Source organism: Vibrio sp. 1CM8B (genome assembly GCF_023161685.1).
Classification (GTDB): Bacteria; Pseudomonadota; Gammaproteobacteria; order Enterobacterales; family Vibrionaceae; genus Vibrio; species Vibrio coralliirubri.
This window is the reverse complement of sequence record NZ_JALNTU010000017.1, coordinates 1-81401: the sequence shown is the minus strand read 5'-3', so window position 1 is coordinate 81401 and position 81401 is coordinate 1. Positions and strand designations below refer to the sequence as shown.

General features: G+C 46.0%; 78 protein-coding genes and 1 riboswitch. Of the genes, 33 read left to right on the top strand and 45 right to left on the bottom strand.

Annotated features, from left to right (window positions below):
• The first annotated feature begins 198 nt into the window (after window positions 1-198).
• On the top strand, window positions 199-744 hold the full coding sequence (locus tag MSG36_RS21845) for a gamma carbonic anhydrase family protein (RefSeq protein ID WP_248369686.1): 546 nt from the start codon (window positions 199-201) through the stop codon (window positions 742-744).
• Here the strand turns inward: MSG36_RS21845 and MSG36_RS21840 are convergent.
• From MSG36_RS21840 to MSG36_RS21825, 4 genes are all read right to left on the bottom strand, one after another.
• The gene (locus MSG36_RS21840) at window positions 741-1010 is read right to left on the bottom strand and encodes a DUF1488 domain-containing protein (protein ID WP_048611195.1); all 270 of its coding nucleotides are present in this window, start codon (window positions 1008-1010) and stop codon (window positions 741-743) included. The two genes, MSG36_RS21845 and MSG36_RS21840, sit on opposite strands and share 4 nt — an antisense overlap.
• Before the next feature lie 17 nt (window positions 1011-1027).
• A complete protein-coding gene (aroE, locus tag MSG36_RS21835) occupies window positions 1028-1858 on the bottom strand; it encodes a shikimate dehydrogenase (protein ID WP_048611196.1) in 831 nt (276 codons plus the stop codon).
• 75 nt (window positions 1859-1933) lie between these two features.
• Window positions 1934-2851: an oxygen-dependent coproporphyrinogen oxidase gene (gene hemF, locus MSG36_RS21830; protein WP_048611199.1), complete on the bottom strand. Its 918-nt coding sequence runs from the start codon at window positions 2849-2851 to the stop codon at window positions 1934-1936.
• Window positions 2852-2870: 19 nt separating this feature from the next.
• A complete protein-coding gene (locus tag MSG36_RS21825; RefSeq protein ID WP_048611201.1) occupies window positions 2871-3428 on the bottom strand; it encodes an L-threonylcarbamoyladenylate synthase in 558 nt (185 codons plus the stop codon).
• Window positions 3429-3623: 195 nt separating this feature from the next.
• Here MSG36_RS21825 and purE point away from each other — a divergent pair, with 195 nt between their 5' ends.
• Complete coding sequence (gene purE, locus MSG36_RS21820) at window positions 3624-4109, top strand: 5-(carboxyamino)imidazole ribonucleotide mutase (RefSeq protein ID WP_004735777.1); 486 nt, start codon at window positions 3624-3626, stop codon at window positions 4107-4109.
• A 5-nt stretch (window positions 4110-4114) separates the two neighbouring features.
• Window positions 4115-5245 carry a 5-(carboxyamino)imidazole ribonucleotide synthase gene (locus MSG36_RS21815; RefSeq protein WP_248369684.1) on the top strand — a complete coding sequence of 377 codons (1131 nt, stop codon included), beginning with the start codon at window positions 4115-4117 and terminating at the stop codon, window positions 5243-5245.
• Window positions 5246-5348: 103 nt separating this feature from the next.
• Here MSG36_RS21815 and MSG36_RS21810 read toward each other — a convergent pair whose 3' ends face one another.
• From MSG36_RS21810 to MSG36_RS21795, 4 genes are read right to left on the bottom strand one after another with little or no spacing between them, the layout of a single operon-like run.
• A complete protein-coding gene (locus tag MSG36_RS21810) occupies window positions 5349-5918 on the bottom strand; it encodes a topoisomerase DNA-binding C4 zinc finger domain-containing protein (protein ID WP_052880495.1) in 570 nt (189 codons plus the stop codon).
• Window positions 5919-5930: 12 nt separating this feature from the next.
• A complete protein-coding gene (locus tag MSG36_RS21805; protein ID WP_029235873.1) occupies window positions 5931-6407 on the bottom strand; it encodes a DUF494 family protein in 477 nt (158 codons plus the stop codon).
• Between the two features lie 2 nt (window positions 6408-6409).
• Entirely contained in the window at window positions 6410-7522 is a 1113-nt protein-coding gene (gene dprA / locus MSG36_RS21800) for a DNA-processing protein DprA (protein WP_248369682.1), read from the bottom strand.
• On the bottom strand, window positions 7519-8610 hold the full coding sequence (locus MSG36_RS21795) for a LysM peptidoglycan-binding domain-containing protein (protein WP_248369680.1): 1092 nt from the start codon (window positions 8608-8610) through the stop codon (window positions 7519-7521). The genes dprA and MSG36_RS21795 overlap by 4 nt, the downstream gene beginning before the upstream one ends.
• Before the next feature lie 140 nt (window positions 8611-8750).
• Between MSG36_RS21795 and def the strand changes: the two genes are divergently transcribed.
• The 6 genes from def to MSG36_RS21765 all read left to right on the top strand — a co-directional run bounded on the left by def (window position 8751) and on the right by MSG36_RS21765 (window position 15251).
• Window positions 8751-9263: a peptide deformylase gene (gene def / locus MSG36_RS21790; protein ID WP_017058772.1), complete on the top strand. Its 513-nt coding sequence runs from the start codon at window positions 8751-8753 to the stop codon at window positions 9261-9263.
• Between the two features lie 37 nt (window positions 9264-9300).
• Window positions 9301-10248: a methionyl-tRNA formyltransferase gene (gene fmt, locus MSG36_RS21785; RefSeq protein ID WP_017058773.1), complete on the top strand. Its 948-nt coding sequence runs from the start codon at window positions 9301-9303 to the stop codon at window positions 10246-10248.
• 92 nt (window positions 10249-10340) lie between these two features.
• Window positions 10341-11621: a 16S rRNA (cytosine(967)-C(5))-methyltransferase RsmB gene (gene rsmB / locus MSG36_RS21780; RefSeq protein WP_052880498.1), complete on the top strand. Its 1281-nt coding sequence runs from the start codon at window positions 10341-10343 to the stop codon at window positions 11619-11621.
• A gap of 109 nt (window positions 11622-11730) precedes the next feature.
• Complete coding sequence (trkA, locus tag MSG36_RS21775) at window positions 11731-13107, top strand: Trk system potassium transporter TrkA (protein ID WP_004735766.1); 1377 nt, start codon at window positions 11731-11733, stop codon at window positions 13105-13107.
• Between the two features lie 81 nt (window positions 13108-13188).
• Window positions 13189-14634, top strand: a complete 1446-nt coding sequence (locus MSG36_RS21770; protein WP_052880500.1) for a TrkH family potassium uptake protein — start codon at window positions 13189-13191, stop codon at window positions 14632-14634.
• 26 nt (window positions 14635-14660) lie between these two features.
• A complete protein-coding gene (locus MSG36_RS21765; protein WP_052880501.1) occupies window positions 14661-15251 on the top strand; it encodes a DUF3157 family protein in 591 nt (196 codons plus the stop codon).
• Here the strand turns inward: MSG36_RS21765 and MSG36_RS21760 are convergent.
• Together MSG36_RS21760 and MSG36_RS21755 are read right to left on the bottom strand one after the other, a co-directional pair.
• On the bottom strand, window positions 15248-15901 hold the full coding sequence (locus MSG36_RS21760; protein WP_248369678.1) for a hemolysin III family protein: 654 nt from the start codon (window positions 15899-15901) through the stop codon (window positions 15248-15250). The genes MSG36_RS21765 and MSG36_RS21760 overlap by 4 nt on opposite strands.
• A gap of 156 nt (window positions 15902-16057) precedes the next feature.
• A complete protein-coding gene (locus MSG36_RS21755; protein ID WP_060983480.1) occupies window positions 16058-16849 on the bottom strand; it encodes a sporulation protein in 792 nt (263 codons plus the stop codon).
• A gap of 283 nt (window positions 16850-17132) precedes the next feature.
• Between MSG36_RS21755 and MSG36_RS21750 the strand changes: the two genes are divergently transcribed.
• From MSG36_RS21750 to MSG36_RS21725, 6 genes are all read left to right on the top strand, one after another.
• The gene (locus MSG36_RS21750) at window positions 17133-17300 is read left to right on the top strand and encodes a hypothetical protein (protein WP_179946936.1); all 168 of its coding nucleotides are present in this window, start codon (window positions 17133-17135) and stop codon (window positions 17298-17300) included.
• Window positions 17301-17431: 131 nt separating this feature from the next.
• Complete coding sequence (locus tag MSG36_RS21745) at window positions 17432-17695, top strand: YihD family protein (RefSeq protein WP_009848104.1); 264 nt, start codon at window positions 17432-17434, stop codon at window positions 17693-17695.
• A gap of 326 nt (window positions 17696-18021) precedes the next feature.
• Complete coding sequence (gene ccoG / locus MSG36_RS21740; RefSeq protein ID WP_248369676.1) at window positions 18022-19440, top strand: cytochrome c oxidase accessory protein CcoG; 1419 nt, start codon at window positions 18022-18024, stop codon at window positions 19438-19440.
• A 73-nt stretch (window positions 19441-19513) separates the two neighbouring features.
• The gene (locus MSG36_RS21735) at window positions 19514-20500 is read left to right on the top strand and encodes a serine/threonine protein kinase (protein ID WP_017058781.1); all 987 of its coding nucleotides are present in this window, start codon (window positions 19514-19516) and stop codon (window positions 20498-20500) included.
• Window positions 20501-20555: 55 nt separating this feature from the next.
• Complete coding sequence (locus tag MSG36_RS21730; RefSeq protein ID WP_048610871.1) at window positions 20556-21155, top strand: thiol:disulfide interchange protein DsbA/DsbL; 600 nt, start codon at window positions 20556-20558, stop codon at window positions 21153-21155.
• A 139-nt stretch (window positions 21156-21294) separates the two neighbouring features.
• On the top strand, window positions 21295-22251 hold the full coding sequence (locus tag MSG36_RS21725) for a DUF2860 domain-containing protein (RefSeq protein WP_248369674.1): 957 nt from the start codon (window positions 21295-21297) through the stop codon (window positions 22249-22251).
• Window positions 22252-22314: 63 nt separating this feature from the next.
• Here MSG36_RS21725 and MSG36_RS21720 read toward each other — a convergent pair whose 3' ends face one another.
• On the bottom strand, window positions 22315-23838 hold the full coding sequence (locus MSG36_RS21720) for a YifB family Mg chelatase-like AAA ATPase (RefSeq protein WP_248369672.1): 1524 nt from the start codon (window positions 23836-23838) through the stop codon (window positions 22315-22317).
• Window positions 23839-24310: 472 nt separating this feature from the next.
• Between MSG36_RS21720 and ilvG the strand changes: the two genes are divergently transcribed.
• From ilvG to ilvA, 5 genes are read left to right on the top strand one after another with little or no spacing between them, the layout of a single operon-like run.
• Window positions 24311-25957: an acetolactate synthase 2 catalytic subunit gene (gene ilvG, locus MSG36_RS21715; RefSeq protein ID WP_048610863.1), complete on the top strand. Its 1647-nt coding sequence runs from the start codon at window positions 24311-24313 to the stop codon at window positions 25955-25957.
• A gap of 1 nt (window position 25958) precedes the next feature.
• Entirely contained in the window at window positions 25959-26243 is a 285-nt protein-coding gene (ilvM, locus tag MSG36_RS21710) for an acetolactate synthase 2 small subunit (RefSeq protein WP_017055442.1), read from the top strand.
• Window positions 26244-26255: 12 nt separating this feature from the next.
• Window positions 26256-27224, top strand: a complete 969-nt coding sequence (locus MSG36_RS21705) for a branched-chain amino acid transaminase (protein ID WP_017063017.1) — start codon at window positions 26256-26258, stop codon at window positions 27222-27224.
• Between the two features lie 33 nt (window positions 27225-27257).
• Window positions 27258-29099 (top strand): dihydroxy-acid dehydratase, encoded by a 1842-nt coding sequence (ilvD, locus tag MSG36_RS21700; protein WP_248369670.1) that lies wholly within the window; start codon window positions 27258-27260, stop codon window positions 29097-29099.
• Window positions 29100-29101: 2 nt separating this feature from the next.
• Complete coding sequence (gene ilvA / locus MSG36_RS21695) at window positions 29102-30646, top strand: threonine ammonia-lyase, biosynthetic (RefSeq protein WP_048610859.1); 1545 nt, start codon at window positions 29102-29104, stop codon at window positions 30644-30646.
• Between the two features lie 100 nt (window positions 30647-30746).
• On the opposite strand, the gene punR is transcribed toward ilvA, so the two are convergent.
• Window positions 30747-31661 carry a DNA-binding transcriptional activator PunR gene (gene punR / locus MSG36_RS21690; protein WP_017058788.1) on the bottom strand — a complete coding sequence of 305 codons (915 nt, stop codon included), beginning with the start codon at window positions 31659-31661 and terminating at the stop codon, window positions 30747-30749.
• Between the two features lie 163 nt (window positions 31662-31824).
• Here punR and punC point away from each other — a divergent pair, with 163 nt between their 5' ends.
• On the top strand, window positions 31825-33036 hold the full coding sequence (gene punC / locus MSG36_RS21685; protein ID WP_017063021.1) for a purine nucleoside transporter PunC: 1212 nt from the start codon (window positions 31825-31827) through the stop codon (window positions 33034-33036).
• A 77-nt stretch (window positions 33037-33113) separates the two neighbouring features.
• On the opposite strand, the gene MSG36_RS21680 is transcribed toward punC, so the two are convergent.
• The 24 genes from MSG36_RS21680 to MSG36_RS21565 all read right to left on the bottom strand — a co-directional run bounded on the left by MSG36_RS21680 (window position 33114) and on the right by MSG36_RS21565 (window position 55147).
• On the bottom strand, window positions 33114-34733 hold the full coding sequence (locus MSG36_RS21680) for a sensor domain-containing diguanylate cyclase (RefSeq protein WP_060983496.1): 1620 nt from the start codon (window positions 34731-34733) through the stop codon (window positions 33114-33116).
• A 220-nt stretch (window positions 34734-34953) separates the two neighbouring features.
• Window positions 34954-36312, bottom strand: a complete 1359-nt coding sequence (gene glmU, locus MSG36_RS21675; protein ID WP_017631548.1) for a bifunctional UDP-N-acetylglucosamine diphosphorylase/glucosamine-1-phosphate N-acetyltransferase GlmU — start codon at window positions 36310-36312, stop codon at window positions 34954-34956.
• Between the two features lie 183 nt (window positions 36313-36495).
• Window positions 36496-36918 carry a F0F1 ATP synthase subunit epsilon gene (locus MSG36_RS21670; RefSeq protein WP_004735742.1) on the bottom strand — a complete coding sequence of 141 codons (423 nt, stop codon included), beginning with the start codon at window positions 36916-36918 and terminating at the stop codon, window positions 36496-36498.
• A gap of 18 nt (window positions 36919-36936) precedes the next feature.
• On the bottom strand, window positions 36937-38340 hold the full coding sequence (gene atpD, locus MSG36_RS21665) for a F0F1 ATP synthase subunit beta (RefSeq protein ID WP_019825544.1): 1404 nt from the start codon (window positions 38338-38340) through the stop codon (window positions 36937-36939).
• Between the two features lie 34 nt (window positions 38341-38374).
• Window positions 38375-39241 (bottom strand): F0F1 ATP synthase subunit gamma, encoded by an 867-nt coding sequence (gene atpG, locus MSG36_RS21660; RefSeq protein WP_016794171.1) that lies wholly within the window; start codon window positions 39239-39241, stop codon window positions 38375-38377.
• A 48-nt stretch (window positions 39242-39289) separates the two neighbouring features.
• The gene (gene atpA / locus MSG36_RS21655; RefSeq protein WP_010433235.1) at window positions 39290-40831 is read right to left on the bottom strand and encodes a F0F1 ATP synthase subunit alpha; all 1542 of its coding nucleotides are present in this window, start codon (window positions 40829-40831) and stop codon (window positions 39290-39292) included.
• A 13-nt stretch (window positions 40832-40844) separates the two neighbouring features.
• The gene (gene atpH, locus MSG36_RS21650) at window positions 40845-41378 is read right to left on the bottom strand and encodes a F0F1 ATP synthase subunit delta (RefSeq protein WP_009848122.1); all 534 of its coding nucleotides are present in this window, start codon (window positions 41376-41378) and stop codon (window positions 40845-40847) included.
• Between the two features lie 15 nt (window positions 41379-41393).
• Window positions 41394-41864 (bottom strand): F0F1 ATP synthase subunit B, encoded by a 471-nt coding sequence (gene atpF, locus MSG36_RS21645; RefSeq protein ID WP_010433231.1) that lies wholly within the window; start codon window positions 41862-41864, stop codon window positions 41394-41396.
• 58 nt (window positions 41865-41922) lie between these two features.
• Window positions 41923-42180 carry a F0F1 ATP synthase subunit C gene (atpE, locus tag MSG36_RS21640; protein ID WP_004411110.1) on the bottom strand — a complete coding sequence of 86 codons (258 nt, stop codon included), beginning with the start codon at window positions 42178-42180 and terminating at the stop codon, window positions 41923-41925.
• 51 nt (window positions 42181-42231) lie between these two features.
• Window positions 42232-43029, bottom strand: coding sequence for a F0F1 ATP synthase subunit A (atpB, locus tag MSG36_RS21635; protein ID WP_009848124.1), 798 nt, complete (start codon window positions 43027-43029; stop codon window positions 42232-42234).
• A gap of 8 nt (window positions 43030-43037) precedes the next feature.
• Complete coding sequence (locus tag MSG36_RS21630; protein ID WP_017058798.1) at window positions 43038-43427, bottom strand: F0F1 ATP synthase subunit I; 390 nt, start codon at window positions 43425-43427, stop codon at window positions 43038-43040.
• A gap of 192 nt (window positions 43428-43619) precedes the next feature.
• Window positions 43620-44501: a ParB/RepB/Spo0J family partition protein gene (locus MSG36_RS21625; protein ID WP_048618355.1), complete on the bottom strand. Its 882-nt coding sequence runs from the start codon at window positions 44499-44501 to the stop codon at window positions 43620-43622.
• A gap of 23 nt (window positions 44502-44524) precedes the next feature.
• Complete coding sequence (locus MSG36_RS21620) at window positions 44525-45298, bottom strand: ParA family protein (protein WP_248369669.1); 774 nt, start codon at window positions 45296-45298, stop codon at window positions 44525-44527.
• A gap of 14 nt (window positions 45299-45312) precedes the next feature.
• Window positions 45313-45945: a 16S rRNA (guanine(527)-N(7))-methyltransferase RsmG gene (gene rsmG, locus MSG36_RS21615; protein ID WP_017058801.1), complete on the bottom strand. Its 633-nt coding sequence runs from the start codon at window positions 45943-45945 to the stop codon at window positions 45313-45315.
• Entirely contained in the window at window positions 45945-47840 is a 1896-nt protein-coding gene (gene mnmG, locus MSG36_RS21610) for a tRNA uridine-5-carboxymethylaminomethyl(34) synthesis enzyme MnmG (protein WP_248369667.1), read from the bottom strand. Before mnmG ends, rsmG begins: the two co-directional genes overlap by 1 nt.
• Before the next feature lie 482 nt (window positions 47841-48322).
• Window positions 48323-48757: an FMN-binding protein MioC gene (gene mioC / locus MSG36_RS21605; RefSeq protein WP_048611234.1), complete on the bottom strand. Its 435-nt coding sequence runs from the start codon at window positions 48755-48757 to the stop codon at window positions 48323-48325.
• Window positions 48758-48807: 50 nt separating this feature from the next.
• Window positions 48808-50169 (bottom strand): tRNA uridine-5-carboxymethylaminomethyl(34) synthesis GTPase MnmE, encoded by a 1362-nt coding sequence (gene mnmE, locus MSG36_RS21600; protein ID WP_029235098.1) that lies wholly within the window; start codon window positions 50167-50169, stop codon window positions 48808-48810.
• A 130-nt stretch (window positions 50170-50299) separates the two neighbouring features.
• Window positions 50300-51919 (bottom strand): membrane protein insertase YidC, encoded by a 1620-nt coding sequence (gene yidC / locus MSG36_RS21595; protein WP_248369665.1) that lies wholly within the window; start codon window positions 51917-51919, stop codon window positions 50300-50302.
• A 2-nt stretch (window positions 51920-51921) separates the two neighbouring features.
• Entirely contained in the window at window positions 51922-52179 is a 258-nt protein-coding gene (gene yidD, locus MSG36_RS21590; protein ID WP_004735802.1) for a membrane protein insertion efficiency factor YidD, read from the bottom strand.
• Window positions 52146-52469, bottom strand: a complete 324-nt coding sequence (rnpA, locus tag MSG36_RS21585; RefSeq protein ID WP_017055478.1) for a ribonuclease P protein component — start codon at window positions 52467-52469, stop codon at window positions 52146-52148. The genes yidD and rnpA overlap by 34 nt, the downstream gene beginning before the upstream one ends.
• 45 nt (window positions 52470-52514) lie before the next feature.
• Complete coding sequence (gene rpmH / locus MSG36_RS21580) at window positions 52515-52649, bottom strand: 50S ribosomal protein L34 (protein WP_004735800.1); 135 nt, start codon at window positions 52647-52649, stop codon at window positions 52515-52517.
• A 207-nt stretch (window positions 52650-52856) separates the two neighbouring features.
• The gene (locus MSG36_RS21575) at window positions 52857-53594 is read right to left on the bottom strand and encodes an amino acid ABC transporter ATP-binding protein (protein ID WP_248369663.1); all 738 of its coding nucleotides are present in this window, start codon (window positions 53592-53594) and stop codon (window positions 52857-52859) included.
• Window positions 53591-54262 carry an amino acid ABC transporter permease gene (locus tag MSG36_RS21570; protein WP_009848134.1) on the bottom strand — a complete coding sequence of 224 codons (672 nt, stop codon included), beginning with the start codon at window positions 54260-54262 and terminating at the stop codon, window positions 53591-53593. Before MSG36_RS21570 ends, MSG36_RS21575 begins: the two co-directional genes overlap by 4 nt.
• A gap of 135 nt (window positions 54263-54397) precedes the next feature.
• The gene (locus MSG36_RS21565) at window positions 54398-55147 is read right to left on the bottom strand and encodes an amino acid ABC transporter substrate-binding protein (RefSeq protein ID WP_009848135.1); all 750 of its coding nucleotides are present in this window, start codon (window positions 55145-55147) and stop codon (window positions 54398-54400) included.
• Window positions 55148-55458: 311 nt separating this feature from the next.
• Here MSG36_RS21565 and dnaA point away from each other — a divergent pair, with 311 nt between their 5' ends.
• The 4 genes from dnaA to gyrB all read left to right on the top strand — a co-directional run bounded on the left by dnaA (window position 55459) and on the right by gyrB (window position 61630).
• Window positions 55459-56880, top strand: coding sequence for a chromosomal replication initiator protein DnaA (gene dnaA, locus MSG36_RS21560; RefSeq protein ID WP_019825569.1), 1422 nt, complete (start codon window positions 55459-55461; stop codon window positions 56878-56880).
• Window positions 56881-56961: 81 nt separating this feature from the next.
• Window positions 56962-58062: a DNA polymerase III subunit beta gene (dnaN, locus tag MSG36_RS21555; RefSeq protein WP_081230727.1), complete on the top strand. Its 1101-nt coding sequence runs from the start codon at window positions 56962-56964 to the stop codon at window positions 58060-58062.
• A 53-nt stretch (window positions 58063-58115) separates the two neighbouring features.
• Entirely contained in the window at window positions 58116-59195 is a 1080-nt protein-coding gene (gene recF / locus MSG36_RS21550) for a DNA replication/repair protein RecF (RefSeq protein WP_019825571.1), read from the top strand.
• 17 nt (window positions 59196-59212) lie between these two features.
• Window positions 59213-61630, top strand: coding sequence for a DNA topoisomerase (ATP-hydrolyzing) subunit B (gyrB, locus tag MSG36_RS21545; protein ID WP_248369661.1), 2418 nt, complete (start codon window positions 59213-59215; stop codon window positions 61628-61630).
• A 59-nt stretch (window positions 61631-61689) separates the two neighbouring features.
• On the opposite strand, the gene MSG36_RS21540 is transcribed toward gyrB, so the two are convergent.
• Entirely contained in the window at window positions 61690-62616 is a 927-nt protein-coding gene (locus tag MSG36_RS21540) for a patatin family protein (protein ID WP_048611242.1), read from the bottom strand.
• Window positions 62617-63037: 421 nt separating this feature from the next.
• On the opposite strand from MSG36_RS21540, the gene MSG36_RS21535 reads away from it, so the two are divergent.
• Window positions 63038-63472 (top strand): Hsp20 family protein, encoded by a 435-nt coding sequence (locus MSG36_RS21535; RefSeq protein ID WP_009848140.1) that lies wholly within the window; start codon window positions 63038-63040, stop codon window positions 63470-63472.
• Between the two features lie 240 nt (window positions 63473-63712).
• Here MSG36_RS21535 and MSG36_RS21530 read toward each other — a convergent pair whose 3' ends face one another.
• The 4 genes from MSG36_RS21530 to glyQ form a co-directional block, all read right to left on the bottom strand.
• The gene (locus MSG36_RS21530) at window positions 63713-64966 is read right to left on the bottom strand and encodes a valine--pyruvate transaminase (protein ID WP_061033943.1); all 1254 of its coding nucleotides are present in this window, start codon (window positions 64964-64966) and stop codon (window positions 63713-63715) included.
• 254 nt (window positions 64967-65220) lie between these two features.
• A complete protein-coding gene (locus MSG36_RS21525; RefSeq protein WP_248369659.1) occupies window positions 65221-67308 on the bottom strand; it encodes an alpha-amylase in 2088 nt (695 codons plus the stop codon).
• A 202-nt stretch (window positions 67309-67510) separates the two neighbouring features.
• Window positions 67511-69577, bottom strand: coding sequence for a glycine--tRNA ligase subunit beta (glyS, locus tag MSG36_RS21520; protein ID WP_248369657.1), 2067 nt, complete (start codon window positions 69575-69577; stop codon window positions 67511-67513).
• 2 nt (window positions 69578-69579) lie between these two features.
• The gene (gene glyQ, locus MSG36_RS21515) at window positions 69580-70494 is read right to left on the bottom strand and encodes a glycine--tRNA ligase subunit alpha (protein ID WP_017632669.1); all 915 of its coding nucleotides are present in this window, start codon (window positions 70492-70494) and stop codon (window positions 69580-69582) included.
• Between the two features lie 210 nt (window positions 70495-70704).
• A riboswitch (yybP-ykoY riboswitch) is annotated at window positions 70705-70880 on the top strand.
• A gap of 34 nt (window positions 70881-70914) precedes the next feature.
• Between glyQ and MSG36_RS21510 the strand changes: the two genes are divergently transcribed.
• Both MSG36_RS21510 and MSG36_RS21505 read left to right on the top strand, forming a co-directional pair.
• On the top strand, window positions 70915-71469 hold the full coding sequence (locus MSG36_RS21510) for a TMEM165/GDT1 family protein (protein ID WP_017055491.1): 555 nt from the start codon (window positions 70915-70917) through the stop codon (window positions 71467-71469).
• A 151-nt stretch (window positions 71470-71620) separates the two neighbouring features.
• Window positions 71621-71875: a hypothetical protein gene (locus tag MSG36_RS21505; RefSeq protein ID WP_017058818.1), complete on the top strand. Its 255-nt coding sequence runs from the start codon at window positions 71621-71623 to the stop codon at window positions 71873-71875.
• 83 nt (window positions 71876-71958) lie between these two features.
• On the opposite strand, the gene tusA is transcribed toward MSG36_RS21505, so the two are convergent.
• Window positions 71959-72210, bottom strand: a complete 252-nt coding sequence (tusA, locus tag MSG36_RS21500) for a sulfurtransferase TusA (protein WP_004736675.1) — start codon at window positions 72208-72210, stop codon at window positions 71959-71961.
• Window positions 72211-72359: 149 nt separating this feature from the next.
• Here tusA and MSG36_RS21495 point away from each other — a divergent pair, with 149 nt between their 5' ends.
• Both MSG36_RS21495 and MSG36_RS21490 read left to right on the top strand, forming a co-directional pair.
• Window positions 72360-72545: a hypothetical protein gene (locus MSG36_RS21495; RefSeq protein WP_004736674.1), complete on the top strand. Its 186-nt coding sequence runs from the start codon at window positions 72360-72362 to the stop codon at window positions 72543-72545.
• A gap of 156 nt (window positions 72546-72701) precedes the next feature.
• The gene (locus MSG36_RS21490) at window positions 72702-73643 is read left to right on the top strand and encodes a LysR family transcriptional regulator (protein ID WP_248369655.1); all 942 of its coding nucleotides are present in this window, start codon (window positions 72702-72704) and stop codon (window positions 73641-73643) included.
• Window positions 73644-73777: 134 nt separating this feature from the next.
• On the opposite strand, the gene MSG36_RS21485 is transcribed toward MSG36_RS21490, so the two are convergent.
• The 3 genes from MSG36_RS21485 to fadB form a co-directional block, all read right to left on the bottom strand.
• The gene (locus tag MSG36_RS21485; protein ID WP_019825590.1) at window positions 73778-74758 is read right to left on the bottom strand and encodes an MDR family oxidoreductase; all 981 of its coding nucleotides are present in this window, start codon (window positions 74756-74758) and stop codon (window positions 73778-73780) included.
• 243 nt (window positions 74759-75001) lie between these two features.
• A complete protein-coding gene (gene fadA, locus MSG36_RS21480) occupies window positions 75002-76165 on the bottom strand; it encodes an acetyl-CoA C-acyltransferase FadA (RefSeq protein WP_017058821.1) in 1164 nt (387 codons plus the stop codon).
• 26 nt (window positions 76166-76191) lie between these two features.
• Entirely contained in the window at window positions 76192-78363 is a 2172-nt protein-coding gene (gene fadB / locus MSG36_RS21475) for a fatty acid oxidation complex subunit alpha FadB (RefSeq protein ID WP_248369653.1), read from the bottom strand.
• A 227-nt stretch (window positions 78364-78590) separates the two neighbouring features.
• Between fadB and MSG36_RS21470 the strand changes: the two genes are divergently transcribed.
• Genes MSG36_RS21470 through hemG form a run of 3 tightly spaced genes read left to right on the top strand, consistent with a single transcriptional unit; the run spans window position 78591 to window position 81244 of the window.
• Window positions 78591-79214, top strand: coding sequence for a YigZ family protein (locus tag MSG36_RS21470; protein ID WP_248369651.1), 624 nt, complete (start codon window positions 78591-78593; stop codon window positions 79212-79214).
• A gap of 34 nt (window positions 79215-79248) precedes the next feature.
• Window positions 79249-80706 (top strand): TrkH family potassium uptake protein, encoded by a 1458-nt coding sequence (locus tag MSG36_RS21465; protein WP_017077285.1) that lies wholly within the window; start codon window positions 79249-79251, stop codon window positions 80704-80706.
• A gap of 10 nt (window positions 80707-80716) precedes the next feature.
• Entirely contained in the window at window positions 80717-81244 is a 528-nt protein-coding gene (hemG, locus tag MSG36_RS21460) for a menaquinone-dependent protoporphyrinogen IX dehydrogenase (protein ID WP_048611256.1), read from the top strand.
• The last annotated feature ends 157 nt before the right edge of the window (window positions 81245-81401 follow it).

The window sequence follows — 81401 nt, the reverse complement described above, 5'->3', positions numbered from 1 at the left end:
GCTGATTCGTTTTGGTTTCTTACGAAGCCATCCCGTGTCAGCGAGGTGGCATTATAGAGATTTCGATCACACTGGCAAGCCCTTTTTTAAGTTTTTCTTACTTTTTTGATTGTTCGAGCGTTTTTTGTTCAAAACACCCCGTTTTCACTAGTATTCCCCTTAATTAAGGGCTTAAGGTGCCTATATAAAGGAGGATTTATGAGTTCAATACGCAGTTATAAAGGAATATCCCCTCAGATTGGGCTAGGTGTCTATATAGATACTAGTTCGGTACTGGTTGGTGATATCAAAATCGGTAATGACTCTAGCGTGTGGCCTTTGGTTGCAGCTCGAGGGGATGTGAACCACATTCATATTGGAGAGAGAACGAATATCCAAGATGGTAGTGTCTTGCACGTCACCCATAAGAATGCAGAAAACCCTGACGGTTATCCTCTCTTAATAGGTAATGATGTCACTATCGGGCATAAAGTCATGCTGCATGGCTGCACCATTGAAGATCGTGTACTTGTTGGTATGGGAGCGATCGTGTTGGATGGCGTGATTATCCAAAAAGAAGTGATGATTGGTGCTGGTAGCTTGGTACCGCCTAATAAGGTACTTGAAAGCGGTTATCTCTATGTAGGAAGCCCAGTAAAACAAGCTCGCCCATTAAATGATAAAGAGCGAGCCTTTTTACAGAAATCAGCTGACAACTATGTTCAGAATAAAAATGACTATCTAGACTCTGTGCTTCCAGTCTAAAGCGCTTTGATCTGAATCCGATTAGAGGAGTCATACTCCTCTTCTTCTATTAACTCTTCCGCTAGCTCTTCAATATCGAAACGTAACTCTGAAAAGATAACTAAAGCTTGATCGCCTTCTTCTATATCTCTTCCTGCCAATTGTGATAATTCCTCAATAGACATGACACATTCAATCAATGCGCCCGACTGTTGTGCTGGGAACGTGATTGTTCGGCTCTCTTCATCCCAATCTTGGATATCAGGAAATAGAATTGATTGATTCATTTTTTATAAACACCTCATCACATCTCTAGGTTTTTACGTAATTCTCTTAAAATCTGTTTTGTTCCCGGACGAAGACCACGCCAAAGCATAAAGCTTTCTGCTGCCTGCCCCACTAGCATACCCAAACCATCATAAGCAGCATGAACACCATTATCTAATGCCCATTGATTGAATACCGTCGTTCCAGATCCATAAACCATGTCATAAACGGCGCTAGTAGAATTGAAAATCACCTCAGACACTTCAGGAAGCTGCCCGCTTAGACCAGATGAGGTAGAGTTAATAATGACATCAAAGCCTTCATTAACATCACTTAGCCCCATCCCCTTGATGTTGCCATGCGACGAAAACATCTCAGCCAGAAGTTCAGCCTTGGAGCTGGTTCGATTAGCGACCACCAGCTGTTGTGGCTTTTGGTCGAGAAGAGGTTGAATCACTCCTCTCGCAGCACCACCAGCGCCAAGAAGAAGAACACGTGCTCCTTTTAGCGTGACTTGATGTTGAAGCAGGTCTTGAACTAAGCCCTCACCATCGGTGTTATCACCAATGATCTCTCCGTCATCTAACTTCTTAAGGGTATTTACGGCACCAGCTAGTTCAGCTCTCTCAGTTAGGCGATTGGCAAACTGATAGGCATCTTCTTTAAAAGGCGCTGTGACATTACACCCTCGACCACCTTCGCTGAAAAACGCTTGGGCAGCAGTGATAAATTCACCGTGCTCTGGCTGTAATGCTGTATAGGTAAGTTGTTGGCTGGTTTGGCGAGCAAATAATGTGTGAATGAATGGCGATTTGCTTTGCCCAATAGGGTTACCGAAAACGGCATAACGATCTACTTGCTGTGTCATATCCTTACCTAACAGAAATAAAAAAGGGTCATCTATATAGATGACCCTATCACTATCCCTATAAGGAAGGAAGAACTACCAAACTCGAGGCTTTAGGTAGTCGCTATAAAGCAGAGCTTCTGGTGAACCTGCTTGTGGTTCGTAGCGGTATTCCCAGCGAGCCAATGGCGGCATTGACATCAATATAGACTCTGTGCGACCACCGCTTTGTAGACCAAATAGGGTGCCACGGTCATACACTAGGTTAAATTCAACATAGCGGCCACGACGGTATAGTTGGAAGTCACGCTCACGTTCGCCATAAGGTGTCTCTTTGCGTCGTTCTACAATTGGTAAGTACGCCGCAGCAAAGCCCTCACCGACCGCCTGCATGTAAGCAAAGCTCTTATCGAAGCCCCACTCATTTAAGTCATCAAAGAACAAACCACCCACACCACGTGTTTCATCTCTATGTGGAAGATAGAAATACTTATCACACCATTCTTTGTGCTCTTGATAAACATCGTCACCAAATGGCGCACAAAGATCTTTGGCTGTTTGATGCCAAGATTGGCAGTCTTCGTCGACAGGATAAAATGGCGTTAAGTCAAAACCACCACCAAACCACCAAATCGGGTCTTCCCCTTCTTTTTCCGCAATGAAGAATCGAACGTTCGCGTGTGAGGTTGGGATATATGGGTTTTTAGGGTGGATAACTAATGAAACCCCCATAGCCTCAAACTTACGTCCGGCCAATTCAGGGCGATGAGCTGTAGCTGAGGCAGGCATAGCCTTACCCGCTACGTGAGAGAAGTTAACCCCACCTTGCTCAAATACCGCACCGTTGGTCATCACACGAGTTCGACCACCGCCACCCAGGCGCTCGCCAGGTTCACGCTGCCATGCATCTTCTTCAAACAGTGCTGTGCCATCAGCTTGTTCAAGCTGCTGGCAAATCGAATCTTGTAGGCTCAGTAAAAACTGCTTTACTGCTTCTTTATCAATTGCTGACATCTTTCTTCCTCTGCAGGGTTTAACCCTGTCTTAATATTTTCGACGTTTTTGCATCTCTAATTTCACTTGGCTTCTCACGGCCACCCGTTTGACCTTCTAAAATAGCCACCAAATGTTGACCAAGTTGCAGCTGAACTTCTTCTGTTGTCATACAAGGCGGCTTGCCGGTCAGGTTAGCACTGGTAGAGGTTAACGGCTTACCAAACTCATTACACATTCTTTGAACCAAAGGGTGATCAGTCACTCGCACCGCGATGGAATCAAATTGACCACTTACCCAGTCAGTGACTTTGCTGCTGGTTGGCATGATCCAAGTGACTGGACCTGGCCATGTCGCTTTCACTGTTGCCAACTGTTCTTCCGTCAATTGGCTTTCATCAATGTAAGGTAACAGTTGCTCGTAACTTGCAGCAATTAAGATCAACCCTTTCTCGATCGGTCGTTGTTTTAAGTCGAGTAATTTCTTGATGGCTTGTGGATTATCGGGATCACAACCGACCCCAAAAACGCCTTCGGTCGGGTAAGCAATGACTTCACCTTGTTGTAATGCCTGCAAAGTATGTTGAAAGTTATCCACTGGTTGCCTCATTAATTCAGTTATCTAACTCACTAAGTGTACAAATTATCATTCACTGTGACTAAAGCTATTTGTTTATAAAATGTATCAATTAACAACTTAGACTGACGCAAACGTTTTCCTTAAGCAATTTTACCCGTATAATGCGCGCAAAATATCTAATCACTAATTAAATCGTACCTGAAGGAGTTTGAGATGACTGTCGGTATTATCATGGGTTCTAAATCTGATTGGCCAACAATGAAGCTAGCTGCAGAAATGTTGGATCAGTTTGGCGTGGCGTACGAAACAAAAGTGGTTTCCGCTCACCGCACACCTCAGTTGCTTGCAGACTACGCAACCAGTGCGAAAGAGCGCGGTATTAAAGTGATTATTGCTGGTGCTGGCGGTGCAGCGCACCTTCCGGGCATGGCTGCTGCTTTCACAAGCGTACCAGTTCTGGGTGTTCCAGTTCAGTCTAAAGCACTGAAGGGCATGGACTCTCTGCTTTCTATCGTGCAGATGCCAAAAGGTATCGCGGTAGGTACTTTGGCTATCGGTGAAGCTGGCGCTGCCAATGCAGGCATCCTAGCGGCTCAAATCATTGGTACACACAATGAAGAAGTAATGGCAAAAGTAGAAGCGTTCCGCTCTGAACAAACAGAAACGGTTCTGGCTAATCCAAACCCTGCAGAGGACTAATTTCCATGCATGTTCTTGTGTTAGGCGCGGGCCAACTTGCTCGCATGATGTCCCTAGCTGGGGCACCGCTGAATATTGAAATTTCTGCTTTTGATGTTGGCAGCAAAAATATTGTTCACCCATTAACGCAAGCGATTCTAGGTAACGGCTTAGAAAATGCGATTGAGCGTGCGGACGTCATTACTGCTGAATTCGAACATATTCCTCACGATGTACTTGAGGAGTGTGAACGCAGCGGTAAGTTCTTACCGACAACAGAAGCAATTAAAGCCGGCGGTGACCGTCGTCTTGAAAAAAAACTGTTAGACGAAGCAAATGTGAAAAATGCCAAATACTACGTGATTAACTCTCGCGAAGACTTTGACGCTGCGATCGCTCACGTTGGCTTACCAATGGTATTGAAGAGCACACTGGGTGGTTACGATGGCAAAGGTCAATGGCGCTTAAAGACATTAGACAATGTTGACGCGACTTGGACAGAAATGGCCGAGTGCATTGCCGCAACAGACAACCAAGCGATTGTGGCTGAAGAGTTTGTTCCGTTTGACCGCGAAGTATCACTGGTTGGTGCTCGTGGTACCAATGGCGAGATTCAAGTGTACCCACTGGCTGAAAATGTTCACACCGACGGCGTGTTGAGCTTATCGACAGCGATTGATGACATTGAACTGCAAGAGCAAGCGAAAGCCATGTTCACTGCCATTGCTGAGCGCCTAGATTACGTTGGTGTGCTAGCACTTGAGTTCTTTGATGTTCAAGGTTCACTGCTTGTTAATGAGATTGCACCACGTGTTCATAACTCGGGCCACTGGACGCAACAAGGCGCAGAGACTTGTCAGTTTGAAAACCACCTGCGTGCCGTATGTGGCATGCCACTAGGTAGCACTAAACTGATTCGTCCAACCGCAATGATCAACATTCTTGGTGAAGATACTCTTCCTGAAGCAATTCTTGCTCAAGGTGGTTGTCATGTTCATTGGTATGGCAAAGAGAAACGTGCAGGTCGTAAGATGGGCCACATCAACGTGAGCGCTGACTACAACGCAGAATTACAAAGAGCGTTGTGCTCATTGGCTGAGATTCTTGATAAACAAGCCTACCCAGCTGTGCATGAGTTTGCTGAGCAGATGAAGTAAGCCTACATTGGCTTATTGATATAAAAATTCATTGGATATAGAAACGGCGCTCATTGAGCGCCGTTTTTTATTTCTGGTCATCCACTTACTGTGATTAGTATTACTACTGAGATTGAATGTGATGACATTTTCGATCTGCGCATTGGGTCTTAGTGCCACTGGCCATTTTCTTTTCCAGCAACAACGGGAACTGGCACTGTTCACAACGACCGATAATAGGTGGTTGGTTTACTGCGAACTTACACTTAGGATAGTTATCGCACGCATAAAAGGTTTTGCCATAGCGAGATTTACGCTCAACCAAGTGGCCTCGACCACACTCAGGGCAGGCAACAAGTGGCTGCTCTTCAGGTTGTTCTTTCGGTTGGTCCAAAGATTCGATGTGATTACACGTTGGGTAACTACTACAACCAATGAACATCCCAAAGCGACCTTGCCTTAATACCAATTCGTTTTGGCATTTAGGACACGGCACGCCCAGCTCTTTCACGACATGACCATCATTTTGATGAAGAGGCTTGATGTAATCACAGCTCGGATACTGCTTACAGCCTAAAAATGGGCCGTGCTTACCATGGCGAAGCTGAAGCTCTCCACCACACTGTGGACATGGTTCATGCTCTAACGCATGTTCATGTGCTGAAAAAAGCTGATTATCAATCTTACTACTCATGACAAGCCTGTATTAATGCAAGATACCTTGCTCTTTGGTGTACAACAGCTCTTCCATTTGCGTGTAAGCACTTTCATTACCCGGCACATTAAATAGCACCATTAAGATAATCCATTTCAGATCATCCAATTCAAATTCGTTGGTCTCAAGACCCATCACACGATCAATCACCATTTCACGAATCTCTGTCGTGAGCACGTTGATCTGCTCAAGGAACAATAAGAAGCCTCGACACTCCATATTAATACGTGAAATCTCTCGACTGGTATAAACACGCATCGAGGTATTGGAGCACATAGTAATCGCCGCTTGGTTGTCAGTATCTTGCAGTGCAGCAAGATCTTCTAACCAATGGAGGGCCTTATAAATATCATCTTGGTGAAACCCTGCTCGAAGAAGCTCATCTTCCAGTTCGTCTTGATCCACCTGCAATTCAGAATCGCTATGGATGTAGGTTTCAAACAAGTACATCAGTATGTCCATCATCATAGCTAGCCTCTCCCCTTTCGAATATAGCCACCGGAAACTGCAACAACATGCCCTAAGAGCTCAAGCTCTAAAAGCTGCATCATGACCTCATGCACAGGTATATGGGTTCTCTGTGCCAAAATATCAACGGGTGTCGCCTCTAATCCTACGTTAGCTAACAGCTGTGGAAATGGCAATTGTTCATTTTCACTCTTGTTCGGCGTAGGTTCGAACAAACTGGGCTGCTGATCTATAGACCAGTCTAACAGACTCTTTATTTCAATTAGAACATCTTGAGCGCTCTGTACCAAACATGCCCCAGCCTTAATTAGACTGTTGCCTCCACGACTGGTTGGGTTATGAATCGAACCGGGAAGCGCAAACACTTCGCGGCCTTGCTCCATCGCATAACGCGCCGTAATCAGAGAACCGCTTTTCTCAGCCGCCTCAACAACGAGAGTCCCCAAAGACAACCCACTTATAATACGGTTACGGCGAGGGAAATGTTCAGGTCGAGGTTTGGCGCTTGGACGGAACTCTGAGATCAGCGCGCCATTCTCACAAATTCTATCCGCTAGATTTCGGTGGCGTGCAGGGTAAATGGAATCCAAGCCAGAACCCAACACCGCAAAAGTTTCCCCTCCTTTATCTAGAGCACCATCATGAGCGTAGCCATCAATACCGAGCGCTAAGCCACTGGTGACAATCAAACCGTTTTGGACAAACTCTTTAGCGAAGGCCTTCGCGGTTTGCAGCCCTTCGAGACTGGCGTTGCGACTGCCAACCATCGCGATTTGAGGCTCAATCAGTTTTTCAACGTGACCTTTAACGAAAAGCACGCTTGGCGCGGAGGCGGTCTCGTTCAGCAGTTTGGGATAATGAGGGCAATTAGGGGTAATGATGTGATGGTTGGGCTGCCTTGCTTGCCACGCCAGGCAAGCCTCCACTTCTCTAGGGGCTTGCAGTCTTAAGTAGGATATTTGCTTGGCAGACAAACCAATCGCTTGCAGCTGTTGGCTGGAGTAACCAACAATATTCGCTGGGGAATCAACACTCAGCAGACGAGCAAGACGCTTACCACCCAGTTGCGGAACAAAGCTCAGCGAGAGCCAAGCGATCAGTTGTTGCTCACTCACTCGGTGCCCTTAACCTCTTCTGTCAACGCAAGATCCAAAGGCGATACCGCCAGAATGTCATTGCTAACCGGCTTGGAGCTTTGAGTGATCAACGCCAAGCTAAAATACTCGTAAGGGCGAATAACCATCAAGCTGCCCAGCGAGGTACTTGGCAATTGCACCTTATCGCTCGCCGCTGATTCTTTATAGCTGTATTCACCTTGCTTACCAAACACCACAGCCCCACTCTCGCTAAGGGTGAACATAGAGCCCTGGCGAAGGTTGTCCTGCGAGCCTTTGTTGATAACAACGACCTGATTCTTTGCGCTGTATTGGCTACCATCCAATGAACCCAATATATTGGCAAACTGACCCGCTGCACTAGGCGCAGGGTAAAACGTGGTTGAGAGCTTCACCAGATCAACGCCAAGCTCTGGTAACACGAGGTCGTTAAGCAGAACTTCTTGCAGTTGAGTCTCTATCTGTAAGCTACTGAACTCAGCGTCCACTTCTTTTAAGCGTGCCGTGGCGACCAAACGCAACGAGGTCATACTCGCCTGAGGTTGCTGTCGCTGGTAGGTTTCAACGGCGCGGTAGATACCCCACTTTTGATGTTGTTGGTTACCCGAGATAAACAACCGGTCTTCACCCGATAAGAATCTCTTTCCATCACTCGTCCCTAACACTCGTTGAGCGGATTGAATGTCTTGCTGTTCAACCAAGCGGTCAGATTGCAGGTAAGGCAGAACCAGCCCCTCATTGACGGTTGGCACCGCTTTCTTCTCCGAGACACGAATCTTAGGGCTCAGCTTGATAACCGGTTTAAGACTCAATACCGGCTCACCATTAATCCAAACCAAAGACAGTTTATCTCCGGGGTATATAAGATGAGGGTTTTCTATCTCAGGGTTTACCTGCCACAACCTTGGCCATAACCACGGGCTATCAAGATACATCGCAGATATATCCCATAAGGTATCGCCCTTTACCACCACATACGCCTCAGGTGCGCCCTGCTTAATGGTTAAAGGTTGAGCACTATTTTCAGCCGTAGCGGCGAACGAAAGCGAGGCACAAACAAGAGAAAAAATGGGAGAAAAATGACGCATGACCTAGGTTCCTTGGTCTGAATATATGACATCTGATTTGAGAATTACCTTCAGGATGCTGTCATTTGACCTCTAAAATGTCTAGAATTGAGCCAACAAGGTTTAAGCTGTTTCGGCACAGTTCAATATTTCGAGTGTATATGTCTGTATTACAAGTATTAACATTACCAGATGATCGTCTACGTACCGTGGCGAAACCGGTAAAAGAAGTTACCCCAGAGATTCAAAAGTTCGTTGATGACATGATTGAAACCATGTACGACGAAGAAGGTATCGGCCTTGCGGCAACGCAAGTAGATTTCCACCAACGCATCGTTGTTATCGATATTTCAGAAACACGTGATGAGCCAATGGTGCTTATCAACCCTGAAATTACAGAGAAGCGCGGCGAAGATGGAATCGAAGAAGGCTGCCTATCAGTACCAGGCGCTCGAGCTCTAGTACCTCGCGCTGCAGAAGTAACGGTTAAAGCATTAGACCGTGACGGCAACGAATTCACATTCGACGCTGACGACCTTCTGGCTATTTGTGTTCAGCACGAACTTGACCACCTAGAAGGCAAGTTGTTTGTTGATTACCTATCGCCACTAAAGCGTAAACGTATCCAAGATAAGCTAGCGAAGATCAAACGTTTCAACGAGAAACAAGGTTAATAACCGCTGCTATTACTAAATTAGAAGGAAGCCTACCTTGAGTCAGTCTTTAAGAATTGTCTTTGCAGGTACTCCGGATTTCGCCGCCCGTCACTTGGCGGCGTTGTTGTCTTCGGAGCATGAAGTTGTTGCTGTTTACACACAGCCAGACCGCCCAGCAGGCCGCGGTAAAAAACTCACTGCGAGCCCAGTAAAAAACATCGCACTTGAAAACAATATTCCGGTTTACCAACCAGAAAACTTCAAGTCAGATGAGGCTAAGCAAGAGCTAGCTGAATTGAACGCTGACATCATGGTTGTTGTCGCTTACGGCTTATTGCTTCCGCAGGTTGTATTAGATACGCCTCGCTTGGGTTGTATCAACGTACATGGCTCTATCCTACCGCGCTGGCGTGGTGCTGCTCCGATTCAACGCTCTATTTGGGCGGGTGATAAAGAGACAGGCGTGACGATCATGCAGATGGATATCGGCCTAGATACTGGCGACATGCTAAGCATCGCAACGCTGCCAATCGAAGCGACAGATACTAGCGCATCAATGTACGAGAAATTAGCGGGCCTTGGCCCTGATGCGCTTGTTGAATGTCTAGCGGACATCGCTTCTGGCAAAGCAGTTGCAGAAAAGCAAGACGATGAGCTTGCGAACTACGCGAAGAAGCTAAGCAAAGAAGAAGCGCGTATCAACTGGAGTGATGAAGCTGCGCATATTGAACGCTGCGTTCGTGCCTTCAACCCATGGCCAATGAGCCACTTTGAAGCTGCTGAGAACAGCATTAAAGTATGGCAAAGCCGTGTGGCAGAGCAAACTTCTGATAAGCCTGCAGGTACCATTCTGCAAGCGGATAAAACTGGTATCTATGTAGCGACAGGACAAGGCGTACTTGTTCTTGAACAACTGCAAGTTCCAGGTAAGAAAGCCATGTCAGTTCAGGATATCTTGAACTCACGTGCAAGCTGGTTTGAAGTTGGTACTCAACTTTCTTAATCCGCTTTTAAAGCTGTTAATTACGCAGCTTAGAAAACCTTTACGAGGGCAGAGATGCCCTCATGTATTCAAATAAATATTCGGTACCCCTCATGAATGTTCGCGCTGCTGCTGCAAATGTCCTATTCCAAGTTGTCGATAAAGGCCACTCTCTTTCACACGCTCTCCCTGCGGCTCAAAAAACGATCCGTCCACGAGACCATGCTCTACTGCAAGAGATTTGCTACGGCGCACTTCGTTACCTGCCTCGTTTAGAGTCAATCGCTAACGAACTGATGGAAAACCCGCTTAAAGGTAAAAAGCGTGTATTCCACCACCTAATCTTGGTGGGCATTTACCAACTAAGTTTCATGCGTATCCCTTCGCATGCTGCGGTTGCTGAAACGGTTGAGGGTACTAAAACACTGCGTGGTCCAAGCCTGAGTGGTTTGATCAACGCTGTGCTACGTAGCTACCTACGTGACCAAGAAGAACTGGACGAGAAAGCCGTTAGCCACAATGCAGGCAAATACGGACACCCAAGCTGGATTCTAAAAATGCTTCAAGAGAGCTACCCAGATCAATGGGAGCAACTGGTTGAAGCAAACAACAGCAAGGCACCAATGTGGCTGCGCGTTAACCGCCAACACCACACTCGTGACGAGTATGTTGAACTGCTTAAAAACGAAAACATTGAATACACATTGCACCCAGAAGCAGCCGATGCCATAAAATTAGCTGCACCTTGTGATGTTACTTTGCTTCCTGGCTTCGACAGAGGTTGGGTATCAGTGCAAGACGCTGCCGCTCAGCTTTCGGTTGATTACCTAACACCAAAAGATGGTGAGCTGATCCTAGATTGTTGTGCTGCACCAGGTGGTAAAACGGCACACATTCTTGAGCACACTCAAGATACTGAAGTGGTTGCGATTGACTGCGACATCAAACGTCTAGACCGCGTTTACGATAACCTTGAGCGTCTACAACTGCGTGCCGACGTAATTTGTGGTGATGCTCGCTACCCTGAAGAGTGGTGGATGGGTGATAAGTTCGACCGTATCCTGCTTGATGCGCCTTGTTCAGCGACTGGCGTAATTCGCCGTCACCCTGATATCAAGTGGCTACGTCGTGCATCTGACATTGATGCGCTGGCTGAACTGCAAAGCGAAATTATGGATGCAATGTGGCGTCAGCTGAAAGTAGGCGGCACCATGGTTTATGCGACTTGTTCTATCACGCCGCAAGAAAACGTGCTGCAAGTGAAAGCATTCCTAGCACGTACTGAGAACGCAACGCTGGTTGGGTCTGATATCGAAAATCCGGGTCGTCAAATACTACCTGGAGAAGAAGATATGGATGGCTTCTACTACGCAGTTCTAGTAAAACAGGCATAACAACTAACAGCGGCTAAGAATTTATTTCTTAGCCGCTGTTTCTTTCTAGTGCATTATCAAAATAAAGTTAGATAACTAGAATTACCACGGTAAAGAAAAGAGAAAGGCTATGAAGATCATTATCCTAGGTGCTGGACAAGTTGGCGGTACCCTTGCTGAAAACCTGGTTGGTGAAAACAACGACATCACCATTGTCGACCGTAATGCTGACCGACTTCGTGAACTTCAGGATAAGTACGACCTTAGGGTTGTAAACGGTTATGCCAGCCACCCAAACACACTACGTGAAGCGGGTGCGCAAGATGCCGACATGTTGGTTGCCGTAACCAATATGGATGAAACCAATATGGCTGCGTGTCAGGTTGCTTTCTCTCTTTTCAATACGCCGAACCGAATTGCTCGTATTCGTTCTCCTCAATACCTAGAAGAGAAAGAAGCGCTATTCAAATCAGGTGCCATCCCAGTCGATCACCTGATCGCACCCGAAGAGCTAGTGACCAGCTACATCGAACGCCTGATTCAATACCCAGGTGCACTGCAGGTTGTAAGCTTTGCTGAACAGAAGGTGAGCCTAGTAGCAGTAAAAGCCTACTACGGTGGACCATTAGTTGGTAACGCACTGTCTGCTTTGCGTGAGCACATGCCGCACATCGATACTCGTGTAGCCGCTATTTTCCGTCAAGGTCGCCCTATTCGCCCACAAGGCACTACCATCATTGAAGCCGATGATGAGGTTTTCTTTGTGGCAGCGAGTAACCACATCCGCTCAGTAATGAGTGAGCTACAGCGCCTAGAGAAACCGTACCGCCGCATCATGATTGTCGGTGGTGGTAACATTGGTGCAAGCTTGGCAAAACGCCTTGAGCAGAGCTACAGCATCAAGCTTATCGAGCGCAGCTACACCCGTGCCGAGAAGCTATCTGAAGAATTAGAAAACACCATCGTCTTCTGTGGTGATGCAGCCGACCAAGAGCTGCTGACCGAAGAGAACATCGATCAAGTTGACGTGTTCATTGCCCTAACCAATGAAGATGAAACCAACATCATGTCAGCGATGCTGGCGAAGCGAATGGGTGCCAAGAAAGTAATGGTGCTGATTCAGCGTGGCGCTTACGTCGACCTTGTTCAGGGTGGTGTGATTGATATTGCTATCTCGCCACAACAAGCGACCATTTCTGCACTGCTTACTCACGTTCGTCGTGCTGATATTGTAAACGTATCATCTCTACGTCGCGGCGCTGCTGAAGCGATTGAAGCCATTGCTCACGGTGACGAAACCACATCTAAAGTGGTTGGCCGAGCGATTGGCGACATCAAACTACCACCGGGCACCACTATTGGTGCGATTGTTCGCGGAGAAGAAGTACTTATCGCGCACGATAGAACCGTAATCGAACAAGATGACCACGTAGTGATGTTCCTAGTGGACAAGAAATACGTACCAGATGTTGAGTCTCTATTCCAACCGAGCCCGTTCTTCTTATAGCCTTGTTCTCGTAAGCATTGATCTCGCAACTTTCTTCTTGTGAGAACGATGCCCCGGCTCAAAGCGATGGTCTATTAAGCTATGGTCAACTTTCGTCCGATATTATTAGTGATAGGGTTAGTGTTATCAAAACTCGCCCTTTTCATGTACATCCCTACATTGGTTGCCTTTTTCACAGGCACCGGTGGCTTCCTCGAGTTTGGTCAATCGGTAGTGATCACGCACATAGTGGCGTTCATCTGCTTGAGTTTAGGCCGCTCCGCTAAGTTCCGACTTGGGGTGCGGGACATGTTCCTGATCACCTCTCTGGTATGGACGATAGCCAGTGCCTTTGCTGCACTGCCGTTTGTCTTCATCAACCACATCAGCTTCACTGACGCCTATTTTGAAACCATGTCTGGTATCACCACGACAGGCTCAACCGTATTAAGCGGCTTAGACAGCATGGCACCAAGCATTCTGTTGTGGCGTTCTATACTGCAATGGTTAGGTGGCATCGGCTTCATCGTTATGGCGGTAGCGGTTCTACCAATGCTCAACGTCGGTGGTATGCGCCTGTTCCAAACCGAATCATCCGATTGGTCAGATAAAAGCAGCCCACGAGCAAAAACGGTCGCGAAGAACATCGTAGCGGTTTATCTGGTTCTGACTGGCTTGTGCATCATTAGCTATCTGTTTGCAGGCATGGGCATCTTTGACGCGATCAATCACGCGTTCACAACACTGTCGACGGGTGGTTACTCAACCTCAGACGGGTCGATGAACCATTTCTCCAACAGTGCTCACTGGGTGGGAACACTGTTCATGTTCCTTGGAGGTCTGCCATTCCTACTGTTTGTTGGCGCACTGCGTGGTAGAAAACTCTCAATCCTCTACAAAGACGCGCAAGTGAGAGGCTTCACCTATCTATTCTTAGTCACCAGTGCCGTGATATCGACATGGTTGGTGGTTAGAGATGGCTACACAGTCATGGATGCGATGCGTGTTTCGATGTTCAACATTGTGTCCGTAGTTACCACTACCGGTTTTGGCTTAGAAGACTTCACCGCGTGGGGCGCTTTGCCTACCACGCTGTTTGCCTTTTTAATGATGGCGGGCGCGTGCTCAGGTTCAACCTCTGGCGGTATCAAAATCTTCCGCTTCCAGATCGCGATGACCATGCTCCACAAACAGATGATGAAACTGATTCACCCGTCGGGTGTATTTGTTCAACGCTATAACCAAAGACCTGTGAATGACGACATTGTGCGTTCACTGGTCGCATTTGGTTTGATGTTCTTTATTACGATTATCTTAATTGCAGGTGGCTTGAGCGCGATGGGGCTTGATCCTGTGACCAGTATATCTGGCGCTATCACAGCCGTTGCCAACGTGGGCCCAGGCATGGGCAGCGTGATCGGTCCAACCGGGAACTTTGCTCCACTGCCAGACGCCGCTAAATGGTTGCTAAGCTTAGGAATGCTGATGGGGCGACTTGAGATATTGACGCTCATTGTTCTATTTTTCCCAGCCTTTTGGCGACGCTAACCAAGCACAAAATCAAGGAAACACAGATGAAACCATACGTACTTCTCGCTGGCGCATTGCTCGCAAACTCAGTATTCGTAAGTTCTGCCTTTGCTGATCAAATGGTCACATTGCCTGATGGCAAACAAGTGTTACTCAAAGATGATTTTACTTGGCAATACGTGGCACCGAAGCAAACGGAAGCAGCAGCGCCAACATCAGAGATCGCAGTGCCTGTTTCAGCAGTCCCTGTCGTAGCCGTACCTGTCGCAACGAACACGCGTGGCACTACGATTGTGGTTAATAGTAAAAAGCCAAGCTTACAGCTGTCTCAGTCAGGAGTGGATGTTGTACTGGGTGCCAGTCGCTATGAAGATGGTGAGCTTATCATTCCGACAGCCATCACCAACCAAGGCACTCAAGCGGTCATTTTGGTATCACTTAACATCAGCGTGTTTACTGCAGAAGGTGAGTTGTTGGCAGAAGAAGAAGTTGCTGTGTGGAAATCAATCAAACGAATGGCCGACACATACCTACGACCAAAGACGGGTGAAGAAGGCAAGCTAATCAAGCTCGACCTAGAACAACACCCTGAATATCAGATTAAAGCTGAGATTACTGAGGTACTGGCTCGCTAAACCGGAGTCACGTACAGATAGATAGCGAAGAAATGGCAAGCGCAGCCCGCCAACACAAACAAGTGCCAGATGGCGTGGTTGTAAGGGATGCGTTTAGCCACATAGAAAATAACACCCAACGAGTAGATCACGCCGCCGAGCGCCAATAATACCAAGCCGCCCATCTCAATATTCATCGCCAGTTGATACACCACAATCAACGACAGCCAGCCCATAGCTAAATAAATGAACAGAGATAGACGCTTAAATCGGTAGACGAAGGCAATCTTCATGATGATACCGACCAGCGCAATTCCCCAAATAACCGCCATCAAGCCCATCGCTAATGGGGTTCTTAAGCCAACCAATAAAAACGGGGTGTAGCTACCTGCGATGAGTAAGTAAATTGCACAGTGATCGAGGGTTTTCAATAAACGCTTGGTTTTTTCTGTGGTGATCGAGTGATAAAGCGTGGAAGCAAGAAAGAGCAGGATAATGCTGCTGCCATAGATTGTCATACTGGCAACCGTCAACATGTCGGCTTGGTAATCAAACGCGCGAATCAGTAGCAAGATCAGACCAATAACGCCAAGCACGACGCCCAAGCCGTGGGTTATCGCATTAGCGCGTTCTTCGATGTCGCTGTATTCGCTAGCTGATGATGCAGACATGAGTATCCTACTAGAGTAAATGTTCAATTGACCTAGTATTGCACATTAAGCTTACACGTGTAAGCTTAAATTTTTATGACAGCTTTTATGACATCAATGAAGCCTAAACAGTGTGATGAGGCTAGGCTCTCTAAAGCTAAAGAACCAAAAAGCGAATTAAGAGGCGCTATCTAGATACTCAAGTACCATCTTGCCGGCTTCTTCTGGAGAGGTATCGAGTGGCACACTCAATTGACGCTGTAGCTGGCCCACTCCCAATAAACTCGCCAACATGCCTTTGGCACCGTCGCGATTGCGATCTATCTCAAACCAAAGCTTAAGCTCAGTTTCGTCACGATGGGCAACAACCTCAAGCTCACGCCAGCGGCCATGATAAGGACCCGTCGTCGGGACAAACTCGAACTCTTGTACAAATGGCAGTTCAAAGCCTTCTACCGCTTCACATTCCACTTGGCGGATACGTAAGCCTTGAGCTTCAAGCTCGTTGAAAATACCATCGAGGAGTGCGTCAGGGCGCACCGTTAAGATGTCTTTATCCGAAGGATCAATCGCCATCGCAATGTCCAGCCCGGTTTCAAGCCACACCTTTGAGTCACCAATCGTGACCGGTGTATTCAGCGGGACATCAAACTCACATTCAAAATCACGGGTTTCACCCGGCTGAATAACAAAGGCATACGGCAGACTCCATTTTGCTAATGAATAGGTCTGGTGCATACGGCGTGTTTGACCGCCCTCTTGCCTTTGTGAGTTCATGGTGACTTCTTTTACGTAACGACAACACAGATTAAGATCGATGTTGTCGATCTCCTGTGGCTGAGCGCCACCATACACATGCACAATAATGCTCGCCTTCTGCCCTGGATACAGCACTTCCTGTTGCAACACAGAATCGACCTTGGCCGACCCAATACCAAAACTTGCTAACGTTTTCTTTAAGAACGACATATGCACCTCCTTTAAAGCATCATCTTAAGCCTGAAAGAGGTTCAAACTCAAATATACTGCTCACACTATTTTAGCTCTAATATCGTTTAATTATCACTCAGGCGTCGATCGATAACTTAGATAGTGATAATCTAAGCCTTGATATGCATGCATATCATTATCCTGATTTATTCTTCGGATTGGCGAAAGCCAGACGAGTGACGCTTCAAGCAATTGAGGTAGAGCTCATGGTAAATCAGGCCATTAGATTGGCAATGGATATGCCTGACCGTTAGGTAAATTAATGCGCCCAACAGCTGTCAGGTTCTCGCACACCAACCGTAGTGCGATGCGTCGTCGTAGTGGCTTTGCTGCTGCTCCAACGGCTAAGAAATTGGCTCCTACAATGACTCTAGTTGAGAAGACTGCTTTATTAGCACCGACTACAACAAAAGTGATTAGAGCCGCTTAACAAAAAGCGCAGTTTTTACTGCGCTTTTTTCTTGCCCAGACCCGCCTTGAAATGTGTTTACACATTGGTATTCCCTATCCGATTTGATACCTTAAACACAAATCATTATAAAATTTGTGGAGAAGTAAAGTATGAAGTGTCACCGCATTGAAGAACTGCTTGAACTGATGGAGCCTGAGTGGCAAAAAGATCAAGAGCTTAATCTATTAGAGTTCATCATTAAGCTATCAAAAGAAGCAGGCTACCAAGGCAAACTTGAAGAACTGACTGACGATGTTCTTATCTACCATCTTAAAATGCGTAACAGCGAAAAAGATGAAATGATCCCGGGTCTGAAAAAAGACCAAGAAGATGATTTCAAAACCGCAATTCTAAAAGCGCGTGGCCTTCTTTAGTCGCCGATTTGTTTAGAGCTCAATTGCTGTATAGATAAAATACTCAATTTTAAAAAGCGACCACCCGGTCGCTTTTTTGTTTCTGTTCGCTATTTTTTCGTCACAACTGTTATGACTTTTGTTGTTAAAGGTTGATAGCGTTAAAGAAATGAGAACAAGATTGTCGCTATAATCGCCATCCATAAGAATCTTCTAAAATAATAAGAGTGAGTGCGATAACAACAAATGCACCAAGCTCAATTTCAACAGGTTCTCTAAACCATACTTTCAAGTAATGTCGTCATGCCCAATTTAACCGGGCAAACAAGCCACAAAAAGGATAGTTCATGAGTCAGGATAAAATCGATATCAAAGATGTGACTCCTAAAACCTTTAACCCGAAAACACATAAAGGTAATGGAGATCGATTTAACCCAAGTAACCGAATCTATGTTCGAGAAAGCAAAGGTAAATTCCAACAACTGCGTCGCTATGGCGGTTGGTTCTTACTTTTACTTTTTGCGCTTATCCCATGGATTCCATTTGGTGAGCGACAAGCTATCTTGCTCGATATCGGCAGCCAACAGTTCAACTTCTTTGGTACAACCTTATACCCACAAGATCTGACCCTGCTCGCCATCTTATTCATGATTGCCGCGTTTGGCCTGTTCTTTATCACCACCTTTTTAGGCCGTGTGTGGTGTGGCTATTTATGCCCACAAACCGTATGGACCTTCATGTACATTTGGTTCGAAGAGAAACTGGAAGGGGCTGCCAATAAGCGAAAAAAACAAGACTCAGGCAAACTGACAACCAATTTAATCCTCAGAAAAACTATCAAACACATTGCGTGGTGGGCAATCGCCATTGCGACGGGCTTAACGTTTGTTGGTTACTTCATTCCAATCAAAGAGTTAGTGGTTGGCTTCTTTACCTTTAATTCATCGTTCTGGCCGATGTTTTGGGTACTGTTCTTTGCAGGCTGCACCTATGCTAATGCAGGTTGGATGCGTTCAATTGTTTGTCTGCACATGTGTCCTTACGCGCGTTTCCAATCGGCAATGTTCGATAAAGACACCTTCATTGTGGGCTACGATACAGAACGCGGTGAAAGCCGTGGCCCCCGATCTCGCAAGGCTGATCCAAAAGAGCTTGGTCTAGGCGATTGTATTGACTGTAATTTATGCGTTCAAGTGTGCCCAACGGGTATCGATATCCGTGACGGTCTACAATACGAATGCATTAACTGTGGCGCGTGTATTGATGCCTGTGACAACACCATGGAACGAATGGGCTATGAAAAAGGCCTGATCAACTACACCACCGAGCACAGACTTGAAGGCCACTCAACCAAGGTAATGCGTCCTAAGCTGTTGGGATATGGAGCCATCTTAATCGTGATGCTGGGCTTATTCTTCGTGCAAATCGCGAGTGTTGATCCTGCTGGCCTCAGTGTTCTACGTGACAGAAATCAGCTGTTTAGGGTCAATAACCAAGGGCTGGTTGAAAACACCTACACCTTGAAAGTGATCAACAAGACTCAACAAGAGCAAGAGTACAAACTCGATGTTAGCGGACTGCCCGATTCGATCTGGTATGGCAAACAGACGATTACTGTCGATCCAGGCGAGGTTTTGAACCTACCTATCAGTTTAGGCGCCGACCCAGAAAAACTGAGCTCACCAGTTTCGACAATTCAGTTTATACTCTCGGATAATGAAGAGTTTACGATGGAAGTCGAAAGCCGCTTTATCAAGAAGCTCTGATACCTGCACCTTAGTGCTTGGTATAACAACCCAATAAATGGAAAAAGGCTCAGTAATGAGCCTTTTTTATTCTATGACGATGCAAGCCTTTAACTTTGATAACCTGACTCCTGACTTCATGTGGTACGCACTGGAGAGCATCGGAGTTCGCGCTGAATCCGGGCTTCTCGCTCTCAACAGTTACGAAAACCGTGTATATCAGTTCACCGATGAAGATCGTAAGCGCTACGTCGTTAAGTTTTATCGTCCGCAACGCTGGAACAAAGCACAGATCCAAGAAGAGCATGACTTCGCACTCGAGCTTATCGAACAAGAGATGCCAGTTGCACCTCCAATGCGAATCAACGGTGCAACCTTACATGAATACCAAGGCTACCTATTTGCCTTGTTTGAAAGTGTCGGCGGCAGACAGTATGAAGTGGATAACCTAGACCAACTGGAAGGTGTAGGCCGTTTTCTTGGTCGTATTCATAAAGCCAGCGCGGGAAGAACATTCCAGCATCGCCCAACCATCAGCTTAGATGAATACCTTTATCAGCCACGTAAGATTCTAGAGAACTCTCAGTTTATCCCGACGCATCTAGAAAACGCGTTCTTCAATGACGTCGACCTTCTGATCAAAGAGCTAGAGAGTCAGTGGCCGAGCAATATTGAGAATATCCGCCTGCATGGTGACTGCCACCCAGGCAATATATTGTGGCGCGATGGGCCAATGTTCGTCGACCTTGATGACGCTCGTAACGGTCCTGCGATACAAGATCTGTGGATGCTGCTTAATGGCGAACGCCAAGATAAGCTGATGCAACTGGATATTTTGCTCGAGAGTTACCAAGAATTTTGCGATTTTAATACCGCACAACTGAAACTAATCGAACCACTACGCGGTCTACGTATGGTGCATTACATGGCATGGTTGGCGAAACGATGGCACGATCCTGCGTTTCCTCTGGCCTTCCCGTGGTTTAATGATCCGAAATATTGGGAGCAACAAGTACTTGCTTGTAAAGAGCAAATTGCTACCCTGCAAGAGCCACCACTTTCGTTAATGCCTCAGTGGTAACAGCAATCGCAACATACAACTAGATAAAAATTCAAACATAATGGAGATTGGATAAATGAAAAAGCTATTCGCATTTTTCTCATTGATCATGTTGAGCCTTTCAGCTCACGCTGCGAAATTTAACGAAGGTGAACACTACAAAGTTCTCGACCTAGAAGCATCAAAAAAACCAATGGTGACAGAGTTCTTCTCTTTTTACTGCCCACACTGTAATAGCTTTGAGCCAATCATCCAGCAGCTAAAACAACAGCTACCTAAAGACGCTAAGCTACAGAAGAACCATGTTTCATTCATGGGTGGCAACATGGGCCTGCCAATGAGCAAAGCTTACGCGACGATGATTGCACTGAAAGTTGAAGACAAAATGGTACCGGTGATGTTTAACCGCATCCACACCATGAACAAGCCACCACGTGATGAAGAAGAACTGCGTCAAATCTTCCTAGACGAAGGCGTTGATGCGAAGAAGTTCGATGCTGCGTATAACGGCTTTGCAGTAGATTCTATGGTTCGTCGCTTCGACAAAGCATTCAAAGACAGCGGCCTTTCAGGTGTACCCGCTGTTGTGGTTAACAACCGCTACCTAGTCGAAGCTCAAGGTATCAACTCTCTTGATGAGTACTTCGAGCTGGTGAACTTCTTATTAAAGAAGTAAGCCATTGATAAAAGGAAGCTTCGGCTTCCTTTTTTTTGCTTGTTCAAAAATCATCATTGATAAATAATTAACCTGGAAGTTTAAAGCTTTACTGCTATTAATAACCCGTCCTAAGAACCGGTGGGCAAGGAGCCCTTAAATGAAAATCAAAATAACTCTCTTGGCTTTGAGCGTTGCGGCTTCTCCCGCTTTTGCCAAACTTGCAGACCAACAAGGTTTCAGTGGTGAAATCTCTATCAATACCGGAGTTGCCTCTTCTACCTCAAACTTTAATACCGATGCTGATAGCAATCTTTCATCCATAGATCAGAAGGCTTCTTCAGAAAGCTCATTTCTTGTCGCCCCTTTAGGCAGTGTCGCTTACACCTTTGGTGAGAAGCTAAATCACCAGGTTTACACAGGTACCGCTCGTGATGACGTAGCTACGGGTACTGTTGTGCTAGAGGTTGGTTATAAATACCAGCTTGAGTCTGGCATGGTGATCGACGCTTCACTGCTTCCAACCATTATGTCGGGTGAAACTTGGGCCGATCCATACAACACCACATCAGCTCGCACCAAGACCGATGAAACTGGCAATGCGTTTCGTTTGAAGCTAAGCAACATTGCGGGCTCAGCTTTCTCGCTAGACATGGCCTATGCGACAAAAGATGTCGACAACGATGATATTCAAGAGCAAGAGCTCAAACGAGATGCCAATACGCTCTACTTGAAAGGTCAATATCGCCTGCCACTCAGTCGTACCATGATGCTTATTCCATCCGTTATCTATCAAACACGTGATGCTGATGGTAAAGCTGAGTCTTACGACCAATTCGGTGGTGAGGTAAGCTTGTTTGGTGGCATGGGGCGTCACCAGTACGCACTAACAGCGGGTTACAACCAACGCTCTTACGATGCGAGCAACCCGATCTACGACAAGAAACGCAGCGACGACAATATCAACCTATTCGCCGCCTATGAGTATGATCAATTCATGGATTGGGAAAACTGGTCGTTTATTTCACTAGCGGGCTACGGCACCAGCGACTCGAACATTACCTTCTACGACGAGTCTCAATATATCGTTTCAGTTGGCTTGAACTACAAGTTCTAACCTTAGCGAGTATGAACTGCAATCCAACGAAAGCCTGCATCTAAGCAGGCTTTTTTCTGCTTGCTAGACAGCTTGAGCCGTGAGTTGCTTCAACAATCGATCCATCGCTCGATAGCCAAGCGCTTCCGATAGATGTTTCTTTTCGATCTGCTCGTTACCGTCAAGGTCGGCAATGGTTCGTGCCACCTTAATGATTCGATGATAAGCACGAATCGACAGACCCAGTCGGTGCAACGCCGTTTCCAGAAACTCCGCATCCTCGCGTCTTAACGGGCAATACTTCTCAATTTCTCGGCTACCTAACAGTGCATTCGATTTATGGTTGCGAGATAGCATCAACTCACGCGCCTGCCTGACCCTTTGCTTTACCACTTGAGTCGTTTCCCCACGGTCACCACCCTCAGCGAGCATGCCTTTAGGAAGCAATGGGATCTCTAACGACATATCGAATCTATCCAATAACGGCCCTGATAGTCGATTGAGGTAACGCAGTATGATCTGTGGGTTGGCGCGCGCCTGGTTACCTTCGTAATAACCCGTAGGGCTTGGATTGAGTGCACCAACCAATTGAAAGCGAGCAGGAAAACGAGTCTTGCCCGCAACACGAGAGATAATGATCTCTCCTGACTCTAATGGTTCTCGTAATGAATCAAGCACCTTACGTTCAAACTCCGGCATTTCATCCAAGAACAATAAGCCGTTATGCGCCAAAGATATCTCTCCGGGGCGAGGCACTGAGCCACCACCCACCAATGCCGCCATCGAACTTGAATGGTGAGGGGATCGAAAAGGTCGTTGCTTCCAGTTGTATTGATTGATCTCTTGTTGCGTTAACGAGGCCACCGACGCGGTTTCCATCGCCTCGTCATCACTCATTTCAGGCAGCAAGTCACGCAGTCGAGAAGCGAGCATGGTCTTGCCGGTTCCGGGCGGGCCAAGAAACAATAAGTTATGATTCCCAGCTGCGGCTATCTCCAGAGCTCGCTTGCCTTGTTGTTGGCCGATAATATCTTGTAGGTCGCGAAACACTGAAACATCAGCCTGATGATGTTCCGTTCTATATAGGCCAAGCTGAGTCTGTCCACACATGTCAGCACAAACCTCCAACAAGGTTTGCGCAGATTTATGGGCTCCCTTGCCCACTAGCGCAGCCTGATCACCGTTATGGTGTGGAACAACTAAGCATCGTTCGACGCTATCGGCAGCTAACGTCGCAGGCAACACGCCCTTTACTGAACGCAGCTCTCCAGACAGTGCCAACTCACCGATAAATTCATGTTGAGCTATTTTTGATGTCGGAAGCTGATCAGATGCCACTAAAATCCCAAGCGCGATTGGCAAATCGAAACGACCTCCTTCTTTGGGTAAATCGGCAGGAGCGAGGTTGACCGTGATTCTTTTTGATGGAAACTCAAAACGAGAATTGATGATCGCACTTCTTACTCGATCTTTAGATTCCTTAACCGTTGTTTCAGGTAGACCCACTAACGTAAAGCCAGGCATTCCATTACTTATATGCACCTCAACAGTCACTTCTGGCGCCTCTACACCAACACTAGCTCGACTATGAATTATCGCGAGTCCCATAACTTTCCTTTGTCTTTGATTTAAAAGTATTCGCTCTGGATATTCGTTGCTCACCAAAGCTATAAGGTTGTTATATAGCTTGATGGAATGGTGTTTTAATGTGAAAAAAGAATGACATTTTCCTTGTCATGCGGCAGATTTGTGTGATAACACTAGAGATATAGACTTTTACTGAAGACAATAAACGAGAAAACTCGAATATTATGATTTTTAACGCTCGCATTTACGCACTGATTAACCTGATTATCGTAGTCATTATTAAGACTGCGCGGGGGCGAGTGGGAAGAAAGTAACCACGAATTAGAAAAAACCCCCGCACTGACAAGTCCGGGGGTTTTTTCTAATTTAAACATTCGATTTTTATATTTTTGAGCATTTTCGGCTTTGCCGATTTACAGGAAGAATGGGAGCACAAGATGTGCAGAGACAAAGGAAACAGTTACCAAAATAAAGGTAATACGGGAGAATTCCGATGAAAGGCGCAGAACTAGTCGTATCCGCACTCAAGCAACAAGGAATTGAGACCGTATTTGGTTACCCAGGTGGTGCCATCATGCCAATCTACGATGCACTCTATGACGGCGGGGTTGAACATATCCTATGTCGCCATGAGCAAGGCGCTGCTATGGCCGCGATCGGCATGGCTCGAGCAACACAAGATGTCGCTGTTTGTATGGCAACGTCTGGCCCAGGTGCTACCAACCTAGTCACTGGCCTTGCTGATGCCTTTATGGACTCTATCCCAATGGTTGCAATCACAGGTCAGGTTGCGAGTTCCCACATTGGTACCGATGCATTCCAAGAAATGGATGTGATTGGTATGTCTCTGTCATGTACTAAACACAGCTACCTAGTAACTGATATTGAAGATCTTGCTCCAACCCTCGCAGAAGCGTTTGTGGTAGCGAAATCTGGCCGTCCTGGCCCGGTTATCGTCGATATCGCGAAAGATGTTCAACTAGCAGAAGCACCTGTTAACGCTCTTCCTGAATTTACTCCACCCGCAATTCCTGTTGCGACAACTGATGCCATTGAACAGGCACAGTACTTTTTGTCTCAAGCGACCCGTCCTGTTTTATACGTAGGTGGTGGTGTTCAACTTGCTAAAGCAACCGATGCGGTTCGTGAGTTTTTACGCCTAAACCCAATGCCAGCAGTAAGCACACTGAAAGGCTTGGGCACTATCGAACGTGACGACCCACACTACCTTGGCATGCTGGGTATGCACGGCACTAAAGCCGCTAACCTTGTGGTTCAAGAGAGTGACCTATTGATTGTTGTCGGTGCTCGTTTTGATGACCGAGTAACAGGCAAACTCGATACCTTTGCGCCGCATGCTAAGGTTATCCATATCGATATCGATGCCGCTGAGTTCAGTAAACTGCGTCTTGCCAATGCGCCAATTCGCGGTGACATCAACAAGATCATGCCTCAACTAGAGCTAAGCCAAGACATCTCTTCTTGGGTTCATCACTCTGAAGGCCTTCGTAGTTCATTCAAATGGCGTTACGACCACCCTGGCGATCTGATTTTTGCTCCACTGCTATTGAAGCAACTTTCAGACATGATGCCAGCAAGCTCTATGGTTTCGACTGATGTGGGCCAACACCAAATGTGGGCAGCTCAGCACATTCAGCCGCGCGATCCACAGAACTTCATTACCTCTGCCGGTTTAGGCACCATGGGCTTTGGCTTGCCAGCTGCAATGGGTGCATCGGTTGGGCGTCCTGACGACCAATCTATACTTATCTCTGGTGACGGCTCGTTCATGATGAACATTCAAGAGCTTGGCACATTGAAGCGTCGTCAGATCCCAGTGAAAATGGTACTGCTTAATAACTCTCGTTTGGGCATGGTTCGCCAATGGCAATCGCTATTCTTTGATGGCCGCCACAGTGAAACTATCTTGGATGACAACCCTGACTTCGTGATGCTTGCGAAAGCGTTCGGTATCCCGGGCAAAACCATCACTCGTAAAGAAGAAGTAGAACCAGCATTGAAAGAGATGCTAGAGAGTAAAACCGCTTACCTACTTCATGTTCTTATCGATGAAGAAGAAAACGTATGGCCACTAGTACCGCCAGGTGCTTCAAACAGTGAGATGTTGGAGAACACATAACATGAAAAGATACCTATTAGACATCAAAGCCGATGATAAGCCTGTACTACTAGAGCGTGTTCTTCGTGTTATCCGCCACCGTGGTTTCATTGTTAAGCAAGTTGCGGGCACTCAAAACCACGAAAGCAAAGTGGCGAGTGTTGAGATCATCGTCGACAGTGACCGTCCGATCTCGTTCTTGGTAAACCAAATCGAAAAGCTGTGGGATGTGCGCACCGTTGACGTTATCTCGATCAGCCGTAATGAACTGCCAAACAACAACTTACAACAAAAGATAAACGCATAAGGAACCGCAAACATGACAGCTAAAACAGCAGACTATATTTGGTTTAACGGTGAGATGGTTCCTTGGGCAGAGGCGAACGTTCACGTCCTGACTCACGCAATGCACTACGGTACTTCTGTGTTTGAGGGTGTTCGTTGTTACAACACACCAAAAGGGCCGGTTATCTTCCGTCACCCTGAACATGCTAAGCGCCTAAAAGATTCAGCAAAAATCTACCGCTTCCCTATTCCTTACACAGAGGAAGAAATTATGGAAGCGACTCGCGAAACGCTACGCCAAAATAAGCTAGAGTCAGCGTACATCCGCCCTCTAGGTTTCGTAGGTAACGTTGGTTTGGGTGTCTGCCCGCCAGAAAATACCGAGATGGAACTGATCATCGCAGCTTTCCCTTGGGGTTCTTATCTAGGCGAAGAAGCGCTAGAAAACGGCGTTGATGCAATGATTTCTAGCTGGAACCGTGCCGCTCCAAACACGATCCCAACCGCAGCAAAAGCCGGTGGTAACTACCTATCTTCACTACTGGTTGGTGGTGAAGCTCGCCGTCATGGTTACGATGAAGGCATCGCTCTGAGTGTTGATGGTTACCTTTCTGAAGGGGCTGGTGAGAATATCTTTGTGGTACGTAACGGCGTGCTATCAACGCCACCAGCGACCAGCGCAATTCTGCCGGGTATCACTCGTGATTCGATCATGACACTAGCAAAAGACATGGGTTATGAGATCCGTGAAGAGAACATTGCTCGTGAAGCGCTATACCTTGCCGATGAAGTCTTCATGACAGGCACAGCTGCCGAGATCGTTCCGGTTCGCAGCGTAGACAAAATTACAGTAGGTGAAGGCAAACGCGGTCCTATCACTGAAAAAGTTCAAGCGGCTTACTTTGGTCTATTCAATGGAACCACTGAAGATAAATGGGGCTGGTTAGACTATGTTTACCCAGCAGACCAAACTTCAGAAAACCAAACGCAAACAACTAAGTAAGCAACAGCCAAATATTTTATAAGGATTTAAGCAATGCCAATCTATCGTTCAGCAACGACTACCCACGGACGCAACATGGCTGGTGCGCGCGCTTTATGGCGTGCAACTGGCGTTAAAGATAATGACTTCGGTAAGCCAATCATCGCGGTTGTAAACTCTTTCACTCAATTCGTACCAGGCCACGTTCACCTTAAAGACATGGGTCAACTGGTTGCGGGTGAAATCGAGAAAGCGGGCGGTATCGCTAAAGAATTCAACACCATCGCAGTTGATGATGGTATCGCAATGGGTCACGGCGGCATGCTGTACTCACTGCCATCACGTGAGCTTATCGCAGATTCAGTAGAATACATGGTCAATGCGCACTGTGCGGATGCGATGGTGTGTATCTCTAACTGTGACAAAATCACTCCGGGAATGATGATGGCAGCAATGCGTCTTAACATCCCAGTGATCTTTGTATCTGGCGGTCCAATGGAAGCGGGTAAAACCAAGCTTTCAGATCAAATCATCAAGCTAGACCTTGTTGACGCGATGATTCAGGGTGCCGATCCAACCATTTCTGATGAGCAAAGTGAGCAAGTGGAGCGTTCTGCATGTCCGACATGTGGATCATGTTCAGGCATGTTCACAGCGAACTCAATGAACTGTCTAACAGAAGCGCTTGGCCTATCTCAGCCAGGTAACGGTTCTATGCTAGCAACCCACGCAGACCGTGAAGAGTTGTTCATCAATGCTGGTAAACGTATCGTTGACCTAACTAAGCGTTACTACGAGCAAGACGACGAATCAGCACTGCCTCGCAACATCGCTAACCGCGCAGCCTTTGATAATGCAATGGCGCTAGATATCGCGATGGGCGGCTCAAGTAACACAGTACTTCACCTTTTAGCGGCAGCTCAAGAAGGTGAGATTGATTTTGATATGGGTGATATCGACGAGATGTCTCGCCGCGTTCCACACCTATGTAAGGTTGCGCCTTCAACGCCTAAATACCACATGGAAGACGTTCACCGCGCTGGTGGCGTAATGGCTATCCTAGGTGAGCTTGATCGTGCAGGTCTACTGAACAACCAAACTCGCACCGTGCTTGGTCTAAGCATGCAAGAGCAACTTGCTCAATACGACATCATGCAGACAGAAGACGAAGCCGTGCTTAAGTTCTTCCGCGCAGGCCCTGCTGGTATCCGTACTACCAAAGCTTTCTCACAAGATTGTCGTTGGGATCGCCTTGATGATGACCGCGTCGATGGTTGTATTCGCACCAAAGAGAACGCATTCAGCCAAGAAGGTGGTCTAGCGGTACTTTCAGGTAACATCGCCGTTGATGGTTGTATCGTTAAGACCGCGGGTGTTGATGAAGAAAACCTTAAGTTCCAAGGCCCTGCAATCGTATTCGAAAGCCAAGACACAGCAGTAGACGGTATCTTAGCGGGTAAAGTAAAAGCAGGCGAAGTGGTTGTTATTCGTTACGAAGGCCCTAAAGGTGGTCCGGGCATGCAAGAAATGCTCTACCCAACTACTTACCTAAAATCTATGGGTCTAGGTAAGTCTTGTGCTCTCCTAACTGACGGACGTTTCTCTGGTGGTACATCAGGTCTATCTATCGGCCACGCTTCTCCAGAAGCAGCAAGTGGCGGTGTGATTGGTCTAGTGAACACTGGCGATATCATCACTATCGACATCCCTAGCCGCTCAATCACACTTGATGTGCCTGAAGCAGAGCTTGAAGCACGTCGCGTTAAACAAGATGCACTAGGCTGGAAACCAGAAAACCGTCAGCGTGAAGTGTCTTTCGCACTGAAAGCTTACGCAAGCATGGCAACCAGTGCCGACAAAGGCGCAGTACGTGATAAGTCTAAACTTGAGGGCTAACTATGAGTGATGACACCTCCAGTCCCCAGAAACAAACTGGCGCAGATTATCTGCGTCAGATCCTGAGAGCGCCGGTTTACGAAGCGGCAATCGTGACACCTCTGCAGGATATGCCACGTTTAAGTGCGCGCATTGGTAATCAGGTTCAGCTTAAACGAGAAGACCGTCAGCCAGTGCACTCGTTCAAGCTACGCGGCGCCTACAACATGGTATCAAGCCTTTCTGAGCAGCAAAAAGCCGCAGGTGTGATTGCTGCATCGGCGGGTAACCATGCTCAAGGTATGGCGCTGTCTGGCTCTAAGCTGGGCATTCAGACTACGATTGTGATGCCAAAAACCACACCAGACATCAAGGTTGATGCGGTACGTGGCTTTGGCGGAAACGTGGTTCTGCACGGCAGCAACTTTGATGAAGCCAAGGCAGAAGCCGAGCGTCTTTCTGCTGAACATGGCTTTACCTTTGTGCCTCCTTTCGATCACCCACTGGTGATTGCAGGGCAAGGTACGATGGGTATGGAGATGCTGCAGCAAAACGGTCACATGGATTATATCTTTGTGCCGGTTGGCGGTGGTGGCTTAGCTGCGGGTGTTGCTGTATTAGTAAAACAGCTGATGCCAGAGATTAAAGTCATTGCAGTAGAACCAGAAGATTCGTCTTGCTTAAAAGCGGCCCTCGATGCCGGTGAACCTGTAGTACTGGATCAGGTCAGCATGTTTGCTGATGGTGTTGCGGTTAAACGCATTGGCGAAGAGACATTCCGTCTTTGCCAACAGTACATTGACGGTCACATTGCAGTCTCTAGTGATGAGATCTGCTCTGCGGTGAAAGACATCTTTGAAGACACTCGAGCGATAGCTGAACCTTCAGGAGCGCTTGCTCTGGCTGGCTTGAAGAAGTTTGCTGAACAGAACCAACTGCAAGACAAGCAATTGGCAACGGTACTGTCTGGTGCTAACACCAACTTCCACGGCCTGCGATATGTCTCTGAACGTTGTGAGCTGGGTGAGAAGCGAGAAGGTCTACTTGCGGTTACTATTCCAGAGCGACAAGGGGCATTCCTAGAGTTCTGTAATATCATTGGTGGCCGAGCGGTGACTGAGTTTAACTACCGCCACAACGACGAAAGCCTAGCGAATATCTTCGTTGGTGTACGCCTACAAGGTGGTCAAGAAGAACTCGAACACATCATCAATGACTTACGTGAGGGCGGCTACCCGGTTGTCGATCTCTCTGATGATGAGATGGCAAAACTGCACATTCGCTACATGATTGGCGGTAAACCATCGAAACCACTGAAAGAACGCCTATACAGCTTTGAGTTCCCAGAGTACCCAGGTGCATTGATTAAATTCCTTGATACCTTAGGGACACACTGGAATATCAGCCTATTCAATTACCGTAACCACGGTGCCGACTACGGCCGTGTATTGTGTGGCTTTGAACTTGATGACGATGATTTGGCTCAGTTCTCAACACACCTACGAGAGCTTGGCTATCAGTGTAAAGATGAAACCGATAACCCTTCCTACAAATTCTTCTTGTCTTAAGAGTTAACGACCGAATCAAAAAAGAGCGAGTATTTACTCGCTCTTTTTATTGGTGCTGATTCAGCTCAAGCTTGAAAAGGATCTTCTTGTAAACAGATCATTAGATCGCCTTACGATGATCCAACCAATCTTGGTGAAGTTGCTCACTCGATCCTAGGTACTTCACCATCCATTCGATCAGTTTATGGTTATCGTCTTTTCGCCAGACCAAACAACAATGACTCTGCGGGCTCGGTTCAGGCAGTATTTTCTCCACCAGCAGGCCTTGTTCGATAATTGGTGCGGCAATGTGCCTCGGCATATAACCCACCCCTACTCCATTTTTAAGGCATTCAATTGCGCTATACCAATTAGGTAACAATAGGCGTCTTTGATTTGAGTAGTGGCCTGTGTGTCGCTTAGGGAGCACGCTAGAGGTATCGTCCAAACATATCGCGGGATACTGGCTAACAAACTCTTCATTGAGGTTTTGCTCTCGCACGCACGGGTGGCTTGGCGACATCACAAACGCCCAATCTAGGCGTCCCATATCTTTAACCTCAAAGTCGCCACCGACCGGTATCGCTGAGGTTGCGCCAATCACAATATCCGCTCTGCCCTGTGCAATCGCTTCCCAAGAGCCATTAAACACCTCCATGTTGATCTGAAGCTCTGCAAACTCAAAGGTTTGGTAGAACTCTTCAATCATCGGCTTCATTTTGTCGAGCTTAACCACGTTATCGAGCGTTAGGCGCAAGGTTTTCTTCCAGCCACGCGCCGCTCGGCGAGTCTGAGCACTGACCTCTTCCATCTGCCTCAGTAACGCACGTGCCTCTTCAATGAACAACTCACCTGCCGGTGTCAGCTCTACTTTTCTCGGTAAACGTCTGAAAAGTAGAACATCCAGTTCTTGCTCTACTTGCCTAACACCGTAGCTGATCGCCGATGGTACTTTGTGCAACTGTTCAGCCGCTGCGGTAAAACTACCCAAGCGCGCCACAGTGTCGAGCATTTCTAAAGAGGATTTAGAGAACATAAGCCTTCAAATTTTTTGATTGATAACCACATATTTTAGCGTTTTATTTTATCAGGTCTGAAAAATAGAATGTCAGCATAAATAAACAGGGGCTTTCACCTCTGTATATCAAACAATTTTTTTGATGATAAAAACATCACTACCTTTAGCTTAATGGCATCTTATGAATATTTCTAAATTTCAATTGGTCTACCTTGCAGTTCTTTCAATGCTTGGCTTTATTGCGACCGATATGTACCTTCCTGCATTTAAGGCTATGGAAGTTGATTTCGCAACCGGCCCAGAGCAAATTGCTCTGTCTCTAACGGTATTCCTTGGCGGTATGGCAATGGGTCAGCTTCTTTGGGGCCTAGCGAGTGACAAGTATGGTCACCGTAATACACTGGCAGTTGGTCTTGTTATCTTTACTGCAGCTTCATTCGGCTTAGCATTCAGCACCGAGGTATGGCACCTACTGACACTACGATTCATTCAAGCGATCGGTGTATGTGCTCCAGCGGTAATCTGGCAAGCAATGGTTATCAAGCGTTACTCGCAAAGCAGTAGCCAGCAAATTTTTGCAACCATTATGCCTTTGGTTGCGCTATCTCCAGCACTAGCACCTCAGTTAGGTGTGTTACTGGCGGATAGCTTTGGTTGGCACAGTATCTTCATCACACTGACCTTGATGGGTGCACTGCTAGTTGCAACAACAATGGCCCAACCAAAAGAAGCACCTGAAGTAAAACAGACATCGATTAAGACAGACATCAAGATGTTGCTTAAATCAAAGCCTTATATGGGTAATGTTTTAATGTTTGCTTCGGCATCTGCAGCATTCTTCGCTTACCTGACGGGTATGCCAGAGATCATGGCTCAGCTAGGTTATGAAGCAAAAGACATTGGTTTGAGCTTTATCCCACAAACAATTGCATTCATGGCGGGTGGTTACTTCGGTAAACAGGCGGTGAAAAAATATGGCGATGGCGTTGTACTAAGAAACCTTATCGGTTTGTTCAGCGTAGCAGCTATGCTTATCTTCATCGCATCACAGTGGGAACTGACGTCAATCTGGCCTTTACTCGCACCTTTCTGTTTGATTGCTGTCGCGAATGGCGCACTTTACCCAATCGTAGTAAACCGTGCTCTATCAAGTGCGAAACAAAGCCCAGCAACAGCTGCAGGCCTACAAAACAGCCTGCAAATCAGCATCAGTGGCCTATCAAGTGCGTTGGTAGCGGCAATGGCTAGCCAAGCACTAAGCGCGACGGGTATCGCGGTTGTGATTTGTTTGGGTGCACTGTGGGTTGGCTATATTGTTTCGAACAAAGAGCTGTCTGAACACTTCGCGACACCAGACAATTCTCGAGTAGTCGCTGACGAGAAACAAGACTAGTTTCTAGGTTAACGAAAACAAAAAAGAGCGATATTAATCGCTCTTTTTTTATATCTAAATTCAGTCTCAGTTTAAGACTATTTTGAAGCAGCTTCGCCGTCGACAACTTCTAACGCAGGCGCTTTATGGCGGCTATATTCATCATAGTTAACCACTCGGCTACGGCCCATGTCTTTTGCCATGTACAAAGCATTATCGGCCATCTTAACCAAAGATTCAGTATCAGACGCTGGCTTAGGATAAGTGGCGACACCTATCGAAACACCCAACTGACCTAATGACAGACCTTTATGTTCAAGGTGCATCGAACGCACCGCATCACACAAGGTTTGACCAAATTCCGTCGCTTCTTGCATTGAATAATGTGGAAGTAGTACTGCTAATTCCTCACCACCGAGTCGGCAAGCAATCTCGTCTTCGCTGACACTCTGTTTGAGCAGTGCACTGATCTCTTTCAATACGAAATCACCTGCGTCATGACCAAAATTGTCGTTAAAGCGTTTGAAGTGATCCAAGTCGAGCATCAATAGCGATAGTGGCTGTTCGCTGGTGGCTGAATTCATTGAGTGCTCTTCTAGCTTTTGCTCGAAGAAGCGACGGTTAAATAAGCCAGTCAGCGGATCGCTTAACGCTTGTGAGCGAAGCTTCTCTTGCAGGCTCAGGTTAGCCAATGCTAATCCTAGGTGCTCTGAAACACTGAACGCCAATTGCTCGGTAATGGGATCAATCTTAATGTCACCGACGCCAAAATAAAGGTGCATGATACCGATGGTATTACCGTGTGCCGTCAACGGAATACACAGGGTTTGGTTGTTTTCCATCTCATGCATGTGACCACAGGTTAACGAGTGGAAATCATCATTTGATTGGTGCGCGCGCCCTTTACGCAGTGACCAGCACTCTTCTGGGGCAAAGCTTGCGCTTCCCGGCCAAGTATCTCCCCAATCGAGCTGAGTGATCAACTGGTTACGCGATGCACGCATCAAAGAAACACTTCCGTTCACGTTACCGAGAATTCGCGGCAAGATATCCGAAACGATTTGTTGAGCTTCGACCATGTTGTTACACGCGGCAAGCATATTCGCGAGGCGGTGCATCAACTCGATTTCATGGGTTCGTTGGCGAATGCGTTCATCTTGCTTCTTCTGTTCTTCTTCTACTCGATGAACAATTTGGCGATTACTCACATATGAGGTGCCAATCAAGAAACTCAAACTCAGCAACACCATACCAACCAGAATTCCCATCAATTGGAAATTCATCTGTTTCAGTTGATGCATCGGTGAGGAGATAACGATAACGAAACTGCTACCGTTCATGGATTCTTTATGGGAGTAATAGATACGATCAACCGAAGTGACCGTACTAAAACGCACGTCACTGCCGAAGCCTGTTTTTAGAGCTTGTTGAAATTCAGGTCGATCGCTGTGGTTTTCAACGCCTGCAAGCGCATGATCAGAAAGGTCCGTATCCCCAATCACAACACCATCAGGATTAATAACCTGAATTCTTAATCGCGTACTAGCTTGGGTAAGATTACCAATGTAATCATCAACATCTACGCCTTCCGAGAATAAACGACTATCTTCACGGACCTCGTACACGACATCTGACATCAAAGAGACAAGATGATCACGTTCATTCTCAACAACCAACTTTTCCAGCGTAACATAAAAGCCATAGAGACCTATTAACATTGAAAAAGACAAAATAATGATCGGCAATGTTTGCCATTTCTTTTCAACCAATATCACCGTACAACAACCTATTTATACCGAACCACAGCCCGAATATTAACAATCTATTAAAAAAATACAATTGCCAAATTGATTATTTTGTTAGCAGTGAGTGACCGATACAAAAAAGCCAGTAGCGATACTACTGGCTTTCATAAGAATATCTTTTGAACGTTAGATCTTATTTCTTAGTTGGACGTTTCCAATCAGCAATCTTACGTTCTTTCGCACGGCTGATAACCAACTCATTTTCAGAAACATCGCGGGTTACTGTAGAGCCAGCACCAACAGTTGCACCATTACCAATCGTAACAGGCGCGATTAATTGACTATCTGAACCCACGAATACGTCGTCGCCAATGATGGTCTTAAACTTATTCGCACCATCGTAGTTACAAGTAATTGCACCCGCACCCACGTTTACACGCTGACCAATTTCAGCATCGCCTAAATACGTTAAATGATTCGCTTTAGAACCTTCACCAAGGCGAGTGTTCTTCACTTCAACAAAGTTACCAACGTGCGAATCGTTACGCATGTCTGCACCTGGACGTAGGCGAGTAAATGGACCAACCGTACAGTCTTCACCGACCGTTGCGCCTTCAATTACGCTGTATGGGCGAATGATGGTGTTGTCATCAATCTCACAGTCTTTCAACACGCAGCCGGTACCGATAACCACGTTATCACCAATGCTTACGCTGCCTTCGATGATAACGTTGGTGTCGATTTCAACGTCCATACCACACTGCAGTTCGCCACGTAGATCAAAGCGGCTAGGATCGCGTAACATAACGCCCTGCTTCAATAATTTGTCAGCTTGTTCTGCTTGGTAAGCACGCTCTAGACGAGCCAGTTGAGAGCGGTCGTTAACACCTTCCACTTCAATTGGGCTTACTGGGTGCACCGCCTCAACTGCACGACCTTCATCGTGAGCCGCTGCAATAACGTCAGTCAGGTAGTATTCACCTTGTGCGTTGTCGTTGCTTAGGCCAGACAACCAGCGCTTCAGATCGCCACCTGTCGCAACCATAACACCAGTGTTGATCTCTTTGATAAGCTTCTGCTCATCCGTTGCATCTTTCTGCTCAACGATAGCCACAACAGGGCCATTACGACGAATAATGCGACCGTATCCCATTGGGTTGTCTAGCACGACCGTAAGTAGTGCGATGCCACCGTTTGGTTGAGCGTCTAATAGGTTTTCAATGGTTTCAGGTGAAATCAGTGGAACATCACCGTATAGCACCAATACTTTTTCATCATCAGCGAAATGTGCAGATGCTTGATCCACCGCGTGGCCTGTACCCAGCTGCTCAGCTTGCAGTGCCCAATTTACAGATTCTTCAGCTAGAGTAGCCTTCATCTGATCGCCACCGTGGCCGTAAACCAGGTTGATATTTTGAGCGCCTAAACCATTACAGGTATCGATAACATGCTTCACCATTGGCTTACCAGCAAGCGTATGCAGAACCTTTGGTGTGTTTGAATACATGCGAGTGCCTTTGCCCGCCGCGAGAATTACCGCGCTAAACTTCATTGTAAACCTATCCAACGTTATTTTTATTAAGCCGATATTGTAACCGTTTTTGGCCAAAAAATTAAATCGCAATAACCATTTAACCAGTAGTGATACGTAAAAGAAGCATTTTTGAGAATCTAAAAATGCAAAAAGGCGACCCTTAGGTCGCCTTTATCTCAGAGTCTATAATCTTAAAAAAGATTAACGACGCTGTTTTGTCAGTTCGATAACTCGTAACTGAGCAATGGCTTTAGCCAGTTCACCGGCCGCTTGTGCGAAGTCTATGTCGCCATGCTGATTTTGGATATTCTCCACAGCCTTGCGTTTAGCTTCTTCCGCCTTTGCTGCGTCTAGCTCTTCACCACGGATAGCTGTATCAGCCAGTACAGTCGCTGTACCAGGCTGAACTTCTACCATACCACCAGAAACATAAATGATTTCTTCGTGGCCGTGCTGCTTAACAATACGCACCATACCAGGCTTGATAGCGGTCAGCAGTGGAGTATGACCATGGAAAATACCAAGCTCACCCTCACTACCGGTCACCTGAAACGTCTCAACAAGGCCTGAGAAAATTTGTTTCTCTGCGCTTACAACGTCTAGGTGAAAGGTTATTGCTGCCATATCGCCTCCTAGTTAGCCTTATAGCTTCTTAGCATTCTCGATAGCTTCGTCAATTGCACCACAGTACATGAACGCTTGCTCTGGAATGTCATCGTATTCACCAGATAGAAGACCTTGGAAGCCACGTAGAGTCTCTTTAAGAGGTACGTAAACGCCTGGGTCACCTGTAAATACTTCCGCTACGTGGTAAGGCTGAGTTAGGAACTTCTCAATCTTACGAGCACGAGATACAACTTGCTTATCTTCTTCAGATAGCTCGTCCATACCTAGGATAGCAATGATATCTTTCAGCTCTTTATAGCGCTGAAGAGTAGACTGAACGCCACGAGCGATGTCGTAGTGCTCTTGTCCAACTACCAATGGATCCAGTTGACGTGAAGTAGAATCTAGCGGGTCGATCGCTGGGTATAGACCCATAGATGCGATGTTACGGTTAAGTACAACCGTTGCATCCAAGTGAGCGAACGTTGTTGCTGGAGACGGGTCAGTCAAGTCATCCGCTGGTACGTATACCGCCTGTACAGACGTGATAGAACCAGATTTAGTTGACGTGATACGCTCTTGTAGAACACCCATTTCTTCAGCTAGTGTAGGTTGGTAACCTACCGCAGAAGGCATACGACCTAGAAGTGCTGATACTTCAGTACCTGCTAGTGTGTAACGGTAGATGTTATCAACGAACAGTAGAACGTCACGACCTTCGTCACGGAAGCGCTCTGCCATTGTTAGACCAGTCAGTGCAACACGTAGACGGTTACCTGGTGGCTCGTTCATCTGACCGTAAACCATCGCTACTTTTGATTCTTCAGGTTTTTCAACGTTTACAACGCCAGCTTCCTGCATCTCAAAGTAGAAATCGTTACCTTCACGAGTACGCTCACCTACACCTGCAAATACAGATAGGCCTGAGTGTTGAAGTGCGATGTTGTTGATAAGTTCCATCATGTTAACGGTCTTACCTACACCAGCACCACCGAATAGACCGATTTTACCACCCTTAGCGAATGGACAAATCAAGTCGATTACTTTAACACCAGTTTCTAGAAGAGCTGTCTCGTTAGACTGCTCTTCGTAGCTTGGAGCTTCACGGTGAATTGCGTAATGCTCTTCAGCACCGATTTCACCACACTCATCAATCGCGTCACCTAGGACGTTCATGATACGACCCAATGTCTTAGTACCTACTGGTACTGAGATTGGAGCGCCAGTATTTTCAACTGTCAAACCACGACGTAAACCATCAGAGCTGCCCATTACGATTGCGCGAACTACGCCACCGCCAAGTTGTTGCTGAACTTCAAGAACTAGACGTTCTTGTACTTCATTAACATTCAGAGCGTCGTATACACGAGGTACTTCACCCTGTGGGAACTCTACGTCGACTACCGCACCGATGATCTGTACGATCTTACCTGTAGCCATCGTTAATCCTCTAACTATTTAGTTTTACCTAAGCTTAAACCGCAGCTGCGCCTGAAACGATCTCAGAAAGTTCTTGTGTAATTGCCGCTTGACGCGCTTTGTTATACACAAGTTCTAAGTCATCAATAATGTCACCAGCGTTATCTGTTGCTGATTTCATTGCAATCATTCGAGCCGCTTGCTCACAAGCAAGGTTCTCAACCACACCTTGGTACACTTGAGATTCGACATAGCGAACCAATAGTGCATCTAGTAGTGGTTTTGGCTCGGGCTCATAAATGTAGTCCCAAGAATGACTGCGTTTCATTTCTTCGCTGTCTGATTTAGGCAAAGGAAGTAATTGATCGATCGTTGGTTCTTGAACCATAGTGTTTTCAAACTTGTTGAACACTACGAACAGGCGATCTAATTCGCCTTCATCATATTTCTTCAGCATAACGCTTACAGAGCCAATCAAGTCTTCCAGGCTTGGACGATCGCCCAGACCAGAAACTTGAGCTGCTACCTTCGCGCCGCTGTTGTTGAAAAATGCTGTCGCTTTTGAACCTACAATTGCAAGTTCAACGTCAGCACCTTTCTCAGACCAATCTTTCATGTCGTTCATGGCTTTCTTGAACAAGTTAATGTTCAAACCACCACAAAGACCACGGTCTGTAGAAACGATGATGTAACCAACACGTTTGGCTTCACGTTCCTCAAGATAAGGATGCTTATACTCGAGGCTACCATTAGCCAAATGACCGATCACTTTACGCATTGTTTCTGCATATGGACGAGTAGCTTCCATTGCGTCTTGAGAACGACGCATTTTTGAAGCTGCTACCATTTCCATTGCTTTCGTAATCTTCTGTGTGCTTTTAACACTACCGATTTTATTACGTATCTCTTTTGCGCCGGCCATCGTTACTCTCCGTTAATGGTATGAGGTGGCCCTAAGACCACCTACCAATTACCAGGTCTGGGTTGCCTTGAAATCGTCAACAAGCTTCTTCAGCTCAGCTTCGATTTCTTTATTGAAAGCACCCGTTGTGTCGATCTGTGTTGCTAGATCGGCATATTGACCACGAGCAAACGACAGTAAAGCAGCTTCAAAGTCTAGAACTTTAGAAAGTTCAACGTCTTGAAGGTATCCACGCTCTGCAGCGAAGATTACTAGAGCTTGGTCAAATACAGACATAGGAGCGTATTGCTTCTGCTTCATCAGTTCTGTAACTTTTTGACCGTGGTCTAGCTGCTTCTTAGTCGCTTCATCAAGATCCGAAGAGAACTGAGCAAATGCTGCAAGTTCACGGTATTGAGCTAGAGCAGTACGGATACCGCCAGATAGCTTCTTGATGATTTTAGTCTGCGCCGAACCACCTACACGAGAAACTGAGATACCTGGGTCAACAGCTGGACGTACGCCCGCGTTGAATAGCTCAGTTTGTAGGAAGATCTGACCATCAGTAATCGAGATTACGTTCGTTGGTACGAATGCAGATACGTCACCAGCTTGCGTTTCGATGATAGGTAGAGCAGTTAAAGAACCAGTCTTGCCTGTCACTTCACCGTTAGTGAATTTTTCTACGTATGCTTCGCTTACACGAGCAGCACGCTCTAGTAGACGAGAGTGAAGGTAGAAAACATCACCTGGGAACGCTTCACGACCTGGTGGACGCTTAAGTAGTAGCGAGATTTGACGGTAAGCTACAGCTTGCTTAGATAGATCATCATAAACAATCAGTGCATCTTCACCGCGATCACGGAAGTATTCGCCCATCGCACAACCAGCATACGGCGCAAGGTATTGCAGCGCTGCAGATTCAGAAGCAGATGCAACAACAACAACAGTGTTTGCTAGTGCGCCATGCTCTTCTAGTTTGCGAACTACGTTAGCAATAGTCGACGCTTTTTGGCCGATAGCTACGTAGATAGAGAAAATACCAGAATCTTTTTGGTTAATAATCGCATCGATCGCCATTGCTGTTTTACCAGTCTGACGGTCACCGATTACTAGCTCACGTTGACCACGACCGATAGGGATCATTGAGTCAACAGACTTGTAACCAGTTTGAACAGGTTGATCTACCGATTTACGGTCGATTACACCTGGTGCGATAATTTCTACAGGCGAAGTCAATTTAGCTTCGATTGGACCTTTACCATCAATTGGCTCACCTAGCGTGTTTACAACACGACCAAGCATTTCAGGACCTACTGGTACTTCTAGAATACGACCAGTACCTGTAACTTTCATGCCTTCCTGTAGGTCAGCATACGGGCCCATTACAACAGCACCAACCGAATCACGGTTCAAGTTTAGTGCTAGAGCGTAACGGCCACCCGGTAGTTCGATCATTTCACCTTGCATCACGTCCGCTAGGCCGTGGATGCTAAGGATGCCATCGCTTACAGAAACGATAGTACCTTCATTGCGAGCTTCACTAACAACGTCGAAAGATTCAATACGTTGTTTAATTAGATCGCTAATTTCAGTGGAATTAAGTTGCATGCTCCAATCCCCATTAAGACTGCAATGCATCGCTCAGGCGGTCTAAACGACTGCGCGCTGAGTTATCGATGACTAGGTCTCCGGCTCGAATAATAACTCCACTAAGTAGAGTCTCATCTATACTGCAATTCAGCTGAACTTTGCGCGCTAAGCGCTGTTCCAATTTGCTGCTGATCTCTGCGCGTTGTTCTTCAGAAAGTTCTACCGCTGAAGTTACTTCAACGTCGATCTCTTTCTCATACTCTTTTTTGAGTATAAAGAACTCTTTACAAACATCAGGAAAAGCCATTAAGCGGCCATTCTCTGCCATCACTTTAATTAAGTTCTGACCGAATTCATCAAATTGTTCGCCACAAATTACAATGAATACTTCAGCTAATTTTTCAGCAGTCATAGAACCGCTTAATAAATTGTGAACATCATCATTTTGTGCCACTTCGGCAGCAAAAGTAAGCATCTGACCCCATTGGTCTAGCTCACCTTTATCTACCGCAAAGTCAAACGCTGCTTTAGCATAGGGGCGTGCGATTGTAGTCAAATCAGACATATACAGCCCCTTGCTTTAAAGTTTTGCAGTAATGTTGTTAAGAAGATCATCGTGTACATCTTTATCGATTGTACGCTCAAGGATTTTCTCAGCACCAGCTATAGCCAGAGTTGCGACTTGTTTGCGCAGGTCATCACGGGCACGTGTACGCTCTGCTTCAATTTCTGCTTCAGCTTGCGCTAAGATTTTCTGGCGTTCTGCCTGAGCTTCTTCGCGTGCTTCATCAATAATTTGAGCTTTACGTTTGTTTGCCTGATCAATAACCTCAGTTGCAGTGCGCTTTGCTTCTTTCATTTGCTCAGAAGCGTTGGCTTGTGCCAGGTTCAAGTCTTTAGCAGCGCGTTCAGCGGCTACTAGACCGTCAGCAATTTTTTTCTGACGTTCTTCAATTGCTTGCATGATTGGTGGCCATACATATTTCATGCAGAACCAAACAAACAATGAAAAAGCAATTGCTTGACCTAACAGAGTTGCGTTCATATTCACAACAGCTACCCCTCGTTAAGAATCAACTACAAAAATTTAATTAACTATTGAGAGTTAATTAGCCTGCTAGTTGACCAACAAATGGGTTAGCAAACGTGAATAGTAGTGCGATTACGATACCGATCATTGGAACAGCATCCAGTAGACCAGCGATGATGAACATCTTAACTTGTAGCATTGGAGCCATTTCAGGTTGACGCGCAGCGCCTTCTAGGAATTTACCACCAAGAATAGCAAAACCAATTGCAGTACCTACGGCACAAAGACCAACAATAATAGCAACAGCGATTGCTGAAAAACTTAGTACAGTTTCCATTTACGTTCTCCGATTAACATTAATAGTTAGAATAAAGCTTAAAAATTTTTTTTAGTGATCACTATCTTCATGAGCCATTGATAAGTAAACGATTGTCAACATCATGAAAACAAACGCTTGAATCAAAATAACCAAGATATGGAAGATAGCCCAAGGTAGTGCACCTACCCATTGTAAGTACCACGGTAGCATTGCCGCGATAAGAATAAACACCACCTCACCCGCAAACATATTACCAAATAAACGCATACCTAGAGATAGTGGCTTCGCTAATAACGAAATTACCTCAAGTACCAAGTTAAATGGAATCATGATTGGGTGATTAAATGGATGCAGTGCCAATTCTTTAGCAAATCCGCCTAGACCTTTCACTTTGATGCTGTAGTAGATCATCAGAGCAAAAACACCTAAAGCCATTGCCATTGTTATATTTACATCAGCTGTAGGAACCACTTTCAAGTAAGGGATACCTAGCCAATGCTCTGCAGGATATGGTAAGAAATCGATAGGCACTAAGTCCATCAAGTTCATAATGATAATCCAGCAGAATATAGTCAGTGCTAGTGGGGCAATCAGAGGGTTGCGGCCATGGAAAGTTTCTTTAACGTTGTCACCAACGAATTCCACTACCATTTCAACAAAACACTGAAGCTTACCAGGTACACCTACTGTTGCTTTCTTAGCGACTGAGCGAAAAACCCAAAGGAATAACATCCCTGTCAACACCGAAAAAAACAGACTGTCTATATGTACGTTCCAGAAACTTGTCTCCTCTACAAGACCAAACTTAGCTAAAGAAAGGTTTTGTAAGTGGTGCTCAATGTATCCGGATGCTGTTGGCGCAGCCATAACTCATCCTATTTTTTATTGTTAATGAAAAGCACTGGCGCAAAGATATTAATACCTAGAACCAGTAAATAGGTCAGTTTGAGGGGAACTAATTCCACCTGCATATACATGTAGACAATAGAGAATAGTAGAACTGTGATAAGGATTTTTAGCGCTTCGCCTGCATAGAACGACGCCGCAACTAACTTAGTTGCGCGAGCTCCACTAAATAGGAAAGCACACACACAAAAAACTGCATTTGCGATGACAAAAATACCGCCACCGATTAATGCAGCAAAACCCCAATCAGGATTAACAGCTAAACCTAACCCTATCGCCACTAATATAACCGCGCTAAGCTCGATCAATAACATTTGCTTTGCAAGCACTCGTCCTGGTCTTGCTAACGCCGCTACCATGTATTCGTTCCTCTTTTAAGCCTTCTTTACTACTCGCTTAAAAGCGTGCTGAGAAATTGGCGAAAATTATACGTTCAGCCAAATTGATTGCAATAACAATGCAGCAATCATTTACATTTTTGCATACAAACCGACAACTTTTGTACGAAATTACTTGTTTATTACATAATTGACCTAAATCAATTATCTCATCTAGTACTCTAGTTTAGCAATAAGTTGCTCTAATTTGTGAGGCTCATCAAGAGTAATTGTCACTTTTGACTTACCGCTAACAGAACGAGTAACTGAAACGTTTGCTTGCAATTTTTCCGTGAGTCTTCGTGAAAGTTCGATAGCTTCTGTGTCTTCAGGCTTCGATTCACCTTCAACGTCTGGTTTTAAGCACTTTTTGACAAGTTGCTCCGTTTGACGCACGGTCATTTTTTTGGTTGCCGCAGTGTTTGCTGCTTCAACCTGGGTATCACCTTCGAGCGCAAGCAGTGCTCGAGCATGCCCCATTTCCAGTTGTTTATTGAAAACTAAACCTTTTACTTCATTTTCGAGCTGATTTAGACGTAATAAGTTACTCACCGTTGCTCTCGATTTACCGATTACATCAGCGACTTGTTGGTGTGTCAGCTCAAATTCGTTCTGTAGGCGCTCTAGCGCTTGTGCTTCTTCGATAACATTCAGGTCTTCACGCTGAATATTCTCAATCAGTGCCATCGCGATAGCGGCCTTGTCTTCAACTCTCTTGATCAGGCATGGCACTTGTTTAAGGCCAGCTTGACGAGCCGCTCTCCAACGTCGTTCACCAGCAATAATCTCGAACTGGTCATGCGCCAGTGGGCGAACTACGATCGGTTGGATAATACCTTGAGATTGAATTGATGCAGCCAGTTCTTCTAGCGCTTCAGGCGCAATATCCTTACGCGGTTGATATACACCAGGCTTCAAGCAACCAACAGCCAGTTCGATAAGCTCACCATCAGCCGACAACGCCTGACTATGAGAAGCAACTTGCTGTTTTTCACGAGCCAATGAGCTAGTTGCAAGCAATGCATCTAGCCCTTTTCCTAAACCACGCTTAGACATTGAGCGAATTCCTTTGGTTGGACCTATACTGGGACTTCTTCACGACGCAACATTTCGCCTGCAAGAGCAAGATAAGCCTTAGCTCCTGCGGAATATTTGTCGTAGTACATTGCTGGCTTGCCGTGACTCGGGGCTTCTGCCAGACGCACATTTCTAGGGATCACAGTTCGGTAGACTTTGCTACCAAAGTGTTTTTTGAGTTGATCAGATACTTCGTTCGATAAGCGGTTGCGAGGATCGTACATAGTACGCAGAAGACCTTCGATCTTCAGGTTCTCGTTTACAACAGCCGCTAGCTTACTGATGGTATCCATCAATGCAGTCAAACCTTCCAAAGCAAAGTATTCACATTGCATAGGAACCAATACGGAGTCGGCCGCAGCCATCGCGTTGATTGTAAGAAGGTTTAATGAGGGTGGGCAATCAATAAAGATGAAATCATAGTTATTGCGAATGGATTCGAGTGCGTTTTTTAAACGAACTTCTCGAGCAAACACTTCCATCAGCTTGATTTCTGCAGCAGTAACGTCGCCGTTCGCGGCGATGAGGTCATAATTACCAGATGCACTCCGGCAAACCACCTCATCAAATGGGGTGTCTTCAACCAACAAATCGTAAGCAGTTGCTTCAACTTGATACTTGTCGACACCGCTCGCCATAGTGGCATTACCTTGAGGATCGAGGTCAACAACCAATATCTTGCGTTTTGTTGCCGCCATTGATGCTGCTAAATTAATGCAAGTTGTTGTTTTTCCTACGCCACCCTTCTGGTTGGCAATTGCTACGATTCTACCCACTATGGCCTCGCTGATTATCCCTGACGCGATAAAGTAACTAGATGACGCTCTCCATCAAGCTCTGGCACTTGCAAAGCTTTAATGTCTGTTACTGAACACCATTCAGGTAACAGGTCGATTTCGTCTCTAGGATGTTGTCCCTTAAGAGCCAAAAATACACCGGATTGCTCTTTAGGTAAATGGTGACACCACTCTACCATGTCTGTCATTGACGCAAATGCACGACTGAGCACTGCATCAAACTTTTCTTCTGGTTGAAATTCTTCAACGCGACTTTGAACCGGTACCACGTTGTCGATACCCAGCTCATGAATCACCTGTTTGATAAAACGAATACGCTTACCTAGGCTATCTAGCAAGTAAAACTCGCAGTCTGGATTCATGATTGAGAGCGGAATCCCAGGAAGACCAGGTCCCGTGCCCACATCGATAAAGCGCTTACCTTGTAAGTGAGTGCTAACAATGATGCTATCTAAGATATGTTTCACCATCATTTCTTGCGGGTCACGAACTGACGTTAGGTTGTAAGCCTTGTTCCACTTGTTCAGTAACTCAACGTAGCCAACCAACTGGCCACGTTGTTTTTCAGATACTTCAAGTTCAGTCTGGCCAATCAGGTGATCCAGTTTTTCGCGTAATGCGCTCATTATGCTTCCTCACCTTTTTTCAACAGGCCATGTTTTTTCAAGTAAACCAACAGAATTGAGATTGCTGCAGGTGTGACGCCTGAAATTCGCGAAGCAATACCAATTGAATCAGGCTTAGCTGTCGTTAGTTTAAGAACCACTTCGTTAGAAAGTCCTTTTACCTTGCTGTAATCGATATCAGCAGGCAGTTTGGTGTTTTCATGACGTAGTGATTTTTCAATTTCGTCTTGTTGACGCTGAATGTAGCCATCGTACTTCACTTGGATCTCAACTTGCTCAGACGCTTGTTGATCTTCCAGTGCAGGACCAAAACGATCCAATGCGGTTAGCTGTGAATAAGTCATTTCAGGGCGACGAAGAAGATCTTCACCACTCGCTTCACGAGACATTGGTGTTTTCAGAACTTGGTTCAGTTGATCAATATCTTCAGATTTTGGATTAATCCAAGTCTCTTTCAGACGTTGACGCTCCTTCTCCATGTTTTCCATCTTCTCGTTGAAACGAGCCCAACGAGCGTCATCAACAAGACCAAGTTCACGCGACTTTTCAGTCAAGCGGATATCGGCGTTGTCTTCACGAAGCAGCAAACGGTATTCCGCGCGAGATGTAAACATGCGGTAAGGTTCTTTGGTACCCATGGTCGATAGGTCGTCAATAAGCACGCCCATGTAAGCTTGGTCACGACGTGGACTCCAGCCTTCTTTGCCTTGAGTAAACAAACTTGCATTCAGACCGGCCATCAAGCCTTGTGCAGCCGCTTCTTCATAGCCAGTGGTACCGTTGATTTGACCGGCAAAGAATAGACCTTTAATAAACTTAGTTTCGTAAGTCAGCTTAAGGTCGCGAGGATCAAAGAAATCGTACTCAATCGCATAGCCAGGGCGAACGATATGAGCATTTTCAAAGCCCTTCATCGAACGAACAATTTGAACCTGTACATCAAACGGCAGACTGGTAGAGATACCATTAGGGTATAGCTCGTGAGTCGTTAGACCTTCAGGCTCAATAAAAATTTGGTGACTGTTCTTGTCAGCAAAACGCATTACTTTGTCTTCAATCGAAGGACAGTAACGAGGGCCAATGCCTTCAATCACACCCGCGTACATAGGGCTGCGATCAAGGTTGGCACGAATTACGTCATGCGTATTTTCATTGGTATGCGTGATGTAACATGGAATCTGACGAGGTTGTTGAGCTCGGCTACCCATGAACGAGAAAACAGGCGTCGGGTTATCGCCGTGCTGAACCTCAAGCTCAGAAAAATCAACGCTACGTGCATCGATACGAGGAGGTGTACCTGTTTTCAGGCGATCAACTCGGAATGGAAGATCACGAAGACGGTCAGCCAGTGCGATCGATGGTGGATCACCAGCACGGCCACCTGAAGAACTTTCCATGCCAATATGGATCTTGCCGCCTAGGAATGTGCCCACAGTCAGAACCACAGCGCTTGCGCGGAACTTAAGGCCCATCTGCGTTACCACACCCACCACTTGATCCTGTTCAACGATCAAGTCATCAACCGACTGTTGGAACAAAGTCAGGTTTGGCGTGTTTTCAAGAACGTTACGAACAAAGGCTTTGTACAGTGCGCGGTCAGCTTGTGCACGAGTAGCACGAACCGCAGGGCCTTTTGATGCGTTCAATGTTCTGAACTGAATACCTGCATGATCAATAGCTTGCGCCATTAATCCACCCATTGCATCGACCTCTTTTACCAAGTGGCCCTTACCGATCCCGCCAATGGCTGGGTTACAAGACATTTGTCCTAGTGTATCGATATTATGAGTAAGTAATAACGTACTTTGACCAGTACGTGCAGATGCGAGTGCGGCTTCCGTTCCTGCATGGCCACCACCAACAACGATGACGTCAAATTTTTCGTGATAAAGCATGAACCGACCTCAGGTATTCAAACGTTTTCTAGATTGATAAAAAGGAGCGATATTCTACCTGTTTTCATAGCCTGAGAAAACGTTTTTGGGATTTTTCGAAAAAGCTGTTTTTAATTAATATAGATAAGATCTTTAAGGAGATCTTTTATTAGATCTATTATTAGGATCGAGGGTATCTGTGGATAAGTCGAAAATGATCAACGAGATCATGGATCTTTTTTGGATCAAATGATGTGATCTAACTTTGATCAGGATGAGGATTAGCTGGGATCAAAATGGCTACTTATTCACAGGAGGAAATTAGCCTAAAACTTGTTATTTGGATAACTATAGGTTAATCACCGTATATGTATGATCTTATCCACAGCAGAAATTGAAAATAGATCGCTAATTTTCGATGTTTTTGAAAAAAAGTTATTCACAATCGCGATGTTCAGAGACAAAAAAAGCGGCATAAGCCGCTTTTTGAGAGAAGAGAGAGGTTAAAACTGGTCGCTATGATCGTTGAACCAAGCTTCTGCTGCGTCTTCTGGTACCGGAGTTTCCAATACATCGATGGTAAAACAGTCAGAAATAGGCTGAGCACCGAGCTCTTTCATCTGGCTGTGGATTGATTTTCCCGCTAAACAGAAGGTATCGTAACTCGAATCACCAAGCGCCACGACAGCAAAGCGAACCTGGCTTAAATCTGGAGATTGCTGGGTCAATGCGTCGATAAACGGCTTAATATTATCTGGAAATTCACCCGCACCATGAGTTGAAGTCACCAGCAACCAAAAGCCTTGTTGGGGAATATCATCGAATTCAGGCTGATTATGAAGGGTGATCTCGTGGCCTTGCTCTTCAAGAAGATCATTAAGGTGATCGCCAACGTACTCTGCACCACCTAAGGTGCTGCCTGTAATAATGTGGATCATTAAGCTGTCCTTACTAAAGAAAAAGGCCAGCATGAGCCGGCCTTTAAAGGTTATTTACCAATACAGAAAGAGGTGAAGATACGGCCGAGTAGGTCATCGGAACTGAACTCACCAGTAATCTCGTTAAGGTGTTGCTGCGTTATACGTAGCTCCTCTGCCAAGATTTCACCTGCCATATAGCCTTCGAGCTGTTGCTGACCAATATCTAGGTGCTCAGATGCGCGTTCTAGGGCATCTAAGTGGCGACGACGTGCCATGAAGCCACCTTCATTGCCACCAGCAAAGCCCATGCAATCTTTTAAATGATTACGCAGTGCATCAACGCCTTGTCCCGTCTTTGCTGATAGTCGAATCAGAGTTGGATCATTAACATGGCAAATCCCGAGATCTTCACCAGTTTGATCGGCTTTGTTACGAATCACGGTCATTCCGATGTTATTCGGCAGACGATCAACGAAATCTGGCCAGATATCTTTCGGGTCGGTTGCGTCAGTAGTGGTGCCATCGACCATAAATAAAACGCGATCGGCTTGAGCAATTTCTTCCCAAGCGCGTTCAATACCGATTTTTTCGACTTCATCCGAGGCTTCACGCAGGCCTGCGGTATCAATAATGTGCAGTGGCATACCATCAATATGGATATGTTCACGCAGTACATCACGGGTGGTACCAGCAATATCAGTCACAATCGCGGAGTCTTTACCCGATAATGCATTCAGTAAGCTCGACTTACCGGCATTAGGACGACCTGCAATCACCACCTTCATACCTTCACGCATGATGGCACCTTGATTGGCTTCTTGGCGAACCGCTTCGAGGTTGTCGATGATAGCTTGTAAGTCAGCACTTACTTTACCGTCAGCAAGGAAATCAATCTCTTCTTCTGGGAAGTCGATAGCGGCTTCAACATAGATGCGTAAGTGAATCAGAGAGTCCACCAGCGTATTAATGCGTTTTGAGAACTCACCTTGCAACGATTGCAGAGCTGATTTCGCCGCTTCTTCTGAACTGGCATCAATGAGGTCAGCAATCGCTTCTGCTTGGGTTAAATCCATTTTGTCGTTTAAGAAGGCACGCTCCGAGAACTCACCTGGGCGTGCTGCGCGTAGCCCTGGAATCGCGAGGATACGCTTGATGAGCATATCCATTACCACAGGACCACCGTGGCCTTGTAGCTCTAATACGTCTTCACCGGTAAACGAGTGCGGGTTAGGAAAGTAAAGCGCGATGCCTTGGTCTAACTCTAAACCATCGTGAGATTTAAAAGGGGTGTACTCAGCGTAACGTGGTTTCAGTACTTTGCCGGTAACTTCAAGCGCAACTTGGGCTGCTTGTGGGCCTGAAACGCGAATAATACCGACGCCGCCACGGCCGGGTGCAGTCGCTTGAGCAACAATCGTATCTGTAGTCATAGTTGTGCCTGCTAGCATGTGAAAGCCAAAAAGGGGCGCTCACGATTAATCAATTAGCTGAATTGTAATCAGCTAAAAACAAAAAGGCGACCTTTTGGTCGCCTTTCTTTATCTCTTTCTATTATCGAACTTACTTAGAATGTAAGCCTTTCTTTTCCAGCGCGCGGTAGATAAGCGTTTGCTGAATCAGAGTTACGATGTTCGATACTAGCCAGTATAGAACCAGACCTGAAGGGAAGAACAGGAAGAAGAATGTGAACATAACCGGCATAAAGGTCATGATCTTCTGCTGCATAGGATCCGTTACAGTTGTCGGGCTCATCTTCTGGATTAAGAACATTGAAGCACCCATCAGAAGTGGCAAGATGTAGTATGGGTCTTGTGCTGAAAGGTCAGTAATCCAACCGAAGAACGGTGAGTGACGCAGTTCAACAGACTCCATTAGTGCCCAGTATAGCGAAATGAAGATAGGCATTTGCAGAAGGATAGGTAAACAGCCACCTAGTGGGTTTACTTTCTCTTTCTTGTAAAGCTCCATCATTTCTTGGCTCATGCGTTGACGGTCGTCGCCAATACGCTCACGCATTGCAGTCAGCTTAGGCTGAAGCATACGCATTTTCGCCATAGACGTGTACTGAGCTTTCGTTAGTGGGTACATAGCACCACGAACGATGAAAGTTAGACAGATGATTGCCAGACCCCAGTTCACAACGATGCCTTGAATGAACGAAAGCAGAGTATGAAGTGGTTTAGCAATGAACCATAACCAACCGTAGTCAACTACTAGGTCTAGGTTTGGTGCAACAGCAGCCATTTGGTCTTGAAGTTTAGGACCAACCCAAAGCGTTGCTTTGAAGTTTGCTTCGTCGCCAGTAGCGATGGTTTTGTTCGGCATGCGAACACCGATATCGCCAAGGTTACCAATTACACGAGTGTAAAGGTTGCTGCCTGCTTCGTCGCGTGGGATCCATGCACTTGCAAAGTAGTGCTGAATCATCGCTGCCCAACCTTGACCGTTTGCTAGGTTAAGAGACAGGTTGCGATCTTGCATGTCGTCGAAGCTGTATTTTTTGTAACGCGTATCTTCCGTAGAGTAAGCACCACCACGGTAAGTTGGCATTGTTAGGCTACCGCCGTCATCCATTACGTTCTGACGTAGGTGAGCGTACATGCCGAATGTCGCGTTGTTACCAGAGTTGTTGACTACATCGTATTCAACATCCATTGCGTAGCTTCCACGCTTAAGGATGAATGTTTTCGTGTAATCAAGGCCGTTCGCTTGGTAAGTCATCGGGATGCGTAGTTCATCCTGACCATCAGCAAGCGTGAAGCTGTCTGCTGAAACTGTGTAGCTTGGGCGGTTTGTGCTGCTTAGGTCGATACCTTGAGGACCCACTAGACCGCTTTGTGCGATAAATTGGTGACCAGGTTCGTTTTTAAGAAGAACAAACGTATCGTCTGAATCGAACTCAGCAGAGTAATCGTTTAGGTTTGCTTTAACGACATCACCACCAACCGTATCAATTGACAGAGTCAGTACATCAGTTGTTACTGTGATAGTTTTAGCAGAAGCAACTTGACCAGGAGCCGGGTCTAGATCATCTGCATAAGATGGCGCTGGTAGGGTGCTGCCAGATTGTGCCTGCTCAACCGCTTGTGGTGCTGGATTCTGAGCTACGTTCCATTGTTGGAACAGTAGGAAAGAAACCAAAGCCAATGCGATTAACAGGATATTACGTTGAGAATCCATCGTTATTTATCTCTGTCTTGTTTTTGGACTGGTGGAACGGGGTCAAAGCCCCCTTCGTTCAAAGGATGGCATTTTAATAGACGTTTGCCTGATAACCAACACCCTTTTACAAAACCGTGAGCTTTCAACGCTTCTATCGCATATAAAGAGCAGGTTGGAGTAAATCGGCAGCGTGGGCCGATGAGTGGACTAATAAACCATCTATAAAAATAGATGGGTATTAGCGCTATCCACGCGAAGGGCGAGACAGGCGAAGCCATAATTTGTCGAGTAGCTTGAACATTTCTTCATTGCTTAAATCTTGCGCGCTCTTCTTAGCGATTACAACAAAATCTTTGTTAGGAAGTTTGTGTTGAGTGTTACGAAAGCTTTCACGAGTAAGACGCTTGAATCGGTTACGACCCACGGCGGTTTTAATCTGCTTTTTCGGAACGGCTAATCCAAGACGAGGATTTGAAAGAGAGTTATTTCGGGCAATGATGGTGAAATGAGGGGAGCCAGCTCGATGAGCTTGCTTGAAGACATTTTGATAATGTTCGGGAGTTAACAAGCGTAACTCCCGACCGAAGGCTAGCTTATTCAAAATAATCAAAGATTACTTAGAAAGACGCTTACGGCCTTTTGCACGACGTGCATTGATTGTTGCGCGACCGTTCTTAGTAGCCATGCGAGCACGGAAACCGTGAGTACGCTTACGCTTTAGAACTGTAGGTTGAAAAGTGCGTTTCATTTGTAATTACCTTACTGATCAGTAGTTTTAGGTTTTTGTTAAACCCGGCGTGGGCATTTTTTCTCTTCTTTATATAAGAAAGGAAAACCGACGCCTCTCAACAAAGAGGCGGAATTGTAATCACTGTCACAAAAAGTGTCAATGATTGGGTTAACTAAAATTCCGGTCGGGGGATTATACGTAGAATAACCAAAATCACAAGGATCCTTAGTCGATCCCAACCTTATTTAAGAATTTTATTAATTTAGGATCCTGTGGATTACCAAAAATATCCTGTGGAGATCCCTGCTCGACAATATGACCGTCAGCCATGAAGATCACTCGGTCTGCTACTTCTCTAGCGAACTGCATTTCATGGGTAACCACCAGCATGGTTTGATGCTGATTTGCCAGTTTTTTCATTAGGTTAAGCACTTCGCCAACCCACTCAGGATCAAGTGCTGAAGTCGGCTCATCAAACAGTAAAAGCTCGGGTTGTAGTGCCATTGCACGGCCAATACCCACCCGTTGTTGCTGGCCACCAGAGAGCGCGGCTGGGTAGCTATCACCTTTGTCACCTAAGCCAATATCATCAAGTATTTGTTGTGCTTTTTCATGGGCTTGCTGTTTTTTCCAACCACGAACGGTAATTAAACCTTCAGCAATATTCTGTCTCGCGGTTTGGTGAGCGAACAGTGCATAGTTTTGGAATACAAAACCGGTCTTACGACGCAATGCAAGTACCTCTGCCTTAGTGTGTTTCTGAGTATCAACCTTGATATCATCAATCGAAATCGTGCCTTGATCGGCTTGCTCTAGAGAATTCACACAACGCAGTAGGGTAGATTTACCCGTACCACTTGAACCTATGATGACAATTATCTCACCTTGCTTGATTTCTAGGTCGATCCCTTTCAAAACTTCGGTGTCACCAAACTGCTTGTGGATATTTTGTAATTTGATCATCGTACATACGCCTTATTCAGTTTCACTTCGGCCCAAATTTGAATACGAGTGAGGATAACGACCACGCCCCAGTAAATCAGCGCTACCGCTAAGAAAGCCTCGAAGAAGCGGAAACTTGAAGAAGCCTCCATCTGAGCTTTAGCCATGATTTCGGCGACACCTAGGGTGAAGGCAAGTGAGGTCGACTTGATCATGTCGATGAAGTAGTTCATCAATGACGGCAGTGCCACGCGAGTTGCTTGCGGCAAGATCACTCGGCGCATCGCTTGGCTGGTTGTCATCCCGACCGAAAGGCTGGCTTCCATCTGGCTGCGATCAATACCGATAATCGCGGCACGAATACTTTCTGCCATATACGCGGCAAAGTGCAGGGTTAAGCCAATCACAGCGGCGCTGAAGGCATCCAACCCAACCATCCATGGGAAGACCTGTGGTAAGCCGTAATAAAGGAGGAACAGCTGCACCAACAGTGGGGTGCCTCGGAAGAAGCTAATGTACAGCTGGCTCAGTTGGTCGAGTACTGGGATTTTGAATACACGAATATTCGCCAGTATCAGAGACAGGATCAGAGCAAAGAACAAGCCCCAAGTCGCCATCTCCATCGTGGTGCCTAAATACTTCAGTAGTATCGGCAACAGCTCTAGCATGTAATTAAAGTCAAATCCCATAATCTATCTCGTATTTTTATTGGCTGTGTTGTTCTATATGTAAGTACTGTTCTATCAGGTTTTTTAATCAGTGCACAAAAGCAAAAAGCCCACCGCTGTATAAAGCAGTGGGCCTTGAATGGAGAAAGTGAGTAATTACTTCTGAGTAATGTCCGCACCAAACCATTTCTGAGAGATACTTTCTAGCGTACCATCTGCGCGCATTGCTGCTAATGCTTCATTTACTTCTGCTTGCAGTTTTTTGCCGTTATCGTTGTCCACGAAAGGCCAAGCGTTTTCAATTGTTTCGAATGGCTGACCCGCCAGTTGTAATGGTAGACCAGTCTTCTTGATAAGCTCTAGTGCTGATAGGCGATCCATTACGAATGCATCGGCGCGGCCCAGTGCCACATCATGTTCAATACCTGTATCGTAGGTTTTTACATTGATCTTGCCATCTTTGTCGTAGCTGCGAAGCAGTTGTTCAAAGTTTGAGCCTAGGTTTACCGCAACTGTCTTGCCATCAAGGTCTTCGATACCTTTAATGCTGTCATTACCTTTACGAACGGTAATTTGTGCGCCGTCTACTACGTATGGGTCTGCGAATAGGTATTTCGCTTTACGTGCATCCGTCATTGTAATTTGGTTTGAAATGGTATCGATGCGACCCGTTTCAAGAAGACCAAACAGACCAGAGAAGTTTGCCGTTACGTATTCAACCTTGTAATCGTTACGCTTACCGATCTCATCCCATAAATCCACTTCAAAACCCTGTAATTGGTCTTGTTTAACGAACGTAAACGGGAAATAGCGACCAGACATGCCGACTTTAACTTCAGTCGCAGCTTGAACAGTAGCAGCAGAGAGTGCGATAGCCGCAATTGCAGCCTTAATCCAGTTATTCATTTGGTAACTCCTTATATTTATGGGTTTGGATGTTACTGGGAAAATGCTCACTAGAATAAATAACCAGATGTTATTAACCATAACCAGATTGAATTCCCGATTTGGGGATAACTAGCAAGGATCCGGGCATAAGTGGATCATTGTGTGAGTAAATTAGGGGCAAGATGTGTGGATCCACCGATAAATTACAAATTTATTGTGAATAACTTGGATCTTATTCACTGGATCTGTGATCAATTGCTGGTGATCTGACTTATCAACAGGTAAAATTAGCGGTCATTTCATATTACTTTAAATAGAGTGAGGGCACCGTGTCATCTTCGCTTTGGTTGCAGTGTTTGCAACAGCTTCAAGAAGAGTTACCAGCTACAGAATTCAGTATGTGGGTTCGTCCGTTACAAGCGGAACTCAATGACAATACTCTAACTCTATTTGCACCGAACCGTTTCGTACTCGATTGGGTTCGTGATAAGTATCTAAATAGCATTAACCGTCTGCTGCAAGAATATTGCGGTAACGATATCCCACATCTTCATTTTGAAGTGGGAAGCAAGCGTGTGATTGCACCAAAGCCTGCGACACCGGCACCGACTCAGACTCGTACTGCAGCTGATGTGGCCGCTGAGTCATCAGCACCTGCGCAATTACAAGCTCGCAAGCCTGTCCATAATATCTGGCGTGATGAAGAGCCTGTCGCGGTTGACTTGAATCACCGCTCAAACGTGAACCCAAAACATAAGTTCAATAACTTTGTTGAAGGTAAGTCGAACCAACTGGGTTTGGCTGCGGCACGTCAGGTTTCTGATAACCCAGGTACAGCCTACAACCCGTTGTTCCTATACGGCGGCACTGGTTTAGGTAAAACACACTTGTTGCATGCGGTGGGTAACGCCATTGTTGATAATAAGCCGAATGCGAAAGTGGTTTATATGCACTCAGAGCGTTTTGTTCAGGATATGGTAAAGGCCCTGCAAAACAACGCGATCGAAGAATTTAAGCGCTACTACCGTAGTGTTGATGCATTGCTTATCGATGACATCCAATTCTTTGCTAATAAAGAGCGTTCTCAAGAAGAGTTCTTCCATACCTTTAACGCGCTGCTTGAAGGCAACCAACAGATCATCCTAACGTCTGACCGTTATCCAAAAGAGATCAACGGGGTAGAAGATCGTCTTAAATCTCGCTTCGGCTGGGGTTTGACGGTAGCGATTGAGCCACCAGAGCTTGAGACGCGTGTTGCGATCTTGATGAAGAAAGCCGAAGACCACCAAATTCACCTTGCGGATGAAGTAGCGTTCTTTATTGCCAAGCGTCTACGCTCTAACGTTCGTGAGCTGGAAGGCGCATTGAACCGTGTTATTGCGAATGCAAACTTCACTGGCCGCCCGATCACGATCGACTTCGTGCGTGAAGCACTGCGTGACCTACTTGCACTGCAAGAAAAACTGGTCACTATTGATAACATTCAAAAGACAGTAGCCGAGTACTACAAAATCAAAGTCGCTGATCTATTGTCTAAGCGTCGTTCTCGTTCTGTTGCTCGTCCACGTCAATTGGCGATGGCACTGGCGAAAGAGCTAACAAACCACAGCTTGCCTGAGATTGGCGATGCATTCGGTGGTCGTGACCACACGACGGTACTGCATGCTTGTCGTAAGATTGCTCAGCTGCGTGAAGAGAGCCACGACATTAAAGAAGATTATTCGAACTTGATTCGTACCCTTTCTTCTTAATACACAGTATTCTTAACCTTAATAAGCAGAATCTTGGCCACGTACTATTACGCAGTGCCATTTAGACCGTAAGAGCAAGATATGAAATTTACCATTGAACGTAGTCACCTGATTAAGCCATTACAACAAGTATCTGGCGCACTCGGTGGTAGGCCAACGCTTCCAATTCTAGGAAACCTACTGATTAAAGTAGAAGATAACGTGTTGTCGATGACAGCGACGGATCTAGAAGTTGAACTGATCAGCCGTGTAACGCTTGAAGGTGATTTCGAAGCGGGCAGCATTACCGTACCTTCACGTAAATTCCTAGATATCTGCCGTGGATTGCCAGATAACTCAGTGATCACTGTGGTATTGGATGGTGACCGTATTCAGGTTCGTTCAGGTCGTAGCCGCTTCTCATTAGCAACATTACCTGCGGCAGATTTTCCAAATATTGAAGATTGGAGCAGTGAAGTTGAAGTGTCAGTGACACAAGCTGAACTTCGCGGTCTTATCGAGAAAACACAATTCTCAATGGCGAACCAAGATGTTCGTTATTACCTCAACGGTATGTTGTTTGAGATTGAAGGTTCTATCCTGCGCAGCGTAGCGACCGATGGTCACCGTATGGCAGTATCTCAAGCACAACTGGGTGCCGATTTTGCTCAGAAGCAGATCATTGTTCCTCGTAAAGGTGTTCAAGAGCTAGTGAAGCTATTGGATGCACCTGAGCAGCCAGTAACACTGCAAATTGGTAACTCTAACGTGCGTGCTGAAGTGAACAACTATGTCTTCACTTCTAAGCTGGTTGATGGTCGTTTCCCTGATTATCGCCGCGTAATGCCACAAAATACCACCAAGACACTTGAGGCTGGTTGCGATGAATTACGTTCAGCATTTTCTCGTGCTGCGATTCTATCGAATGAAAAATTCCGTGGTGTTCGCGTTAACCTTGCGGATAGCGAGATGCGTATTACCGCGAACAACCCAGAGCAAGAAGAAGCGGAAGAAGTACTTGATGTTAACTTCGACGGTGACGATCTAGAGATTGGCTTCAACGTAAGCTATGTATTGGATGTTCTGAACACACTGCGTTGTGAACAGGTTCGCATCTCAATGTCAGACGCCAATGCGAGTGCTCTTATCGAGAACGCACAAGATGACAGCGCGATGTACGTTGTTATGCCAATTCGCTTATAAGCTGCCCTATGTTGACCTACCGAGTCGTGATTGAAGATTAATATGAAGACGTTATGCCTTTATCGCGCTTAATCGTTAAGCAGTTTAGAAATATTGAAGCCTGTGACATTCAACCGTCATCAGGCTTTAACTTTCTTATAGGGGCTAACGGAAGCGGCAAAACCAGTGTCCTTGAAGCGGTGTATCTGCTCGGACATGGTCGCTCATTCAAGAGTTCACTTACCGGTCGTATCATACAAAACGAGTGTAGTGAGCTGTTTGTACATGGCCGTTTTATGACCTCGGATCAATTTGAGCTGCCAATTGGCATTAATAAGCAGCGCGATGGCACGACAGAGGTTAAAATAAGCGGTCAAACTGGGCAAAAGTTGGCTCAGTTAGCTCAAGTCTTACCTTTGCAGTTGATTCACCCCGAAGGGTTTGATTTACTAACCGATGGACCTAAGCATCGCCGAGCATTCATTGACTGGGGAGTCTTCCACAGTGAGTCGGGCTTTTATGATGCGTGGGGCAGGGTAAAGCGCCTCAATAAGCAGCGAAACGCCTTATTGAAAACGGCAACGCACTATCGAGAGCTGAGCTATTGGGACCAAGAACTGGCCCGTTTAGCTGAAAGCATCAGTCAGTGGCGTGCCACCTACGTTGATCAGCTCAAAGAAGTCGCCGAAGAAATCTGTGCGACCTTCCTTCCTGAGTTTGAGATAAAGATTAACTACTATCGTGGCTGGGACAAAGACACCCCATACGCCGAGATATTAGAAAAGAATTTTGAAAGGGATCAGCAGCTTGGTTACACCTTTAGTGGGCCAAACAAAGCGGATCTGAAGATAAAAGTGAACGGCACTCCAGTGGAAGATGTCTTGTCACGAGGTCAATTGAAGTTGATGGTGTGCGCGCTACGAGTAGCACAAGGGCAACACCTCACTCAAATGACAGGTAAGCAGTGCATCTATTTGATAGATGACTTCGCTTCCGAATTAGATAGCCAACGCCGAGCACGTCTTGCTGAGTGTTTAAAGGCGACCCAGGCTCAAGTTTTTGTAAGCTCTATTACCGCTGATCAGATTGCAGATATGCATGACGAAAATAGCAGGATGTTTCATGTGGAACATGGCAAAATAGAGCAAGGATAATTAGTCAGAGAGTAACTATGTCAGATAATTACGATTCATCGAGTATTAAAGTACTGAAGGGTCTGGATGCGGTACGTAAGCGTCCTGGAATGTACATTGGCGACACGGATGATGGTACCGGTCTGCACCACATGGTTTTTGAGGTGGTAGATAACTCTATTGATGAAGCGCTAGCTGGTCACTGTAATGACATCATTGTAACTATCCATGAAGATAGTTCTGTGTCTGTGAGCGATGATGGCCGTGGTATTCCAACAGAATTGCACCCAGAAGAAAACGTATCTGCAGCAGAAGTAATCATGACGGTTCTTCACGCTGGTGGTAAGTTCGATGATAACTCGTACAAGGTATCTGGTGGTCTGCACGGTGTTGGTGTTTCAGTAGTTAACGCACTTTCTAAGCAAGTTACTCTTACTATCCACCGTGGTGGCAAAATCCACACTCAAACCTACAGCCACGGTGAGCCTCAAGCGCCACTAGCGGTTATCGGTGACACGGATAAAACAGGTACAGAGATTCGTTTCTGGCCGAGTGAAGAAACCTTCACTAACATCGAGTTCCATTACGACATTTTAGCTAAGCGTCTACGTGAGCTATCATTCTTGAACTCAGGTGTATCAATTAAGCTAATTGACGAGCGCGAAGAAGACAAAATGGATCACTTCGAATACGAAGGCGGTATCCAAGCGTTTGTTGAACACCTTAATACTAACAAAACGCCAATCATCCAAAAAATCTTCCACTTTAACTCTGAGCGCGAAGACGGTATTACCGTTGAAGTTGCGATGCAGTGGAATGACGGCTACCAAGAAAACATCTACTGTTTCACCAACAACATCCCTCAACGCGATGGTGGTGCTCACTTAGCAGGTTTCCGTGCGGCGCTAACGCGTACTCTGAACAGCTTCATGGACAAGGAAGGTTTCTCTAAGAAAGCGAAGACTGCGACCTCTGGTGATGATGCTCGTGAAGGTTTGACGGCGATTGTTTCTGTTAAAGTGCCTGATCCTAAGTTCTCAAGCCAAACTAAAGATAAGCTGGTTTCTTCAGAAGTGAAGTCTGCCGTTGAATCTACAATGGGTGAGAAGCTGTCTGAGTTCCTTATTGAGAACCCAGGTGAAGCGAAAACAGTTTGTTCTAAAATTATTGATGCAGCACGTGCTCGTGATGCAGCGCGTAAAGCTCGTGAAATGACTCGTCGTAAAGGCGCATTAGATTTAGCGGGTCTTCCAGGTAAGCTTGCTGACTGTCAGGAAAAAGATCCTGCACTGTCTGAACTATATATTGTGGAAGGAGACTCTGCTGGCGGTTCAGCTAAGCAGGGGCGTAACCGTAAGAACCAAGCAATCCTACCGCTGAAAGGTAAAATCCTTAACGTAGAGAAAGCACGTTTCGATAAAATGCTGTCTTCTCAAGAAGTAGCAACGCTAATCACAGCTCTTGGTTGTGGTATTGGTCGTGACGAATACAACCCAGATAAACTGCGTTACCACAACATCATCATCATGACCGATGCCGATGTCGATGGTTCTCACATCCGTACCCTGCTACTGACGTTCTTCTACCGTCAAATGCCAGAGCTGATTGAACGTGGCTACATCTACATTGCTCAACCGCCACTTTACAAAGTGAAGAAAGGTAAGCAAGAGCAGTACATTAAAGATGAAGATGCGATGAACCAGTATCAAGTATCTTTGGCTTTAGACAATGCAGAACTGCACGTAAACCCTGAAGCGCCAGCATTTGCAGGTGAAGGTTTAGAGAAGCTTGTTCAGCAATACAATGCAGGCATCAAGCTTGTTGAGCGTATGAGCCGCCGTTACCCACGCGCATTGGTTCACGAACTGATTTACGTTCCTCGTCTAACGGCTGAGCAGTGTCATGATGACGCGGCAGTTGAAGCTTGGGGTAAGCAGCTTGTTGAGCAGTTAAACGCGAAAGAAGTAGGTGCGAGCCAATACAGTCTTGAAGTTGAAAAACACGAAGAGCTAGGCTTAAGCGTTCCTAAGATTGTGGTTCGTACTCATGGTGTGACTCATGAACACGTACTGAGCATCGATCTTATTAACTCTAAAGAGTTTGGTAAGCTAGCGGATCTTTCTGAAGCTCTTGATGGCTTGATTGAAGAAGGCGCTTACATTAAGCGTGGTGAGCGTACTCAAGAAGTTTCTAGCTTCGTTGATGCTCTGAACTGGTTAGTGAAAGAGTCTCGTCGTGGTCTAAGCCTACAGCGATACAAAGGTCTAGGTGAGATGAACCCGGATCAACTTTGGGAAACCACAATGGATCCTGAAACTCGCCGTATGATGCAAGTAACAATTGAAGATGCTGTTGGTGCTGATCTGTTGTTTACGACGCTAATGGGTGACCAAGTTGAACCTCGTCGTAACTTCATCGAAGAGAACGCATTGAAGGTTGCTAACCTTGATGTATAGATTTCTTTAGTAATAAAGAAACTCAAAATGATAAAGCACTGCCCACAGGCGGTGCTTTTTTATGCCTGTTCGATATGGCGACCAGCCGTTGCGAGGAAGTACTTTCCGGATAAAAGTCCTACTTCGTAGTCATGTTCAAGTGCATGCTGTGGACTTCCCAGCAATGTAGAGTGCAGCGCTTTGTCTGGGTGAATCTCATAGATAGTGGCGTCTTCTGGCGGGTTACTCAGAAAGTCTTGTGTCGCGCGGTAATGGGCTTCGTGTTTGAGTAACAGCTCAATCATCGCTTTAGCTTTTGTTTTCCCTAACAACTTACTGTATTTGCACATCCAGCGGTGATCAAAAGACGTTGAGATAGGTACTGTCCGAATCACCACAATATGTTTATAACCCCGCTTATAGGCTTCTTGTGCTGGGATCGGAGCAGCAATGCCACCATCAAGCCACTCTTCATCATTTGCTTGAATTGCCTTTGGGCTGATAAAGGGAACGGCACATGAGGCTTTGAGAGCGTCCTGCCAAGCGTGTGAGTCTAAGTCAAAATAGGCTGGCTCGTGACGAGTCGCGTGGGACGCACAGGCAAGCACCTGACAACTTTTCATATTGTCATGACCTAACTGCCAGTTGAGCGGCAAGCTTGTTTCGGTTTGCTCAAGTAACCAATCTAGGTCTAATCCTTTCTTTTGCAGTAAGAACTTATAGGTATCAAAGAATTCAGGGCTGGCTGTTGCTTCTGTGATGACGCGATAAGCATGGCGATGTTGGCCGCATATATAGGATGCTAGGTTAAGAGAACCCGCTGATGTGCCAATCATCAATGAAAACGGATTAAAGCCTTGTTCGAGAAAGGCATCCAACACGCCCGCTGTGAAAATTCCGCGCTGGCCGCCGCCTTCCGTTACCAGAGCCACCTTATCGATGTGGATATCTAGGTGCGCCAAGGCATCGTAGGAGTGGAGTGCGTAAGAAATATGCGTAGAAGACATCAGAATTGCCACCAAAAGCGATAAAAAAGGATTCAACCTGATTAGGATATGACCAATGGTGGTTAATTAAAATTAAGTAATATTTATACAGCGTTTGGTTTTTCTTAACTAAAAGTTGAATCAAGCTGCTTGAAAAGCGCTTTGTGGCACCACATATCTATTTATGAAGAGGATGACTGTCTTGCTCAAAAGAGAAGAAACAGAACCTTCATTACCGCTAACGAAGTATCGCTCAATAGAGGATAGCTTTGGCAGCACACAACTTAAAAATTGATTCATTGCCATGTCCCAGCGTTGTCGCCAATAGAGGTGAAACCCGAGGAATGCGAATTGAATCTCTTAGCTGTTTACTGGATCACACACAGGTTCGATCTAAGTAAAATTCGCAGCTAAGACTATTGCTTACTAAAAGGATAGCATTATGAGAACTGTAGATTTCACTCCACTTTACCGCAACGCAATCGGCTTCGATCGTCTATTCAACATGATGGAAGCGAACACATCGAAGAACTCTTCTGGCGGTTACCCTCCATACAACATCGAGCAAAAAGACGAGAACAACTACCGTATTACTATGGCAGTCGCTGGTTTTGCTGATGACCAATTAGACCTGACTCAGAAAGAGAACATGCTAATTGTGAAAGGTGAGCGTAAAGCTGAAGCAGAGAAAACCTTCGTATACCAAGGTATCGCAGAGCGCGATTTCGAGCGTAAATTCCAACTGGCTGACTACGTAAAAGTGGTAGGTGCAAGCATGGAAAATGGTCTTCTTCACATCGACCTAGAACGCGAAATCCCAGAAGCGATGCAACCACGCAAGATTGCTATTAATGGTAATAGTCTACTAGAAGGCTAATACCCGTCATACTTGAAGCTACAGCGTTGTTGACGTCGTAAATCCCCCCTAATCACATAGGTTCCCTATGCTCATAGGGCTGAATTTTCTAGTCGCCTAGCTGAACCCTCAATTATTTAGGGTATTCAAGTGACAAACATCATCGGGAAGTAAAAGTGAAAGAGCACCTAATGAGGTGCTCTTTTTGTTTGCCCTATCAGTGTCATTCCATAGAGGGAGGAACGACCGAGTAGGGAATCTCTATTTGCTTTCGCTGTAAGCCTTTTTCACTTCTTCAGCAATGATAGCAATACCTTTCTGCATCGCTTCATCGTCTTGTACGTAGTTCATACGCAAGCACTGGTGAGCATGATCCCACTCGTCTTCTTGACCGATAAAGAAGTATTCACCCGGAACAATCAATACGCCGCGAGCTTTAAGGCGGTCGTACAATTCCATTGTGGTGATCGGCAACTCATCAAACCATAGCCATAAGAAGATAGCGCCTTCAGGTTTGTGAATGCGGAAGCGTGGGTCATCGATAGCCTCTTGTAGCAGTTCAACTGCACGTAGCGATTTTTCTTTGTAGAAAGGTTTGATCACCTCACTGCTCAAGCGTAGTAAATCGCCTTTTTCAATCATGTGGTTGGCAATCGCAGGGCCGACGCTGTTTGGCGCTAAGCTGATGATGCCATTCATGTTGGTCAATGCTTGTGTTACTTCTTCACTCGCAATCACGATACCGCAACGCACACCTGGCAAACCAAGCTTAGAAAGGCTCATGCACAGAATCGTATTTTCATTCCAGAACGGTTCGACATCTTCAAAGATGATATTTGGAAACGGCAGGCCGTAAGCATTGTCGATCAGCAGTGGGATGTTGTTTTCACGCGCCAGTTTATCCAATTTACGTACTTCTTCGTCGGTCAGTACGTTACCCGTTGGGTTGGTTGGACGAGATGCACAGATAGCCGCTACTGAGTCATCAACCTTTAGTTGTTCAAAATCGACGTGGTATTTGAACTGGCGGTTTTCTAGCAGCTCGATCTCTGGGTGGTAAGAGATAAATATATCGTCATCAATGCCCGCGTCGCCGTAGCCGATGTATTCCGGTGCGATCGGCAGTAGGATTTTCTTATGTGAACCGTCAGGCTGTTGACCTGCTAGCAGGTTGAATAGGTAGAAGAAGCCACTTTGACTGCCATTAGTCAGGCTGATGTTCTTCTCGCTGATGTCCCAGCCATAGGTCTCTTTCAGCATTGCCGCTAACGATTTGATGAAGCTGTCTTTACCCTGAGGACCATCGTAGTTGGCGAGGGCGGCGATGAGTTCTCCACTGGCGAGCATGTCGGCACTGGCTTGGTTAAAGTAATCGAGCATGGCTGGGATAGCGGCTGGGTTGCCACCACCGAGCATGATAGCGCCAGGAGTGCGCAGGCCATCATTCAAATCATCCATTAAACGAGTGATTCCAGAGTATCGATTAAACTTTTCGCCAAACTTAGAGAACTGCATTACTAATTTTACCTAATTCATTGTGATTGCTTGTTACGTGTCATTAAGGCAGACCTTATGTCTGCCATCAGTGTATTCCTTGAACATACCGCAATGTTTTTGCGACGCATAGCGCCAAATGCTCTAACACGTAAAAAACTTCTATAAAGTTTGGTTAATGAGTGACAGCTTGCTTATTGAACGTACCTTTAGCGATAAAAAAAGGAGAAGCCTAAGCTTCCCCTTTAGTTTCTGGTGTTTATGTTAATGAAGGTTTAGTTCGAGCCGGTATAAACGACTAATACCTTGTCATCTTGGTATTGGCGTTCGAACGCATAGTAGCCCTTGCTGTTACGGATGATGTGCTTACCTTGGGCTACCGCTGGGTGGCGTTGGCGGAATTGGCCAAGCGCTTGCCAGTGTTCTAGCAGCTCTGCACGTTCGCCAGTGATTTGATCCCAAGGCATGTCTGAGCGAGTGCCTTGCATTGGATCAGAACCCGTTGGGCCAAAGTCTCGGGCGATTTCATCGCCGTAATAGATCTGTACCGCACCGGGAGCCAGCATTAATGCGTTTGCTGCCTTGGTCTGTTTCGCAAAGTCGCTACCGTGTTGTGTCCAGAATAGCGAGGTGTCGTGAGACGAAAGGTAACTCAGTACGTTGAACTCGCTGTCGTTGTTGATCTTCTCTGCATAGCGAAGGTAATCAGCATCAAGATCGGATAGGCACTTGAGCGCCTTTGGTGCGATATCACTCTGGAATTCAAAGTTGATGATCGAATCAAATCCGTTAGCGAAGTAATCTGATTTGACCACGCTGTGTGCCCATACTTCACCCGTCATCCAGAATGGTAGGTCATCCAACGCTTTGTCTGGGTTGTTCTGCTTCCATTCTGCAAGCGCTTGGTTAGTGCTCTCTTTAAGCTCTGCCCATGCTTCGAGTTCAACGTGTTTAGCGGTATCGACCCTGAAACCATCGACGCCATATTCGCGCACCCAATCCGATAACCAAGTGATTAAATGGTCACGAGGTGTTTTGAGTTGATCGGTCGCGCTGGTGGACTTATTGAGATAGAAATTAGGCAGCCCGGTTGTCTCTGTCGACTCTGTTTTGAAATCGGGCAGGTGCGCCAAAGACATGGTGAGGTTATTGTAGCCCGGAGAGTCGTAAGCGCCGATATCGCTGCGTAGCCAAGCTTTGCCCCACCATTTTTCCCACGCCTCTTTGTCGCTGTAAGAGATGTAGTTGTTGAAGTAGTGCCAGTTCTGACCTTTAGCGGGTTGCCAATCTGTCCAGTTTTCGCCAAGTGTTTGTTTGGCTTCTTCATCAGTTAGGTTGAGCTTACCAAAATCAAACTCTTGCATGTCGGCAAGCGTCGCATAGCCGGTGTGGTTCATTACCACATCCCAAACAATGCGAATACCTTTGCTGTGCGCGGTATCGATGAAGGTTTTAAGCTCGTCTTCGGTGCCCATGTTGTCATCGAGCTTGGTCCAGTCTTGATGGTAGTAGCCGTGGTAGCCGTAGTGTTTGAAGTCACCTCGGTCACCGCCGCCAACCCAGCCGTGGATTTGCTCTAACGGAGACGTTATCCAGATAGCATTGGCACCGAGTGATTCTATGTAATCGAGTTTTTCGGTTAGGCCTGCCAAGTCACCACCGTGGAAGGTGCCGATTTCGTCTTGTCCATCTTGGCTGCGACCGTAACTGTTGTCGTTATCAGGATTACCATTATGGAAACGGTCGGTCATTACGAAGTAAACCGTGGCGTTATCCCAACTAAAGTCAGCTTTGGTTTCTGGTTCTACTTTCTCTAGTAGCAGAACACCTTGGCTGTTTTCTTCAGGCTGCATGGTGACGCTGCCATTCGTTACTGTGACTTGTTTGCCTGAAAGAGCGTCTCTTACCACGGTGCCATCATCAAAGGTTTGAGTAACATCGATGGTGGTTGGTTGGTCACTGGGTACAGGACAGGCAAAGCTTTGAACTTGTTGTTGCTTCGGCTTTATCTGAACCGTGAGTTCATTGGTCTGTGGGTTGAGCGTGAATTGATAAGTGTTAGCGCGAAAGACTTTTATGGCGATCTCAGATTTCTCGGCACAGTCGTCTAGGCGAAGGGGTTTATTGAATTTGATGCGACTCTCTTCGGCCAGCGCATAGTTGGTGCCACAGGTATTTTGAGTATCGCTGATAGAGAAGGTATAGCTACCTTTCGCGAGTTCCTGTTCTGCAATCACGGTGCCTTTACCGGATGATTCGAATACGACAGTGTCGTTATCAATCGTCAGTAATAGGTTGTTGTCATTGGTTTGGCTGCATGCGCTGAGTGCGAGCATTGAAAGCGCGAGTACTGTTTTTTTCATTGTTCCCTTCCCCTGAATAAACAGGTCAGTTATAGCAAACAATGCCCTCTACAGTCTGAGTGCTATTTCATTCAGTTAATCAATAAGACCTCTACAAACAAATGCTTGGTTCACAAAAACAAAAAGGGAAGCTTTCGCTTCCCTTTGGGTGTTTACCGTTAATTACTCAGAGTATGACTTAGAGTAACTGTCTCACTTGTGCTTATTTTTGCAGTAGAGAGATGTCAGCAATCTGTAGGAACAGGTTACGTAGGTTGTTAAGTAGCGTTAGACGGTTCTTCTTAAGCGCTTCGTCATCAGCCATCACCATTACGTTATCGAAGAATGCATCTACTGGCTCACGCAGATCAGCCAGCTTGCTTAGGGCTTCTTGGTAGTTGCCTGTTGCGAATGCTGGTTCTAGTGCTTCTGTCATTACTTCAACGTTTTCAGCCAGTGCTTTCTCTGCGTCTTCTTGAAGAAGAGCTAGATCGATTTCAGCAGGTAGCTCGCCATCGAATTTCGCAAGGATGTTACCTACACGCTTGTTCGCTGCTGCTAGTGCTTCTGCTGCTTCCAGTTCACGGAAGTGAGAAACCGCTTTAACACGTTGGTCAAAGTCAGCTGGCTTAGTTGGACGACGTGCTAGTACCGCTTGGATGATATCAACGCTGAAACCAGCATCTTGGTACCATGCGCGGAAACGACCTAGCATGAAGTCGATAACGTCAGCTTCTACGTTGTCGTTGGTTAGCTTGTCGCCTAGTAGTTCTTTCGCTTTACCGATCAGATCCGTTAGGTCTAGGTTGTAGCCGTTTTCAACGATGATACGTAGCACACCTAGTGATGCACGACGTAGTGCGAATGGGTCAGAACCTTTTGGTGCTTGGCCAATACCGAAGATACCTACGATAGTGTCTAGCTTGTCTGCCATTGCAACTGCTGAAGAGATACCCGTGCTTGGTAGGTCGTCACCAGCGAAACGAGGCATGTACTGCTCGTAAAGTGCTAGTGCAACTTGCTCGTCTTCACCATCGTGAGTCGCGTAGTGCATGCCCATTACACCTTGTGTATCCGTGAATTCGAATACCATAGATGTCATTAGGTCACACTTAGCCAGTAGGCCTGCGCGCTTAGATTTCTCAACGTCAGCATCGATTTGCTCAGCGATGTAGCCAGCAAGTTCTGTGATGCGGTCTGTTTTGTCTTTGATAGTACCAAGCTGCTTCTGGAAGATAGCTTGGTCTAGCTCTGGAAGACGGTCGATCAGCGGGCGCTTACGGTCTGTGTTGAAGAAGAACTCAGCATCAGCAAGACGTGGACGTACAACTTTCTCGTTACCTTCGATAACGTGACGAGGCTCTTTAGACTCGATGTTTGATACGAAGATAAAGTTAGGAAGTAGCTTCTTGTTTTCATCGTAAACAGGGAAGTACTTTTGGTCACCTTTCATGGTGTAAACCAACGCTTCAGAAGGGACTTTTAGGAATTCTTCTTCGAACTTCGCTGTAAGTACTACCGGCCATTCAACCAGAGACGTTACTTCTTCAACAAGGTCATCTTCTAGGTCAGCTTTACCGCCAACCGCTGCTGCCGCTTTTTGAGAGTCAGCAAGGATGATTGCTTTACGCGCTTCGTAATCCGCCATTACTTTACCGCGCTCTTCTAGGATCGCAGGGTATTGGTCAGCAGAATCGATTGTGAACTCTTGTTCGCCCATGAAACGGTGGCCACGGATAGTACGAGCAGATGCTACGCCTAGGATTTCGCCTTCAACAAGCTCATCACCTAGTAGTACTGTCAGTGTTTTCACTGGACGGATAAATTGAATGTCTGAGTTACCCCAGCGCATTGCTTTAGGGATTGGTAGGCCAGCTAGTGCTTTCGCAGCGATGTCCATCACCAATTCTTGAACAGGTTTGCCAGCCACTTCTTGTTTGAAAAGAAGCCACTCGCCTTTGTCTGTTTTCAGGCGGTCAGCTTGCTCAACAGTAATACCGTTACCACGAGCCCAGCCTTGTGCCGCTTTGGTCGCGTTGCCTTCAGCATCGAATGCCACAGAAACAGCAGGACCACGTTTCTCAACCACTTTGTCCGCTTGGCCTTCAGCCAGTGCAGTTACTTTAAGTGCTAGACGACGAGGCGCTGCGTACCACTTGATGCCTTCGTGAGAAAGTTCAGCCGTTTTAAGACCCGATTCAAAGTTAGAAGCAAATGCTTCTGCTAGAGAACGAAGTGCTGTTGGTGGAAGCTCTTCGGTACCTAGTTCAATTAGAAAATTCTTCGCCATGATTATTTGTCCTTCTTACACATTGGGAAGCCAAGCGCTTCACGTGACGCGTAGTACGCCTCAGCAACTGATTTAGTCAGGTTGCGGATACGAAGGATGTAACGTTGACGCTCTGTTACAGAGATAGCTTTGCGTGCATCAAGGATGTTGAATGCGTGACCTGCTTTTAGAATGCGCTCGTAAGCTGGAAGCGGCAGTGGCTTCTCAAGCTCAAGTAGCTCTTTACACTCTTTCTCGCACTGGTCGAAGAAAGTGAATAGGAAATCTACGTCTGCGTGCTCGAAGTTGTACGTTGATTGCTCAACTTCGTTTTGGTGGAAGATGTCACCGTAAGTCACGTTAGAACCGTCTGGTGCTACGTTCCAAACTAGGTCGTAAACAGAATCTACTTCCTGGATGTACATTGCTAGACGTTCGATACCGTAAGTGATCTCGCCAGTTACTGGCTTACACTCAAGGCCGCCAACTTGTTGGAAGTAAGTAAACTGAGTTACTTCCATGCCGTTTAGCCATACTTCCCAACCAAGGCCCCATGCGCCTAGTGTTGGGTTTTCCCAGTTATCTTCAACGAAGCGAATGTCGTGAACAAGTGGGTCAACACCAAGAACCTCTAGGGAGCCTAGGTACAACTCTTGGATATTGTCTGGCGATGGTTTTAGCGCTACTTGGAATTGGTAGTAGTGCTGCAGACGGTTAGGGTTTTCACCGTAACGGCCATCGGTCGGACGACGAGAAGGTTGAACGTAAGCTGTAGACATTGGCTCTGGGCCAAGTGCTCGTAGACATGTCATTGGGTGAGAGGTGCCTGCACCTACTTCCATATCTAGAGGTTGAACAATGGTACAACCGTTTTGAGCCCAGTAATCCTGCAGCGCGAGGATCATTCCCTGGAAGGTTTTGATATCGTATTTTTGCATAGTCAGGTTCGCGCGATTCTTTTAAATGAATGAGAAAAATAACCTCTGAGTATACCGAGATATTCGTAAAGCGAGTAGGGGTAATCTTGTTTAATTAGTGGTCTAAAATGTCGTTTAGTGGATTTTTTTGCCTTTAATGTTTGTTTTTCGGCACAAGTGGATATTTTGATAAGTTTGACACTTGTGTTTGAAAGCGTGGGTGATTAAAATCTCGCGGTCTTTGGGGAGTAGCTTACTTATTCATATCCTATTGAATGAGTTCGTTCGTCAACATAATTGATGCAAAATCATCATGGCGTTCGAGGCAACCACCACCTTGGTGGCGCTTAGCAAGACCTTAGACAAGCATCGTGAACCGGGATGGGGCGCGAGGTTTGTCTTTGGTTAAATATAATAATCTCCATCCCAAATGAGCATGTCGTGAGCGTTTTAGCAATTTCAATTACAACTGTCGCCTTAGCCGAGATCGGTGATAAGACCCAGTTGCTGTCCCTTTTATTAGCCAGTCGATATCGAAAACCGATACCTATCATTGCGGCTATCTTCTTTGCCACCATTGCCAATCATGCCCTTGCTGCATGGCTCGGGGTTGTGGTCGCCGACTATCTTTCACCTGAAGTATTAAAGTGGGTGCTGGTGGTCAGTTTCATCGCGATGGCGGGTTGGATTCTGATTCCGGATAAGTTGGATGACGATGAGCAGATCTCGAATCGAGGCCCGTTTGTCGCCAGTTTCATCGCCTTCTTCATTGCTGAGATCGGTGATAAAACCCAGATTGCGACCTCTATTCTAGGGGCTCAATATTCTGATGCATTAACCTGGGTGATTCTGGGTACTACGATCGGTATGTTGCTGGCGAATGTGCCTGTGGTGATCATCGGTAAACTGTCTGCGGATAAGATGCCTCTTGATCTGATTCGTAAGATCACAGCCTTGTTATTCGTGGGTTTAGCTATCGCTGCGGCTTTCTATTAACAGGTGGTATTGAGTCTTATTATACTCAATCAGTAGAGTAATGTGTTGTAGGTCATACTCTTACAGTATTGTGGGGTTTATCGAGCGAATGGACATATAACTGTCATACTTGTCATGATATTTTAATCTTGTGAGTTAAGAACACGAGGGCATGATTATGTTGACGCGTTATATGGGTATTACTCCACAAAGCCAAAGTTATCTTTTTACCTTTGGTCTTGCACTTACACTATTAGGCATGGTGTTGACGGACATGTGGCTGCCAATGGTCGCGGGTGCCATCATCATGACTGCGCTTGCAGTAGAAGCTTGGATTCGGGTCGCGCATATTATTCCGATGCGCAAAGATATCCGAGAAATTCAGCATCAGCTCGAGCATCTGCAAAACAAGTCTAGAAGCGAATAAACAAAAAGCCGCTCGTACTCTGAGTTCTGTCTAAGAACATAAGGTACGAGCGGCTTTTTTGATACTTGATAGTCGGTGGGGCGTTACGCCTCCAATCCTTTTCTGATCAAATACTGGTAAGGCAACGTTTCTGTCGCTTGGCCTACCAACTGGTGATCCATGAATCGACAAAAGCTCGGAATATCTCGAGTTGTCGAAGGATCGTCAGCTTTTACCAGTAACACATCGCCATCCTGCATGTTTCTAATTGTCTTCCTGACCATCATTACTGGTTCCGGGCAACGCAGGCCTTCAGCTTCTAAAGTATGGGTTGCCAGTTCAGGTTTGAATGTCATGGTTTGTATCTCTATATCTATCTAACGAGTGAATAATACGTCTGCAGAAAAAATATGCAATAAGTGCTTGGCAAACAGAATCATTTCCTATAACTTAGTTAACAAGTTGATAACAACTTGAAACAAAGGCAACTAGCTAAGGAGTGGCGATGTTGACAGGATTAGATAGATTAACAATTTATTCGGTTCTCTGTTTTATTTCTTTTTGTGCGTTAGTACTACGCTCATCGACGGAGACCTCACTGATGCCTATTTTTGGCATAGTAGCAACGATCATTGGTATTTGGGTAGAGATGCGCCGTTGGCAAGGCATAGCCGAAGAGCAAGAGCACTAACCCGAATACAGCAAGCGAATTCCGATACGACAACATTCCGACACTATCCCCAAATTTTCTTGGGCTTCCCCGCGTAATTGCGGGATTTTTTTTATCTAAAGCATGCTATAAACAACTTAGTGACTAATGGCAATCGTATACAGCTAGGTAAGTGGCGTGGAATTAGAAGACATCTATCGTAGAGACCTTAATTTATTGGTCGCTTTAAAGGTATTGATTGAAGAGGGCAGCGTAAGCCAGGCCGCGCTTCGTCTTAACTTAAGCCAATCCGCAACCAGTCGAGTATTAGGGCGTTTAAGAGAATTACTAAACGATCCGTTGTTTACACGTCAAGGTCAGCACCTTATTCCTACCAAGAAAGCACTCGAGATCAGTCAGCGTATTGATCAGCCTTTGGAGTCTTTTCGCCAATTGCTGAGTCCGAGTGACTTTGACCCTTACTATTGCAGCGAACGTTTTCTGATCGCTACCACCGATTATGCGATGCAAACCATCTTGCCTTATGCGTTGCCTAAGATTTATGAACAAGCACCCAATATCTCTTTGGAGTTTGCTCCGTTGCAGCATGAGCACTTGTTTAAGCAACTCAGTACCGAACGTGTTGATATGGCGATCTGTCGTCCGAGTGGCAGCATTGCACCACTTCATCAAGAAGTCTTGGGGCCGGTTGGTGTGTCGTGTCTGTTATCTAAAAACCACCCGTTGGCGGATCAACCTTTAAGCCTTGAAGACTATGTTTCACTCCCGCATGCGATGATTGCGATCAGTGATGGTGTTAAGGCTTTATTAGACAACGCGTTAGCCAATCAACAGCCTCGCAAAATGGTGTTGCGTGCTTATCACCTTGAAGCCGCATTGGCGATTGTCGATAGAATGCCGTTGGTGATTACTGTACCTGCTGATTTGGCTTATTTGGTCGCTGAGCGTTATGACTTAGTCGTCAAGCCATTACCATTTGAATTTATGCCGTTTGATTACTCACTGATCTGGCACTCGCGATGTGATTCTTCTGCTTCACAACTGTGGTTAAGAAGAGTGGTAAAAGAAGAGTGTGGTGAGTTGATTCAAAAACGGATTGCGGATGTCGGTTTGGGTTAACTAGGAGTGAGCCTGGGTTCACTGACCCGAATGACAAAAACGCAAAAGGGCTGATAAAAATCAGCCCTTTGTTGTTTTGGGTTATCCAAGCCTAAAGCTGTTGCTTAAGGTTTGATAACTTTATGTTTGAGAATCTATAGTTTAATGACTACGCGACCTGTGATTTGACCGTTAGTGATGTCTTCTGCTGCTTGAATTGCACCGTCTAAAGACACTTCTTTGGTTGCTTGAGCGTAGAAAGATTCTGGTAGTAGCTCCGCCAGTTGTTCCCACGCTTTAATACGTTTTTCACGAGGGCACATTACAGAATCAACACCTTGTAGGCGAACGTTACGCAGAATGAATGGCATTACTGTAGTTGGTAAGTCAAAACCGCCTGCTAGACCACACATTGCAACCGCACCGTTGTAATCAATTTGCGCCAATACTTTCGCAAGCACTTTGCTGCCTACAGTATCGATAGCGCCAGCCCACAGTTGTTTCTCTAGTGGCTTAGCTGGTTCTTCTAGTTCAGCACGCTCTACAATACGTGTCGCGCCTAGTGATTTAAGTAGTTCACCGTTTACAGAAGCACGGCCAGTCACTGCTGCTACTTTGTAGCCCAGTTGGTTTAGTAGAGTAATAGATACGCTACCTACGCCACCACTTGCACCTGTTACTAGGATTTCACCGTCTTCTGGTTTGATGCCTGCATCTACGATAGCTTGCACACAAAGCATTGCTGTGAAGCCTGCTGTACCGATTGCCATTACCTTTTTAGCGTCTAGACCTGCAGGCATTGGCACTAACCAATCACCGTTTAGGCTCGCTTTTTCAGCCATGCCGCCCCAGTGACCTTCACCAACACCCCAACCCGTTAGAACAACTTCGTCGCCTGCTTTGTAGCGTGGGTCATCTGATTGTGAAACCACACCTGAAAGGTCGATACCAGGAACCATAGGGAAGTTACGAACAATGCGCCCTTTGCCTGTAATCGCCAAACCATCTTTGTAGTTCAAAGAAGAGTAGCTAACATCAATCTTCACGTTACCTTCTGGTAATTGAGACTCTTCAATTTGAGAAACTGACGCGATAGTTTTTTTGTCTTCTTGGTTTAGTACAAGTGCTTTAAACATGATCTGCTCCGTGGAGGAATATTAGGAAACTGAAGTAACTTTAGTTGAATCATCCGAGAAAAAATAATGAAACATCAACATTGAATATATGCGTTTTGTGCATAGATGTCAGGGTTGGTTTTTTCTCTCGTTGAGTCCGCTGAACGCAATCGATGCATTGTTGGATGCCAAGTAATAAAAAGTGCAGCTATATAAATATAGCTGCACAAAAGATTACCCTTCAAGTATTACAGTCAGTAAACGCTATGGGCGTTCAAATACCGTTGCAATACCTTGGCCTAAACCAATACACATGGTCGCCAAGCCGTATTTCACGTCTTGGGCTTCCATCAGGTTGATTAGCGTCGTCGAGATACGAGAACCAGAACAGCCTAGTGGGTGACCCAGAGCAATCGCACCGCCGTTAAGGTTTACTTTCTCGTCAACAACATCCAGTAGACCTAAGTCTTTAGCACAAGGTAGAGATTGAGCAGCAAACGCTTCGTTTAGCTCAATCACACCCATGTCTTCAATGGTTAGGCCTGCACGCTTAAGTGCTTTTTGGGTTGCTGGTACTGGGCCGTAACCCATGATTGAAGGATCGCAGCCAGCGATAGCCATCGACTTCACGCGAGCGCGAATCTTCAGGCCAAGTGCGTTGGCTTTCTCTTCGCTCATGATAAGCATTGCAGAAGCGCCATCAGACAGAGCTGATGAAGTACCTGCTGTTACCGTGCCGTTTGCTGGGTCAAATACCGGGCGAAGCTGGGATAAGCCTTCAACCGTAGTTTCTGGGCGAATGACTTCATCGTAATCCAGAGTGAACAGTGAACCGTCTGCTGCGTGAGCTTCTGTTGGCAGGATTTCATTTTTGAAACGACCTTCAACTGTTGCTGCTTGAGCGCGAGCATGTGAGCGAGCTGCGAATGCATCTTGGTCTTCACGGCTAATACCATGCATTTTACCTAACATCTCAGCGGTTAGACCCATCATGCCGGCCGCTTTTGCTACGTGTTTTGACATGCCAGGGTGAAAATCAACACCATGGTTCATTGGTACGTGGCCCATGTGCTCCACACCACCAATCAGGCAGATTTCAGCATCACCCACCATGATAGAGCGGGTTGCATCATGCAGAGCTTGCATAGATGAACCACATAAACGGTTGACCGTCACCGCACCAATCTCAATCGGTAGACCAGCAAGTAAAGCTGCGTTACGGGCAACGTTGAAGCCTTGCTCTAGTGTTTGTTGTACACAGCCCCAGTAAATGTCTTCAATTTCGACAGGGTTTACTTCTGGGTTGCGCTCTAAAATGCCTTTCATCAAATGTGCAGACAGATCTTCAGCACGAGTGTGACGGAAAGCTCCACCTTTGGAACGTCCCATTGGGGTACGAAGGCAATCAACAACAACTACATTTTTCATTTTGCTATTCCTTTTCCAAATGTGGGTTACAGAGAACTGGCTTGTTGGCTGTCGTAAAAGCTTTCGCCCTTCGCTGCCATATCAAGCAATAGTTGAGGAACTTGGTACATTGCACCTAAGTCTTGGTAGCCTTTCGCCATTTCAACGAAGTTACCAATACCCACACTGTCTAAGTAGCGGAATACGCCGCCTCGGAATGGAGGGAAGCCTAAACCGTAAACCAGTGCCATATCCGCTTCTTGCGGTGTCGCGATGATGCCTTCTTCTAGACAAAGTACTACTTCGTTGATCATTGGAATCATCACACGTTGGATAATGGTCTGGTCATCAAAGTCTTGTGGCTGTTGGCATACGTCAGCCAAGATAGGAAGAATGTCTTCAGAGAAGGTCTTCTTAGGACGACCGCGTTTGTCTACGCTGTATGTGTAGAAACCGCTGCCGTTCTTCTGGCCGTATTTTTCAGCAACATAAAGCGCGTCAATCGCATCACGACCTTCTTTACCCATACGCTCAGGGAAACCTTGCGCCATTACTGCTTGTGCGTGGTGTGCTGTATCTAGACCCACAACGTCTAGTAAGTATGCTGGGCCCATGGGCCAACCGAACTTACGCTCCATCACTTTATCGATCTTGGTGAAGTCAGCGCCGTCACGTAGCAACATGCTGAAACCGCCAAAGTAAGGGAAAAGTACACGGTTAACGAAGAAGCCTGGGCAGTCGTTAACAACGATAGGGGATTTGCCCATCTTCGCTGCGTAAGCGACTACGCGATTAATGGTTTCTTCTGAAGTATGCTCGCCACGGATGATCTCAACCAAAGGCATACGGTGCACTGGGTTAAAGAAGTGCATGCCACAGAAGTTTTCTGGGCGTTTTAGAGATTTCGCTAACAGGTTGATCGGAATTGTTGAGGTGTTTGATGTAAGAACTGTGTCTTCACCCACGAGACCTTCCACTTCACTCAGCACTGCTGCTTTTACTTTAGGGTTTTCTACAACGGCTTCCACAATCACATCTGATTGCTCAACACCTGCATAATGCAGACTTGGAGTAATAGAAGACAAAATGCCTGCCATCTTGAATCCATCTAGGCGACCGCGTGATAAGCGTTTATTCAACAGCTTAGAAGCTTCGTTCATACCAAGATCAAGAGACGCCTGTGCGATGTCTTTCATCATCACTGGCACGCCCTTCAATGCAGACTGGTAAGCAATACCGCCGCCCATGATGCCAGCACCAAGTACTGCAGCACGTTCAGTCGCTTTGTTGGCAGATTTACCAGCCTGTTTTGCTAAGCCTTTAATGTATTGGTCATTTAAGAACAGGCCAACCAGAGCTTTCGCTTCTTCAGATTTTGCTAGCTTAACGAAGTGTTTACGTTCGATGTCGAGTGCTGCATCGCGATCGCTACGTGCTGCTTCTTCAATTGCAATCACAGAAGTAATCGGAGCTGGGTAGTGAGGCCCTGCTTTTTGAGCAACTAAGCCTTTAGCCATGGTAAAGCTCATCATCGCTTCGAGTTTGCTTAGCGATAATGCTGATGTTTTTTGTTTGCGGCGTAATTGCCAGTCTAATTTTTCATTAGCAGCCAGAGAAACGGTGTTGATTGCCGACTCTAGTAACTGGTCTGTTTCAACAATCGCATCTAACAAGCCAACTTTAAGCGCTTCATCTGCACGGCATGCTTTGCCTTGCGTGATAATTTCCATTGCGCTGTCAGCACCGATAACACGAGGTAGGCGCACACAACCACCAAAACCAGGCATGATGCCAAGTTTGGTTTCAGGTAGGCCAATGCTGGTGGTCTTGTCACCGATACGGAAATCAGTAGCGAGTACACATTCACAGCCGCCGCCAAGGGCATGGCCACGCATCATTGAAAGAGTTGGGACAGGAATGTCTTCGAGCTTGCTGAAGATTGAATTAGCGAATCTTAACCATTCATCAAGTTCTGCTTCTGGCTTAGCAAATAGGCCAAGAAATTCAGTGATGTCTGCGCCTACAATGAACGCGTCTTTGTTTGAAGTTAAGATTAAACCACGTAATCCTGCGTGAGCATTAAGAGCATCTAACGCTTTGTCTAGTGATTCTAAAGTAGCAAGGTCGAGTTTGTTTACAGAGGCTGGTGCACAGAAGCTTAATTCCGCAATACCATCTTGTAATTCCTTTACCTGTAGGGTGTTAGCTTGGTAAATCATTGTCTATCTCCATGACATACAATCCACGATTGTTTGAGAGAATCTTGTTATCTTTCTATTATTGTAGAATACCTGGTAAGACCAGTTATCTTAGTCTGTACCTCTGCTTGATTAATTTCAATACATTTTTTAAACAATTGTTTAACATTGTGCGATGGCACAGATCCTCTAACCCTTATTATTCACGCGTGATACACTTCGTCGCTCTTATTAACTAAGTTAACGATATGAATGAACAGCCTTATTTAATACCTTCTGCGTCGGCTCTGTTTGAAGAAGAGATAAAAAAGAGCGTCTTTATTACGCATCTTGCTCATACTCCAAGTGTAGAAGCTGCAAAACAGTTCGTAGAACAGGTGAAAAAAGAGCATTCTTCAGCGCGACATAACTGTTGGGGTTTTGTTGCTGGTCGACCTGAAGACTCAATGCTTTGGGGTTTCAGTGATGATGGTGAACCCTCAGGTACAGCGGGTAAGCCTATCTTGGCGCAACTGTCTGGTTCTGGTGTTGGCGAGTTAGCGGCTGTAGTCACTCGTTATTCTGGCGGAATCAAGCTTGGTACAGGTGGTTTGGTTAAGGCTTATGGTGGTGGCGTACAACAAGCTCTCAAGCTGCTTCAAACTATCGAGAAAAAAATAACCACAAAATTACGGCTAGAGTTAGACTATGGCTTTGTGCCGATCGCACAATCCATCATGGCTCAGCATCAGGCTGTTGAGGTCCAAGCGGATTATGGTGTTCAAGTTGAGCTTATTATTGAAATAGAGCTCCTTCAGGTAGATTCGTTTACCCAAACCATGATCAATAAAAGCGGTGCTAAGGCACTGGTAACGAAAGTCAAAGACAACTAGGAAGTGTGAAGCATTTCGCTTCGTTCAATAGCTCATGCAATTTCGCTCAATTATTCGAATCGTCGGATTATTATTAGCACTTTTTAGTGTATCAATGCTTGCTCCTGCGCTCGTCGCACTGATCTATCGAGATGGTGCGGGTGTGCCATTTGTGACGACCTTCTTCGTCCTCTTATTCTGTGGAGCAACTTGCTGGTTTCCAAACCGACGTTATAAGCATGAATTGAAAGCGCGTGATGGCTTTTTGATTGTTGTTCTGTTTTGGACGGTAATCGGTAGTGCGGGTGCGCTGCCGTTTTTGATCGCCGATAACCCCAATGTGTCGGTAACCGATGCTTTCTTCGAATCCTTCTCTGCATTAACTACCACCGGCGCGACTGTGATTGTTGGCCTTGATGATCTGCCTAAGGCGATTCTGTTTTACCGTCAGTTCCTACAATGGTTCGGTGGTATGGGTATCATCGTATTAGCGGTAGCCATCCTCCCTGTTCTGGGTATCGGTGGTATGCAGCTATATCGTGCTGAAATCCCGGGTCCGGTAAAAGATAGCAAGATGACTCCGCGTATTGCTGAAACGGCAAAAGCGCTTTGGTACATCTACCTGAGCTTAACCATTGCTTGTGCAGTAGCTTTTTGGCTTGCTGGGATGAGCTTCTTTGATGCCATCAGTCATAGCTTCTCTACTATTGCGATTGGTGGCTTCTCGACTCACGATGCGAGCATGGGGTATTTCAATAGCCCTGCGATCAACATGATTACAGTCGTGTTCCTTCTTATATCCGCATGTAACTATTCGCTTCACTTTGCTGCGTTTGCTTCTGGTGGTGTGCATCCTAAGTATTACTGGAAAGATCCTGAATTCCGCGCCTTTATCTTTATTCAGGCGGTCTTGTTCTTGGTTTGTTTCTTATTACTGCTTAATCACCACTCTTATGACTCGTATTACGATGCCTTTGATCAAGCCTTGTTCCAAACAGTATCTATATCTACGACAGCAGGCTTTACCACCACCGGTTTCTCCGAGTGGCCATTGTTCTTACCTGTTCTGCTCCTGTTCTCTTCTTTTATAGGGGGCTGTGCAGGTTCAACGGGCGGTGGTATGAAAGTCATTCGAATCTTACTGCTTACTCTGCAAGGTGCTCGTGAAATGAAGCGTCTTGTTCACCCGCGTGCTGTCTATACCATCAAGGTTGGTGGTTCTGCGTTACCACAACGTGTCGTGGATGCGGTTTGGGGCTTCTTCTCTGCATATGCCTTGGTTTTTGTGGTTTGTATGTTGGCTCTTATTGCAACCGGTATGGATGAGCTGAGTGCTTTCTCTGCCGTAGCGGCAACATTGAATAACCTTGGCCCGGGCTTAGGTGAAGTGGCAATGCATTTCGGCGATGTGAATGACAAGGCTAAGTGGGTGTTGATCGTATCTATGCTGTTTGGTCGTTTAGAGATATTCACCTTATTAATTTTATTGACCCCTACGTTTTGGCGTAGCTAAGGACAACATTGTGGCAAAAGCTCTATTTTTGTATTCAAGCCGTGAAGGGCAGACCAAGAAAATCTTGAACTATATAAAAGAAGAAATGAATGAGTTCGAATGTGAGCTTCAAGATCTGCACACTATTACTAGTGTCGACTTTGCTCAATACGACAGAGTTTTGATTGGTGCATCGATTCGTTATGGCCACCTCAATAAGAAGCTATATCAGTTCATTGATGCCAACCTTGCTCAGCTGCAATCAAATAAGGTCGCTTTCTTCTGTGTTAACTTAACGGCTCGCAAAGAAGACCAAGGTAAAGATACTCCTGAAGGTAGCGCTTATATTAAGAAGTTTCTTCTTAAGTCACCGTGGCAGCCAACTTTGATTGGTGTATTCGCGGGGGCTCTCTATTACCCACGTTATAACTGGTTCGATAAAACCATGATTCGCTTCATTATGAATATGACAGGTGGAGAAACGGATACAACCAAGGAAGTTGAGTACACAAACTGGGAAAAAGTCTCTTTATTCTCTAAGAAACTGCAAGAGATGTAAGAGAAAAGCCTACTTTTGAGGCGTTTTGAGTTCTTTTTAATCGAACGAATAAAAAAACGAGAAAAACTTCAAAAAGGGCTTGCCAGTGTGATCGAAATCTCTATAATGCCACCTCGCTGACACGGGATGGCTTCGTAAGAAATTAAAACGAATCAGT

Coding starts and splice junctions, on each gene's coding strand:
- MSG36_RS21845 (WP_248369686.1), top strand. CDS start 199: ATGAGTTCAATACGCAGTTATAAAGGAATATCCCCTCAGATTGGGCTA.
- MSG36_RS21840 (WP_048611195.1), bottom strand. CDS start 1,010: ATGAATCAATCAATTCTATTTCCTGATATCCAAGATTGGGATGAAGAG.
- aroE (WP_048611196.1), bottom strand. CDS start 1,858: ATGACACAGCAAGTAGATCGTTATGCCGTTTTCGGTAACCCTATTGGG.
- hemF (WP_048611199.1), bottom strand. CDS start 2,851: ATGTCAGCAATTGATAAAGAAGCAGTAAAGCAGTTTTTACTGAGCCTA.
- purE (WP_004735777.1), top strand. CDS start 3,624: ATGACTGTCGGTATTATCATGGGTTCTAAATCTGATTGGCCAACAATG.
- MSG36_RS21815 (WP_248369684.1), top strand. CDS start 4,115: ATGCATGTTCTTGTGTTAGGCGCGGGCCAACTTGCTCGCATGATGTCC.
- MSG36_RS21810 (WP_052880495.1), bottom strand. CDS start 5,918: ATGAGTAGTAAGATTGATAATCAGCTTTTTTCAGCACATGAACATGCG.
- MSG36_RS21805 (WP_029235873.1), bottom strand. CDS start 6,407: ATGATGATGGACATACTGATGTACTTGTTTGAAACCTACATCCATAGC.
- MSG36_RS21795 (WP_248369680.1), bottom strand. CDS start 8,610: ATGCGTCATTTTTCTCCCATTTTTTCTCTTGTTTGTGCCTCGCTTTCG.
- def (WP_017058772.1), top strand. CDS start 8,751: ATGTCTGTATTACAAGTATTAACATTACCAGATGATCGTCTACGTACC.
- rsmB (WP_052880498.1), top strand. CDS start 10,341: ATGAATGTTCGCGCTGCTGCTGCAAATGTCCTATTCCAAGTTGTCGAT.
- trkA (WP_004735766.1), top strand. CDS start 11,731: ATGAAGATCATTATCCTAGGTGCTGGACAAGTTGGCGGTACCCTTGCT.
- MSG36_RS21770 (WP_052880500.1), top strand. CDS start 13,189: ATGGTCAACTTTCGTCCGATATTATTAGTGATAGGGTTAGTGTTATCA.
- MSG36_RS21765 (WP_052880501.1), top strand. CDS start 14,661: ATGAAACCATACGTACTTCTCGCTGGCGCATTGCTCGCAAACTCAGTA.
- MSG36_RS21760 (WP_248369678.1), bottom strand. CDS start 15,901: ATGTCTGCATCATCAGCTAGCGAATACAGCGACATCGAAGAACGCGCT.
- MSG36_RS21755 (WP_060983480.1), bottom strand. CDS start 16,849: ATGTCGTTCTTAAAGAAAACGTTAGCAAGTTTTGGTATTGGGTCGGCC.
- MSG36_RS21750 (WP_179946936.1), top strand. CDS start 17,133: ATGCGCCCAACAGCTGTCAGGTTCTCGCACACCAACCGTAGTGCGATG.
- MSG36_RS21745 (WP_009848104.1), top strand. CDS start 17,432: ATGAAGTGTCACCGCATTGAAGAACTGCTTGAACTGATGGAGCCTGAG.
- ccoG (WP_248369676.1), top strand. CDS start 18,022: ATGAGTCAGGATAAAATCGATATCAAAGATGTGACTCCTAAAACCTTT.
- MSG36_RS21735 (WP_017058781.1), top strand. CDS start 19,514: ATGACGATGCAAGCCTTTAACTTTGATAACCTGACTCCTGACTTCATG.
- MSG36_RS21730 (WP_048610871.1), top strand. CDS start 20,556: ATGAAAAAGCTATTCGCATTTTTCTCATTGATCATGTTGAGCCTTTCA.
- MSG36_RS21725 (WP_248369674.1), top strand. CDS start 21,295: ATGAAAATCAAAATAACTCTCTTGGCTTTGAGCGTTGCGGCTTCTCCC.
- MSG36_RS21720 (WP_248369672.1), bottom strand. CDS start 23,838: ATGGGACTCGCGATAATTCATAGTCGAGCTAGTGTTGGTGTAGAGGCG.
- ilvG (WP_048610863.1), top strand. CDS start 24,311: ATGAAAGGCGCAGAACTAGTCGTATCCGCACTCAAGCAACAAGGAATT.
- ilvM (WP_017055442.1), top strand. CDS start 25,959: ATGAAAAGATACCTATTAGACATCAAAGCCGATGATAAGCCTGTACTA.
- MSG36_RS21705 (WP_017063017.1), top strand. CDS start 26,256: ATGACAGCTAAAACAGCAGACTATATTTGGTTTAACGGTGAGATGGTT.
- ilvD (WP_248369670.1), top strand. CDS start 27,258: ATGCCAATCTATCGTTCAGCAACGACTACCCACGGACGCAACATGGCT.
- ilvA (WP_048610859.1), top strand. CDS start 29,102: ATGAGTGATGACACCTCCAGTCCCCAGAAACAAACTGGCGCAGATTAT.
- punR (WP_017058788.1), bottom strand. CDS start 31,661: ATGTTCTCTAAATCCTCTTTAGAAATGCTCGACACTGTGGCGCGCTTG.
- punC (WP_017063021.1), top strand. CDS start 31,825: ATGAATATTTCTAAATTTCAATTGGTCTACCTTGCAGTTCTTTCAATG.
- MSG36_RS21680 (WP_060983496.1), bottom strand. CDS start 34,733: ATGTTAATAGGTCTCTATGGCTTTTATGTTACGCTGGAAAAGTTGGTT.
- glmU (WP_017631548.1), bottom strand. CDS start 36,312: ATGAAGTTTAGCGCGGTAATTCTCGCGGCGGGCAAAGGCACTCGCATG.
- MSG36_RS21670 (WP_004735742.1), bottom strand. CDS start 36,918: ATGGCAGCAATAACCTTTCACCTAGACGTTGTAAGCGCAGAGAAACAA.
- atpD (WP_019825544.1), bottom strand. CDS start 38,340: ATGGCTACAGGTAAGATCGTACAGATCATCGGTGCGGTAGTCGACGTA.
- atpG (WP_016794171.1), bottom strand. CDS start 39,241: ATGGCCGGCGCAAAAGAGATACGTAATAAAATCGGTAGTGTTAAAAGC.
- atpA (WP_010433235.1), bottom strand. CDS start 40,831: ATGCAACTTAATTCCACTGAAATTAGCGATCTAATTAAACAACGTATT.
- atpH (WP_009848122.1), bottom strand. CDS start 41,378: ATGTCTGATTTGACTACAATCGCACGCCCCTATGCTAAAGCAGCGTTT.
- atpE (WP_004411110.1), bottom strand. CDS start 42,180: ATGGAAACTGTACTAAGTTTTTCAGCAATCGCTGTTGCTATTATTGTT.
- atpB (WP_009848124.1), bottom strand. CDS start 43,029: ATGGCTGCGCCAACAGCATCCGGATACATTGAGCACCACTTACAAAAC.
- MSG36_RS21630 (WP_017058798.1), bottom strand. CDS start 43,427: ATGGTAGCGGCGTTAGCAAGACCAGGACGAGTGCTTGCAAAGCAAATG.
- MSG36_RS21625 (WP_048618355.1), bottom strand. CDS start 44,501: ATGTCTAAGCGTGGTTTAGGAAAAGGGCTAGATGCATTGCTTGCAACT.
- rsmG (WP_017058801.1), bottom strand. CDS start 45,945: ATGAGCGCATTACGCGAAAAACTGGATCACCTGATTGGCCAGACTGAA.
- mnmG (WP_248369667.1), bottom strand. CDS start 47,840: ATGCTTTATCACGAAAAATTTGACGTCATCGTTGTTGGTGGTGGCCAT.
- mioC (WP_048611234.1), bottom strand. CDS start 48,757: ATGATCCACATTATTACAGGCAGCACCTTAGGTGGTGCAGAGTACGTT.
- mnmE (WP_029235098.1), bottom strand. CDS start 50,169: ATGACTACAGATACGATTGTTGCTCAAGCGACTGCACCCGGCCGTGGC.
- yidC (WP_248369665.1), bottom strand. CDS start 51,919: ATGGATTCTCAACGTAATATCCTGTTAATCGCATTGGCTTTGGTTTCT.
- yidD (WP_004735802.1), bottom strand. CDS start 52,179: ATGGCTTCGCCTGTCTCGCCCTTCGCGTGGATAGCGCTAATACCCATC.
- rpmH (WP_004735800.1), bottom strand. CDS start 52,649: ATGAAACGCACTTTTCAACCTACAGTTCTAAAGCGTAAGCGTACTCAC.
- MSG36_RS21575 (WP_248369663.1), bottom strand. CDS start 53,594: ATGATCAAATTACAAAATATCCACAAGCAGTTTGGTGACACCGAAGTT.
- MSG36_RS21570 (WP_009848134.1), bottom strand. CDS start 54,262: ATGGGATTTGACTTTAATTACATGCTAGAGCTGTTGCCGATACTACTG.
- MSG36_RS21565 (WP_009848135.1), bottom strand. CDS start 55,147: ATGAATAACTGGATTAAGGCTGCAATTGCGGCTATCGCACTCTCTGCT.
- dnaN (WP_081230727.1), top strand. CDS start 56,962: ATGAAATTTACCATTGAACGTAGTCACCTGATTAAGCCATTACAACAA.
- recF (WP_019825571.1), top strand. CDS start 58,116: ATGCCTTTATCGCGCTTAATCGTTAAGCAGTTTAGAAATATTGAAGCC.
- gyrB (WP_248369661.1), top strand. CDS start 59,213: ATGTCAGATAATTACGATTCATCGAGTATTAAAGTACTGAAGGGTCTG.
- MSG36_RS21540 (WP_048611242.1), bottom strand. CDS start 62,616: ATGTCTTCTACGCATATTTCTTACGCACTCCACTCCTACGATGCCTTG.
- MSG36_RS21535 (WP_009848140.1), top strand. CDS start 63,038: ATGAGAACTGTAGATTTCACTCCACTTTACCGCAACGCAATCGGCTTC.
- MSG36_RS21530 (WP_061033943.1), bottom strand. CDS start 64,966: ATGCAGTTCTCTAAGTTTGGCGAAAAGTTTAATCGATACTCTGGAATC.
- MSG36_RS21525 (WP_248369659.1), bottom strand. CDS start 67,308: ATGAAAAAAACAGTACTCGCGCTTTCAATGCTCGCACTCAGCGCATGC.
- glyS (WP_248369657.1), bottom strand. CDS start 69,577: ATGGCGAAGAATTTTCTAATTGAACTAGGTACCGAAGAGCTTCCACCA.
- glyQ (WP_017632669.1), bottom strand. CDS start 70,494: ATGCAAAAATACGATATCAAAACCTTCCAGGGAATGATCCTCGCGCTG.
- MSG36_RS21505 (WP_017058818.1), top strand. CDS start 71,621: ATGATTATGTTGACGCGTTATATGGGTATTACTCCACAAAGCCAAAGT.
- tusA (WP_004736675.1), bottom strand. CDS start 72,210: ATGACATTCAAACCTGAACTGGCAACCCATACTTTAGAAGCTGAAGGC.
- MSG36_RS21495 (WP_004736674.1), top strand. CDS start 72,360: ATGTTGACAGGATTAGATAGATTAACAATTTATTCGGTTCTCTGTTTT.
- MSG36_RS21485 (WP_019825590.1), bottom strand. CDS start 74,758: ATGTTTAAAGCACTTGTACTAAACCAAGAAGACAAAAAAACTATCGCG.
- fadA (WP_017058821.1), bottom strand. CDS start 76,165: ATGAAAAATGTAGTTGTTGTTGATTGCCTTCGTACCCCAATGGGACGT.
- fadB (WP_248369653.1), bottom strand. CDS start 78,363: ATGATTTACCAAGCTAACACCCTACAGGTAAAGGAATTACAAGATGGT.
- MSG36_RS21470 (WP_248369651.1), top strand. CDS start 78,591: ATGAATGAACAGCCTTATTTAATACCTTCTGCGTCGGCTCTGTTTGAA.
- MSG36_RS21465 (WP_017077285.1), top strand. CDS start 79,249: ATGCAATTTCGCTCAATTATTCGAATCGTCGGATTATTATTAGCACTT.